The organism is Rhodovulum kholense (assembly GCF_003053725.1).
Classification (GTDB): Bacteria; Pseudomonadota; Alphaproteobacteria; order Rhodobacterales; family Rhodobacteraceae; genus Rhodovulum; species Rhodovulum kholense.
The window spans coordinates 281072-393593 of the sequence record NZ_QAYC01000002.1 but is presented as its reverse complement, the minus strand read 5'-3'; the positions used below and the strand labels follow the sequence as shown (position 1 = coordinate 393593).

Here is a 112522-nt window from a genome sequence, read left to right as displayed (position 1 = left end):
CCGCCGTCGGGATTTCCGGTCAGAGCCGGTCTTCGAGAAAGGCCTCGATCCGGGCGGTCACCGCTTCGGGGGCCTCTTCATGGGCCAGATGGCCAAGCCCCGGGAACCGCGCAAGCTCTGCCTGCGGCAGCCGCGCCACCGCCCGCACCGAGCCCGAGACCGGCACCGCCCGATCGTCCTCTCCCACGATCAGCAGGGTCGGCACGTCGATCGAGGGCAGGTCGTGCTGCAGGCCGTCGAGCGACCATTGCGCGACCATGGCCAGCGTCGCGTCGGTATGGTGGCGGTCGGCCACCAGCCGCCGGTAAAGCGCCAGCCCCTCGGGCGAGATCTCGCTGCCGATCCCGGCGATCATGTATTCGACCCCGGCGGCCGTGCCCAGCCAGCGCGAGATTTCCGAGGCCGAGAACGGGTTCAGTGCCATCATCCGCGCCATCATCGGAAAGACGAAGCCCGCAGGCCCCTTGAAGCTTTCCAGCGCCGCGTTCAGCCCGACCAGCGCCTTCGGGGGGCGCTTCAGGTCGCGCACCATCCGGAGCGCGATGGCCGCGCCCGCCGAATGGCCGACAATGGCGTCGGGCAGCAGGCCCTCGCCGTCGAGCAGGGCCGAGATGTCGCGGCTCATCGCATCGAGCCCGCAGCGCTGCCGCGCGCCGAGCTTGGTGAAGCCCTGACCGGGCAGGTCCAGCGCCACCACGCGGTAGCGTTCGGCCAGAATGGGCAGCACATCGCGCCAGCTATGGGTCGCGCCGCCGGTGCCATGGATCAGCAGCACCACAGGCCCGTCGCCCGCCACCTGAAGGTGCCAGTAATGGGGGCGGTGGCGCACGAACCGGGAAAACTCCCGGTTCGGCCAATCTTTTCCGTCCCGGGTCCAGTCCATGCGTCCTCTTACGCGTCGAGAGCGGCCGATACAGCGGTCGAGAGCCGGTTGGCGTCGGCTCTCGGCAGCGGGATGTAGGGCGCGCCCAGTGTGTCGGCCAGCGCCTTCAGCGACCGTTCGGGCCGCTGGCCCATGTCGATCACCATCGCCGGGTAGCCGTTCGCCCTGATCGCGATCGCCATCCGTTCGGCATCCTCGGCCGCCAGCGCCCGGTTCGCGGTGCCGTCGAGCGCGATGTTGGCACGCCCGTCGGTCAGCAGCGCGACGGTGGGGGTCATGCCCCGGCCCTTGGACTGGATCGCCAGTTCCAGCGCGGTTTTCAGCCCGGCCGCCAGCGGCGTGCCGCCGCCGCCCGGAAGCGCCGCCAGCCGCCGCTTGGTCTGGACCAGCGAGCGGGTCGGCGGCAGCAGCAGCTCGGCCGCCTCGCCCCGGAACGCGACCAGCGCGACATGGTCGCGGCGGGCATAGGCTTCGGCCAGCAGCAGTTCCACCGCGCCCTTTGCCTCGGCCAGACGGGTCATCGCCGCCGAGCCCGAGGCATCGACCACGAAGATCAGCAGCCGGTCGGATTTCTCTTCGAAGCGCTTGATCCGGAAGTCGTCGGTGCGGATATGCAAGGACCGCTCGAAGCTCGATTCCCGCTTGCGGATGGTCTGCCAGGGGGCCGCGGCCCGAAGCGTCGAGATCACGTCGAGCCGGGCGCCGGTATCCAGCCGCCCGCGCCGGGACGGGATCGGCCGGCCGCGCCGGTTGCCCTTGCGCTTGGCGCCCGCGCCGGAAATGCCGCCGCCCGCGCGCTGTGCCTTCCGCGCGGCAAGGTTCGCCAGAAGGTCCGCGGGCAGCGTCGCCTTGGCGGCCTCCAGCAGGATGTCCTGCAGCGGCAGGTCGTCCAGCGACTGCGCCTCGCCTTCGTTCTGGTCTCTGTCGCCCTGTTCGGGGTCCGGCGGGGGCGGGTCCTGGGGCGGCTGGTCGTCCTCGGCCGGTTCTTCGGGGAATTGCGTCGCGCGGGGGGCCAGCACCAGCTGGACGGCGGCGGTCAGATCGTCCTGATCGACCGCGTCATTGCCCGCAAGTGCCGCCAGCGCCTTGGCGGCCTTCAGCGCCAGCATCGGCGCGCGCAGCGAGTCGATGCCCAGGCGCACCGCCAGCACGGTCAGGTCTTCCAGCACCTTGTCGTCCGCGCGGACGCCCGGCAGACGCGCGCGGGCCGCGGCCAGCGCGTCGGTATCCATCGCGATCCGCTCGGTCTGGCCCCAGGGCAGCGCGTCCAGATCGAGATGCAGCGCCAGCCGGTCGGTCAGCGCCGCGGGCAGGGTCTCCTGCGGCTCGGCGCCCTCGTCCATGGCGATCAGGCAATGGCCGGTGCCCTGATCCATCGCCCCGGCCAGCCGCGCGGCCAGCCCGGGCTGGGTGCGTTCGGCCATCGGCAGCACCAGAATCGCGGGCTCGGCCAGAAGGCCCGCCCGTTCGACCAGCTTGCCCGAAGACAGAGTCGCCGTCAGGTCGATGCCGCCGAACAGCTGCTCGTCGCCGATCGAGGGATGCAGGCGCTTGAGCGGAAGGGGCAGGGCGGGCAGGGCCTCGATCACCCGGTCGCGCACCGGCCCCGACCGGGCGCGGAGCCACAGGCCCCCCAGCCCGGCCGGATCGACGGCCAGTGCGTTCAGACCGATCTCGACCCGGGTCCAGACCCCGTCAGGCAGGCTCACCCAGCACCTCCTCGACCACGCGGCCCACGCGGGTGGTGGACCCGGCCTCGTCCAGCGGATCGCGGCGCAGGCGGTGGCGCAGCGCAGAGGGCGCGACCTGACGCACATGCGCCCGGGTCACCGCATCGGCGCCCTCGAAGGCCGCCAGCGCACGCGACGCCTTCAGCAGCGTCAGTTCGCCCCGAAGCCCGTCGGAGCCCAGCGCCAGGCACAGCTCGGCGCAGTCGCGCAGCACGGACTCGTCGCTGGCCATGGTCTTGAGATGGCCCCGGGCGGCCACGATCCGGTCGCGCAGCTCGGCATCGGCGGGGCGCCATTTCTCCATGAAGCCCTCGTAGTCCATCTCGTAGGTGTCGCGGCGGCGGATCACCTCGATCCGGGTGTCGATGTCCTTGGGCGAGGTCACCTCGACCGACAGGCCGAAGCGGTCCAGAAGCTGCGGGCGCAGCTCGCCCTCTTCGGGGTTGCCGGACCCGACGAGCACGAAGCGCGCCGGGTGCCGGATCGACAGACCTTCCCGTTCCACCACGTTCTCGCCCGACTGGGCGACGTCCAGCAGCAGGTCGACGATATGGTCCTCCAGCAGGTTGACCTCGTCGATATAGAGATAGCCGCGGTTCGCCCGCGCCAGCAGGCCGGGCTCGAACGCCTTCTCGCCATTGGTCAGCGCCTTCTCGATGTCGAGCGCGCCGACCACCCGGTCCTCGGTCACGCCCAGCGGCAGGTCGACCACGGGGGTCGGCCGCGTGACGATCTCGGTCGAGGTCAGGTGCGCCCAGTCCGGGCACTGGTCCAGCGAGGGCGAGTTGACCGGGCAGCTTGCGACCGCGTGGATCGGCGGCAGAAGGGCGGCCAGCGCGCGTACGGCCGTCGATTTGCCGGTTCCGCGGTCGCCGAACACCAGAACGCCACCGATCCCCGGGTCGATTGCCGTGAGGATCATCGCCTGCTTCATCTCCTCCTGGCCGACGATGGCGGAGAAGGGAAAGGGTTGAGTCATGCGTTCACTTTCGATTTCTTGGGTCCCCGGGATTTCTTGGGGGCCTTCGTGGGCTTCGCGGGTTTCTCGGCCGCGGGTTCTTCGGCCACCGGTTTTTCAGCCGCGGGCGGTGCGGCCGGGGCCGGGGCAGCCGGTCTGGCGTCGGCGTTCAGCAGGGCCATCGGGCTTCCGCCCTCCCACGTACCCTCTTCCTCGAGGATTTTGAAGCGGGCATAGAGGTCTTCCTTGAACCAGTGGTCGCCATAGGCGGCCCGGATCGCATGGCCATGCGGGGTCTCGCCATGGGCGAAGCCCGCCATCGTGCCGGTGCCCTTCCACAGCGAGAAGGTGACCTGCTGCACCCAGGGCACCTCGGCCATGCCCATGTGGAAGACGCAGGTCGGGTCGGCCGCGACCTCTTTCTGGATCTGCGGCACGTGCTTCCAGAACTGCAGCGCGATGGGCAGCTTGACGGTGGCGCGGGTCAGCACGGCCAGCGGGCCCGGTTCGGCCTTTTCGGTGACCTTCAGCGGCTCGACGCCGGACCACATGCCGCGGGCCGAGGTGGGGGTCAGGTAGATCGTGTAGGCTTCGCAGGAGTGATCACGCAGCGTCCGGTGGGTGATCGAGCCCTTCAGGCCCGCCTTGGCGGTCGCCATGTCGGGCCAGACGCAGAGAATCGCGTTGACGTTGACGTTGGGGCGCGGGTTGAACCCCTCGTCCGAGCCGGTGCCCAGAAGCTTGAAGAATTCCAGCCCCGGAACGGTCTTCAAAGCGTAGCGGCCGCGGGCCATCTGGCTCAGCGCCTCGAGGCGCGAAGCCCAGTTGTCATAACGAAAAAAGCTGATGGTGACGACTTGCATATGCGACTCTCCTAAACGGCTGTCGGTCATCTTCTGGGCTCTTCGGGGTGCGACCGCAAGGAACCTGCCGCCCCCGGCGCGTATCCGGTAGAAGCATTGTAAACTAAACTAGACAGGTTTAACCTAGCGACATGATGACACGAGTCGATCCCGCCCTGGCGGATGAGGCCGTTCGGGCCAAACGCCCGCACGCCGTTGTAATCGGAGCCGGGTTGGGCGGACTGGCCGCGGCCATGCGTCTGGGCGCCAAGGGATATTCCGTCACCGTCATCGACAAGCTCGACGTGCCCGGCGGGCGCGGATCGGCGATCTGGCAGGACAGGCACCGCTTCGATCTGGGGCCGACCATCGTCACCGTGCCGCAGGTCTTCCGCGACCTTTGGTCCGCCTGTGGGCGCGATTTCGACAAGGACGTCTCGCTGGTCCCGATGGACCCGTTCTACGAGATCGTCTTCCCCGACGGCGAACGCTTCCGCGCCCGGCAGGACACGGAAAAAATGCGGGCCGAGGTGGCGCGGCTCTCGCCGGGCGATCTGGCGGGCTATGACCAGTTCCTGAAGGACAGCGAGAAACGCTACTGGTTCGGGTTCGAGGGGCTCGGCCGCCGTCCGATGAACGAGTGGAAGGAACTGGCCAAGGTCCTGCACATCTTCGGGATGCTGCGCGCTGACCGGTCCGTCTACGCCCATGCCGCGAGCCGGGTGAAGGATGAACGCCTGCGCATGGCGCTGTCGTTCCATCCGCTGTTCATCGGGGGCGATCCGTTCAACGTCACCTCGATGTATATCCTCGTCAGCCATCTCGAGAAGGAATTCGGGGTGCATTACGCGATGGGCGGCGTCGCCGCGATCGCCAAGGCGATGGCGGGCGTCATCGAGGATCAGGGCGGCGTGCTGCGGATGCAGACCGAGGTCGACGAGATCCTGGTGACGAAGCACAGGGCGACCGGGGTCAAGCTGGCCTCGGGCGAGGTTCTCAAGGCCGATGTCGTCGTCTCGAATGCCGACTCGGGCTTTACCTACAGCCACCTGCTGCGCAACACCCGCCGCTGGCGCTGGACCGATGAAAGCCTGGCGAAGAAGCGCTGGTCGATGGGGCTTTTCGTCTGGTATTTCGGCACCAAGGGCACCCGCGGCATGTGGAAGGACGTGGGCCATCACACTGTGCTGAACGGGCCGCGCTACAAGGGGCTGGTGAAGGACATCTTCTTCAAGCCCGAACATCTGGCCGATGACATGAGCCTTTACATCCACCGGCCCAGCGTCACCGACCCGACGGCCGCGCCCGAGGGCGACGATACCTTCTATGCGCTGTCGCCGGTGCCGAACCTGCATGCCGATCACCCGGTCGACTGGACGGCCAATGCCGAACGCTACCGCAAGATGGTGCTGAACTTCATGGAAGAAAAGCTGATGCCGGGGCTCGGGCAGCATGTCTCGACCAGCCTCGTCTTCACGCCGAACAGCTTCCAGGCGCGCTATCTGTCGCCCTTCGGCGCCGGGTTCTCGCTGGAGCCGCGGATCTTCCAGAGCGCCAATTTCCGCCCGCACAACATCAGCGAAGAGGTCGAGGGGCTGTATCTGGTGGGCGCAGGCACCCATCCCGGCGCGGGCCTGCCCAGCGTCGTCACCTCGGCCGAGGTGATGGCCAAGCTCGTGCCCGATGCGGATCGTGTCGCGGCGGGCTGAGATGATCGATCCGGCGGATCTGAAGCATTGCGAGGACTCGATCCGCACCGGGTCCTATTCGTTCCATGCGGCCTCGAAACTGCTGCCGGCCCGGGTCCGCGACCCGGCGCTGGCGCTTTATGCCTTCTGCCGGCTGACCGACGATGCGGTCGATCTGACCCATGACAAGTCGGCCGCCGTGCTGATGCTGGGCGAGCGGCTGGACCTGATCTATCGCGGCCAGCCCCGGAACGCGCCCTGCGACCGGGCCTTCGCGGCGGTGGTCGACGAGTTCGAGATGCCGCGCACCCTGCCCGAAGCCCTGCTGGAGGGCATGGCTTGGGACGCGATGGGGCGGCGTTATGAAACGCTGTCGGGGGTCTACGCCTATTCGGCGCGGGTCGCAGCGGCGGTCGGTGTGATGATGGCGGTGCTGATGCGGGTCCGCGATCCGCATGCGCTGGCGCGGGCCTGCGATCTGGGCGTCGCGATGCAGCTGACCAATATCGCCCGCGACGTGGGCGAGGACGCGGCCGAGGGGCGCTTCTACCTGCCGCTGCAATGGATGGCCGAGATCGGGCTCGACGTCGACGAGTTTCTGGCCCGGCCGCAGCCCTCGCCCAGCATCCGCCGCCTGACCCAGAAGCTGCTGTCGGATGCCAACCGGCTGTATTTCCGGTCCGAGCCGGGGGTGGCCGAACTGCCCTTCGCCTGTCGCCCGGGGATCTTTGCCGCGCGTCACATCTATGCCGCCATCGGCCGCGAGGTGCGCCGCGCCGATTACGACAACATCACGCGCCGCGCCTATACCAGCAAGGGCCAGAAGCTTGGCTGGCTGATCTGGTCGGCGGCGCAGGCGATGGCGGTCACGGTCATGCCGCGCTCGGCCGTGCTGTACGGCAAGCCGCTGCCCGAATGTGCCTATCTGGTCGACGCAACGGCAACCCGACGACCGTCGGACAACCCTTGGGGCGAGGGCCGCGCGGGCGAGATCATCTCGATCCTGGCCCAGCTCGAGGCGCGCGAGCGCGCGAGACGCGGTGCCACATTGGAACAATATCGCCGCGAGGCTATTTAAGATCCATGATGATCGATTGGCCCCTCTTCGGAATATTCCTCGCCACCACCTATGCGGCTGGCGCGACCGGTGCGTTCTTCTCGCCTGACGGCTGGTATGACCGCATCGACAAACCCAAATGGACCCCGCCGAACTGGCTCTTTCCGGTGGCGTGGTTCGTGCTTTACATCTGCATGGCCTATGCCGCGACGCGCGTCGCGATCTCGGGCAGCCCGCTGCTTGTCTATGCGCTGGCGATCTGGGGCTTGCAGGTCGCCTTCAACACGCTCTGGTCGCCGGTCTTTTTCGGCCTGCACCGGCCCGGCGCGGCGCTGCTCGTGCTCTGCGGGATGTGGATCTCGGTCCTGGCCATGGCGGTTTCGTTCTATCAGACCGACATGTTCGCGGGGCTGCTGATTGCCCCCTATGTGGTCTGGACCAGCTATGCCTGGGCGCTGAATTTCTCGATCTGGCGCCGCAATCGCGGGGCCGCGCAACCCGCGGGCGCCTGATCCGCAAGGCCCTCTGCAAACCTTATCGAGCGACAAACGGAACGCCCGGCCAATGGCCGGGCGATTTCGTTTCGGGGCTTCGGAAAGGCAGGGACTAAAGCGGCCGCCCGGTCATCAGCCGGGGCAGGGTGCCGGTCAGCCCGGCGGCCTCGCGGATAAAGCGGCGGCGCAGTCCGGGAAGGGCCGCAACCGCGCCAAGGCCCAGGTCGCGACCCAGCCGCAGCAGCGGATTGTCGTTCGAGAAGAGCGCGTTGACCGTATCGGTCCCGGCCGCCATCAGGGTCGTGTCGAAGCGCCGCCAGGACTGGTAGCGTTCGAGCACGTCGATGGCGCCGATATCCTCGCCCCGCCGTTTCGCCCCGACCAGCACCTCGGCCAGGGCGCCCACGTCGCGCAGCCCAAGGTTCAGCCCCTGTCCGGCGATGGGGTGCACCCCATGGGCCGCGTCGCCCAGAAGCGCCAGCCGGGGCGCGCAGAAGGCATTGGCCAGCGTCAGGCTCAGCGGATAGGCAAAGCGGTCGCCTTCCAGCCGGATCTCGCCCAGGAAGTCGCCGAAGCGGGGCCGCAGCACGTCCAGATAGGCGGCGTCGTCCAGCGCCTGGATCGCGGCGGCCTGGGCGTGACGTTCGCTCCAGACGATGGAGCTGCGGTTGCCGGGAAGCGGCAGGATCGCCAGCGGCCCCGGCGGCATGAAGAACTGATGCGCGGTGCCGTTATGCGGGCGCTCATGGGCGATGGCACAGACCAGCGCGGTCTGGCCGTACTCATGGCCGGTGCGGCGGATGCCCGCGCGCTGGGCAGTGCCCGACCGGCGACCGTCGCAGCCGACCAGCACCCGCCCGCGCAGCCGCCGCCCCGAGGCCAGCGTCACCGCGATGCCGGTCGCGTCGGTCTCTTGCGCGATCACGGTCTCGCCCGACAGCGTCGTAACCTTGGGCTCGGCCTCAAGCGCCTCCAGCATCGCCTGGCGCAGGTAGCGGTCCTCGATCATGTGGCCCATCGGGCCTTCCTCGATCTCGCCATGGTGGAAGTCGAGGAAGAAGGGCGCAGCCCCCTCGCCCGCGCGCCCGTCCGAGGCGACGATCTCGAGGATCGGCTGGCTGCGATGGGCGAGCCCGGGCCAGACCCCGATGGCCGACAGCAGCCGGGTCGAGCCCAGCGCCAGCGCATAGGACCGGCCGTCGAAGCGGTCGCCGCTGCGATCGGCCCGGGGCAGGGCGTCTATCACGGTGACAGAGAGCCCGGCGCGGGCCAGCGCAAGCGCAAGCGCCGGGCCGTTCAGCCCGCCGCCGACGATCAGGATCTCGGAATCGTAGGTCATGGCGTGAATATGGCGGTCCGCCCGGGATTGTCCATAAGCCCCGGCCCCGCTAGCCTCGCGCGCAGGTATTTGGACGGTGGAGGCCGCGTATGGTGCAGAACTGGTTGGGAATGAGTGCAGGCGATCTGGGCCGCGGTATCGAGACGGGCAAGATCGACCCTGTTGACCTGACCGCGACCTTCCTCGACGAGATCGCGGGCCATCCGTTGCGCGACCGGATCTATGCCCGCACCACCCGGGCCAGGGCGCTGTCCGAGGCCCAGGCCGCACGCGACCGGGCGCGGGCCGGGCTTCGGCTCGGGCCGCTCGACGGGGTGCCGATCTCGTGGAAGGACCTGTTCGACAGCGCGGGCGCCGCGACCGAGGCCGGGGCGGCGCTGTTGCAGGGCCGGGTGCCCGATCGCGATGCCGAGGTGCTGGCCGCAGCGACCGCGGGCGGTCTGGTCTGCCTGGGCAAGACCCATATGACCGAACTGGCCTTTTCAGGGCTGGGGCTGAACCCGGTGACGGCGACACCGCCCTGCATCAACGACCCCAAGGGGGCGCCGGGCGGATCGTCCTCGGGGGCGGCGGCCTCGGTGGCCTTCGGGCTGGCCGCGGGCGCAATCGGGTCCGATACCGGGGGCTCGGTGCGCGTCCCGGCGGTCTGGAACGATCTTGTGGGGCTCAAGACCACGTCTGGGCGGGTCTCGCTGAAGGGCGTGGTGCCGCTGTGCCCGAAATTCGACACGGTCGGGCCGCTGACGCGGACCGTCGAGGATGCAGCCCTGCTGCTGGCCGCGCTGGAAGGGGGCCGACCGGCCGATCTGTCCGGGGCCAGCCTCAAGGGCACCCAGTTCCTGGTGCTGGAGACGGTCGCGCTCGACAGTCTGCGCGATGCGCCCCGGGCAGGCTTCAACCACGCCATCGGGCGGCTTGCCGAAGAGGGCGCGACCATCGTCCGGGCGCAGGCGCCCGAAGTGGCCGAGGCGCTGGCGCTGGCGGGCGTGCTGTTCGCGACCGAGGCCTATGGAACCTGGCGCACGATGATCGAGGCCGAGCCCGAAAAGATGTACCCGCCGGTGCTGGACCGGTTCCGCGGCGGCAAGACCTTCTCGGGGGCCGATTATGTCGCCGCCTGGCAGCTGCTCGACCGGCTGCGGGCGACCTGGGCCGCGCGCATCGCGGGATATGACGCGGTGCTGCTGCCGACCTGTCCGATCCTGCCGCCCAATGTCGACCGGCTGATGGCCGATTCCGAGTTCTTCATGGCCGAGAACCTGCTGGCGCTGCGCAACACCCGGATCGGCAACCTGATGGGCAGCGCGGTGCTGACCCTGCCGACCGGCGTGCCGTCCACGGGGATCTCGTTTCTCGGGCTGCCGATGTCCGAAGAGCGGCTGTTGCGGATCGGCGCGGCGGCGGAACGCGCCCTGACCTAAATGCCACAACTTCGCCCGGCACCGGGTTGACCGCGCCGGGCTTTCTGGACCCCGGCGCGGCGAAGGTCTATCGTGGGGCACAATCGGAGCGCACAGACGACTCCGAACCGAGGCAGTACGACAGACAAGATTGGGGTCCATGACCTTTCCCGAGCGGTTTTCGAACCTTCCGGACTACGCGTTCCCGCGACTCAGGCGTCTTCTGGACGTGCATGAGCCCGGCGGCGTGCCCGTGCACATGACCATCGGCGAGCCGAGGCACGCCTTTCCCGACTGGGTCGCCGGCATCGTTGCCGCGCATGCCCATGAATTTGGCAAATACCCTCCGAACGAGGGCACGCCCGAGTTGCGCGCGGCCATCGCAGGCTGGGTCGCCCGCCGCTATGGCGTGACGCTCGATCCCGAGACGCAGATCACCACGCTGAACGGCACCCGCGAGGGGCTGTTCAATGCGGCTCTCGCGCTGTGCCCCGAGACGAAAGCGGGCGCCCGACCGGTCATCCTGACGCCGAACCCGTTCTATCAGGTCTATGCCGTGGCCGCGCTGGCGGTGGCGGCCGATCCGGTCTATGTGCCCGCGACCGCCGAAACCGGCTTTCTGCCCGATTTCGCCGCGTTGCCGCCCGAACTGCTGGACCGCGTCGCCATCGCCTATCTCTGCTCGCCCTCGAACCCGCAGGGCGCGGTGGCCGACCGCAGCTACTGGGCCGACCTGATCCGGCTGGCCGAAAAGCACGATTTCCAGATCTTCGCCGACGAATGCTATTCCGAGATCTATCGCGACACGCCGCCCACGGGGGCGCTGACCGTCGCGCAGGAGCTTGGGGCCGATCCGGAACGGGTCGTGGCGTTCCATTCGCTGTCGAAACGCTCGAACCTGCCGGGGCTCCGGTCCGGGTTCGCCGCCGGCGGGCCGGAAAGCCTGCGCCGGATCAAGCAGCTTCGGTCCTATGCCGGGGCGCCGCTGCCGCTGCCGCTGCAGCGCGCGGCCGAACGGCTCTGGGCCGACGAGGTCCATGTCGAGGCGAGCCGGGCGCAATATGTGCGCAAATATACCCGCGCTGACGAGATCCTCGGCGCTGTGCCGGGCTACCGGCCACCCGAGGCGGGGTTCTTCCTGTGGCTGCCGGTCGCAGATGGCGAGGCGGCGGCGCTGAGGCTCTGGCGCGAGACGGGAGTGCGGGTCTTGCCCGGCGCCTATCTCTCGCGCGAGGTCGAGGGCGCCAATCCGGGTGCGGGCTATATCCGCGTGGCCATGGTGGCGCCCGAGGACGAAATGGCGGCGGCGCTGGTCCGGTTGCGCGGCTGTCTGTACGGTTGAGGGGGCAAGGGCATGGCTTCTTATCAGATGAAACGACGCGAACCCCTGCTTGACCAGACCACCCAGGCCGCCATCGAGCGGCGGGGCAAGGAGCTTCTGGGCATCGGTCTGATGCTGCTGGCGGCGCTTCTGGCGATGACGCTGGGCAGCTACGTGACCGACGACCCGAGCTGGCTGTCGGCGACCGATGCGCCGGCCCAGAACCTTCTGGGCCGGTTCGGCGCCTCGATTGCCTCGCCGATCTACATCGTCGTTGGCTATGGCGGCTGGGCGCTGGTTGCGGTGCCCGCGGCCTGGGGTGTCCGGCTGGCCGCCCATTGGGGCGAGGAGCGGGCGCTGTCGCGGGTGATCTTCGCGCCCTTCCTGGTCTGTCTGGCCTCGGTCTACACGGCGACCCATGTGCCGACCCCCGAATGGACCCACAGCTTCGGCATGGGCGGGCTTTTCGGCGATACCGTGCTGGGCGCGGTGCTGGGGCTCGTGCCCATCGACACCATCGTCGGGCTCAAGCTCGTGTCGGCGCTGGTCTGGCTCGGCACGCTGGCGCTGGGGCTGTTCGTGATGGGGGTCGACCGGGACGAGCTGCGCCGGTTCGGGCGCGGCGTTCTGCTGGGTCTGATCCTCAGCTATGACGCGCTGCGCGGCGCGACCGGGCGCGGGTTGCGCGGCGCCCTGCATGGCGCGGTGCGCTATGGCGAGGGGGTTCAGGCGCGCCGTTCGTCCCGGGCCGACCCGGTCGCCCCGGACTTCGATGACGAGGACGACTATGACGACGCCGAGGAGGCGCCCGCCCGGGCCGGTCTGTTCTCGCGGCTGCCGGTCTTTCGCCGCCGGGCCGACCCCGACCTGATCGATGACGAGGACGAGGACGGTCCGGCGATGACGCCTGCCGCCGAAGAACGCATCCGGGCGCGGATCGCCGACGTGATCCGGTCGCGTTCGACCCGCAGCGCGCCGGTGCCGACGGGCTTCCGCCCCGAGCCGCCGGTGGTGCGCGGCGCCGCGCTGACCGTGCCGCAGGCGCCCGCGCCGGGGGCCCGGATCGACGTGCCCGAGATCGATGCCTTCGAGGACGAGGATGGGTTCGAGGCGCCATACGAGGCTGCGCCTCAGCCCGTCCAGCCGCCGCGCCCCTCGATCCCGGTCGTTGAACCGCGCAAGCTGGTCGAGCAGCCGCCGCGCAAGTCGGTCCTGCCCTCGCGGCGCGCCCGCGACGAGGCCCAGCCGGGCCTGCAATTCGACGATTCGGAAGACGGCTATCAGCACCCGCCGCTGTCGCTCCTGACCAATCCCGACACCATCGAGCGGCATTACCTCAGCGAAGAGGCGCTGGAAGAGAATGCCCGCATGCTGGAAAACGTGCTGGACGATTACGGCGTGAAGGGCGAGATCGTCTCGGTCCGGCCCGGCCCCGTCGTCACCATGTACGAGCTGGAACCGGCGCCGGGTCTCAAGGCCAGCCGGGTGATCGGCCTGGCCGACGACATCGCGCGCAGCATGTCGGCGCTGTCGGCCCGGGTCTCGACCGTGCCCGGGCGCAGCGTGATCGGGATCGAACTGCCCAATGCGCGCCGCGAGAAGGTGGTGCTGCGCGAGATCCTGTCGGCGCGCGATTTCGGCGACAGCGCCCAGCGGCTGCCGCTGGCGCTGGGCAAGGATATCGGCGGCGATCCGGTCGTCGCGAACCTGGCCAAGATGCCCCACCTGCTGATCGCGGGGACCACCGGGTCGGGCAAGTCGGTCGCGATCAACACCATGATCCTGTCGCTTCTCTACAAGCTGACGCCCGATGAATGCCGGCTGATCATGATCGACCCCAAGATGCTGGAACTGTCGGTCTATGACGGCATCCCGCATCTGCTGTCCCCGGTCGTCACCGACCCCAAGAAGGCCGTCGTCGCGCTGAAATGGGTCGTGGGCGAGATGGAGGAACGCTATCGCAAGATGTCCAAGATGGGCGTGCGCAACATCGAGGGATATAACGGCCGGGTGCGCGACGCGATGGCCAAGGGCGAGATGTTCAAGCGCACGGTGCAGACCGGCTTTGACGACGAGACCGGCGAGCCGGTCTTCGAGACCGAGGAATTCCTGCCCAAGACGCTGCCCTATATCGTCGTGATCGTCGACGAGATGGCCGACCTGATGATGGTCGCGGGCAAGGAGATCGAGGCTTGCATCCAGCGTCTGGCGCAGATGGCGCGGGCCTCGGGCATTCACCTGATCATGGCGACCCAACGGCCTTCGGTCGACGTCATCACCGGCACGATCAAGGCCAACTTCCCGACCCGGATCAGCTTTCAGGTGACCGGCAAGATCGACAGCCGCACCATTCTGGGCGAGCAGGGTGCCGAACAGCTGCTGGGCATGGGCGACATGCTGTACATGGCAGGCGGCGGGCGGATCTCGCGCGTGCACGGCCCCTTCGTCAGCGACGAGGAAGTCGAAGAGATCGTCAACTACCTCAAGACCTTCGGCCCGCCCGACTATGTCGGCGGCGTGGTCGAGGGGCCGGACGAGGACAAGGAAAGCGATATCGATCTGGTGCTGGGGCTCGGCGGCAATACCGACAGCGAGGACGCGCTTTACGATCAGGCCGTGGCAATCGTCATCAAGGACCGCAAATGCTCGACCTCCTACATCCAGCGCAAGCTGGCCATCGGCTACAACAAGGCCGCGCGTCTGGTCGAGCAGATGGAGGATCAGGGCGTGGTCAGTGCCGCGAACCATGTGGGCAAGCGCGAGATCCTTGTGCCGGAGCAGGCGTGAGCGGCGGGTCGCCCATTCGTGACGGCCGGGCTGGTGAAATGCCCGGTCCCCGGCGCTAGATTGGCAGCCATGAAACCCTTGCGTCTTTCCCTGGCCCTTGCGGCCCTGCTGGCGGCGACGCCCGTTCTGGCAGACCCGATCCCGCTGTCGTCGCTCTCGGCCTATCTGAACAGCTTCGAGACCGCGCAGGCCGATTTCACCCAGATCAACGCCGACGGCTCGATCTCGACCGGTGTGCTGTCGATCAAGCGCCCGGGCCGGGCCAGGTTCGAATACGCCCCGCCTGACAAGGCGCTGGTGATGGCGGGCGGCGGGCAGGTCGCGGTCTTCGACGAAAAATCGAACCAGCCGCCCGAACAGTATCCGCTGAAGCGGACGCCCTTGAACCTGATCCTCGAGCGTCAGGTCGATCTGGGCCGCGCCCGGATGGTGGTGGGGCATGAAGAGGACGGCAGTTCGACCCGCGTCGTCGCGCAGGACCCGGAGCATCCCGAATACGGCACCATCACGCTGGTCTTCACCAACGAGCCGATCGAGCTGCGGCAATGGATCGTCACCGACGAGACCGGCAGCCAGACCACTGTTGTGCTGGGCGAGCTGAAGACCGGGATGCCGCTGGGGGCCCGGCTTTTCAACATCATCCAGGAAACCAACGACCGCATGCGGCACTGACCCCCTGCCGGTCCGGGGCCCGGCTCGGTCCGGGTCCCGGGCACGGCGCGGGGCTCAGCGGCTGCAGGTGATGAGTTGCGCGTAGTAAAGCTGCGCCCGGTCCTCGACCCGGTTCGCCACCGCCATCAGCCAGGCCTTGCTGCGATAGCTGCTGCGGGCATACCCGGCATGGCCCTCGTGATAGGCCAGATACTGGTTGCGCGCATCGCTGAGCGGGATGCCAAGCTTCGTGCGGGACTCGGCCATGTACCAGCCCATGAAATCGGTGGCGTCGTTGATGTCGTCGCGCCGCGCGCCGCGATTGGAGGTGCTGGTGCGGTACATGTCCCAGGTGCCATCGATGGCCTGGGCATAGCCGTAGGCCGAGCTTTGCCGCCCCATGGGAATGATTCCCAGTACAAAGCGATGGGGGGTCCGGGCATCGCCCACGAACTTGCTTTCCTGGTGGATCACCGCCATCTGGACCGGCACCGGAACGCCCCAGCGGCGTTCGCTGCGTTCCATCGCGCGCATGTATTGGGGCCGCTCGCGCGCGATGGCGCAGGCGTCTTCCAGATTGCGCGGCGGAGATTTGTCACCGCATGCCGCCAGAAAAAGGCATGCGGCGATGAGAAGGAACCTGCCCATCTGCCTCTCGTTGACCTGTATCGACTGCCGTTTTTGTCTTGTTTGGAACCATCATAGGCGAAATCGGCGCCGGGTGGAACGCCCAAGCTGCGCCCGCGCGGCGGGCCGCCTAGATCAGGAAAGCCAGCGTCAGCGGCAGCGCCACCACCGACATCAGGGTCGAGACGACGACCAGCCCCGCCACCGCCTCGGCATCGGCGCCGTACTTCTCGGCCAGAAGGTAGGAGGTCACCGCGACCGGGGTCGAGATCTGCAGCACCAGCACCGCCAGCGCCACCCGGTCGAGCCCGAACCAGAGCCCCACCAGCGCCGCGACGCCCAGGCAGATCGCCAGCTTGACGAGGCTCAGCCAGACCGCGCGGGGCAGGTGGCCGGGATGCAGCCGGCCGATGGCCACGCCCATGGTGATCAGCATGAGCGGGATCGCCATCTGCCCGATCAGGCTCAGCGCGTTGGTCAGGAAGGCGGGCGTCTGCCAGCCCTGCCACAGGAACAGCCCGCCCAGGGCCGTGGCCCAGACCAGCGGTTCTTTCAGCACCTTCAAGGGCGAGCCGCCGCCCGAGACCAGCCAGACCCCGAAGGTGAAGGAATAGATCGCCATCACCGCGAAGACGACGACCGCATAATCGAAGCCGCGCTCGCCGAAGGCGAACAGAGCCAGCGGCAGCCCCATATTGCCGGTATTGCCGAAGATGATCGGCGCCAGATAGGTGCGCCGGTCCAGCCGCGCCAGCCGCACCGTGCCGAAACACAGAAGCGTCACCCCGCCATAGGCCGCCGCCGCAGCCAGCGACAGCGCGGTCAGCGCCTGCGGCTCGATCTCGGTCTTCATCAGCGCGGTGAAGATCAGGCAGGGAACCGACAGCGTCATCGCGAGTTGGGTGACGAACTGGACCCGGTATTCGTTTCCGAGCCGGACCCACAGAAATCCAACCCCGGCCAGAAGGAATACCGGGGCGACAATCTCAAGGACCGTAAGTATAAGGTTCACAGAGTGTTTCCCCAGGTAGCGTGGTGACGCATGGACAAGGGTATGCCTCCGGGATTAGAGTTCGAAGTCGGGGGTTGCATCGGCATGCTTAAAGCGCACGCGAAATATCATCTGGGTCAAGTGGTCCGTCACCGGAAACATCCGTTTCGTGGCGTTGTCTTTGACGTGGATGCGATGTTCTCGAATACTGAAGACTGGTATGCCGCGATTCCCGAGGAAAGCCGCCCCTCGAAGGACCAGCCCTTCTATCACCTGCTGGCCGAAAACGACCACAGTTATTACGTGGCCTACGTTTCCGAGCAGAACCTCATGGCCGACGATACGGGCGAGCCGGTCGATCACCCGGACCTGTCGGATCTGTTCGGCGAGTTCGAGGACGGCCAGTATCCGCTGCAGTTCCAGCTGAACTGACCGCCCCTTTCCATCGTCAGTAGCCCAAGGCGCAACCGTCCTTGCGCGGGTCGGAAGCGCCTTGCAGTACGCCGGTTTCGTCGTCGATCAGGATCGCCTGCGCCCCGCCGATGGCCGAGGGCGGGGTGACCACCGCATGACCCTTGGCGGCCAGCGCCGCGCGCACGTCCTCGGCATAGCCCCGTTCGACCAGCAGCTCGCCCTGATCGGCAAAGCTGCGTGGTGCGTCCAGCGCCTGCTGGGGATGCATGCCGTAATCGACGATATTGGTCAGCACCCGGGCATGGCCGTTCGGCTGATAGGCCCCGCCCATCACCCCGAAGGGCATGATGACCTTGCCGTTCTTCTTCAGCATCGCCGGGATGATCGTGTGCATCGGTCGCTTGCCGCCCGCGGCCTCGTTCGGATGGCCCTCGGTCAGGCTGAAGCCCGCGCCCCGGTTCTGGAAGTTGATGCCGAATTTGGTCGAGGCCAACCCCGAGCCGAAGCTGTGGAAGATCGAATAGATCAGCGACACCGCCATCCGGTCGCGGTCGACCACGGTGATGTAGATGGTTTCCTTGTGGACCGATTCCGACAGGTCCGTCGGGTTCGCCATCGCCCGGTCCGGGTCGATAAGCGCGGCCAACTGCGCCGCCGTATAGGGGGACAGCATGTGGTCGAGCCGGGTCATGTGAGCGGGGTCCGCGACAAAGCGGTTCCGCGCGTCATAGGCCAGCTTGGCGGCCTCGGCCTCGAGATGGGCGCGCTCGGCCCCGAGCGGGTCCATGGACGGCAGGTCGAAATTCGCCAGAATATTCGCCATCAGGATCGCGGTCGCACCCTGACCGTTCGGCGGATGCTCGACCAGCTCGACGCCCTTGTAGCTGCCGCTGACCGGGCTGCCGTAATCGCAGGCGGTGGCGGCAAAATCCTCCAGAGTGTGGGTGCCGCCCAGCGCGGTCAGCGAGGCCACCATGTCCTCGGCCACCTCGCCCTCATAGAAGCCCGCGCGTCCGTCCATCGCGATGCGGCGCAACACCTCGGCCTGTTTCGGCGCGCGGAAGACCTGACCCGGTTTCGGCGCGGCGCCGCCCAGCAGGTAGAAGTCGCGCGCGGCGCCCTTCAGATGATCGGCGGCGCGGCCCCAGTCGAAGGCGGTGCGGGGCGCGACCGGCACGCCCGCTTCGGCATAGTGAATGGCGGGGGCGAGGCTGGCCTTCAGCCCGATCCGGCCCCAGTCCTTCGACAACCGGCAGAACGCGTCGATGGCGCCCGGCACTGTGACCGCGTCGGCGGCATCGGTGGGCATGACGCTCAGGCCACGGTCGCGCAGATTGGCGGCCTCAAGCCCCTTCGGCGCCCGGCCCGAGCCGTTCAGCGCGACGATTCCGTTTTCGCCCGCGGGCTTGATCAGCACGAAGCAGTCGCCGCCGATCCCGGTCATCTGCGGCTCGCAGATCCCCAGCAGCACCGCCCCCGCGATGGCGGCATCGACCGCATTGCCGCCCGCCTCGAGCATCTGCACTGCGACCTTGGCAGCCAGTGGATGGGAGGTCGCGCACATCCCGTTGGTGGCAAACACCGTCGAGCGACCCGGCAACTGGAAATCGCGCATGAAACCCCCTTCGACCGATCCCGAACCGGCGGCAGGGTAGAACCTGCCGTCCGCAATTCCAATGGCGAAAGCGCGCGACGATCGCCCGGCCGACGGGCGTGGCGATGCGGAGGGCGATGCGCGGCTTGGCGGGGGCGCCTTTCGGCGGCCGTCTTGCGGGACGGGGTCGTCCGGGTTGCCACGGTATGCGGATGCCTCTCCGGACCATCGCGCGGCCGCCGCGCGTCCCGGTGGTTGTCTTTGCGGCGAAGGGGTTTGCCGGTTTCGGACGCAAGACGCCTCCCGCAGACCCCACGTTGCCGTTCCAGCAAAGGCGGCCCAGGGCGGATCTGCCGGAAGATCGACGGGGCCGCTGCGGCGACCGTTCGCTGTCACACAGGGGTCTTCGGGTGTTGCTCCGGTCGGTGGCGGGCGCCTGTCCCGTCGCTCCGGCCGCCTGTGGCTTGGCACGGCGGGCGGGCCATCGGGTCGAGCGGGCCGATGGCGGGTCATGTTCGGCGCGCATTGCCGAGGGGGCCCATCGCATCCGGGTATTCGAGGCATTCATGCCCGGTCCAGGCTGTTCGGGAGCAGTTTTCGATGCGATTATCGGCCGGCGCCGCCTGCGGTGAATTTTCCGGATCGCCGCGACGGCTTGTGCGTCCGGTCGGCCTGAAGGTTCCTTTCGGGCGCATACGAGCCGACGCCCCGGCGGTTGCCGTGCAACGCGGCTTTTGTCGGCGCCATCCTGATGGCGCAGACGTCGAACTGGCAACAATGTCTCTGGGGGAGGAAAGCCTCGGCGCCACGCTCTGGGTGGGGGCTGATATGGAGCGTGACGCCGAGGGAAGCCATTTGCAGCTACCCTTACGTTATCGCCCCGGATCTGGGCGCGCTCAGGGAGCTTTCAGGGTATTTTTGCGGCTCACGCGGGCCTAGGGCTCTTCGCTCAGCGGCACGGAAAAGGTCAACCGGTTCTGGTTCGCTTTTCTGGTGTAGTCAAGGTTGCGGGCAAAAGCCCGGATCAGGAACCAGCCGAACCCGCCTTCGGGGACGTCGTCGGCCAGAACATCCGGCCCCGGCATCCGGCCATCGGGCAGGCTCTCGCCGGGCATCGGGAGGCCATAGTCGCGCACGTCGACCTGCAACCAGACCCCCTCGCGGGCCAGCCGCAACTCGATGGGGCCGTCGCGGTCACGGGCATAGGCATGCTCGACGATGTTGTTCAGGACCTCTGCCAGCACGGTTTCGGCCATGCCGAGCGTCCCGTCGGCAGTGATCGCAGAGCCGAACCGCGCGCGCATTTCCTTCAGCGCCGCGCGCACGCCCAGCGGTGTCGCCTCGATGATCAGGGGAGGACGGGTCTCGACGGGGGCGCCGACGGGCGCATCCTCAGCGGAGTCGGATCCATCCGCTTCCCCATCGGGCGCGCGCGACAGGGTCATGCGATCGTTTGCCTTTCGGGGAAGGCGCTTTCGTAAGTGTCGTGAATGGTGAAGACGCGGTCCATGCGCGTCAGGCGGAACACCTTGTCGACATTGGGGGTGAGATTGCACAGCTCCAGCTGTCGGCCCGCGCCGATCAGCTTCATGACCGCGACGACGGCGCCAAGGCCGCTACTGTCCAGGAATTCGACATTGCGCAGGTCCAGCACGACCCGTGCGGGTCCGTCCGCCGCCTGTTCGCGCACCGCCTCCTTGAAGCGGATGGCGACCGCGGAATCGATCCTTTCCTCGTCGACGACAACATGAACAGCGTCGCCGCGCAGTTGGGATTGCAGTTTCATGCCGTCCTGACTCCTGCTGACACCTTGCCGAGGCTAGACGCCATTCCTTACCATTCGGTAAGTGTACGTCGGGAAATGGACGGGAGGATGGCATGGACGAGGTGGTAATTTGTGGGGCCGCGCGCACCCCGATGGGCGGGTTCCAGGGCGCCTTCGCGCCGCTCGACGCGCCGGCGCTGGGCGGTGCCGCGATCCGGGCCGCGCTTGATGGCGCGGGGGTCGACACGGTGGACGAGCTGCTGATGGGCTGCGTGCTTCCGGCGGGCCAGGGCCAGGCCCCGGCGCGGCAGGCGGGGTTCAGGGCGGGGCTGGGAGAGGAGGTGCCCGCGACCACGCTGAACAAGATGTGCGGCTCGGGCATGATGACGGCGATGATCGCCCATGACCGGCTGGCGCTGGGGGGCGCCGGGGTGATCTGCGCGGGCGGCATGGAAAGCATGACCAACGCCCCCTATCTGCTGCCCGCGATGCGCGGCGGTGCCCGGATCGGCCATGGCCGCGCGGTCGATCACATGTTTCTCGACGGGCTCGAGGATGCCTATGACAAGGGCCGCCTGATGGGCACCTTCGCCGAGGACTGCGCCGAGGCCTTCCAGTTCACCCGCGAGGCGCAGGACGACTATGCGCTGGGCTCGCTCTCGAACGCGCTGGCGGCGCAGGCCTCGGGCGCCTTCGCGGCCGAGATCGTTCCGGTCGCGGTCGCCGGTCGCAAGGGAGAAACGGTGGTGCGCGAGGACGAACAGCCCGGGCTCGCCCGCCCCGAAAAGATCCCGCAGCTGAAGCCCGCCTTCCGCAAGGACGGCACCGTCACCCCGGCCAACGCCTCCTCGATCTCGGACGGCGCGGCCGCGCTGATCCTCGCGACCCGTGCCGAGGCCGAGGCCCGCGGCCTGCCGGTCCGGGCCAGGATCCTCGGCCACGCCAGCCATGCCCAGGCACCGGGCTGGTTCACCACCGCTCCGGTGCCGGCCGCACGCAAGCTGCTGGACCGCATCGGCTGGTCGGTCGAAGATGTCGATCTCTGGGAGGTGAACGAGGCCTTCGCCGTGGTGCCGATGGCCTTCATGCGCGAACTCGACATCCCGCGCGAGCGGATGAACGTCAATGGCGGCGCCTGCGCGCTCGGCCATCCGATCGGCGCCTCGGGGGCGCGTATCCTCGTCACTCTGCTGAACGCGCTGGAAACGCGCGGACTCAGGCGCGGGGTCGCTGCGATCTGCATCGGCGGCGGCGAAGGCACGGCGATGGCCATAGAGCGCGCCTGATCCTTCTTCTTGGCCGAAATACCCCGGGGGAGCCGCCCGTCAGGGTGGCGGGGGCAGCGCCCCCTCAAAAAAACTCAGTCCCAGGGTGCCGGACCCGCCGCCAGAACCTGGCCGAACACATTCTCCCGATGCCAGCGCAGTTTGTCGGGATGGGGCCGGTTCCGCGGGTCGGCCGGGCGGATCAGCCGGCCCTCGGGGCGGATCAGCCGCGCCACCACATCGCCAGGAACCTTGTTGCGCGAGACCAGAATCGTCTCGCCATCCTCGGCGATGGAGACCAACCCGCGGTCGAACATCCAGTGCAGCGTGCCCGACAGCGCCAGTCCGTTACGTACCCAGTCGCTGCCCTGCCGCTCGACCGGCTGGATATGCGCGGCCTGAACCTCGGGGCGGCCGCCGCCATTGCGCAGGCGTAGCCCCGACATCGCACAGCGATAGTCATAGGCCTCCCGCACCTTGCGCCGGAAGGCCACGTCCCGATAGGGGCGGCGGGTCAGGCGCTCCAGCACCGGCCGCGCAAAAGCGGCGGCGGCGTCTTCCAGCCCCGGTCCCGTCTCGGGCGCGCCGTAGCGGGTCTCTTCGAGATGCTCGAGATCCTGCGGCAAGCCCAGATCGACGATCCGGGCAAACTCGGCCTCGGGCAGACGGCGGACCGCAAGCTGGGTGGCGCCGCCCGATTTTGGCCGTCCGTCCGGCCCGGCCAGTGCCGATTCAAGCGGCCGCCCGTCCAGAAGACGCGGCACCGCGCGGTCGAAGTCCAGAAAGCTGTCCGGGGCGATCAGCGCCAGAAACCGCCCCTCGACCTTAGGATTTGGGATGACCCGGTCGATCTTCGCCACCGCGAAATACCCGCGCGGCCCGGCTTTGACCGGTTCATAGTAGACGATCCAGTCGCCCACGGCCGCCTGCATCGCCTTCAGATAGGGGCGCGGGAAATCGTAGACGACGTCGAGCTCATCCTCGTAGATCGAGTCCGCCTTGTGAAGAAGAACGAGCTTGCCCATGGCGCCAGGAAAGCACCGCTGTCGCAAAAGGCAAGCGCGGTCGACTGTCGCAAACCGTCAGGGACCAAAGTCAGAGATCCGCAGGCCCGTGACAGCGGCGCGCGGATCGGCCAGGGTCGGGGCAGCGCTATGCTTCGCACGGAAAGGACCCACTCTTGCGCATCGACTATGACGCCCTCTCGAAGACGCTGGCGGCCCTGACCGAGGGCGAGACCGATCCGGTTGCGCTGATGGCAACCATGGCCTGCGAGCTGCACCATGCCGACGACCGCTTCGACTGGACGGGCTTCTACCGTCATGTCGGGGATGAGACGCTCAAGATCGGCCCCTATCAGGGCGGGCATGGCTGCCTGACGATCCCGTTCTCGCGGGGCGTCTGCGGCGCGGCGGCCCGGACCGGCGAGACCCAGATCGTCGAGGATGTCGAGGCCTTCCCCGGGCATATCGCCTGTTCCTCGACCACCCGGTCCGAGATCGTGCTGCCGGTCCATGACGCGTCCGGGGCGCTTCTGGGCGTGCTCGACATCGACAGCGACCGGCCTGCCGCCTTCGATGCCACCGACGCCGAGGGGCTGGCGCGGCTGCTGGCCCAGACCTTCGCGCGATGAGTCTCGGGGGCTGGGCGGTCTTTGCGGTTTTCTGGGCGCTTTTTGTCACCACGCCCGGGCCGAACGCGGTCAATTGCATCACCAACGGCATGAGCCATGGCCTGCCGCGCGCGCTTTGGGGCGTGGCGGGCATCCTGACCCAGGCGGCGCTGTTCCTGACGCTATCGGCGGCGGGCATCACCGCGCTGATCGCGGCCAGCCCTACGGTCTTTGCCTGGGCCAAGCTTATGGGGGCGGCGGTGCTGATCTGGCTGGGGGTCCGGGGCTGGCGCAACGCGACCATCGCGGTCGCGCCCCGGCCCGCGACCGGCGCCTCGATCTATACCCGCGCCCTGCTGATCGCCACGGTGAATGCGAAAAGCGTGGCCGGGTACCTCGCCGCCTTCTCGCAATTCGTCGAGCCGGGCGTGCCCATCGCCCGGCAGATGATCGCCATCGTGCCGACCGCGCTGACGCTGACGGCGCTGTCCTACAGCACCTATACCGCGCTGGGCGCCTGGCTGGGAGGGCTTGCGCTTGGGGCGGTGATGAATACCCGGCTGCGGCAGGGGCTGGCGGCCTGCTTCATCCTGTACGGCGTCCTGCTGGGCGCCTCGGCGCTCTGAGCTTGCACCGTCCGCCCGAACCGGCTACCGCGCGGCCCATGGACAGCTACGCGCCCCCCGACACGCCGCTCGAGATCCTGCACCACGACCACGAGATCCTGGTGGCGAACAAGCCGCCGGGGCTTCTGTCGGTGCCGGGCAAGGGGCCCGATCTGGCCGATTGCCTGCTGTCGCGGTTGCAGGCGGTCTTTCCCGAAACGCTGCTGGTGCACCGGCTCGACCGCGACACGTCGGGTGTCATGGTCTTTGCGCTGACGCCCCATGCCCAGCGCCATCTGGGCCTGCAATTCGAGAAGAGGCAGACCAGGAAGATCTATGTCGCCCGGGTCTGGGGGCGGCTCGAGCCCAAGACCGGCACCGTCGATCTGCCGCTGATCGTCGACTGGCCGAACCGGCCCCGGCAGATGGTCGATCCTGAAAACGGCCGTCCGGCGGTCACCGACTGGCGCGTCATCCGCTATGAGGAGACGGCGACAAGGGTCCGGTTGTTCCCGAAGACCGGGCGGAGCCACCAGCTGCGGGTCCACATGCTGGCATTGGGCCATCCGATCCTCGGTGATCCGTTCTATGCCGACGGCCCGGCCCGCGACGCGCCCCGACTGATGCTGCATGCCGAGGCGCTGCGGTTGCGCCATCCCGATGGCGGCGCGGGCATGAACTTCGCCGCGAAAGCGCCGTTCTGAACCGCCAGGCCCCGATCCCGCCCATTTTGCGGTTGCGGCAAGAAAGGGGATGCAAGTGCAGAAACTGGAACCTATCTAAGGAGCGGAACGCGATTCATTGCCTGAAAAGGATTCTGCCCGTGGCTCTGCGCATCAACGATATTGCCCCGAACTTCACCGCCGACACGACCGAAGGCCAGATCGACTTTCATGACTGGATCGGCGACAGCTATGCGGTGCTGTTCTCGCATCCCAAGGACTTCACTCCGGTCTGCACCACCGAATTCGGCGCCGCCGCCCGGCTGTCAGGCGAGTTCGCGAAGCGCAACGCCAAGATCATCGGCCTGTCGGTCGATCCGGTCGAAGAGCACCTGAAATGGAAGGCCGATATCGAGACCTATGCCGGTTGCGACGCCTCCTTTCCGATCATCGCCGATGACGGGCTGAAGGTCGCCAAGCTTTACGACATGCTGCCCGCCGAGGCCTATCTGCCCGACGGCCGCACGCCGAACGATTCCGCCACGGTGCGAACGACCTTCATCATCAACCCCGACAAGAAGATCGAGTTGATGCTGATCTATCCGATGACCGTGGGCCGCAATTTCGACGAGATCCTGCGCGTGCTCGACGCGATCCAGGGCAACAAGACCGGCCCCTTCGCCACCCCCGCCAACTGGCGTCCCGGCGAGGACGTGATCGTCGGCCTCTCGGTCTCGACCGAGGACGCGCGGGCGCAGTTCGGCGAGATCGAGGAGATCTTCCCCTACCTGCGCAAGGTCAAACGCGCCAGCTGAGCCCTGCCGCTCCTCCCGCTTGGCTTTGCCGGGAGGAGCGCCTATCTGGGGAACGTCATGTCCCCGGGGCCAGCGATGCGATCCGAACTGATCCTTTCGACCTATAACAACCCGCGCTCGCTGGCGCTGTGCCTCGAGTCGGTGGCCTGCCAGCGGGTGCGGCCGGGCAGCATCTGCATCGCCGATGACGGCTCGGGTCCAGAGACGAAGGCGGTGATCGACGCCTTCGCCGCCGCCCATCCCAACCTGACGGTCCGCCATCTCTGGCACGAGGATCGCGGTTTCGAGAAGGGCGCGATCCTGAACAAGGCCATCGCCTCGTCCGAGGCCGAGGTGATCGTCTTCATCGACGGCGACGTGCTGATCCACCCCGATTTCGTCGGCCGCCATCTGGCGCTGACCCGGCCGGGGCGGTTCGCGACCGGCAGCCTGATCCGGCTTGACGCCGAGGCGACCGCCGCTGTCACCCCCGAACTGGTGCGGGACGGCACCGTCTTCGACCGTCGCTGGCTTTCGGAAAACCGTGCGATCCGCAAGCTGTCGACCTGGCTCAAGACCCGGCCGTTTCCGGTGCCGGTCATGGCCGTGCTCGACCGCCTGTCGCCGGTCACGCGGGCGCTTTGCGGCGCCAATGCCTCGGTCTGGCGGGCGGATCTGCTGAAGATCAACGGCTATGACGAGACCATCAAATATGGCGGGCAGGACAAGCATCTGGGGGTGCGGCTGAACAATGCGGGCGTGAAGGGCGTGCATCTGCGCTATACCGCGCCACTTGTCCATCTGGACCACCCGCGCGCCTATGCCGACCCCGAGAAGATGCGCCGCCACAAGGCGCTGATCCGCGCCGCGCGCAAAAGCGATGTCTTCTGGACCCCGGACGGCATCGCGAAGGGCTGAGCCTGTTCGCTGAAAAAGGAAAGGGGCGCGGCCCTCGCGGACCGCGCCCCCCTTCCCGGGAAAGCCCGAAGCCTCAGTCTTCGGCTTCGTCTTCCTTGTCCTTGGCGGCTTCTTCGCCGGTCGCCTGATCGACGCATTTCATCGACAGGCGAACCTTGCCGCGATCGTCGAAGCCCAGCAGCTTGACCCAGACTTCCTGACCTTCCTTCAGCACATCCGACGGATGGTTCAGGCGGCGGTTCTCGATCTGGCTGACATGGACGAGGCCATCGCGCTTGCCGAAGAAGTTCACGAAGGCGCCGAAATCGACGATCTTGACGACCGTGCCCTTGTAGATCTTGCCTTCTTCCGGCTCGGCCACGATCGAATAGATCATGTCATAGGCCTTCTTGATCGCGTCGCCATTGGCCGAGGCGATCTTGATCACGCCATCGTCGTTGATGTCGACCTTGGCGCCCGACACTTCCACGATCTCGCGGATGACCTTGCCGCCCGAGCCGATCACTTCGCGGATCTTGTCGGTGGGGATGGTCATGGTCTCGATCCGCGGCGCATAGGCCGAGAATTCGCCCGCTTCGGTCAGCGCCTTGGACATTTCGCCCAGGATGTGCATCCGGCCGTCCTTGGCCTGGGCCAGGGCTTTTTCCATGATCGCGGGCGTGATGCCCGCCACCTTGATGTCCATCTGCAGCGAGGTGATACCCTTCTCGGTGCCCGCGACCTTGAAGTCCATGTCGCCGAGATGATCCTCGTCGCCGAGGATGTCGGTCAGCACCGCGAAGGAGCCGTCGTCTTCCAGCACCAGACCCATGGCCACACCGGCCACCGGGGCTTTCAGCGGAACGCCCGCATCCATCATCGACAGCGAGCCGCCGCAGACCGTGGCCATCGAGGACGAGCCGTTCGACTCGGTGATCTCGGATACCACGCGGATGGTGTAGGGGAAGTCGGTCGGCGCCGGCAGAACCGCCTGCAGCGCGCGCCAGGCCAGCTTGCCATGGCCGATCTCGCGACGGCCCGGGCTGCCGACGCGGCCCACTTCGCCGACCGAATAGGGCGGGAAGTTGTAGTGCAGCAGGAAGTTCGACCGATAGTTCCCGTGCAGCGCGTCGATGATCTGTTCGTCATCGCCGGTGCCCAGCGTGGTCACGACCAGCGCCTGGGTTTCGCCACGGGTGAACAGCGACGAGCCATGGGTGCGCGGCAGCAGACCCACTTCGCTGACGATCGGGCGAACCTGGGTCAGCGAGCGGCCGTCGACCCGGCGCCCGTTCTTGACCACGTCCGACCGCAGCACGGTCGATTCCAGCTTCTTGATCGCCGAACCGAGGTTCGGGTCGGCCAGCTGCTCTTCGCTCAGCGCGGCCTTGATCTCGGTCTTGGCGGCCGAGACGGCGGCCAGACGCTGCAGCTTGTCGGTATGGCCATAGGCGGCGCGCATCTTCTCTTCGCCGACCGATTTCACCGCAGCGTAAAGCTCGGAATAGTCGGGCGGGGTGAAGTCGAAGGGTTCCTTCGCGGCGGCTTCGGCCAGGCTGACGATCAGGTCGCAGACCGGCTTGATGTTTTCATGGGCGAAGGTGACCGCGCCCAGCATCTCTTCCTCGGTCAGCTCGTAGGCCTCGGATTCGACCATCATCACCGCGTCGCGGGTGCCCGCGACCACGAGGTCCAGACGCTGGTCGGGATTGCTGCGCAGTCCCTGCATGTCCTCGACATCGGGGTTCAGCACGTATTCGCCATCGACGAAGCCGACGCGGCAGCCCGCGATCGGCCCCATGAACGGCACGCCCGAAATCGTCAGCGCGGCCGAGGCGGCGATCATCGCCACCACGTCGGGATCGTTGACAAGATCGTGGCTCAGCACGGTGCACATCACCAGAACTTCGTTCTTGAAGCCCGGCACGAACAGCGGACGGATCGGACGGTCGATCAGGCGGGCGGTCAGCGTCTCTTTTTCGGACGGCCGCGCTTCGCGCTTGAAGAAGCCGCCGGGCACCTTGCCCGCGGCATAGTATTTTTCCTGGTAGTGGACGGTGAGCGGGAAGAAATCCTGCCCTTCCTTCTGTTCCTTGGCGAAGGTCACGTTGGCCATGACCGAGGTTTCGCCCAGGGTGGCGATCACGGACCCGTCGGCCTGACGGGCAACCTTGCCCGTCTCCAGCGTGAGGGTTTCCTGCCCCCACTGCATCGATTTGGTCGTCACGTTGAACATTCAGCGTATCCTGTAAGGGAGCCCTCCCGGGCGTTCCCGGGTCTCCCGTTGAAATGGCGGCCCCATTGCCGCCGACCCCTCCTATCCTCTCGAGTGCCGGGGTCCGGGCACAACGTCTCAGATGCGTGCGACATAAGGAAAATCGCGCCGTTTGGAAAGGACGAAGTCGTTAATGCCCCGGTCGCGTCGCGTATCCCTGCCAATGCGCGGCAATTGCACTGACCGAAAACCGGATATGCCCAGTTCGGTCTGGTGAGTGTAAAATTTTCTTGGATGTTTGCGGGTAATCAGGGGGCGTCGACTCACCTTAACGGGTTCAAAGGAGTTAACCTTATGGAAACGAACGCATTCGGGACGATCCCGCTGGAAGATGGCCAGGCGACATTGCCGGTGGGGCCGGGGATTGTCCGTCCGGCCGGGCTCGACGTTCTGGCGACGGTGCAGGATCGCGAGACCATGGCCGCGCTGTCCGAGTTCCTGGACCGGCTGCCGCGCCATATCGAAGCGGCGCGCGAGCATTTTCTGGACAATTACGACCGGGTCGCCGCCGATGTGCCGGCCTGGCTTTACGAGAACGAGCCCGAGATTTTCGCGGCGATGTTCCCGGCCGCGCCGGATGCCGCCGCCGTCGATGCCGAGACATTGTGGCTGGCGCTCGATGTCAATTCGATCTGGACCCGCGACGAAACCGCCGTCGTGCTGGATCTGGGCTTTCGCGACACGGCGATGCCCCATGCCTTCGCCGCCGAATTCCAGCTGGACGGCACGCTGACCCAGATGGGGCTGGCCAGCTGACCGTGGCCTGATCCCCGCCGGGCATCAGGCCTGGCCGGGACATCGGACAGGACGCGCGCTGCACAAGAAAAAACCGCGCCCCTCGGGACGCGGTTTTCGTGTCGGGCGCTGCGGCCTGGCTCAGCGGCGGATGCCGAGGCGCTTGATGAGGTCCTGATAGCGGTCCTCGCTGTTGCCCTTGAGATAGTCCAGAAGCTTCCGGCGCTGGGCGACGAGCTTCAGCAGACCCCGGCGGGAATGGTTGTCCTTCTTGTGGGTCTTGAAGTGCTCGGTCAGCGTGGTGATCCGGCTGGTCAGGATCGCGACCTGGACTTCCGGCGAACCGGTATCGCCGTCCTTGGCACCGAATTCCTTGATCAGGCGGGTCTTTTCTTCGGCAGTGATCGACATCGGGGTCTCCTTGTCTGAAGGTGATGGCGCAAGCCGGGATGTCGTCCAGCCAGGCCCTTGGAGAGAGTGCCGCCCCAGAGCGGAGCGGATGCGGGCGTATAGGGGATTCGCGCGCATTTTGAAAGCGGAACTTGCCAAGGCGGGCTTTGCCAGGGTGGACTTTGCCAAGGTGGACCTGACGGCCATCTGGTCCGTTTTTGCGGACAATAGGCCAGGATGGACCGGGACCGACGGCCGCGCCGGACAACGCCACCGGGTCGCGGGGGGGCCGGGTCTGGCAATCGCCGCTGCGCAGGCCGGCCGGGTCAGGCCCCGGCGGCCAGAGCGTCGGACAGCAGCGTGTCGGGCACCAGGCTCAGATGGCCGAGCCGCAGCGTGGCCGCAGCCCCGGCGACAATGGCCAGCGGCATCCCGTCGATCGAGATCAGCGCATCTTCTGCTCCGCTGTCCGAGGCGCCGATCGACAGCACCGGATCGGGATGGGCGGCGCTGTCATAGACCACGAAAAGCGCGTCGGCGGTCTGGTCGTAATCCTCGATCAGCGTCGGCAGGGCCTCGCCATCATCGAAAAGGTCCTCGATGGAAAAGCCGTCCTCGCCGTCCGCCAGATCGTCATCGGCCAGAAGCATGTCGTCGAGGACGTCGTCAGATGCCGCAGCGTCATCCATCCCGGTACCCGCGGGTCGGTCGAGTTCGGCCAGCAGGTCTTCGCCTTGCTGCGGCGAGAGATTGGCATCCGAAAAATCGGAGTCGCTTGAATCCTCGCTGTCCGCATCGCCCGAAAGCCAGGAAAACAGAAGTTCGTCGGGGCGCGACAGGTCTTCGGTGCCGCCCGCCGAGGCGGTGTCCTGTGGCAGACCCTGCACCGCATCGTCGAGGTCCTGCAAGGCGATCAGGCTATCGGGCGCGAGGTCCCGCGCGGCGTCGTCCGGCAGGGCGCCGTCCGTGTCGTCGTCGCCCTGGGCGTGAGATCCGACGCTGTCGTCCAGATCGGCCGTTGCGCCGGCCGCCATCAGGCCAAGGAGACTTATCGTCGTAATCATCGTCCACTCCGTCGCAAGAGTTCCGTCGAAAGGAGACGCCCGCAGATTGCGGCCGCAACCGACCGTCCGCCGCCCGGTTGACGGTCCGCGCCAAGATCATCCTACGCGTCCGACGGGCGCGCGACTATCTCAATCAGGTTAAGTGGTTACCGTTTGCTGAACGGCCTCCCGAGACGCCGCCGCGCGGGGCACGACGTTGCGTACCGGGCACGGGGGCGTGTCAGGCGCGGGCCCCCGGCGCTGGAGGCGCGGCAGAGGGGCGGGTCAGTCTCCGTCGCGGAAATCGAGGCCCATTTCGGAATAGCGCTCGGAGTCTTCCAGCCAGTTCGGGCGCACCTTCACATGCAGGAACAGATGTACGGGACGGCCGAGAAATTCGGCGATCTCGGCCCGGGCGGCCTGGCCTATGGCCTTCGCGGTCTCGCCCCTGTGGCCGAGAACGATCCCCTTGTGGCCGTCGCGGGCGACATAGATCACCTGGTCGATCCGGGTCGAGCCGTCCTTGCGGTCTTCCCATTTCTCGGTCTCGACGGTCAGTTCGTAGGGCAGCTCCTGATGCAGCCGCAGCGTCAGCTTTTCGCGGGTCATCTCGGCCGCGATCATCCGCATCGGCAGATCGGCGATCTGGTCCTCGGGATAAAGCCAGGGGCCCTCGGGCAGGGTTTCGGCCAGCCAGGCGCGCAGGTCGTCGACCCCGTGGCCCTTTTCGGCCGAGATCATGAAGGTGCGGGCGAAAGGATAGGCCTCGTTCAGATCGGCCGACAGCGCCAGCAGCGCCTCGGCCTTGACCCGGTCGATCTTGTTGATGGCCAGCGCCACGGTCTGGCCTTCGGCGGCGCGTTCGCGCAGCGCCTCGAGAATGCCGTCGACGCCGTCGGTCCGGCCGCGATGGGCCTCGATCAGCAGCACGACGATATCGGCATCGGCGGCGCCACCCCAGGCGGCGGCCACCATCGCCCGGTCGAGCCGGCGTCTGGGCCGGAAAAGACCGGGCGTGTCGACGAAGACGATCTGCGCGTCGCCCTCCATCGCCACGCCCCGGATCCGGGCGCGGGTGGTCTGCACCTTGTGGGTGACGATCGAGACCTTGGCCCCGACCATCCGGTTCAGCAGGGTGGACTTGCCCGCGTTCGGCTCTCCGATCAGGGCGACGAATCCGCTGCGTGTGCTCATGCGCGTAGACCTCCGGTTCAGCCCCGGGCTTTACGCGATAAGCATCCCCGGCGCCAGCCGGATGCGGGCCCCGGATGCGGTAAGGGGGTCCGTCAGTCCTCGCCGGCGCCCGGGCCCGAGACCTGCTTGGCGCTGTAGGCCTGTTCGCCCAGACGCTTGAGCAGCGCCAGCTGGGTGTCGAGCCAGTCCTTGTGGCCTTCCTCGTCCAGCACGATCTTTTCAAAAAGCGTCCGGCTGCCGATATCGCCCACCTCGGCGGCGCGTTGTGCGGCCTTGCTGTAGACGTCGATCGCCTCCTGTTCGTCGGCGGCATCCATCTCGAACATTTGCTGCAGGGTTTCCGCGCGCACCGGCTGTTTCTGGAAGCGGATCTCGGGCGTGCCGCCAAGGAAGATGATCCGTTCCATGAAGAGGTCGGAATGGCCGATTTCCTCAAGCATCTCCTCGCGCATCTTGGCGGCGAGCAGGTCGAGTCCCCAGTCGTCGAGCACCTGCGCATGCAACTGGTACTGATGGCCCGCAGTCATCTCCATCTCGAGCGCGGTCTGAAGGTCCTTGATGGTCTGGTCATTGGACATGGGGTGCTCTCCTGTTGTGGATTTTTCCGAAGCGGGCTGCCGGTTCCGGTTCCGGGTCCCGCCATGGGGCTGATGTAAGAAGCATCGGAGAGATTTCATTTGCGCGGGTTGTCGCAGCCCGGAGGCGCGCTGGCCCGAAGCTCACGCTGGGTCGTCCTCGTCTTCCTCGGCGGGGGGATCGGCGGCGCGGACCAGCCGGTATGCCGCGAAGCGGTCGGTCGGATCGAGGGTCAGTGCCTTGTCGAGACAGGCCCATCCCCGCGTCATGTCGCCGAGCCGCATATGGCAATAGGCCAGGGCGATCAGCGCCTGCAGATAAAGCCCGGGCGCGGTCTCGGGGGCGCTGAAGGCCGCGTCGGCGGGGCCGACCGCGCGCCAGTCGGCGGGGATGTTCAGCCGCCGCGCGGTCTGGGCCAGGATCGCCTCGGCCTGGGGGATGGCCTCGGCGAAGCGGTGGGCGTAGAAATAGAACCGGTAGGCCCCGAGCCGGATATTGAGATCGTCGGGGGCCGCTTCCAGCGCCGCCTCGACCGCCCGGGCGGTGCCCTCCGGGTCGGATCTGGCCCCGGGGGCATTGGCGAGATGAGCGAAGGCCTCGCTTGCCCGGTCTTCCAGCCGCATGGCGCTCTCCTGTGCCGGTTCGCCTGGTCCAAGCCAAGCGCCATCCGCGCAGAAACGCAACCGCCGAGGCGGCGAGGGATTTGCCTGGCCGCGCCGGGTGGCGTAAAGCCGGGCGAAACGACCGATCCGGAGGCCCCGATGCGCAGCGTTTTGCCCGTTCCGATTGTCCGTCCCGCCGGGGGCGGGGGCGCTCCCGCCCGTCGGCGCCACTGCTGCGGCGCCTCCCGTTGGGCCCGGCAGCGCGGCGTGCCGCCGCGCTGCGCCCGCGCGGGGCGGAGGCCTGTGGCATGATCCTCGGCATCGGCACCGATCTGGCCAATATCGAGCGCATCGCCGCGACGCTGGAGCGATTCGGCGATCGGTTCCGGACCCGCGTCTTTACCGAGGCCGAGCAGGCCAAGGCCGAGCGCCGGGCCGATGCCGCGGGCACCTATGCCAAGCGCTGGGCCGCCAAGGAGGCCTGTTCGAAGGCGCTGGGCACCGGGCTGAGAATGGGGATTTCCTGGAAGGACATGGCGGTCACGAACCTGCAGACCGGACAGCCGGTGATGGCGCTGACCGGCTGGGCGGCCGAGCGGCTGGCCGAGATGACCCCGCCCGGGCATGAGGCCATCGTCCATGTCTCGCTGACCGACGATCACCCCTGGGCGCAGGCCTTCGTGGTGATCGAGGCGCGGCCCAAGGGCTAGTCGGGCCGCGCGGCCTTTGCCCCTCCCCGGATCGGCGGGCAGGGTGTCGGTCGCCTTGACAGGCCGGGCGGGCGCGCCCATGAAGCGGGGGCATTTCCAGCGCCGTCTCTCGGCGCGGCTACAAGGCAGGACCGGGCGAATGGCGAAGACGGATGAAAAGGCGGGCGGCGGTCTCTGGGAGACGGTCAAGACGATCTTCTGGGCGCTGCTGATCGCGGGCATCTTCCGGACGCTGTTCTTCCAGCCATTCTGGATTCCGTCGGGCAGCATGAAGGACACGCTGCTGATCGGCGACTTCCTCTTCGTCAACAAGATGGCCTATGGCTATTCGCGCTATTCCTGCCCGTTCGGGCTGTGCCCCTTCTCGGGCCGCATCATGGGCTCCGAACCCGAGCGCGGCGACGTGGTCGTCTTCCGCCACCCGGTCAGCAATTCGGATTACATCAAGCGGCTGATCGGCCTGCCGGGCGATACCGTGCAGATGCGCGAGGGCGTGCTTTACATCAACGGCGAGGCGGTCAAGGTCGAACCCGCCGGGATCTTCAAGGAGCCCTACGAAAAGCAGGGGCCGATGGGCTATTATCCGGAGTGCGAGAACGCGCCGGTCGGCATCGGCGGCACCTGCATGAAGGGCCGCTCGATCGAGACCCTGCCGAATGGCGTCAGCCATGACATACTGAACATCACCGACCGCGGCGCGCGCGACACGACGCCGGTCTATACCGTCCCCGAAGGCGAATATTTCGTCCTCGGTGACAACCGCGACAACAGCCGCGACAGCCGCTATGCCCAGGCCAACGGGGGCGTCGGCTTCGTGCCCGCCGAAAACCTGATCGGCCGGGCCGACAGGATCATGTTCTCGTCGGCCGGGCGGTCGCTGTTCTTCATCTGGACCTGGCGCCCCGACCGGTTCTTCAAGGCAATCGACTGACCGTGAAACTCGCCGCCGATCTGGTCGCCTTCTCGAAGCGGCTGGGCCATGACTTCGCCCGGCCCGAGCTTCTGCTGCGCGCCGTCACCCATTCCTCGCTGTCGAGCCCGACCCGCCCCGACAACCAGCGGCTGGAATTCCTGGGCGACCGGGTGCTGGGGCTGGTGATGGCCGAGGCGCTGCTGAAGGCCGACAGGGCCGCCTCGGAGGGCCAGCTGGCTCCGCGCTTCAACGCGCTGGTGCGCCGAGAGGCCTGTGCCGACGTGGCCCGCGAAATCGGGCTGGGCGATGTGCTGAAGCTCGGCCGGTCCGAGATGATGTCGGGCGGGCGGCGCAAGGAGGCGCTTCTGGCCGATGCGATGGAGGCGGTGATCGCCGCAGTCTATCGCGACGCCGGGTTCGAGATCGCGCGCGACGTGGTGCTCCGGCTCTGGGGCGCGCGGATCGATCAGGTCAAGCCGGATGCGCGCGATGCCAAGACCGCGCTGCAGGAATGGGCGCAGGCGCGCGGGCTGCAACCGCCGCTTTATGTCGAGATCGCCCGCGAAGGCCCCGACCATGCCCCGGTCTTCACCATCGCGGCACGGCTTGAAACCGGCGAAGAGGCCCGGGCCACCGCCGGAGCCAAGCGCCAGGCCGAACAGGCCGCCGCCTCGGCCCTGTTGAAAACCCTGGGAAACTAGCGAGGCGCGGGCCCGTCGGCGTCCGAACCGACGCGAGAGCGAAAGCGCCGCCCGGCCTGCGCAGAGCCGGGCGCGACAGTTTAGCCCCGTTCGGCCTGCATCCGCGCACGCATTCCGGCAATCGAGGCCTCGAGGCCCAGGAAGATCGCCTCGCCGATCAGGAAATGCCCGATGTTCAGCTCGCGGATCTCGGGCAGGGCGGCAATCGGAGCGACCGTATCATAGGTCAGCCCGTGGCCCGCATGGACCTCGAGCCCCAGAGCCTGCGCATGGGTCGCCATGGCCGCCAGACGCGCCAGTTCGGTGTCGCGGGCCTCGAACCGGCCCTCGTGATGCAGATCGCAATAGGCGCCGGTATGCAGCTCGACCACCGCCGCGCCGACCCGCGCCGCGGCCTCGACCTGGGCGGCATCGGCGCCGATGAACAGCGACACCCGGCAGCCCGCCTCGGCCAGCGGCGCGATGAATCGGGCCAGCCGTGCCTCGTCGCCGGCGACGTCGAGCCCGCCTTCGGTGGTGCGTTCCTCGCGCCGTTCGGGCACCAGGCAGACCGCATGCGGGCGGTGCCTCAGCGCGATGGCCTGCATCTCGTCGGTGGCCGCCATCTCGAGGTTCAGGGGCACCCGCAGCGCCGCCATCAGGCCGTCGATATCGGCGTCCGAGATATGCCGCCGGTCCTCGCGCAGATGCGCGGTGATGCCGTCCGCCCCGGCCGCCTCGGCCAGTTGCGCCGCCCGGACCGGGTCGGGATAGGCCGAGCCGCGGGCGTTTCGCACCGTGGCCACATGGTCGATGTTGACGCCTAGCCGAAGCGCGTTGCCGGTCGCTGCCATTATCGTTCCTCTCTTCTGGGCGCCGCGTGCTGGCCTGCGGTCTCGCGGGCAGGAGCGTCAGCCCCGGTCTTCCGACTTGACCGCGGCGGCCGCGCGCAGCTCGCTCAGTTTCTTCTTCAGCCGCCCGCGGCGGCGGTTCTGATAGGCAGTCAGCACCGGAACGCTCACATAGTACGAGATCAGCCCTGCGACCACGCCGAGGATGCAGCCGCCCACCATGTAGGGCAGGAACACCTCGTGATAGAAGGTCGACAGCCGCGCCCAGTGCGGCACCGCATCGGTGAAAAGCGCGATCAGGTTGCTTTTGAGATCGAGCGCGGCGCCGGTGAACTTGGCCACCAGTGTCTCGTCGACATTCTCGTCGAAGCGGGTGCCCAAGAGGAAATGCCCCAGCTTCAGCGACGCCACCCCGATCGGCACATAGGTCAGCGGATTGCCGACCAGTGTCGACAGGAGGCTGGCCAGGATGTTGCCCCGCATCGCCTTGGCCAGCACGGCGGCGATCACGAAGTGCAGGCCGTAGAACGGGGTGAAGGTCGCGAAGACGCCCGCAAAGATGCCGCGGCCGATCTTGTTCGGCGTGTCGGGCAGGCGGCGCAGGCGGTGCGAGATGTAATAGGCCGCCCGCCCCCATCCGCCGCGCGGATACACGCTGTCGAGCAGGATCTTGCCGACGCTTCGTCTGTCGCGGCGCTTGAATACCAAGCCTTGGGTCCTTTCCGGCGGGTGGCCCCTTACATCGCGCGTTCGGGGTTTCTGTATCTCTCTATCTCGGCCACGTCGCTTTCGGCCTCAAGGGCGGTCATCACGGTGTGAAGATGTTCGACGTCCCGCAGATCCACTTGAACCAGCAAGCGGTAAAAATCGGGCTTCTTGTCGACGAATTCGAGATCGGAAATATTGGCCTTCTGCTCGCCGATCAGGGTGCAGATCCGGCCCAGCACGCCGGCATCGTTGCGGATCGTCAGCAGGAAGCCCACGTTATGCACCGCCGGGTGCTTGCCCGAATGCCAGTGCAGATCGACCCAGCGGTCGGGCTGTTCCTCGAACTTCTCCAGCACCGGGCAGTCGATCGCATGCACGATCACCCCCCGGCCGCGATAGGTGATGCCGACGATCCTTTCGCCTGGGACCGGCTGGCAGCAGGGGGCGCGGGTGAAGGATTCGTCCGGGCTGAGGCCGATCACCGCGCGGGTTGCGTCGATCTCGTCGCCGGTGGTGTTGGCCAGCTCGGGGTACAGCGCCTCGACCACGTCCTGGGCGCGCAGCTCGGCCGATCCGAGCCGGGCCAGCAGCTCGGCCGAACTGGAGAGCCCGAAGGTCTTGGCCGCCGTCCGAAGCGCCTTGTCGGTGGCCTTCTTGCCCAGATGTTCGAAGGCGACCCGCGCCAGTTCGCGCCCCAGCTTGATATACCGTTCGCGGTCTTCCTCGCGCAGCGACTTGCGGATCGCGGCCTTGGCCCGGCCGGTCACGACAATGTCGATCCAGGTCGCCTGCGGGCGCTGGCCCTCGGCGGTGATGATCTCGACCGACTGGCCGTTCTTCAGCCGGGTCCAGAGCGGCACCCGGATGCCATCGACCTTGGCGCCGACGCAGCTGTCGCCGATCCGGGTATGGATCGCATAGGCGTAATCCAGCGGTGTCGCGCCCCGGGGCAGCTTGACCACATCGCCCTTGGGCGAGAAGCAGAACACCTGGTCGGAATACATCTCGAGCTTCACATGCTCGAGAAACTCGTCATGGTCCTCGGTCTCGAACCGCTCGGTCAGCGAGGCGAGCCACTTGGCCGGATCGACCGCGAAGGGGTTCGAGGCCCGGACGCCATCGCGATAGGACCAGTGCGCGGCCACACCGGATTCGGCCACCTCGTGCATCTGCCGGGTGCGGATCTGCACCTCGACCCGCTTGCCGTCGCGCCCCGACACGGTGGTCTGGATCGACCGGTAGCCGTTCGACTTGGGCTGGCTGATATAGTCCTTGAACCGCCCCGGCACCGCGCGCCAGCGCTGGTGGATCGCGCCCAGCACCCGGTAGCAGTCGCCCTCGGTCTGGGTAATGACGCGAAAGCCGTAGATGTCCGACAGCCGCGAGAAGCCCTGGCCCTTCTCTTCCATCTTGCGCCAGATCGAATAGGGCTTCTTGGCCCGTCCGAAGACATCGGCCTCGATCCCCTCGCGGTCCAGCTCCTTGCGGATGTCCTGGGTGATCTGCTGGATCACATCGCCGGATTCGCGCTGGAGCGTGATGAAGCGGCGGATGATCGAGTTGCGCGCCTCGGGGTTCAGCACCCGGAAGGCCAGGTCTTCGAGTTCCTCGCGCATCCACTGCATGCCCATCCGGCCGGCGAGCGGCGCATAGATGTCCATGGTCTCGTGGCTCTTGCGGACCTGCTTTTCCGGCGGCAGCGACTTGATCGTGCGCATGTTGTGCAGCCGGTCGGCCAGCTTGACGAGGATGACCCGCAGGTCCTTCGACATCGCCATGAACAGCTTGCGGAAGTTCTCGGCCTGCTTGGTCTCGTTCGAGGCCAGTTGCAGGTTGGTCAGCTTGGTCACGCCGTCGACCAGCTCGGCCACTTCGCGACCGAACAGGCGCTCGATCTCCGAGAAGGTCGACTTGGTGTCCTCGATGGTGTCATGCAGGAGCGCGGTGACGATGGCGGCATCGTCCAGCCGCTGTTCGGTCAGGATCGCGGCGACCGCGACCGGATGCATGAAATATTCCTCGCCCGACCGGCGCAGCTGGCCGGCATGCATCTCGCGCCCATAGGCATAGGCGCGGCGGATCAGGTCTTCGTCCGTGCGGGGGTTGTAGTTGTGGACCAGCGAGATCAGGTCTTCGACGTCGATCATCTGGTCGCCATCTTGAAGGGGGGCGCGCCGGATCGCCAAATCCGTCCGCGCCCCGGCCGTCCTACCTTTGACCCTGGGCTTCCATCAGCGCGCGCAGGAGCTTTTCTTCCGACATGTCGTCGTCCGACGGGCGGTCGGGTTCGCTGACCGCGCCGCTGCCCATCAGAAGCGCCATCGAATCCTCTTCGGGTTCGTCGACCTCGATCTGGGTCTGGTGCGCCTCGATCATCCGCTCGCGCAGATCGTCCGCCGACTGGGTTTCCTCGGCGATTTCGCGCAGCGCCACCACGGGGTTCTTGTCGTTGTCGCGGTCGACTGTGAGGCTCGCACCCGAAGCGACTTCGCGGGCGCGATGGGCGGCAAGCATCACCAGCTCGAACCGGTTCGGTACCTTGTCGACACAATCTTCGACCGTCACGCGGGCCATGGGTCTCTCCGCTCCATTGGAAAGTTGAAGCCCCTATCTATTGGGTTGGATAGGTCTTGACAAGGGCGGATACACCTGTCCAAGGCCCGGAAATCGGGGAAATCCGTCCGATTTCGGCCTGGGGCAGGGCGGCCAGCAGCTCTGCCGCGGTCCGGTCCAGCATCGGGTGACGCCAGTCCGGCGCGATTTCGGCGAGCGGCACCAGCACGAATCCGCGGTCCTGAATCCTCGGATGTGGCAGGATCGCCCGGTCCGGCACCTCGCGCGCCTGCGCCTCGGGCGCCAGCCCCATCCAGTGCGCCTGGGTGGCGGCATCGGGCCGCACCGCGCCGCCCAGATCGAGCAGATCGAGATCGAGCGTCCGCGGCGCCCAGCGGGTAAGGCGTTCGCGGCCGAACCGGGCCTCGATCTCGTGCAGCCGGGCCAGCAGGGCCTCCGCGTCAAGATCGGTCGCGATCTCTACAACTGCGTTCACGAAATCGGGTCCGGACCCTTCGGGCACGCTGGGCGTGTGGTAAAATTGGCTGATCCTTGCGACGTGCACCGATTCGCAGTCCAGCGCGACGAGGCTCGCGGCCAGGGTCGATTCGGGCGAACCCCCGCCGAAAGCGACATTGCCGCCGAGGGCAACCAGTCCTTTTGGCCGGGACTGGGTTGATTTTTCTGGTTGCGGCATAGGATGCTATCCTTACATGTTCATCGGCAGCCCGCAGGACTTCGTTTTTCAAGCACGCGCCTTACTACGTTCCACTCTCGGCGTTCGTCCGGCGGGCGCTGACCAGAAGGACCAACGATGTTTTACAGAGACGAGCGCTTGGCGCTATTCATTGATGGATCGAACCTTTATGCGGCCGCAAAGGCACTTGGCTTCGACATCGACTACAAGCTCCTGAGACAGGAATTCATGCGCCGCGGCAAATTGCTGCGGGCGTTCTACTACACCGCCCTGCTCGAGAACGACGACTACTCTCCGATCCGGCCGCTTGTCGACTGGCTGAACTACAACGGCTTCACCATGGTGACGAAGCCCGCGAAGGAATACACCGACAGCCAGGGCCGCCGGAAGGTCAAGGGCAACATGGATATCGAACTGACCGTCGATGCCATGGAGCTGGCCCCCCGGGTCGATCACATCGTCCTGTTTTCCGGCGATGGCGACTTCAAGCCGCTGATCGAGAGCCTGCAACGCCAGGGCGTCCGGGTCTCGGTGGTCTCGACCATCCGCAGCCAGCCCCCGATGATCGCCGACGAATTGCGTCGCCAGGCGGACAACTTCATCGAGCTGGACGAACTGAAAGAGGTGATCGGTCGCCCGCCGCGCGAACCCCGCCCCGAGCCCCGGTCGGAACTGGCCCAGAACGACTGACCCCTGACGGCTTGCGGAGCCCCGGTCTCGCCCCCCCCCCCTTCGAGACCCGGTTCCGTTCTCGCAGCGTGCTTGAAAGACGGGCGTCGCGTCTCATTTGAAGAGGCGATGCCCGTCACCACCATCACCCTTCAGCTTGTCACGCTTTTCGCCGCGGCCTTCGGGGCCGCGACGATCCTGCCATTCCAGTCCGAGGTGGTCTTTGTCGGGCTGCAGCTGGCCGGGCAGATCGGCATCGGCTGGCTGATCCTGGTGGCCAGCATCGGCAACGTGCTGGGCGCGGTGGTGAATTACGTGCTTGGCCGTGGCATCGAGAGGTTCCGCCACCGCCGCTGGTTTCCCGCCAGCGAGGCGCAGCTTGACCGTGCGCAACGCTGGTACGGGCGCTGGGGCGTCTGGACTTTGTTGCTGAGCTGGGCGCCCTTCGGCGATGCCTTCACAGTGGTCGCGGGCATGATGCGCACGCCGGTCTGGCTGTTCGTTCTGCTGGTCACGCTGGCCAAGACCGGGCGATATGCCGCGCTTGCCTGGGCCACCGCGGCGGCCTCTGGCTGAGCCCCGGACTTTACGTGCGCGCCTGCCGGGTTTACCTCTGACAGTCGAACAGGAGACAGAGCCCATGACCAAGCCCCCGCTGACTCTCTATCTTGCCGCCCCCCGAGGTTTCTGTGCCGGTGTCGACCGCGCGATCAAGATCGTCGAGGCCGCTCTCGAGAAATGGGGCGCTCCGGTCTATGTCCGCCACGAGATCGTCCACAACAAGTTCGTGGTCGACCGGCTTCGCGACATGGGCGCTGTCTTCGTCGAGGAACTGGACGACTGCCCGCCCGACCGGCCGGTAATCTTCTCGGCCCATGGCGTGCCGAAGGCGGTGCCCGCCGAGGCCGAGCGCCGCGCGATGGTCTATGTCGACGCGACCTGCCCGCTGGTGTCCAAGGTTCATCTCGAGGCCCAGCGCCATCACGAGAACGGCAAGCAGATGGTGATGATCGGCCATCGCGGCCATCCCGAGACCATCGGCACGATGGGCCAGCTGCCCGAGGGCGAGGTCCTGCTGATCGAGACCGCCGACGAGGTCGCGGGTCTCGAGGTGCGCGATCCCGACCAATTGGCCTTCATCACCCAGACGACGCTCTCGATCGACGACACCCAGGGCGTGGTCGCGGCGCTGAAGGCGCGGTTCCCGACTATCGAGGGGCCGCACAAGGAAGACATCTGCTATGCCACCACCAACCGCCAGGGCGCGGTCAAGACGGTGGCGCCGAAGGTGCAGGCCCTGCTGGTGGTCGGGGCACCGAACTCGTCGAATTCGCGCCGTCTGGTCGAGGTCGCCGCCAATGCGGGCTGCGATTATGCGCAACTGGTGCAGCGCGCCGCCGATATCGACTGGCGCGCGCTGGAAGGCGTGTCGTCCATCGGGCTGACCGCCGGGGCCTCGGCCCCCGACGTGCTGATCGAGGAAGTGGTCCAGGCCTTCCGCGACCGCTTCGACCTAACTGTCGAGGAGGTCGTCACCGCCGACGAGACCATCGAATTCCGCCTGCCCCGCATCGTGCGTGAGCTGGCCTGATGCTCTCGGCGCAGTTCCTGCTGACGGCGCTGGTCGTGGTTCTGGCCCCGGGCACCGGCGTCGTCTACACGCTGATGATGTCGCTGGGGCAGGGACGCCGCGCCACGCTGCCCGCTGCGCTGGGCTGTACCTTCGGCATCGTGCCGCATCTGGCGGCCGCCATGCTCGGCCTCGCGGCGCTTCTGCATTCCTCGGCGGTTCTCTTTCAGATCGTCAAGTTCGCGGGCGTCGCCTATCTGTTGTATCTGGCCTGGCAGGCCGTCCGGCAGGGCGGCGCGCTGCAGATCGGCGAACGGACCGGGCGCGACGGCTTTTTCCGGATCGCCCTGCGCGGTGCGCTGATCAACATCCTCAATCCCAAGCTCTCGATCTTCTTCCTCGCGCTGTTGCCGCCCTTCCTGTCGGGCAATCCGGCCACGGCAACCGCCGAGATGCTGAGCCTTGGCGGGGTCTTCATGGGCCTGACGCTGGCGGTTTTCCTCGGCTACGGGCTGTTCGCCGCCGCCGCCCGCGACCGGCTTCTGGCCAGCGCCCGCGCCATGGCCTGGATGAACCGGGGCTTTGCCGCCGTCTTCGCCGGGCTTGGCCTGAAACTGGCCTTCGAGAAAGCATGACCGACCTTCCCCGCGCGCCGCTTCTGCTGGGCCTGGCCGGGCTCGTGCCGCTTCTGTGGGGCACGCTCAGCGCGACCGTGCCGGGCCTTTTCGATATCGGTATCCAGACCGTCGGACCCCGCTTCATGGGGATCTACCTGCTGAACTTCTACGGCACGGTGATGCTGGTCTTCATGTCGGGCATTCTCTGGGGCTTTGCCAGCCGGGCCGACGGTCCCGTGGCAGGCCCGGCCTACGGGCTTTCGGCCCTGCCCGCGGTCTGGGCCTTCCTGATGGTGGGCGGCGGCCCCGAAAGCAGCCTTGTCGCGCTGATCGCGGGCTATCTGGGGCTCCTGCTGCTCGATTTCTTCTTCTGGAAGCTCGAGCTGGCGCCCGCCTGGTGGCTGCGGTTGCGCCTGCCGCTGGTCGCGGTCGCGGCGGGCTGCCTCGCGCTTCCTCTGCTGCTGTGACCGACGCCCGGACGCTGGCCGTCTACGCGGCCCGGGCCGAGGCCTATTCCGCGATCCATCACGGCCAGGTCGCGCAGGACCGGCTGGCGGCCTTCATCGCTCGGCTGCCCAAGGGCGGTGCCGCGCTCGATCTCGGCTGCGGGCCGGGCTGGGCGGCGGCCGAGATGGCGGCGGCGGGGCTTCGTGTCACCGCCCTTGACGCCTGCCCCGAAATGGCCGCCGCCGCGCGCGCCCGCTACGGGATCAAGGTCGAGGTCGCGGGCTTTGCAGACCTCGCGGCCGAGGCCGCCTTCGACGGGATCTGGGCCCATTTCAGCCTGCTGCACGCCCCGCGCGCGGCATTGCCGGCGCATCTGGCGGCCATTGCTCGCGCCCTGCGCCCGGGCGGGGTTTTCGCGGTCGCGATGAAACAGGGGCAGGGCGAGGCGCGCGACCGGATCGGGCGGCTTTACACCTATGTCGCCCCGGCCGACTTCCGCGGGGAGGTGACGCGGGCGGGCCTGACGGTCGAGGCCGAAGAGACCGAGCCCGGCACCGGTTTCGACGGCAGCCCTTTTGCCAGCCTTTATCTGCTGGCCCGCCGGGCCGCCTGATCTCGGGTCCGCGACGGGCGCCGATTGACCCCGCGCGCGCCGCGCCCTACACCCGCCGGACCAGGAAGGACAGGATCATGGCCGAGCTTTTCGCCTATACCGACGGCGCCTGCAGCGGAAACCCGGGACCGGGCGGCTGGGGCGTGCTTTTGCTGGCGCGCGAGGGCGACAGCGTGGTCAAGCAGCGCGAGCTTTCGGGCGGCGAGGCGGCCACCACCAACAACCGGATGGAGCTTCTGGCCGCGATCAGCGCGCTGGAAAGCCTGAGCCGCCCGTCGCAAATCACCGTCGTCACCGACAGCGCCTATGTGAAGAACGGCGTCACCGGCTGGATTCACGGCTGGAAGAAGAACGGCTGGAAGACGGCGGCGAAGAAACCCGTGAAGAATGTCGAGCTTTGGCAAAGGCTCGACGCGGCGCAGGCCCGCCACAAGGTGACCTGGACCTGGGTCAAGGGCCATGCCGGCCATCCCGAGAACGAGCGCGCCGACGAACTGGCCCGGGCGGGCATGGCCCCCTACAAGCGTTAGTCGGGCATGGCGCCCTCCTGGCGTTAGCGGGGATGCCGCCCTGCTGGCGTTTGGCGGCCGTGCGTCCCGGTCAGAGCGGGCTGGGCGCGAAGACGGCCTCGCCCATCACCGCCAGCCGCCCGTCCTCGCCGCGGATCCAGTAGCGGTCGCCCGCGCGGCACAGCTGCACCGTCTCGAAATCGAAGACCGGCGCATAGGCGCGCAGGCTGAAATGCCGGATCGTGCCATGGGCATTGGCCCTCAGCATCAGGAACTGGGCCAGAAGCTGGCCATGAACCACAAGACCCGGATAACCTTCGACCCGCTGGCAATAGTCGCGGTCGTAATGGATGCGGTGACCGTTCAGCGTCAGCGCCGAATAACGGAACAGCAGGGTGGGCGTGAAGGTCAGTTCGATCGCGTCATCCCAGACCTCGGGTGCCACAGGGGCGGGCGGGCGCGGCCGCGCTGGGTCGGGATCGGGCAGATAGACCAGATCCTCGTATTCGGTGACGCGCAGCATGCCCCCCTCGACGATGTCGTGGCGCAGCGTGACGAAGGCCAGCGGACCAGACCGGCCGGTCTTCAGCTGGACCTTCTCGATGGTCGACGTCTTCTGCGCCGGCAGGCCCTGGCGCAGCGGGCCGAAGAAGGTCAGCCGCCCGCCGGCCCACATCCGCCGCGGCAGGCCCAGATCGGGGATGAACCCGTCGCCGCCGATATGCGGATGACCGTCACGCCCAAGCTCTTCGGGGCGGTGCACGTCCCAGAAATAGACCTGGTGGAAATAGGGCGGCAGCGGGTCGTAATGTCCCGGTGGCTTGCCGTCGAGGCCGAGGGCAAGGAACAGTGCCACGATCCGGGTCGGATCGAGCACATCCGTGGCGACCTGCGACTTTCCAACGGCGTCTTCCATAAGCGGGACCCTAGCTTTTCAACAGTTTTCGCGCAACGCGCATGCGCGCCCGTGATTAATGCCCGACAGCTGGTGAAATTTCGGTTTTCAACGCCTGCATCAGGGCCTCGAGGGCCTTGAGGTTGATCTCGTTCGTCAACCGCCCCCCGGCGTCGAACTGGCCTGGGGCCTGACCGACCAGAACCTCGGGACCGGCCAGCACCCGCGCCCGGAACGGCACCAGGCACAGCCTGAGCGCGAATTGCGTCCGCTCGCCCCCGGCTCGGCCGCCCGTCGCCGAAACGATGGCTACGGGCTTGTCGGCCCAGGGATTGTCCTCGGTCCGGCTGACCCAGTCGAGCGCGTTCTTCAGAACGCCGCTGATGCTCTTGTTGTATTCGGGGCCCGCGATCACCACCGCGTCGGCCGCGGCGATCTGATCGGCAAGGCGCTGCACCTCGGGCGGAATGCCCGCCTCGTCCTGCAGATCCTGATCGAAGAGGGGCAGCCGCAGGTCGGCCTCGACGAACTCGGCCGGATCGAAGATCCGCGCCGCCTCGCGCAGCAGCATCCGGTTATACGACCCCTTGCGCAGCGCTCCGGCAATTCCAAGCAGCTTGTGGTCCGACATTTGTCCTCTCCATTTCGTTTCCGCTCGCAGCGGCGCGCCTTGCTCTTGCCGCAGGCTTGGCGCAGGCTTGGCGCAGGCTGCGCCCGATGGGGAGCGGAGGAAAGGGAAAAACATGCGGCGTCACGGCGGAAAGATCCTGGCCGACCAGCTGGCGATCCAGGGGGTGGAACGGGTGTTCTCGGTCCCGGGCGAAAGCTTTCTGGCGGCTCTCGACGGGCTTTACGATGTGGGCATTCCCAATGTGGTCTGCCGCCACGAGGGCGGCGCGGCGATGATGGCCGAGGCCCATGCCAAGCTGACCGGTCGGCCCGGCGTCTTGTTCGTCACGCGCGGGCCCGGGTCCTGCAACGCGGCCAGCGGGCTGCATGTCGCGCGGCAGGACTCGACGCCGATGGTGGTTTTCGTCGGCCAGATCGCGCGCAGCGACCGCGACCGCGAAGCCTTTCAGGAACTCGACTACCGGCGCTTCTTCGGGCCGCTGGTCAAGTGGGTGGCCGAGGTCGACGAGACCCGGCGGCTGCCGGAATACATCTCGCGCGCCTTCCATACGGCACAATCGGGGCGCCCGGGGCCGGTGGTGCTGGCCCTGCCCGAGGACATGCTGAGCGGCTTTGCCGAGGTGCCCGACATTCCGGCCCGGGTCTGGCCCGAGCCCGATCCGACCCCGGCGCAGGTCGCGGCGGTTCTCGCCGCCCTGGACGAGGCCCAGCGGCCGCTGGTCGTTGTCGGCGGGCCGCACTGGTCGGCGCAGGCGGCGGCCGATCTGGCGATCTTTGCCGAACGCCACGACCTGCCGGTCGCGGTCAGCTTCCGCCGTCAGGACCGGCTCGACAACCGCCACCCGAACTATGTCGGCGATCTGGGCGTCGGCATGAACCCGGTGCTGGGCCAGCGCCTGCGGGATGCCGATCTGGTGATCGCGCTGGGCACGCGGCTGGGCGATACCGCGACGGCGGGCTATTCGCTGATGGACCCGGCGATGCAGGACAAGCGCGTCGTGCATGTCCATCCCGACCCCGACGAGCTTGGCCGGGTCTGGCGCCCCGATCCGGGCATCGCGCTGAGCGCGCCGGATGTGGTCGCCGCGCTGGCGCGGGCGGGCGGGCCTTCGGCGCCGCCGCGCTGGTCAGCCTGGACCCGCGCCGCCCGCGCGGATTACGAGGCCTGGACCGCGCCGAAGCCGACGCCGGGCGCGGTGCGGATGGAAGAGGTCGTGACCCACCTGTCGGAGACCTTGCCGGAAACTGCGGTGCTGACCAATGGCGCGGGCAATTACGCGGCCTTCCTGCACCGCTATTTCCGCTATCGGGGGCCCGGCACCCAGCTGGCGCCGACTTCGGGCTCGATGGGCTACGGCTTTCCTGCGGCAATCGCGGCCAAGCTGGCGCGGCCCGACGCGCCGGTGGTCTGCCTCGCGGGCGACGGGTGTTTTCAGATGACCCTGAACGAGATGTCGACCGCCGTGCAGCATGGCGCGAATATCGTTGTGATCGTCGCCAATAACGGCCGCTACGGCACCATACGCATGCATCAGGAGCGGAAATATCCGGGCCGGGTCAGCGGCACCGATCTGGCCAATCCCGACTTCCCGGCGCTGGCCCGGGCCTATGGCGGCGACGGGGTGACGGTCACCGATCAGGCGGCCTTCCCCGAGGCGCTGGCGCAGGCGCTGGCGGCCGACCGCCCCTTCGTGATCGAGCTGCGGCTGGACCCCGAGGCCCTGGCCACCGGGCTGACCCTGTCCGAGGCGCGGGCGCTGGGCGAGGCGGCGAAGACTGGCTGAGCGGTCAGGCCGCCAAAGCCAGCTCCAGCGCGGCGGCGCAATGGATTTCGGTCGTGTCGAAGACCGGCAGCGGCGCGTTCGCGGGGTTCAGCAGCAGGCCCACTTCGGTGCAGCCGAGGATCACGCAATCGGCGCCGCGCTTGGCCAGCCGCCCGGCGATCTCGACATAACTCTGGCGGCTTTCCTCGCGCACCACGCCGACGCACAGCTCGTCATAGATGATGCGATGGGTCTCGGCCCGGTCTTCGGGGCCGGGCAGCATCGGCTCCAGCCCGGCGGCGCGCAGCCGGTCGGTGTAGAAGCTCTGCTCCATCGTATAGGCGGTCGCCATCAGCCCCGGCCGTTTCAGCCCTGCCGCGCTGATTTGATGCGCGGTCGCGTCGGCGATATGCAGGAACGGGATCGACACGCCGTCCAGCATCGACTCGACCAGCTTGTGCATGGTGTTGGTCGCCAGCATCAGGAAATCGGCGCCGCCAGCCTCCAGCGCCCGCGCCTCGCGGTTCAGCATCAGACCCGCCGCGTCCCAGTCGCCCGCCGCCTGCATTTCCTCGACCACGGCAAAGTCAAGCGACCGGATCAGCAGATCCGCCGAGTGCAATCCGCCCAGCCGCGCCCGTGCGCCCCGGTTCAGCACATCGTAATAAAGTGCCGTCGAGGCGGCCGACATGCCGCCCAGTATGCCGATGGTTTTCATCTGCCTGCTCCTTGGTCTTTTTTCGGCATGCTCGCGCCGGGTCCCGGTCCGCGCAAGGCGGCAGAGGGCAGTGACCCGCACAACCTGCAGGACTCCTGCCAACTGTGGCGCCAACCGCACGTTTACCTTGCGTAAACCATGTTCGGAAGACCTTCGGACATGGTCCGCCTCCACTGCCTTGCCCTGATTCTGACCGTTTCGGCCTGCGACTCGCCGGGGACCGAGTTCGCGGGCATTCCGCCTGTGCGGGTCGAGATCGACGGTTCGACCTTCGCGGTGCGCCGCAAGGGGGGCGAGGCGCAGGCGATTCGGCTCAACCGCGAATACCGCGCGGGCACGATGACCCGGGCGTTCCGCGCGATCGAGACCGGCACCGGCTGCGCGATCCGGCCCGATACGCTTCGCGGCGATCCGGCGGTGGCCTATGCCAGGCTGACCTGCTCCGGGTCCTGACACCACCGGGCCTAGCCCCTTTCGCCGCACGGCCCTTTGGGCTAGAGACAGGCCCGACCCGCGACCCCAGAAGGCTCATCCACGATGAAATTCACCCTGTCCTGGCTGAAGGAGCACCTCGAGACCGAGGCCACGCTCGACGAGATCCTCTATGCGCTGACCGACCTCGGGCTCGAGGTCGAGGGGGTCGAGAACCCGGCCAAGGCATTGCAGGACTTTACCATCGGCAAGGTCCTGAAGGCCGAACAGCACCCCGATGCCGACCGGCTTCGGGTCTGTCAGGTCGCGACCGGGCAGGGCGAGAAACAGATCGTCTGCGGCGCGCCCAATGCGCGCGAAGGCATCACCGTCGTGATCGCCCATCCGGGCATGTATATCCCGGGCATCGACACCACCATCCAGATCGGCAAGATCCGCGGCGTCGAAAGCCATGGCATGATGTGTTCGGAACGCGAGATGGAGCTGTCGGACGAACATGACGGCATCATCGAACTGCCCTCGGGCGAGGTCGGGCAGGGCTTTGTCGACTGGTTGGCGGCGAACGATCCGGCGAAGGTCGATCCGGTGATCGAGATCGCGATCACGCCCAACCGGCCCGATGCGCTGGGCATCCATGGTGTCGCCCGCGATCTGGCCGCGCGCGGCGTCGGGCGGCTGAAACCGGTCGAGGTCACGCCGGTTGCGGGCAGCTTCCCCTGTCCGGTTTCCGTGACCATCGACCCCGAAACCCAGGAACGCGCCTGCCCGGTCTTTTACGGCCGCGCGATCCGCGGCGTAAAGAACGGCCCTTCGCCGAAATGGCTGCAACAGCGGCTGAAGGCGATCGGGCTGCGGCCGATCTCGGCGCTGGTCGATATCACCAACTACTTCACCTATGACATGAACCGCCCGCTGCACGTCTTCGACATCGCGAAGCTCACGGGCGGGCTTCGCGTTCATGCCGCAGAGGGCGGCGAGGAGTTCCTCGCGCTCGACGGCAAGACCTATGTCATGGAGCCCGGCATGACCGTGATCTCGGACGCAACCGGCGTCGAGAGCCTCGGCGGCGTGATGGGCGGCGAGGCGACGGGCTGCACCGAAGAAACCGTCGATGTCTTCCTCGAGGCCGCCTATTTCGACCCGATCCGCACTGCCATGACCGGCCGTGCGCTCAAGATCAATTCGGATGCGCGCTACCGTTTCGAACGGGGCATCGACCCGGCCTGGACGCCGCTTGGCATCGAGGCCGCGACCCGGATGATCCTCGATCTTTGCGGCGGCGAGGCCTCCGATGTGGTGGCCGCGGGCGCCGTGCCGGACGTGGCGCGCGCCTACCGGCTCGATACCCACCGGGTCGAAAGCCTTGTCGGCATGGAAATCCCGGCCGAGACCCAGCGCGCCACGCTGACCGCACTTGGCTTTCGGATCAAGGGCGACATGGCGCATGTGCCGTCCTGGCGCCCCGATGTGCTGGGCGAGGCCGATCTGGTCGAGGAGGTGGCCCGCGTCGCCTCGCTGACGCAGCTGCAAGGCAAGCCGATGGCGCGGCCGCAGCCCGGCGTGCCGACCGCGATCCTGACGCCGATGCAGCGCCGCGCCTCGGCCGCGCGGCGGACCTGCGCGGCGCTGGGCTACAACGAATGCGTCACCTATTCCTTCGTCGACCGGGTCAGTGCAGCCCTGTTCGGCGGCGGCAGCGACGCGATGGCGCTGGACAACCCGATTTCCTCGGAAATGAGCCATATGCGGCCCGACCTGCTGCCGGGGTTGTTGCAGGCCGCGGCGCGGAACCAGGCACGCGGCTTTGCCGATCTGGCGCTGTTCGAGGTCGGCCCCGCCTTCCACGGCGCCGAGCCGGGCGAGCAGCATATCCAGGCCGCTGGCCTTCTGGTCGGCGCCTCGGCCCCGCGCGACCCCTATGGCTCGCGCCGGCCGGTCGATCTTTACGATGCCAAGGCCGATTGCGAGGCGGTGCTGGCCGCCATCGGCGCCCCCGCCAAGGCGCAGATCCTGCGCGAGGCGCCGGGCTGGTGGCATCCGGGCCGCTCGGGGCGTATCTGCCTCGGGCCCAAGAAGGTGCTCGCGACCTTCGGTGAGCTGCATCCGAAGGTGCTGGCCGAGATGAACGTGAAGGGCCCCGCGGTCGCCTTCACCGTCTTCGTCGAGGAACCGCCGATGCCGCGCCGCAAGGGGGCCACGCGCGACGCGCTGACAGTCTCTGACCTGCAGGCGGTCGAACGCGACTTCGCCTTCGTGCTGGATGCGGGCGTCGAGGCGATCAACGTGGTCAATGCCGCGGCCGGCGCCGACAAGGCGCTGATCGAAGAGGTCCGGGTCTTCGACGAGTTCGTCGGCGGCGCGCTGGGCGAGGGCAAGAAGTCGCTTGCGATCACCGTGCGGCTGCAACCGACCGACAAGACCCTGACCGAAAAGGACATCGAGGCGGTCGGCCAGAAGATCGTCGCCAAGGTCGAGAAGGCGACGGGCGGCACGCTTCGGCGCTAGGACGCGCAAGGGAGGACGAGGCGATGTTTCAGTCCCGCGAGGCGGCCGGGCGGCTGCTGGCCGAAAAGGTTCTGGCGGCGGCCCCGGAAAACCCCGTGGTGCTGGCCCTGCCGCGCGGCGGCGTGCCGGTCGCGGCCCCTGTGGCGGCGGCTCTGGGCTGTCCTCTCGATCTGACTTTCGTGCGCAAGATCGGGATGCCCGGCAATCCGGAACTGGCCGCGGGCGCGGTGGTCGACGGCGCCGCGCGCGAGGTCGTCTTCAACGCCGAGATCCTGGCCGCCGCGGGGCTGACCCAGACCGATCTCGCGCCCGAGGTCGAGGCCCGGCTGGCCGACATCGCCGAGGCGCGCCGCCGCATTCTGGGCGGCCGCACGCCCGAAAAGGTCTCGGGCCGGACAGCCATCGTCGTCGATGACGGGCTTGCGACCGGGGCCACGGCACGCGCGGCGCTGCGGGCGCTGCACAATCGTGGCCCGCTCGAGGTCTGGCTGGCGGTCCCGGTCGGTCCGCAGGAAACGGTCTGGAAGATGCGTGGCCTGACCGACCGGCTGATCTTTCTGGAAGCCCCCCGCGATTTCGTCGCGGTGGGCGCCCATTACGCCGATTTCACCCAGGTCGACGAGGCCGAGGTCGCCCGGCTTCTGCAGGACGCCGAAGCGCGGCGCTAGCGCCGCGCCGCCCGGCTCAGACGCTGAGCCCGCCCTGCAGCGTCGGCACGTCGAGCGCCGAGAAGCCGTAATGGCGAAGCCAGCGCAGGTCGCTGTCGAAGAAGGCGCGCAGGTCGGGAATGCCGTATTTCAGCATCGCCAGCCGGTCGATCCCCATGCCGAAGGCGAAGCCCTGCCACTGATCCGGGTCGATCCCCCCGGCCTTCAGGACCTTCGGATGCACCATGCCCGACCCGAGGATTTCCAGCCAGTCGTCGCCCTCGCCGATCTTCAGCGACCCGCCCGCCCAGGAACAGCGGATATCGACCTCGGCCGAGGGCTCGGTGAAGGGGAAATGCGAGGCGCGAAACCGCAGCTCGACCCCCTCGACCTCGAAGAAGGCGCGGCAGAATTCCTCCAGCACCCATTTCAGGTTGGCCATCGAGATGTCGCGGCCGATGGCCAGCCCCTCGACCTGATGGAACATCGGCGTGTGGGTCTGGTCGTAGTCGCAGCGATAGACCCGGCCCGGCGCGATCACCCGGATCGGCGCACCGGTTTCCTGCATCGCGCGGATCTGCACCGGCGAGGTATGGGTGCGCAGCACATGGGGCGGACGGTCGTCACCCTCGGCGCGGGACATGAAGAAGGTGTCATGTTCCTGCCGGGCGGGGTGTTCCGGCGGGATGTTCAGCGCGTCGAAATTGAACCAGTCGGATTCGATCTGCGGCCCTTCGGCGACCGAAAAGCCCATATCGGCGAAGATCGCGGTGATCTCGTCGGTGACCTGGCTCACCGGATGGATCGTGCCCTGCCGCCGGGGCCGCCCGGGCAGCGTCACATCCAGCCACTCGGCCCGAAGCCGTTCGTTCAGCGCGGCATCGGCCAGCGCGGCTTTCTTGGCCGCCAGCGCCGAATTGATCTCGTCCTTCAGCGCATTCAGCTTCGGGCCCATCTCCTGGCGCTCATCGGGAGTCATCTTGCCCAGCTCGCGCATCATCAGACTGACCTCGCCCTTCTTGCCGACGGCCTGCAGCCGCAGCTCTTCCAGCGCGGGCTCGTCCGCCGCGTCCGCAATCGCGCCGATATATTTCTGCCTGAGATCGTCCATGCGGGCCGCCCCTTCACATCCGTTCGGCGGCGTCGATAGCACAGCCCCTCGGGAAAGCAAATGCACCGCTCAGCCGGCGCGGGCCATGAGCCGCACCAGCCGCGCCCGCGCGGTCGGCAGCGGCCGGTCGCCCAGCGCGGGCGCCAGCCAGGTGCCAAGGAAATGGCCGGTCAGCCGCAAGCCGTCGGCAATATCGCCGTCCCGGACCGGCGCCTGCCCCAGGAGGCAGGGCGGCAGGGGCAACAGCCGGTCGGCCCAGTCGCCCGCGCCCGCCGTGCTGACCGCCCGTCCCGTCCGGGGCGAGACATAGACCAGATCGTCGCGATCCCCGGTCACCGCGCAGCGGCTCAGATCGAGACCGAACCCCGTCTCCTCCAGCAGAGCCAGTTCCCAGCGCAGATAGGCCAGCGGCCAGGGTCCGGCATCGCCCAGAAGATCGAGCAGTGCGACCGACCGCGCGTAAAGCCCCGGATGCGGCGCCCGTTCTGGCAAGGCGAAGGCCAGCAGTCCTGTCACCGCATCCAGCCCGGCCAGGGCCGTGGCATCGCCCAGCACATGGCCAAGCCGGCTTCGCAGCGGCTCGACCGTATAGGCGCCAAGATGATCCTCAAGCCGTGCCTTCCACACCGCCGCCAGCTGCGTTCCGGGCTGCAGCACCGGCGCCAGCCTGCGCCCCGTACCGCCCCGGACGACACCCAGATGGCGGCCGTGGACAGGCGTGAAAAGCTCGACGATGGCCGAGCTCTCGCCATGCGGACGCACGGAAAGAACTACGCCCTCGTCACGCCACTCGATCACCGCCTTACCCCCGCTTCGGTCTTCTTCTTGGCAGAAATACCCATGACGCGACGGCGCCGTCACGCAAGGCCGGGGGCGTCCAGCAGGTGGCGGCCGCCCCGATCCTCGACCTCGATCACCCAGAGATCCGGGTCAAACCCGCGCTGGCGCCCGACCGCGCGGTCGACCTCGGCCTCGTCCCCTTCGGCCAGCACCATCCAGCGCCGCTCGCCCGATGTCAGATCGAAAGCGCGCTGGAAGGCGCAAGCTTGCCCGTCCAGCGTGTTGAGCTTGACCAGAACCGCCCCTGCCGTGTCGTCGCCATGCGCCACGACGAAGGCCGGAATGCCCTCCAGCCTCAGCCGCGCCAGATAGGCCTGCACCCAGAAGGTCGCAGTCAGGCGCATGTCACGCCCCCTTGGCCCGCATGGATCTTCACCCTAAGCTCTGGAAAGACTGAATAAAAGGGCTCGCGACTTATGAAGGCTATTCGCCAAATCCCGCCATTCTTCCTGATGATCTTCGGGGTCGGCATCCTGTTGAACCTCATTGTGCTGACCGGACTCTCGCATGCGGCCATCCTCGTCATCTTGCAGCTTTTCGCAACGCTGGCCATGTGCGCCGCGCTTTATGCGCTGATCATCCGCCATTTCATGACCCGGATCGGTGGGGCGCCGACCTCCGGTGCGGCCAACGTCAGCCCGGACCACTCGGGTGAGGCCGAACCCGGAACTGAGAGCGAGGCCGCTCCCAATCGGGATGGGCACGCGGCCCACTGAATCTCCCAAAGCGCTGAACCGTGCCGACGGCTCTGGCCCGGAAGAGGCGGACCGGCTGCTTCGTCAGAAGGCTGGCAGGGCAGGATTTCGGAAAACTCGGGGCCAGGACAGATGACCTGTTTCGAGTCTTCGGTCCTCGAAGATGCCGCGACGTGCTGAGGCTTGGAACAGGATCACGTGCGTCCGGGCATTGAAATTTTCGGGTGGCGTTAGGTCAAGATCGGGCAGCTTTCCTTGGGATGCCGAGAATGGGGTCGATCTCCTCCTTGTCGACCTGGGCGAAGGCTTTGAGCCGCGTGTCGCGGCTGGCCGTCTGCCATTCGTCGTTCTGCTCGAGCAGCACGGCGCCGGTCGGGCGTATGATGGAGGCCTCGTTTGGGAGTGCGGAGGAACGGTAAACAGCGTGGGCCGCTGTTTGCCCGACGAGCCCCCAAGACGTCAGCGCGGGCGCAGTTGCTCGGCCACCTTGCGCATTCGCCATTGTCCTCGGACCGATGGCGGACAATGGCTCGTTCTCGTCAATTTGGGGGCGGTCGGGTTGGTCGAAGGCCTGGCGGATCGCGGCGGCGATGACGGTGTGCTGGCCGTGGGACAGGTGCGCCAGAGGGGCGCATCCAGTGAACCCGGCCCCTTTGCCATGTGGCCTCGCAGGCCCGCGAAATGGCAGCCCTTAGGCCGGCATGCGCGCGCCGATCACGCGCCGAACGCCACCAAGGCCCGGGCCTTCTGGGACCTCAGGACCTCGGACCAGAACGTCTCTGCCTCGAAGGGGCCGATGCCCGACCCGATGATCTCGCGGCGGCGTTCGGTGTCGGCGGCCACGGCGATTATGGCTGCGACCGGCGCGATGCGCCCGTCCTGACGGACTTTCAGGCATGTCGCTTCGAGCCAGACGTAAGGCCGCTCGCCGGTCAGCGGGCGGTTCAGGAACTCGCCGACCCGCTCGTCCATGTCCTTGCACAGCTTGGGGGCGGTGCTCTTGGAGATGCCGGACAGCCCCATGGCGTGCACCAGCTCGTCCACGCGGCGGGTCGAGACGCCGCTGATCCAGGCCGCCTGAAGAACCGCGACCAAGGCCTGCTCCGACGCCTTGCGGGCCTTGAGGGCGCTCGGGAAATAGCTGCCCTGCCGCAGCTTCGGCACTCTCGGGTTCAGCGTGCCCAAACGAGTATCGAGAGCGCGTTTTCGATACCCGTTCCGCCAAGTCGTACGTTCCCCGCAGCGTTCGTCCCGCCCGGCACCGATCAGGCCGTCGACGTCGACCTCCATGATCAACTGCAGACCGGCCCTGGCCATGGTGCGAAGGAAATCGCCTTGGCCGTGCTTGGCCAGAAGCCCGGACCGATCCATTTTGGTCGTGGTTATCGGGGGTTCCATGTGAACCCTGGTTGAAGCCGCCAAACTCCACCTCGATCATACACCTCGGTGATCCGCCGGGGGCACACCGGCAACGGCGCAGAAATTACACCACGTCCTCGGACACTAATTTGCAATAAGGGGACCGTCTGACCGGGAAGGTCTTTCACTGGCGGTGTCCGCGAGCAGGAGGAAGCGGTCGTCCTCCGGTCGGTCCGAATGTGCAAGCCGGGCGCATGGGCGCACTGCAAGATCCGGATGGGGCGGGCGACAGGACGCTTGAAAGGGCGCCGGCACCAGCCATGGCAGCATTCCCCGGCGCGCCGCGCGAAAATCCAGAGGCATACCCGATCAAACCCTGAGCTTGGCTCTCGGGCCAATTTTGCCGTTCGGCGGGGACCGTGAGTTTCGTCTTATCGGTGAGACGGACAACCGTGACACCCGGCCCAAACGCGTCCGCAACGTTCAGGGCAGAGGCCGGAACCCCGTATCGCGCGTTGCGCTTACTCGGCGGCGATGCGGTGCGGCAGCGCTTCCGACTCGTCGGGCAGGCGGAACTGCTTGACGAGTTCGACCAGGGAATCGGCCTCGCTGCGAAGCATCTGGCCCGCCGTCGCCGTCTCGTCGAGAATGGCCGCGTTTTGCTGCACATCGCGGTCCAGCGCACCGACCGCGGTGTTGATTTCAGTGATGCTGGTCGACTGTTCGATGGTATTGGCGGCGATGGCCGCGACCTGATCGCAAACGCTGGTCACCGAGTCCTGAATCGCGGCGAGCGCGGCCACCGTATCCGAAACGAGCTTCACCCCATCGCCCACATGCGTCTCGCTGCTGCGGATCAGCGCGGTGATTTCGCGCGCCGCTTCGGTTGCACGTTGGGCCAGAGCGCGAACCTCCGAGGCCACGACGGCGAAGCCGCGGCCGGCTTCGCCCGCCCGGGCGGCCTCGACGCCCGCATTCAGCGCCAGCAGGTTGGTCTGGAAGGCCACATCCTCGATCATGCCGGTAATCCGGCCGATGGCCCCGGAGGATTCCTCGATCCGGCGGATCGCGCCCACCGTCTTGTCGGCCACGGTTCGCGTGTTCTCGGCCCGGTCCCGGGCGGCCTCGACGAATTGTTCGGCGCTCCTGGCGCTGTCGGCTGCCCCGCGCACGTTGTTGGCAAGCGTCTGCAGCGCGGCAGCGGTTTCCTCGAGGGACGCGGCAGAGTTCTGGCCGCGATGCGAGGCCTCGTCCGAGGCCGAGGCAATCTTGCGTGCGGTGCTGTTGAGCAGATCGCTGCTGGCGGACAGCTGGCGAAGGATGCTCGACAGGCTCGAAACCAGCGTATCGATGGAGGCCGAGATTTCGCTGAACACGCCATGGTGCCCGGACGGCATGTGCACCGTGAGATCGCCCTTGCTGAGCGTGTTGAGCACGACCAGAACGTCGCCAAGGCCTTTCTGAGCGGCTTCGCCGATGGCGTTGACGCCCCGCACGAGCACCGCCGAATTGCTGTCTTCGCCCGGATCGGGCAGCCGCTTGGAGAAATCTCCGGCAGCACAGGCGTCGATCACTTCGGAGATGTCGCGGTCGAGGCGGTCTTTCTGTTCCAGGTCATGGCGGAAACTGTCGACGGCCGCAGCGATGGCCGCCGTTTCCGAGATGCGCGATGTGCCAATATGCGGGGTGTAATCCCCTTTCATCATCTGTCGAAGGGCGACATCGATCCTGCGCAGCGGACGCGAGATCGCGACCGACAGCCAGATCGCAAGCACCACGAAGACGAACAGCCCCGCCGCCCCGATCGCATTCGACAAGCGTTCGGCGCGCGCGTTTGCGGCCGCGGCGGACGAGGCGACCTCATCGGCGCGACTGCGGACCGTGGAGACCAGACGTTCAAGGATCGGTTCGGCCTCGGCAAAGCGGGCAGACAGGGACGTGCGCAGGGCCTGTTCGGCAAGGTTTTCCTGAACGAAGGCGGTGAAGGCCGCCTGATAGGTCGCAAGAAGCCGGTCGATTTCCTGGCGCTGCGCCGCGTCGGCGAAAAAGCTGTCAGGGAAGGCGTGAAATTCGTCGACGCGCGCATTCAGGCGGTCCAGATACTTGGGGTCGCCACGCAGGATGAAATCCTTCTCGTGGCGGCGCATCATCAGCATCTTGACCTGCATCTCGGGGTTGCCGATTTCCTCCAGCCGGGCCTCGATGCCATGAACGGCATTGCGCAATTCGCCCTGAAGACCGCTTTCTTCATCGTAGCCAAGCCGGCGATGGATTTCGACCAGCCGGTCGAAATCTTCCCCATAGGCCCGGATCGCGGTCGTCAGGGCCGAAAAGTCGGGCTCGGACGCCTCAAGGCCTCCGACGCGCCGGCTCAGGTCACGCGCCGTCTCGGTGTTCCGGGCGATCCCGTCCAGCGCCGCCTTGTGGCGGTCGGCAAAGCTGTCTTCGTGCCGGAGCAGGAAGTCCTTCTCTGCACGGCGGGCGTGAAGCAAGCCGATCTCGACCTCCGCAAGGGTCCTGTCTTCCTGAACGATCAGGAAGGTATGCTCTTCGGTGGCGTCCCTGAGGCGGTCGACGTGCAGGGACACGCCGATCAGCCCCAGCATCACGGCCGAGGCGAGAGTGACGATGGCCAGGATGGCCGTGCGGATCGAAGTTGAGAATCGCATGGTGTGTCCGGGTGTCCTCTGGGTTCCCCCTTACCTAAGGGAGTGTTCTTTAATTGTTCGTGACGCGGCGCGGTCGGTTTCGCGGTCATGCCGCCCTGTTTGCGCTGTATTCGACACAAGTACGATCCGTGCCGGGGCATCTCTGCCCGGGCCGGCGTCTGCGTGCTGACGTGCTTGGTGTCACGGATCCCTGACTTTTTTATATCGGAAACATGTCCTTGCAGCGTTGAAGCCGGGGCGGGTGGCGGACCGCGCCGCGCTGCGGGCCGGGTGTTGACCGGTTTGCACAGCTTTGCGACGCTTTGAAGAGAAACCGTTACATTCGACCATTAGGGCTGCGCGGGTCGCAACCAGAACAGCGGGAGGACCACTCCATGACGCGCATTCTTCTTACCGGCGCCGCGGCGCTTGCCCTGACCGCCACGGCGGCCGCCGCCAAGACCCAGGTGACCTGGTGGCATGCGATGGGCGGCGAGCTTGGCAGCAAGCTCGAACAGATCGTCGCGGGCTACAATGCCAGCCAGGACACCTATGAGGTCGTGCCGGTCTACAAGGGCGACTATACCGAGACCATGACCGCGGCCATCGCCGCCTTCCGCGCGGGCGAGCAGCCCGATATCGTGCAGGTCTTCGAGGTCGGTACCGGCACGATGATGGCCGCCAAGGGCGCGATCTACCCGGTCTATCAGCTGATGCAGGAGGCCGGGGCCGGCTTCGATCCCAAGGCCTATCTGCCGGCCGTCGTGGGCTATTACACCGATACCGACGGCAACATGCTGTCGATGCCGTTCAACTCGTCGACCCCGATCCTTTACTACAACAAGGACATCTTCACCGCCGCCGGGCTCGACCCCGAGACCGCGCCCGCGACCTGGTCCGATCTCGAGGCGATGTCGAAGACGATCCTGGCCAGCGGGGCGGCCAAATGCGGCTTTACCACCGGCTGGATCAGCTGGGTCCAGCTGGAAAACCTGTCGGCCTGGCACAATCAGCCGATCGGCACCGACGAGAACGGGTTCGGCTCGGTCGAGGCCAAGCTGACGGTCGACGGTCCGGTGCAGGTGCGCCATTGGGACAACCTCGCCCGCTGGCAGAAAGAGGGCGTCTTCAAGTATGGCGGCCCGGGCGGCGGCAGCGACGCGGCGCCGGCCTTCTATGCGGGCGAATGCGCGATGTACATGAACTCGTCGGCCTCGCGCGCGGGCGTCATGGCCAATTCGCAATTCCCGGTCGGCTTCGGCATGCTGCCCTATTACGACGATGTCGAGGGCGCGCCGCAGAACTCGATCATCGGCGGCGCGACGCTGTGGGTGCTGCGGGGCCATCCCGACGAAGAGTACAAGGGCGTGGCCGACTTCTTCAGCTATCTGTCCTCGCCCGAGGTGCAGGCCGACTGGCACCAGTTCTCGGGCTACCTGCCGATCACCCAGGCGGCCTATGATCTGGGCAAGGCGCAGGGCTATTACGACCAGAACCCGGGCGCCGATGTGGGTATCCGTGAAATCACGCTGAACCCGCCGACCCCGAATTCCAAGGGCCTGCGCTTCGGCAACTACGTGCAGATCCGCACCGTGATCGACGAGGAGTTCCAGTCGCTGCTGGCGGGCACCAAGACCGCCAAAGAGGCGCTGTCGGCCGTGGTCGAGCGCGGCAACGCGCTGATCGCCGATTTCGCCGAGACCGTCCGCTGATCGTCCCGCGGCGGGCCCGCGCCGATACGGTTGCGGGCCCGCCGTCCTCCCGAACAAGGCCCCGAAGATGCAGAGCAGACGCGCAACCTTCCGCAGCCGCTGGCTGCCCTATGTCCTTCTTGCGCCGCAACTTCTGGTGACCTTCGTCTTCTTCCTCTGGCCGGCGGGCCAGGCCGTGCGGCAGTCCTTCCTGCGCGAGGACCCGTTCGGGCTTTCGACGCGGTTCGTCGGGCTCGACAACTACACGCGGCTCTTGCAGGACCCCGGCTATCTGAATTCCTTCCAGGTCACGCTGGTCTTCTCGGTCTCTGTTGCGGCGCTGTCGATCGGGCTGGCGCTGTTGCTGGCGGTGTCGGCCGACCGGGTGATCCGGGGCCACCGAAGCTATACCACGCTTCTGGTCTGGCCCTATGCGGTCGCGCCGGCCGTGGCGGGGGTGCTGTGGTGGTTCATGTTCAACCCGACCATCGGTATCCTGCCCTATCTGTTGGACGGGCTCGGCTATGACTGGAACGACCGGCTGAAGGCGGGCGACGCGATGATCCTCGTGGTGCTGGCCTCGGCCTGGAAGCAGGTCAGCTACAACTTCCTGTTCTTCCTCGCGGGCCTTCAGGCGATCCCGCAAAGCCTGCGCGAGGCCGCCGCCATCGACGGGGCCGGGCCGGTCAAGCGCTTCGTCACCATCGTCTTTCCGCTGCTGTCGCCCACGACCTTCTTCCTGTTGGTGGTCAACGTCACCTACACCATGTTCGAGACCTTCGCGGTGATCGACGCCACCACCGGAGGCGGCCCGGCGCAGGCCACCAACATCCTCGTCTACAAGGTCTATCAGGACGGGTTCATCGGGCTGAACCTCGGGTCCTCGGCGGCGCAGTCGGTGGTGCTGATGGGCATCGTGATGGCCCTGACCTTCATCCAGTTCCGCTTCATCGAGCGGCGCGTCCAGTATTGAAAGGCCCGCCATGGTCGAACACCGTCCCGTCCTGACCGCGCTGGCCCATGCCGTCCTGATCCTCGGCGTGCTGGCCGTGGCCTTTCCGGTCTGGCTGGCCTTCGTTGCCTCCACCCATCCCTCGACCACCTTCCTGTCGGGGCTGGTGCCGCTTTGGCCCGGCGATCACTGGCGCGAGACCTACGGGCAGATGTTCGGGACAGGCATCTCGACCTCGGGCGCGCCGCCCTTGGGGCTGATGATGGGCAACAGCCTGATCATGGCGCTGTCCATCGCCCTGGGAAAGATCGCGATCTCGATCCTCTCGGCCTTCGCCATCGTCTTCTTCCGCTTCCCGTTCCGGCATCTGGCCTTCTGGCTGATCTTCGTCACGCTGATGCTGCCGGTCGAGGTGCGGATCGTACCGACCTTCAAGGTGGTGGCCGATCTCGGCATGCTGAACAGCTATGCCGGGCTTGCGGTGCCGCTGATCGCCTCGGCGACGGCGACGTTCCTGTTCCGCCAGTTCTTCCTGACGATCCCCGACGAGCTGGTCGAGGCCGCCCGGATCGACGGCGCGGGGCCGCTGAAGTTCTTTCGCGACATCCTGCTGCCGCTCTCGCGCACCAACATGGCGGCGCTTTTCGTGATCCTCTTCATCTATGGCTGGAACCAGTACATCTGGCCGCTGATCGTGACCACGGACGAACGCCTTTACACCGTCGTCATGGGCATCAAGCGCATGGTCGACGTGGCCGATGCCGAACCCCAGTGGAACTACGTGATGGCGACCGCGACACTGGCGATGCTGCCGCCGGTGCTGGTCGTGGTCGCAATGCAGAGGCTCTTCGTGAAGGGCCTGATCGAGCAGGAGAAATAGACCATGGCGGCAATCGAGCTTGAAACCCTCGGCAAGGTCTATCCCGGCGGCGTCGAGGCGGTGAAGGGGGTCGATCTGGCAATCGGTGACGGCGAGTTCGTGGTGCTGGTGGGGCCGTCGGGTTGCGGCAAGTCGACGATCCTGCGGATGATCGCGGGGCTCGAACGGGTCACCCATGGCGAGATCCGCATCGGCGGCGCCCGCGTGAACGAGCGCGAGCCGGCCGAGCGCGACATCGCGATGGTGTTCCAGACCTATGCGCTTTATCCGCATATGAGCGTCCGGCAGAACCTGGCTTACGGGCTCCGGAACCGGCGGATGCCGAAGGCCGAGATCGCCCGGCGGATCGCGACCGCCGCCCGCATCCTGCAACTGTCGGACCTGCTCGACCGCAAGCCGCGCGCGCTTTCTGGCGGCCAGCGCCAGCGGGTCGCAATGGGCCGGGCCATCGTGCGCGAACCGGCCGCGTTCCTGTTCGACGAGCCGCTGTCGAACCTCGACGCCAAGCTGCGCATCCACATGCGGGGCGAGATCAAGCAGTTGCACCGGCGGCTGGGCACGACCTCGGTCTATGTCACCCATGATCAGCTCGAGGCGATGACGCTGGCCGACAGGCTGGTGGTGGTCAATGGCGGCCGGATCGAACAGCAGGGCGCGCCGCTCGATCTGTACCGGCATCCGGCGACGACTTTCGTCGCGGGCTTTCTGGGCGCGCCGGCGATGAACCTCTTCGACGCGGCGGTCGAGGCGGGCGCGCTTCGGGTCGGCGATGCGGTGCTGGCCTCGGCGGTGGCGCATCCCGGAGGGCGGGTCACGGCGGGGCTCCGACCCGAGGCGCTGCGGCTTTCCCCCGATGCCGGTGGCGCTTTCCATCTCGACTATGTCGAGGAGCTGGGGGGCGCGCGGCTGCTGCACGGCCGGATCGGCGGGCAGGCGATGGTCGCCCAGACCGCGGTCGAGGCCCCGGTTGCCGAGCGGATGGCGCTGGCTACCGACCCGGCCGACCTGCATCTCTTCGACCCGGCGACCGGGCGCAGGTTGGGCTGAGGCTCAGACCTGAGGTTCAGACCGGCAGCACCGTCGTCGCCTTGATCTCTTCCATCGACAGCAGGGCCGTCACGTTGAAGATCCGCACGTCCGAGATCAGCGCCTGATAGAAGACGTCATAGGCGGCGGCATCGGCCACGCGGACCTTCAGGATATAGTCGATCTCGCCCGCCAGCCGGTGCGCCTCCAGCACCTCGGGGCGCTTCAGCAGCGCCTGCAGGAACCGCCTTTGCCAGTCGGCCTCGTGTTCCGAGGTGCGGATCAGCACGAAGAAGCAGGTCCCCCGGTCCAGCGCCTTCGGATCGACGATCACCGTCTGTTGCCGGATCACGCCCGCCTCGCGCATCTTGCGGATGCGGTTCCAGACCGGCGTCTTCGACGACCCGACCTTGCGGGCGATCTCGTCCAGCGACTGGCCGGAATCGGCCTGCAACTCGCCCAGGATGCGCCGGTCGAGCGCGTCGAGCCTGTGCTGGGTCTGGTCATGCGCCATCGGGGACTCCTGCAATCTGAACGCCAAGGATCGGAACATTTTCCCGGAAACGCAAGGTAAATTTCGGAAGATTCAGGAAAAACGCCCGCGATGGGATGCGGTCTTGACCTCGGCCGGGCGGCCCGGACAAGGTGCCGCGATCGGGGAACGGGCCAGCGGGGGACGGTATGGCGGCAGGCATGTGGGATTTCTGGATCGACCGGGGCGGCACCTTCACCGATCTGGTGGCGCGGACGCCCGACGGTCGGCTGCTGACCCACAAGCTCTTGTCGGAAAACCCCGAACGCTATGCCGATGCCGCGGTGCAGGGCATCCGCGACCTGCTGGGCCTTGGCCCGGACGACCCGCTGCCGCGAGGCGCCATCGGGGCTGTCCGGATGGGCACCACGGTCGCCACCAACGCGCTGCTGGAACGCAAGGGCGAACGGGTGCTGCTGTTGATCACCGAGGGTTTCGGCGATCTTCTGCGGATCGGCTATCAGGCGCGGCCCCGGCTTTTCGATCTCGATATCCGGCGTCCCGAGCTGCTTTACGAAGAGGTGGCCGAAATCCGCGAGCGGCTCGATGCCGAGGGCGACGTGCTGGTGCCGCTTGACGAAGAGGCTGCCCGCACGGCGTTGGCGGCGGCCCATGGCAAGGGTATTCGTGCCGTCGCCATCGCGCTGATGCACGGCTATCTGAACCCGGTCCACGAGGATCGCCTGGCAGAAATCGCCCGCGACATCGGGTTCACCCAGATTTCCGTCAGCCATCGCGCCTCGCGGCTGATCAAGCTGGTGGGGCGGGGCGATACCACTGTCGTCGATGCCTATCTCTCGCCGATCCTGCGCCGCTATGTCGACCGGGTGGCGGATGCGCTCGATCTGGGGCAGGGCGGCTGCGAGCGGCTTTTGTTCATGCAGTCGAATGGCGGGCTGACCGATGCCGCGCTCTTTCAGGGCAAGGATGCGATCCTCTCGGGGCCCGCGGGCGGCATCGTCGGCATGGTCAAGACCGCCGAGGCTGCGGGGTTCGACCGGCTGATCGGCTTCGACATGGGCGGCACCTCGACCGATGTCAGCCACTATGCGGGCAGCTTCGAGCGCAGCTTCGAGACCGAGGTCGCGGGCGTCCGGATGCGTGCGCCGATGATGGACATCCACACCGTCGCGGCGGGCGGTGGGTCGATCTGCAAGTTCGAGGATGGCCGGTTCCAGGTCGGCCCCGAAAGCGCCGGCGCCGATCCCGGTCCGGCCTGCTACCGCAGGGGCGGGCCGCTGACGGTGACCGACTGTAATGTCATGCTGGGCAAGCTGACGCCCGCGCATTTTCCGGCCGTCTTCGGCCCCGGGGGCGATCAGCCGCTTGATGTTGCGGTGGTTCGCGAGAAATTCGAGGCCCTCGCCCGCGAGGTCGCGGCCGCGACCGGCACGCCCGAACGTAGCCCCGAGGACATGGCCGAGGGCTTCCTGCGCATCGCCGTCGACAACATGGCCAATGCGATCCGAAAGATCAGCGTCCAGCGCGGCCATGACGTGACCGGTTATACGCTGCAATGCTTCGGCGGGGCGGGGGGGCAGCATGCCTGTCTGGTGGCCGATGCGCTGGGCATGCGCCGGGTCTTCCTGCATCCCTTCGCCGGGGTCCTGTCCGCCTATGGCATGGGGCTGGCCGAGATCCGGGCGATGGAGGAAGGCCAGCTCGACCTGCCGCTGTCCGACACGGCCGGGGCCGAGGCGGCTCTGGCCGATCTGGCCGCCCGGGCCGAGGAGGCCGTCGCACGTCAGGGGGTGGCCCGGCAGGCTATCCGCCGACTGGCCCGCGCGCATCTGCGCTATGAGGGCTCGCACCAGACGCTGGAGGTGCCCTTCGGCCCCGCTGCCGCGATGCAGGCTGATTTCGAAGAGTTCCACCGGGCACGCTTTGGCTTTGCCTCGCCCGACCGTGCGCTGATCGTCGACATGCTGGATGTCGAGGCCATCGGCGAGACGGGGGCGGCGCCTGCCGCCATGGCGCCTGAGGCCCGTGCCGAAATCGCAGACCGGGTGTCGGTGCATCTGGGCGGCGAAACCGTCGAGGTGCCGCTTTATGCCCGCGCCTCGCTGGGGGCGGGCACCCGGATCGAAGGCCCCGCCATCATCTCGGAACCGACCGGCACCGATATGGTCGAACCGGGCTGGGCCGCCGAGGTCGATGATTTGGGCAACCTGATCCTGACCCGCTGCGCCACAGCCCTGCGCGCGCCCGCCCTGGGGACCGAGGCCGATCCGGTGCTCCTTGAGGTGATGTCGAACCTCTTCATGTCGGTGGCCGATCAGATGGGGGCCACGCTCGCCAATACCTCATGGTCGGTCAACATCAAGGAACGGCTAGACTTTTCCTGTGCGATCTTCGATGCGCAGGGCGATCTGGTTGCCAATGCGCCGCATGTGCCGGTGCATCTGGGCTCGATGTCCGACTCGATCCGCACGGTGATGCGCGGCCATGCGGGCGCGATCCGGCCGGGCGACGCCTTCATGCTGAACTCGCCCTATAACGGCGGCACCCACCTGCCCGACGTGACCGTGGTGACGCCGGTCTTTCTGGAGGGCGAGATCCTGTTCTGGCTGGGCTCGCGCGGGCACCATGCCGATATCGGCGGGCGCACGCCGGGGTCTTCGCCGCCCGACTCGCGGCGGATCGAGGAAGAAGGCGTGCTGATCGATAACCTGCGTCTGGTCGATGGCGGGCGGCTTCTGGAGGCCGAGGCCGAGGCGGTGTTGCGTTCGGGACCCTGGCCCTGCCGGAACGTCAGGCAGAACATGGCCGATCTGAAGGCCCAGGTCGCGGCCAACGAAACCGGGCGGCGCGCGCTGCTGGAGGTGGTCGACCGCTACGGCCGGGACGTAGTGGTCGCCTATATGGGCCATGTCCAGGACAATGCCGAGGAAAGCGTGCGGCGGGTGATCGGCACGCTGAAGGACGGGCGGTTCCACTATCCGATGGACCATGGCGCCGTGATCGAGGTCGCGGTGCGAGTGGACCGCGGGGCGCGCGAGGCGGTGATCGACTTCACCGGGACGAGCCCCCAGCACGAGGGCAATTACAACGCCCCCTTCGCGGTTTGCCGCGCGGTGGTGCTGTATGTCTTCCGGACGATGGTCGGGGCCGACATTCCGCTGAACGAAGGCTGTCTCAAGCCGTTGCGGATCATCGCGCCCGAGGGCTGCCTGCTCAACCCGGCCTATCCGGCCGCGGTGATCGCGGGCAATACCGAGGTCAGCCAGGCCGCCTGCAACGCGCTTTACGGCGCGCTGGGCGTGGTCGCGGGCAGCCAGGCGACGATGAACAATTTCGTCTGGGGAAATGACCGGTTCCAGAACTATGAAACCATCGCGGGCGGCACGGGGGCGGGGCCGGGCTTTGCCGGGTGCGACGCTGTGCAAAGCCACATGACCAATACCCGGATGACCGACCCCGAAGTGCTGGAACGGCGCTTCCCGGTGCGGCTCGAGTCCTTCTCGATCCGCAAGGGCTCGGGCGGGGCAGGCCGCTGGGCGGGCGGTGAGGGGGCGATCCGGCGGTTGAGATTTCTCGAACCGGTGACGGTGACGACGCTCTGTTCCCACCGCCGCATTCCGCCCTTTGGCGCGGCCGGGGGCGGCGATGGGGCGGTCGGCGAGAACTGGGTCGAATGGGCCGATGGCCGGCGCGAGCGGCGGGCGGGCAATGACGAGGTCGCGCTCGAGGCCGGGGCGCTCTTCGAGATCCGCACCCCCGGCGGCGGGGGCTGGGGAGGTCCCTGACCGCCCGACCCCGAGTTTTCGCAGAAAACTCGTTCTCCCCCGGACCCGAAAAATCCGCTACGCGGATTTTTCCGCCGCTCCCGCAAGACCCACTGTCCCGCCGATTGCGGCCGTGACCCGATCCGCCGCCGCGCGGACTTCGGTCCCGATCCGCGCCGCGGCCTCCAGCGGGATCCGGAACGCGGGGCCCGAAACCGACAGCCCCGCCACCGGTTCGCCATGGGCGTTGAAGATCGGTGCCGCGATACAGCGCATGCCCTCGGCGCGTTCCTGATCGTCTATGGCATAGCCCCGTGCCCGGGTCCGGGCCAGATCCTCGCCCAGCGCCGCCTCGTCGGTGATCGACAGCGGCGTGAAGCCCGGAAGTCCCTTCGATTTCAGGATCGCCGCGACCCGGGCCGGCGGTAGGTGCGCCAGAAGCGCCTTGCCGATCCCCGAGGTATGCATCGGCCCGCGTGTGCCGGGGGGAAAGAAGGCCCGGATCGCCTCATGGGTTTCGACCTGGGTCAGGAACAGCACCTCGTCGCGATCCTCGACCCCCAGATTGGCGGTTTCGCCCGTGGCCCGCATCAGCGTCTGCATCGCTCCACGCGAGCGTTCGGCGACATTGGTGCGCCGCAGAAAGCCCGATCCGATCCGGAACGCGCCCGGCCCCACATGCCAGCGCTGCGCCTCGTCTTCCAGTTCCACGATGTCGTGGCCCTGCAACGTGATCAGAACCCGGTAGACGGTGGCGGGGCTCTGGCCCGTGAGCGTGGCCAGTTCCGAGAGGGTCAGCCCCTTCGTCTCGCTCAGTGCCGACAGCAGTCCCATCGCCCGATCGAGCGCGCGGACCGTGTTCTGCTCGGTCTTGTCGTGAAAGGCGCGCGGGCGGCCGCGCAGGCGGGGTTGAGTCATCCGAATCGATCCTTGGCGTTGAAAGTGAAATGTTTTTTCAAAGAAATAGGTACGATAAACCCATTGATAAATATATACTTTATCACGTTTTTCGCCATGCGGAAAAGCCTTTCAGAAAAAATTGCGCCGCAGCGCAACCGGGCGCTATCCCTTGGAAAGCCAGATGAAGGACCGCCCGATGCACGCCTTGAATCCGATTTTTCTGCCCGGCCCGACCAACCTGCCCGAGGCCCTGCGCCGGGCCTGCGACATTCCCACGATGGATCACCGCTCGGCCGCTTTCGGGCCGATCCTCGCCTCCGCCATGGCCGGGGTGAAGCAGGTTCTGGGCCTGTCCGAGGGCGAGGTCGCGATCTTTCCTGCGACCGGGACCGGGGGCTGGGAAGCCGCCGTGACCAACACGCTCCGGCCCGGTGACAAGGTTCTGGCCGCCCGCCACGGCATGTTCTCGCGGAAGTGGATCGACCTCTGCCAGCGCCACGGGCTCGACGTCGAGATCGTCGAGCGGCCCTGGGGCGAGGGCGTGCCGGTCGAGGCCTTCGCCGCGGCACTGGCGGCCGATACCGGCCACCGGATCCGGGCCGTCCTTGTCACCCATAACGAGACCGCGACCGGTGTCACCTCTGATGTCGCGGCCGTGCGCGCGGCCATGACCGCGGCCGGGCATCCGGCGCTTCTGATGGTCGATGGCGTCAGCTCGATCGGGTCGATCGACTTCCGGATGGACGCCTGGGGCGTGGATCTGGCGGTGACCGGTTCGCAGAAGGGTTTCATGCTGCCCGCGGGGCTTGCCATCGTCGGGATCGGCCCGAAGGCCCTGGCGGCGATGGAAACCTCCGGGCTGCCGCGCTGTTTCTTCGATATCCGCGACATGCTGGGCGGCAACTATCCCTACACCCCGCCGGTCGGGCTGATCAACGGACTGGCGGTCTCGACCGGTCTGCTGCTTGAGGAAGGCATGGAGGCCGTCCGCGCCCGCCACCACCGCATCGCCGAGGGCGTGCGGCGTGCGGTCGCCGCCTGGGGCATGACGACCTGCGCGGCCCGGCCGGAGCTTTGCTCGGACACGGTGACGGCCATCGTCACGCCCGACGGGGTCGATGCGGGCCGGATCGTGCGCCATGCGGCCGAGGCCTATGGCGTTGCCTTCGGCGGGGGCCTGGGCGAGGTCGCGGACAAGGTCTTCCGGATCGGCCATCTGGGTCTGATGAGCGACGTGATGGCGCTGTCGGGCATTGCCACGGCCGAGATGGCCATGACCGATCTCGGCCTGCCCGTCCGGCTTGGAAGCGGTGTCGCCGCGGCGCAGGAGCATTATCGCAACAGCAGGACCGCGCCCGTGCGGGCGGCGGCGTGAGGACGTCATGAAGGACCACGCACCCCTCTACATTCCGACCTATGACGACGTCATCCGCGCCCATGAGCGGATCGCCCCCCATATCCACCGCACGCCGGTCCTGACCTCGTCCTTCATCGACGGCATGGCGGGGGCCTCGCTCTTCTTCAAATGCGAGAATTTCCAGAAGGCGGGCGCCTTCAAGGTGCGCGGCGCCTGCAACGCGGTCTTTGGGCTCGATGACGAGAAGGCCGCGACGGGCGTTGCCACCCATTCCTCGGGCAATCATGCGCTGTCGCTGTCCTATGCGGCCGGTCGCCGGGGCATTCCCTGTCATGTGGTGATGCCGCGCACGGCACCGCAGGCCAAGAAGGACGCGGTGCGCGGCTATGGCGGCGAGATCACCGAATGCGACCCCTCGACCAGTTCGCGCGAGGCGGTCTTTGCCGACGTCGAGGCCCGGACCGGGGCCGAATTCGTCCATCCCTACAATGACTGGCGGGTGATCGCCGGGCAGGGCACCTGCGCGCGCGAGCTGAACGACCAGATCCGCGATCTCGACGCGGTGATCGCGCCCATCGGCGGCGGCGGGATGGTCTCGGGCACCTGCCTGACCCTGTCGAGCCTCGCGCCGCATGTCGAGATCTACGCCGCCGAACCCGATCAGGCCGATGACGCCTATCGCAGCTTCAAGGCCGGGCATATCATCGCCGACGATGCGCCCGACACGGTGGCCGACGGGCTGAAGGTGCCGCTGAAGGATCTGACCTGGCATTTCGTCTCGTCGAACGTGACCGACATCCTGACCGTCTCGGAAGCCGAGATCGTCGAGGCGATGAAGCTGATCTGGAAGCGGATGAAGATCGTGATGGAGCCGAGCTCGGCGGTGCCGCTGGCGGCGGTGCTGAAGAACCGCGAGGTCTTCGCGGGCAAGCGCGTGGGCGTGATCGTGACCGGCGGCAATGTCGATCTCGACCGCCTGCCCTGGATGACGGCCTGAGATCCGCCGCGGTCCCGCGGCAATGGTGAAACATGACCCCGGCGGGATGCGGACACCCTCAAGCCTGCCGCGGGCCGAAGGAAATGTCGCGCGCGTCCAGTGCGCTTGGGAACCTGGGAGAGATGCAATGAAAGACGTGACCGATTTCGACGGGCTCGAGGTGGGCTATGACATCCCGGCCCTGCCGGGGATGGCCGAAGCCGAGATCCAGACCCCCTGCCTGGTGCTGGATCTCGACGCGCTCGAGCGCAACATCACGAAGATGGGCGACTGGGCCAAGGCGCATGGGGTGCGCCATCGGGTGCATGGCAAGATGCACAAGTCGGTCGATGTGGCCAGGCTGCAGGAACGGCTGGGCGGGGCCTGCGGGGTCTGTTGCCAGAAGGTGTCCGAGGCCGAGGTCTTTGCGCGCGGCGGGATCAAGGACGTGCTGGTCTCGAACCAGGTGCGCGATCCGTCCAAGATCGACCGGCTGGCGCGGCTGCCCAAGCTGGGCGCCCGGACGCTGGTCTGCGTCGACGATCTTGCGAATGTGGCCGATCTGTCCGAGGCGGCGGTGCGGCACGGCACCGAGATCGAATGCCTGGTCGAGATCGACTGCGGCGCCGGGCGCTGCGGCGTGACCGCGACGCCCGAGGTGGTCGCCATCGCCAGGGCCATCGATGCGGCCCCCGGTCTGCGCTTTGCCGGGCTGCAGGCCTATCAGGGCGCGATGCAGCACCTCGACGCCTATGCGGACCGCAAGGCCAAGATCGACCTCGCCGTGGCGATGGTGACCGAGGCCGTCGAGGCGCTGAAGGCCGAAGGGCTTTCCTGCGACATTGTCGGCGGCGGCGGGACCGGGTCCTATTACTTCGAGGGCAGCTCGGGCGTCTATAACGAGCTGCAATGCGGGTCCTACGCCTTCATGGATGCCGATTACGGACGCATCCTCGATGCGGACGGCAACCGGATCGACCGCGGCGAGTGGGAGAACGCGCTTTTCCTGCTGACCTCGGTGATGAGCCATTCCAAGGCCGACAAGGCGATCTGCGATGCGGGGCTGAAGGCGCAATCGGTCGATAGCGGCCTGCCGGTCGTGTTCGGGCGCGAGGATGTGAGCTATGTGAAATGCTCGGACGAACACGGGGTGATCGCGGATCCCGAGGGCGTGCTGAAGGTCGGCGACAAGCTGAAGCTTGTGCCCGGCCATTGCGACCCGACCTGCAATGTCCATGACTGGTATGTCGGCGTGCGCAACGGCACCGTTGAATGCCTCTGGCCGGTTTCCGCGCGCGGAAAGGCCTACTGATCGACGGGACGGGGCCTTCGGGCCCCGATTTTTCTGCGAAAAATCGTGCAGGGGTAAGATGTTTGTCGTTCCGGAAAGCGAAATTGCAGGGCTCGTGTCGCCCGCGCAGTGTTTCGAGGCGGTCGAAGCCGTCTTTTCCGCCATGGCCCGCGATGAGGCCTATAATTTCCCGGTGATCCGCGAGGCGATCGGCCATGCCGACGCGCTTTACGGCTTCAAGTCAGGCTTCGACCGTGCCGGAAAGGTGCTGGGTCTCAAGTCGGGCGGCTACTGGCCTGGCAATGTTGAAAAGGGGCTGACCAACCATCAGTCGACCGTGGTGCTGTTCGACCCCGACACCGGCCGGCCCGCGGCTCTGGTGGGCGGCAACCTGCTGACCGCGCTTCGCACGGCGGCGGCGTCGGCGGTATCGATCCGGCATCTGGCACGCTGCGACTCGCGCGTGCTGGGCCTCCTGGGCGCAGGCCATCAGTCAGCCTTCCAGATGCGCGCCGCCGTCGCCGAGCGTCCCTTCGAGAAGGTGATCGGCTGGAACTATCATCCCGAGATGCTGCCCCGGCTGGCCGAAACTGCCGTCGAGCTTGGCCTGCCCTTCGAGGCGGTCTCGCTGGAGGACCTTGGCGCGCAGGCCGATGTCATCGTGACCATCTCGTCGTCCGTCGCCGCGCAGCTCCTCGATGCCCATGTCCGGCCCGGAACGCATCTGGCCTGCATGGGCACCGATACCAGGGGCAAGCAGGAAATCGACGCGGCGATCTTCGCCCGGGCGAGGGTCTTCACCGACGAGGTCGCGCAGTCGGTCGAGATCGGGGAGGCCCAGCATGCGGTCGCGGCCGGGCTGATCGGCGCGGGCGACATCGTCCAGATCGGCGCGGTCATCAACGGCACCGTGCCGGGGCGCCAGTCCGAGGACGACATCACGCTTTTCGACGGCACCGGCGTGGGGTTGCAGGATCTGGCAGTGGCGGCCCGGGCGGTCGCAGCGGCCCGGGCCAAGGGGGTGGCGGTCGAAGTCGATCTTTGAGCAGCGCCCCAACCCGGTCGAGACTCAGCCGTCCGAGCCGGTGACGCAGTCGGCGATGGTCCGGGCGAGGCCCGTCAGCAGCGCCGGGTAGAGGTCGGGGCCGTAGGCGAGCGTGCTGCCCGAGGGATCGAGCGGCGCGCCGACCCGCACCTCGGTGCCCTCGGCGATCGCCTCGGCATAGGCCGGGTCGTGCTGGGCCTCGGGGAAGAGACAGGCAACGCCCTCGGCGCGCAGCTCGTCCCGCAGCCCGGTCAGCCGGGCAGCCCCCGGATCGGCGGCATCGCCCATGGCGATGGACCCGGCCACGGTCAGTCCGAAATGCTCGGCGAAATAGCCGTAAGCGTCGTGGAAGACCATGATCGGCCGGTCGCCGACCGGGGCCAGCACTTGCCGTGCTTCGGTTTCGGCCGCCGCGATCCGGTCGAGCGCAGACCGCGCATTCGCCTGGTAGATGGCGGTATTTTCGGGATCGGCCTCGGCCAGGGCACCGCTGATCCGCAGCACCCAGACCCGGGCGTTCTCCGGATCGAGCCAGGCATGCGGATCGGTGCCTTCGTGATGGTGATGCTCTTCCTCGGCGGCGTGATCGTCGGCATCGTGATCCGCGTCCGGCCCGGCGGCCCCGTGATGCTGATCTTCGGCATCGGCCTCGCCCACATGCTCGTGGTCATGATCGTGCCCGACCGGTGTGCCGTAGCTGCGCCGATACGTGCCCGGGGCCTCGATCAGCGCGACGGCCTGCGCGTCGGGGCCAAGCCCCTTCAGCGCGCGGTCGAGCCAGGGCGTGAGTTGCGGGCCGACCCAGAACACCAGACCGGCCTCGCTGATCGCGCGGGCTTGCGAGGGCTTCAGCTGGAAATGATGCGGGTCGCCGCCCTGATCCAGCAGGATCTCGGGGCGGCCCAGATCGCCCATCACCTCGGCCACCAGCGACTGGACCGGGGGAATGTCGGTCACCACACGCGGCGGCTGGGCGGCCGCGGGCGCGGCGAGGGCCAGAAAAACAGGGAAAAACAGGGGGCGCATGGACCGACTCCTTCGAAATGGCGCTTGCGGAAGGTGCCCCGGAATGAATATGTTATAAAATAACAAGTCAAGAGGGTCCGGATGAGAATCGATGCCGAGCGGGTGTTTTCCGCCCATGACCACGCCGCCTGCCGCCAGGCGACGCTGGAGCGGGCCGAGGAAATCGTCGCGGTCGAAGGGCTGCGCCTGACACCGGTGCGCCGCCGCACGCTTGAGATCCTGCTTGAATCGCATCAGGCGCTGGGCGCCTACGAGGTGCTCGACCGGCTGGTTGCGTCGGGCTTCGCCCGCCAGCCGCCGGTGGCCTACCGGGCACTCGATTTTCTCGTCGATCACGGGCTCGCACACCGCATCCGGCGGCTCAATGCCTTTGCCGCCTGCATGCGCCCGGGCGAGCCGCACCGCCCGGCTTTCCTGATCTGCGACACCTGCCAGGCGGTGGCCGAGGCGCCGGGCACCGCCGTTGCCGACGCGATGCTGGCCGCGGCCGGCGCGGTCGGGTTCGAGATCGAGCGGATGAGCCTCGAGGCTGTCGGCCGCTGCCCCGCCTGCCGCGAGGCGCGGGCATGACGCTTGTTGCCGCGCGCGGCCTGACGGTGCGCTATGGCGGGGTCGCCGCGCTGACCGGGGTCGATTTCGAGATCGGCGCGGGCGAGATCGTCACGCTTGTCGGGCCAAACGGGTCGGGCAAGTCGACGCTTCTGCGGGCGGTGCTGGGCGCGGTCCGGCCGACGGCGGGCGTCGTCACCCGGCGCCCGGGGCTCCGGATCGGCTATGTGCCGCAAAAGCTGGCCATCGACGACCGGATGCCGCTGACGGTGCGCCGCTTCCTGTCGCTGCCCGACCGGCACGGGACGACCGAGGTCGCGGCGATGCTCGGCCGGGTGGGCGCGGCCGGGCTCGAGACCCGGCAGCTGATCGCGCTGTCGGGCGGGCAGTTCCAGCGGGTGCTGCTGGCGCGCGCGCTTCTGGGCGCGCCCGAACTTCTGATCCTCGACGAGGCAACGCAGGGGCTCGACCAGCCCGGAACCGCGGCCTTCTATCAGCTGATTGCCGACCTGCGGCGCGAGACCGGCGCCGCGGTGCTGATGGTCAGCCACGACCTGCATGTGGTGATGAGCGCGACCGACCGGGTGCTCTGCCTCAACGGCCATGTCTGCTGTCAGGGCCAGCCCCATGTCGTGACCGCCGCACCCGAATACCGGGCGCTGTTCGGCCATGGCACCCATGGGACGATGGCGCTTTATCAGCACGAACACGATCATGCCCATGAAGGTTGCGGACACGGCGCGGCGGCCGGGTCCGAGGCACATCCCCACGCCCATGGTGCAAAACCGGAGGCCGCCGATGCTTGACGATTTTCTGGTGCGCGCGGCGTTGGCGGGCATCGCGGTCGCGCTGGCGGCCGGGCCGCTGGGCGCTTTCGTGGTCTGGCGGCGGATGGCCTATTTCGGCGAGGCCACGGCCCATGCTGCAATCCTGGGCGTGGCCATCGCGCTGGGCTTTTCGATCTCGATCTTCGCGGGCACGCTGGGGGCTGCCCTTGCCATGGCGCTGGCGGTGACCTCGCTGTCGGGGCGGGGGCTGGCGATGGACACCGCGCTGGGCGTCGCCGCCCATGCGGCGCTGGCGGTCGGTCTGGTCTCGGTCTCGTTTCTCAGCGGGGTGCGGGTCGATCTGTCGGCCTATCTCTTTGGCGACATCCTCGCGGTCGGCCGCACCGATCTGGCGGTGATCTGGGCCGGTGCGCTGGCGGTGCTGGCGCTGATCGGCTGGCGCTGGACGGCGCTTTTGACGGTCACGGTCAGCGAGGACCTGGCCGCGGCCTCGGGGATCGACCCGGGGCGCGAGCGGCTAATACTGACGGTGGCGCTGGCGCTGGTGGTCGCGGTGGCGATCCAGGTGGTGGGCGCGCTTCTGATCGTGGCAATGCTGATCGTTCCGGCTGCCGCGGCCCGGCCCTGGGCGCGCACGCCCGAGGCGATGGCGCTGATCGCCTCGGGCATCGGCGCGGCCGCGGCCCTGGCCGGGCTTTGGGGATCCTACCAGTTCGACACGCCCGCCGGACCCAGCATCGTGGTCGCGGCAAGCTGTGCCTTCGCCATTGGCCTCGCCGCGCCCCGGCGGGGCTAAGGCTCTTATTCCGGCTGGCAGATCTCGTTCCGGGCAATCGCCAGCAGCGTGCGCCCGACCAGCCCCGCGATCACCACGCTGAGAAAGGCCAGAAGCCCGCCGCCCAGCCACAGATGGACGGCCGAGCCTGTGGTGGTGGCATATAGGAACGTCGCGATGGTCAGCGCGGCCAGCGGGAACGAGAGCGCCCAGAAAGACAGCGCGAAGGGCAGGCGCAGGATGCGCGGCAGCTGGGTCGCCACGATCAGCGCGAAGACATAGGCGGCATTGAGAAAGAACATCGCCAGCGAGTCGAGCCCGCCATTCAGCCGCATCCACGAGATGAAGCCGACGGCGGGGGGCGCGATCAGGATCACCAGCGTCGGCTGCAGTCGGCTGGGGAGCGGATCGTGAAAGGTCAGCCGGTTCATCACCAGCGTCAGCAGCACGATCCAGAATAGCGCCCCGCCCGAGAAGAACAGCCAGGAAATATCCGGGTGGCCGAGCGGCACGCCCGCGACGGGCACCAGGATATTGCCGACCGGCGGGATGAACCAGGCGGCGTTCAGGTGGATCGGCTGGAAGGGGCGGTGCCCGATCCAGTCGGCGATCACCAGAAGCGACAGGATCCCCTGAAGCGCGGTCCCTGCGATCCAGACCGGCTCGGCCAGCGCGGGATACTGGCCGAGCAGTGCCACGGACAGCAGGATCAGCGAGATCGAGGCGGTGGGAAAGAAGGCCAGCCGCACCGGGTGGCGCCATTCGGCCGCGGCCATCGGCAGGCGCGTCAGAAGCTTTGTCGCATAAAGCGCCGCGACCGCGGCCAAGAGTGCCGAAGAGGCAAAGAGCAGGTAATGTGAGACGGGGAGGGTCAGCCCCAGCGCCTGTTCGCCCACATGCCAGGCCAGCGTCAGACCCATCATTCCCATCACCGTGGCGAAGAAGGTGACGGGAAAATGCGCCAGCCGGCCTTCGCGGCTGCCGTGCTCGGTCTCTGCGGTCGTGCTCATGTCGGTTGCGCCTCCTGTAGGGCTCTGGTTCCAAGCATGCAAGAAATTGCATGTGTCGTGCCCATATAGGGTCGACTCAAATGAAATGTCAAAGAATCATCTTTTGGGGCCGCAACATTTCCGGCCGGACCTTGCGGGCACGAAAAAAGGCCCGCGCCAGCGGCACGGGCCTTATGGGTGCGGGGCATGGCCCCGGTTCAGGACGGCGACCGGCCTAGCGGTCGTGGCGCGGCTTGCCGTCCATCATGGTGCGATCCGCGTTCAGCTCCAGCCACATCGCGTTGACGACGGCGAAAAGCGCGGCCAGCGGCAGGCCGAGGATCCAGGCGAAATACCACATCTTCGGGTTCCTTTCTCAGTAGACCGAGTCGCTTTTGTCGACGACGTCCGAGGCCGTGACCTTGCCCCAGAGCACCTTGTAGACCCAAGCGGTGTAGGCCAGGATCAGCGGCACGAAGATCACCGCCGAGACCAGCATCACGAACAGCGTCAGATGCGAGGACGAGCTGTCCCAGACCGTCAGCGACGAATTCGGGTCGATGCTGGACGGCAGGATGAACGGGAACATGGTCAGCCCGACCGAGGCGATGATGCCGAGGATCGACAGTTTCGAGGCCAGCATGGTCCAGCCCTCCTTGTCGGTCCTGAAGCCGAGGAAGGCCAGCGCCGCGCCAAGGAAGCCCAGCGCCGGGGCGATGACGATCCAGGGCCGCGCCTCATAGGCCGCCATCCAGGACCCGCCCTTGACGACCGCGTTCATCAACGGGTTCGACGGTCCGTCGGTCGCGACCGGGCCCGCAAAGCTGTAGGCGTCGATCCCGCCCGCAAGCCAGAGGCCCGCCAGCGCATAGGTGACGATGGTGGCAATGGCCGCCCAGGCGCCGAAGGTCCGGGCGCGGTCGGCCACCATGCCCTCGGTCTTGAGCTGGAGCCAGGCCGCGCCATGCATCACCAGCATCGAGACCGACACCAGCCCCGCCAGCAGCGCATAGGGGTTCAGCAGCCCGAAGAACGACCCCTCGTAGATCGACATGAGATCCTCGGTCAGCCGGAACGGCACCCCTTGCAGGACGTTGCCCACCGCGACGCCGAAGACCAGCGCGGGCACGAAGCCGCCCACGAACAGCGCCCAGTCCCAGGCCGCGCGCCAGCGTTCGTCCTCGCGCTTCGAGCGGTACTTGAAGCCCACCGGGCGCAGGATCAGCGCCGCGAGGATCAGGAACATTGCGATGTAGAAGCCCGAGAAGCTGACCGCGTAAAGCGGCGGCCAGGCGGCGAAGATGGCGCCGCCGCCCAGGATGAACCACACCTGGTTGCCTTCCCAGACCGGGCCGACGGTGTTGATCGCCACCCGCCGCTCGATATCGGTCCGGGCGACGAAGGGCAGCAGCGTGCCGACGCCCAGATCGAAGCCGTCCGTCAGCGCAAAGCCGATCAGCAGGACGCCCAGAAGCCCCCACCAGATCACCCGAAGGATCTCGAAATCCACGAATTCATGCAGGATCATGGGTCTTTACTCCGCCGGTTCGAGGCCGCGGCCGCCGGTCAGGCGGTCGGTATGGCGCCGGGTCCAGTCGTCGGTTTCGGCGACGTCCATATAGGGCCCCTTGAGGATGTATTTCCGCATCAGCCCGATCTCGATCACGAAGAGGACCGAATAGAAGGTGATGAAGCCCGCAAGCGTGAAGGCGACCTGGGCCACGCTGAGCTGGCTGACCGACAGCGCGGTCGGCAGCACGCCGTCGACGGTCCAGGGCTGGCGGCCGAACTCGGCCACGAACCAGCCCATCTCGGCCGCGATCCAGGGCGTCGGGATCGCCACCACCGCGGCGCGCAATGCCCAGCGCGGAAAGCGCATGCCGTAGAAGTTGGCGCGGATGAAGAAGAACAGCATCAGTGCGATGAAGCCGAAGCCCAGGATCACCATCACCCGGAACGCCCAGAACAGCGGCAGCACCCCCGGCACCGTGTCCTGCGCCGCCATGGCGATCTGGTCATCGGTCGCCAGGCGCGGATCGTCGAGATAGCGCTTGAGCAGGAAGGCAAAGCCCAGATCGGCGCTGTGCTGCTCGAACTGCGCGGTCAGCTCGGGCGCTGCCGCGCCCCGGTCGGCACGGATCTGCATCAGCGCGTCATAGGCGATCAGCCCGTTGCGGATGCGGGCCTCGGCCTCGTCCACCAGCTGGTTGATGCCCGGCAGTTCCTCGGTCAGCGAGCGCGAGCCGATCAGGCCCATCACCACCGGCACCTGGATCGCGTATTTGGTCTCGCGGTCGGCCTGGTCGGGAATGCCGAAGAGGTTGAAGGGCGCGGGCGCCTCATGGGTTTCCCACATGCCCTCGATGGCGGCGAGCTTCATCTTCTGGGTATGGGTGGCGTTATAGCCCGACTCGTCGCCGAGGACCACCGCCGACAGCGCGCCTGCAAGCCCGAAACTGGCCGCGACCGCGATCGACCGGCGCGCCAGCTCCACATGGCGGCCCTTCAGCAGATACCAGGCCGAAACGCCCAGCACGAAGATCGAGGCCGTCACATAGCCCGCCGAGACGGTATGCACGAACTTGGCCTGCGCCACCTCGTTGAACATCACCTCGAAGAACGAGGTCATTTCCATCCGCATGGTCATCGGATTGAACTCGGCCCCCACCGGGTTCTGCATCCATCCGTTCGCGATCAGGATCCAGAGCGCCGAGAAGTTCGACCCGATCGCCACCAGCCACGTGACCACGCAATGCCCCACCTTGGAGAGCTTGTCCCAGCCGAAGAACATCAGCCCCACGAAGGTCGCCTCAAGGAAGAAGGCCATCAGGCCCTCGATCGCCAGCGGAGCGCCGAAGATGTCGCCGACATAGTGGCTGTAATAGCTCCAGTTCATCCCGAACTGGAATTCCATGGTGATGCCCGTCGCGACCCCCAGCACGAAGTTGATGCCGAAGAGCGTGGCCCAGAATTTCGTCATCTGGCGCCAGACGGGGCGGTTGGTCATCACATAGACCGTCTCCATGATCGCCACGATGATCGACAGACCAAGCGTGAGCGGCACGAAGAGGAAGTGATACATGGCTGTCATGGCAAACTGCAGCCGGGACAGCTCGACGATGTCGAGTTCCATTGATGGCCTCCTTTGGCCCTTTCCCCTCATTACATAATATGCCGGGATTCCAAGCCGTTGGTGTTAACGGTGGAGGGCGGCATATTAGACGTGTTCCAGATATACCTTTGTATGCAGCGGTGCGGCATGCCAATACGGCATAACTGCGATGCGTCTCGGGCGTGCGACGGCCCCGGCCCCCGCGATGGCGGCGGGACGGTCAGGTCATGGCGATCAGCCGGTCGGCCCAGTCGCGTTCGGCCTTGCGGTGCGAGGCGGTCAGGATTGCGGCCTCGGGCAGGATCTCGCGGATCGCGCCCAGCACCCGGGTCGCGGTCGGCCGATCGAGCCCTTCGGTCGGTTCGTCCAGCAGCAAGAGCCGCGGCCGGCGCAGCAGCGCGCGCGCCAGCGCCAGACGGCGCTGTTCGCCGCCCGAAAGCCCGGCGCCGTTTTCCTTCAGGGGCGCGTGCAGCCCGCCGCGCGCGGCGACCGTCGAGGACAGAGCCACCGCCTCGAGCAGGTCCAGCGCCTCGCGTTCGTCGAGATCGGGATCGGCCAGCGCCAGCATGTCGAAGAAGCTCTGGCCCAGAAGCATGCTGCGCTGGGGCAGGTAGGTCATTTCGGCCCGCAGCCGGGCCTCGGACAGCGCTTCGATCGGGCGGCCCGCCAGCCGGATGGTGCCCGACTCGGGCTGGACCAGACCGGCGGCCAGCGCCAGAACGGTGCTTTTGCCGCTGCCCGACGCCCCGGTCAGCGCGACGCAGGCGCCGGGGGCGAGCGTCAGCGAAAAGCCCTGCAGCACCGGCGCCTCGGCACCCGGATGGCGGTAGGCGATGCCGGTCATCTCCAGAGCCGGACTCGCCGCCTCAGGTGCGCTGGCAGGAGCCGGACGGGCGGGCACACCGGCCGCGGCCTCGTCGGGCAAGAGCCGGGTCACGCGCCGGGCGGCGTCGAGCATCCGGCCCAGATCGGCCAGACCCCGGCGCAGCGGCTGCACCGTCTCCGAAAGCGCCAGCGCCACGAAAAAGCCCAGAGCGGCCTGTGCGGGCGTGATCGCGCCACGGGCGACGAGCACGCCTCCCAGCGCCAGCGCCGTGCCGGTGGCCAGCGTGGTGGTCAAGGACAGCGCCAGCCCCGCCCGGCGTTCCAGCCGGTCGATGGCGCCGAGGTTCTCGCGCATCCGGGCCTCGGCCAGCTGCACCGCCTCGGTCTGTTCGGGCAGGCGGCCATAGACCACCAGATCGTCGCGGGCGCGCAGCAGGTCGATCAGCCGGATGCGGAAGGCCTGCAGCGCCTTCTCGGCCCGGCGCGAGGGGGCCAGCGCATGGCGCCCGGCCCAGACCAGCACCAGCCCGCAGCCCAGCGTGAAACTGGCGAGGATCCAGATCGCCAGCGTGAAATCGGTCATCCACCACAAAAGCGGGAAGGCGGCGACGTAAAGAATGACCCCGGTGACCGCCGGAATGAAGAGCCGCAGCACCACCCCGTCAAGTGCATCCACATCGGCCACCAGCCGGTTCATGGTCTCGGCGCCCCGAAGCCGCGACAGCGTCTGGAACGGCAGGGCCAGCACGCCCCGCAAAAGCGCCACGCGGATGTCGGTCAGCGCCTTCAGCGTCGCGTCATGGGTCAGCAGCCGTTCGCCATAGCGCGCGGCGGTGCGGCCAAGCGCCAGAAAGCGCACCGAGGCCGAGGGCTGGAAGACGTTGAAGGCGATGCCGATGCCCGCAAGCCCGGCCGCCGCCGCGGCGGTGATGAACCAGCCCGCAAGGCCCAGCAGCGCCACCCCCATCGCCACCACGATCACGGCAAGCGCGGTGCCCCGGATCAGCGGGCCGCGCTGGGCGCGCCAGGTCAGGCGCAGGATCTGCAGGATGTCCCTCATGCCGCATGCTCCGGTCTGATGGCGATCTGGCGGTCCATCCGCGCGGCAAGCGCCGGGTCATGGGTCGCCACGATCAGCGCGACGCCGCCCGCCGCGAGGCCCAGCAGCCCCTCGGTGACCAGCGTCGCGGTCTCTTCGTCCAGATCGGCGGTCGGCTCGTCGGCCAGCAGCAGGTCGGGATGGGCGTGCGCCGCGCGCGCCACGATCAGCCGCCGCGCCTCGCCGCCCGAGACGCCGACCCCTGTCTCGCCCAACCGTGTGTTCAGTCCGCGCGGCAGCTGCGCCACCACGCCGTCGGCCGCCGCAAGTTCCAGGGCGGTGTCCAGCGGCAGCTCATGCCCGGGCCGCAGCGCCAGCGTCAGGTTCTTGCGCAGCGAGCCCGACACGAAGCGCGGCTGTTGCGGTAACCAGCCCAGCCGCGCGCGCCAGGCATCGGCGGTCTCGGGGGACAGGACCGTCTCACCGATCCGGATCTCGCCCTCGGCAGGAATGGCCATGCCCGCGATCAGCCGCAAGAGCGAGGACTTGCCGATGCCCGAGGGTCCGGTGATCGCCAGCGTCTCGCCCGCGCCCAGATCGAAATCCGGGAACCTGATCAGCCGCCCGCCCGGCGGGCGATAGGCGAGGCCTCTGACCGACAGCGCGTCGGCGGTTTCGAGCGGCCGTGCCGAGGCGCCGAGCCCGAGGAAGGTGGTTTCCTCCTGCGCCTCCAGTTCGGCCAGTTCGCGCGCCACGGCATTGGCGTCGGCCTTGTCATGCCAGGCGGCGGCCAGATCGCGCAGCGGCTGGAAATAATCGGGGGCCAGCAGCAGCAGGAAGATCCCCTCAGTGGCGGTCAGCGGGGTGCCCCAGGCGCCGAAGGTCAGCTCGCCCAGCAGCGAGAAGCCGACATAGACCGCGACCATGGCGATGCCGATGGCCGAGAAAAGTTCAAGCACGGTCGAGGACAGGAAGGCCACGCGAAGCACCTCCATGGTGCGCCCGCGCAGCCGGTCGGCGGCCGACCGGAAACTGTCGACCGTGCGCTCGGTCGCGTCCAGCAGGCGGATGTCGACCAGCGCCGTCAGCCGTTCCAGCAGCAGCACGTTCATGTTCGACAGCTCTTCCATCTGCCGCTCGCTGGCCTTCTTGGCGGCGATGCCGACCAGCGCCATGAAGATCGGGATCAGCGGCCCGGCGAACAGCAGAACCAGCCCGATCGCCCAGGAAAAGTAGAAAGTGACCGCCAGGATCACCAGCGGCACGAAGGTCGAGCGGCGCTTGGCCGGGGCATAGCGGGTGAGGAAGGGCGTCAGCGCGGCCAGCTTTTCGGCGGCCAGCGTCGCCGTGACGGCCGCGGGCGGGCGGGCCGGGTCGTCGGTGGCGCGGCGCGATTCCCGCGTGACCAGCCGCGCGCGTTCCAGCGCCAGAACGATGTCGGCTGCGCGGAACGACAGCGCGCCCGCCTGATGGTCGAGCATCGCGCGCCCGACACCCACCGCCACGAAAACGAGGGCAAAGGCCCAGGTGGGCCCCCAGGCCGTGTCTGGCTGCAACATCTGGCCCAGGGCCAGTGCCACCGCCGCGGCCTGGATCAGCCACAGCAGCGAGGCTGCGGTGGCCATCGCCCCCGCCCTCTCCAGCAGGCTCATCACCGGGGCCGTCATCTGGGAAAGCCGCCTGGCGGCCGGATCGTCCTTCTTCGCGTGTCTACGGCTCAAGTCCCGCCCCGTCACCCGTTTCTGAAGCGCCCCGCATCCGGGATCGGCGAAGGGCTTGCGTGATCTTTAACAGGCTCTATTCTCGTTTGAACCCGTATGTGAGATAGATCATTATCCCCCAGGACTGGAAAAGAGAACCCCGATGCGTCTGACCACCCGGACCAATATCGCGATGCGGGCGCTGATGTATTGCGCTGTGAATGGCGGGCGCACGGTGCGCAAGTCGGACATCGCCTCCGCCTGCAACACCTCCGAGAACCACATGGCGCAGGTCATCAACACGCTGGCGCATCACGGGCTGGTGAAGACGACGCGCGGCCGGAACGGCGGTCTGACCCTCAAGCGCACGCCCGAGGACATCACCGTGGGCGAGGTTTTCCGCCATCTCGAATCGGGGGTGCCCTTTGCCGAATGCTTCGATCCGGTGACGAATACCTGCCCGATTTCCTGCTGCTGCCTGCTGAAGGGCGCGCTGCAGCGGGCACTGGCCGAATTCTACGCCACGCTCGACGGCGTCACCCTGGCCGATCTGGTGGCGGGCAACCGCGATCTGGAAGAGGCGCTGGCACTGGCGTCCTGAGATCGCGGCCCATGCCGTAGGGTCACGCCCGTGCGGGGCTCTTGCCAGAGGCCGAGGACGCCCCATCCTTTTCGACATGACAGTTGTTTCGCTTTCCGTCGACCCAACCGAGCCCTCCGGCTTTCTCAGGGCGCTTTTCGACCTGGCCGTCGCGGCGGCAGATCCGATGCGGATCGTCCCGCCCGCGCTGCCACCCCGTCCCGCGGGACGGGTGGTGGTGGTGGGGGCCGGCAAGGCCTCGGCGCGGATGGCCGAGGCGGTCGAGACCGCCTGGGGCCCGTGCGAGGGGCTGGTGATCACCCGCTATGGCCATGGCCGTCCCTGCGCGGGCGTCGAGATCGTCGAGGCCGCGCATCCGGTGCCCGATGCCGCAGGCGAGGTCGCGACCCGGCGGGTGATGCGCCTGCTGGACGGTCTGGGCGAGGACGATCTGGTGCTGGCACTGATCTCGGGCGGGGGCTCGGCCCTGCTGGTGCAGCCCGCCGGGCAGATCACGCTGGAGGAAAAGCGGCTGGTGACCTCGGGGCTTCTGGCCTCGGGCGCGCCGATCGGCGAGATCAACGGCATCCGCAAGGAAATATCGGCGGTCAAGGGCGGGCGGCTGGCCGCCGCAGCCTTTCCGGCGCGCGTGCTGGGCCTGCTGATTTCCGACGTGCCGGGCGACAATCCGGCCGATATCGCCAGCGGGCCCACCGTGGGCTATCGGGGCGACGCGGCCCGGGCTCTGGCGGCGCTGACGCGCTGGGGGGTGGTGCCGCCGCCCTCGGTGCAGGCTTTTCTCGAGGCGGGCGGCGATCCGGTCCGCCCCGACGACCCGCGTCTCGGCCGGGTCGAGAATCTGGTGATCGCGGCGCCCGCCCGGTCTCTGGAGGCCGCCGCCGAGGCCGCGCACGACGCGGGCTGTGCGGTCGAGATCCTGGGCGATGCGCTGGAAGGCGAGGCCCGCGAGCTGGCCGAAGCCCATGCGGCGCTGGCCTTGGCGCGGCAGGCCGCGATGGCGCCTGGCGATCCGCCGCTTTTGTTGCTGTCGGGCGGCGAATGCACGGTGACGCGGCGGGGCGACGGGATCGGCGGGCCCAATGCCGAATATGCGCTGGCCTTGGCGGTTGCACTGGAGGGCGCGCCCGGGATCGACGCCATCGCCTGCGACACCGACGGGGTCGACGGCGCGGACGAGGTGGCGGGCGCGGTGATCGGCCCCGACACGCTGGCCGAGGCGGCGGCGCTGGGGCTCGACCCGGCGGCGGCGCTGGCGACCAATGACAGCCATGGCTTCTTCGGGGCGCTGGGCGCGCAGGTGGCGCCGGGCCCGACCCTGACCAATGTGAACGACTTCCGCGCCATCCTGATCCGTCCGCGGCCGTGACGCGCGCCCAAATCCTGGGCAACGGCGTTGCCGGTCGCATGTTCCGCGCGGCGCGGACTTGCAAGCCACGCACCTGCGGGCAAGAAATGGGATCGGGAAACGCTTGGACGCCATGACCGACACGACGCAGACCCTGCGCATCAAGCTGGCCGGCCTCGTTGGCCTGATCTATCCGGATCAGGACCGCGAGCTTCTGATCGACCGGATTGTCGAGGCGTTCTGGCCCGAGGGCGCGCGCCCCCGCCGCCGCGCCCGAATGCCGTCGAACCGGCTGTGGTCCTGCGAGGACTCGATGGTCATCACCTATGGCAACAGCTTCACCGATGGCCAGCACAAGCCGCTCGACCTGCTGAACGATTTTCTGCACCGCCATCTGGAGGGCACGGTCGGGGGGGTGCATATCCTGCCCTTCTTTCCGTTCACCTCGGATGACGGGTTTGCGGTGACCGATTACCGGTCGGTCAATTCCAACCTCGGCGACTGGGAGGACATCCAGCGCATCGCGGGCAGCTTCCGGGTGATGTCGGATCTGGTGTTGAACCATGTGTCGAGCCAGTCGAACTGGTTTCACGACTACCTGCAGGGCCACGAGCCCTATGACCGGTTCTTCTTCGAGGCCTCGCCCGAGGACGATCTGGCGCCGGTGGTCCGCCCGCGCACCAGCCCGCTGCTGCGCGCGGTCGAGACGGCGAACGGCCCCCGCCATGTCTGGTGCACCTTCAGCCACGATCAGGTGGACCTCGACTTCCGCAATCCCGAGGTGCTGCTGGAATTCCTGCGGATCATGCGGCTGCATGTGGACAATGGCGTGCGCATCGTCCGGCTGGATGCGGTGGCCTTCCTGTGGAAGGAACCCGGCACGCCTTCGATCCACATGCCCCAGACCCATGCCATCGTCCAGCTGATGCGGGTCTTGTGCGATTTCGCGGTCGAGCCGATCGTTCTGCTGACCGAAACCAACGTGCCGAACCACGAGAATCTCAGTTATTTCGGCAACCGGAACGAAGCCCATGCGGTCTACAACTTCTCGCTGCCGCCGCTGATCCTTCATGCGCTGCTGTCGGGCACGGCCGAATACCTGCACCGCTGGCAGGCGACGATGCCGCCCGCGCAGCTGGGCTGTGCCTACCTGAACTTCACCGCCTCCCATGACGGCATCGGCATGCGCCCGGTCGAGGGGCTTTTGCCCGAAGAGCAGATCGGCGACATCATCGGCGCGATCCGGTCCTTCGGCGGCGAGGTGTCGATGCGCTCCACCGTCGGCGGCGGCGAGTCCGCCTACGAACTGAACATCACCTGGTTCGACGCGATGAAGGGCACCTTCGCGGGCGAGGACCAGTGGCAGGTCGACCGGTTCCTCTGTTCGCAGACCATCGTCATGGCGCTGGAAGGGATCCCGGCCTTCTATGTGCATGCGCTGCTGGCGACGCCCAACGATCATGCCGGGGTCGAGAAGACCGGCATCAAGCGCGCGATCAACCGGCACCGCTGGGATTACCCGGCCTTGCTGGCCCTGCTGGACGATCCGTCCAGCCTGCAGGCGCTGGTGCTGCGGCAGATGAAGCGGCGGATCGGCATTCGCCGCCGCCAGCCCGCCTTTCATCCGAACGCGACCCAGTTCACGCTGCATCTCGATCACCGGCTGTTCGGCCTCTGGCGCCAGAGCCTCGACCGCGACCAGTCGGTCTTCGCGCTGCACAATGTCAGCGCAGAGGATCTGTCGGTCTCGCCTCTGTCGATCAACCTCATCGGCGGCGAGGACTGGATCGACCTTCTGTCGGGCGAACGGATCTCGCCCACCGGCACGGAAATCCCGTTCGCGCCCTATCAGTGCCGCTGGATCTCGAACCGCGACGTCGCCGGGCCGGGCGCGGGCTAGGCGGCGATGACGGCGGAGGGGCAAAGGCCGCTGGTCGCGGTGCTGGCCGTAGTGATCCGCGCGGGCCAGGTTTTGCTGGTGCGCCGCGCCAACCCGCCCGATGCGGGCTTCTGGGGCTTTCCCGGCGGCAAGGTCGACTTCGCCGAGCCGTTGCTGGCCGCCGCGGCCCGCGAGCTGTTCGAGGAGACCGGCATACGGGCCGAGCCGCAGGCGGTGCTGACCGCGCTCGACGCGCTCGACCGCGGGCCTGACGGGCAGGTGCTGGGGCATTTCGTTCTTGTCGCGGTCCGCTGCCTCTGGCAGTCGGGTGCGCCGGTCGCGGCCGACGACGCGCTCGAGGCGCGCTGGGTCGCGCTTGACGATCTCGAGGCGCTGGCGCCGCAAAGCGCCGATGTCACCCGGGTGGCGCGGCTCGCCGCCGGATGAGCCTTCAGTCGGCCGAGGGCCCGAAATCGGCCGCGTCCGCCGCCACCGCCGCCAGCATGTCGTCCATCAGCGTCGGGTCGGCCGAATGCACCCGGTTCCAGGTCGGGATGAAGGGGGTCTCGGCGGGGTTGTCCAGAAACACCCGCCCGGCCTCGGTAATGTTCTGGGCGAACATCTCGATGATGTTCTCCTCGGCATGGCGGTCGAGGCTCAGCCCGTTCATCCGCGCGTCGTTGTAATAGCAGTCCAGAAGATCCAGCGCCTCGCGGTAATAGGTGGCCTTCAGCGTGCGGAAGATCTCTTCGGAAAAGACCGTGCCGTCGGCCGCCAGCTTGCGGAAGATCGACTTGCAGATATCGACCGACATTCGCGACAGCCCGCGCGAGGCATCCTCGGGCGAGACCGGCTGGTGCTTGTGGTCATAGGCGTCCGAGATCTCGACCTGACAGACAGACCGCGGCGCGAGATTGCGCCAGGCCTCGGACAGGACCCCGATTTCCAGCCCCCAGTCCGAGGGGATGCGCAGGTCGGGCAGGGGCGCCGTCCTGAGCGCGAATTCGCCCGACAGCGGGTAGCGGAAGGATCTGAGGTAGTCGAGGTAATCGCGGTCGCCGATGGTCTTCTTCAGCGCCAGCAGGATCGGGCTGACCAGCAGGCGGCTGACCCGGCCGTTCAGCTTGCCCTCGCCGATCCGGGGATAGAAGCCCTTGGCCAGCTGATAGGGAAAATTGGGGTTCGCGACCGGATAGACCAGCCGCGCCAGCATCTCGCGCGTGTAGGTGACGATATCGCAATCATGCAGGGCCATCACCGCGCTGTCCTTGCAGGCCATCAGATAGCCCATGCAGAACCACACATTGCGCCCCTTGCCGGGTTCGCCCGGTGTCAGGTTGTGCACGTCGAGCCGGGCATGGATCGCCTGCATCCGCGGGCTGTCCTGCCAGATCACCACATGGTTCTGCGGCAACCGGCCGAAAAAGCGCAGCGCATGCGCGAACTGCGCCTCGTCGGCCTGGTCGAGCCCGATGACGATCCGGTGCAGGAACGGCACCTCGGCCAGTTCGTCAAGGATCTTGGGCAGCGCGTCGCCTTCAAGCTCGGAAAACAGCGAGGGCAGGATCAGGCTGATCTTGCGGGTCTGGGCAAAGGTCGTCAGCTCGTGCACCAGAAGCTCGGCCGGGGCCGAACGCAGGTTGTGCAGGGTGGCGACATTGCCGTTCTGGTGAAAATCGGCCATGGGCGCGGCTCCTTGCCGGGACAGGGACCGTCCCGAAGAAAGACAGGGCCGGGGCGGGGGCGCCCCGGGGACAGTCAGGGTCGGGACCGTCAGATCCCGAAATCAGCAATAACCCGCAGCACAGCCTGGTTCCAACCTTTCGGCCCGGCTGCGGCGATCCGCTGGATGCGGCCGGTTTCCTCGCCATCGAGAGGCGGCATCGGCGCGCGATGCGGATTGGCAATGATGAAGCCCTGATCGGCCTGTTCCAGCATCTCGCGGTCGTTCGGCGCATCGCCCAGCGCCACCATATAGGGCGTCGAGTAACGCGCCGCGATCTCGGCCATCTGCCCGGCCTTGCTGGCCCCGAACGACAGGGTCAGGAAGCGCCCGCCCTCGCGTCCGCTGACGCCCTGCGCCCGGAGGGCTGCCAGAAACTCGGTCTTCTCTGCCTCGCTGCCCGACCAGATGCCGGGTTCGGAATAAAGCCGTTGCGCGGCCAGCGCGGCGGCCTCGGGCGCCAGCCCCGTCGCATCGGCGATCCAGTGTGCGCCGCCATCGCCAAACCCCCGGAACCGCTGGCGCAGCGGGGCGGGCACCTGATCGAGCGCGGTACGCAGCGCCCGGTAGCGGCTGCCCGTCCGGGGGGCCTCGGCGCCCGGTTCCAGAATGCCCGCGCCGTTCTCGACGATGGCCGGATGCGCGGCCAGGCCCAGGTCGGCCCGAAGCGGCGCGATTTCGGCGGCGGTCTTCGACGAGGCGAGGATCACCGGCACCCCGGCCCCGCGCAGCGCCTCCAGCGCCGGGGCGGCGGCCTCGTGCGAATAGGTCTCGTGGTCGAGCAGCGTGCCGTCGAGGTCGGTGAAGATCAGCAGGACTGGGCGGGGCATCGGCATCCTTCGAGGACAAGACGTGGGAACGCTTGGCACCGGGATACGCGGCCCGCGCGCCCATGGCCAGAGCCGGGTCGCGGAACCGCCCGCCCAGACATGCCAATGTGACAGGCACATGTCAGAGAGTGGCGAAAAATCACGCAGCGGTGTCGCGCGGCCTTCGGTCCCTGCGCCGCGGGTTTTCCCGACTCTTTTAGGGTGATACTTCTGGACCATTGCCGCGCAAGGGAATGTCAGAATGTCCGATCCCGTCTCCGATGCGAAACGCGCCTCCGAAAGCGCCTGGCCCCCGGGCGGTGCGGACCGGCTGCTGGAGGCTCTGCAGGCCGACCACATGCCCGATCTGGGCCATGTCGACATGGTGGGGCTGTTGCTTGACCCGCGGCTGGGCAAGCGCGCGCTGGTGTCGTCCTTCGGCACCGAAAGCGCGGTGCTGCTGCATTACGTGACCCGGATCTTTCCGCGCATTCCGGTGCTGTTCATCGAGACGGGGCGGCATTTCGCCGAGACGCTCGCCTATCGCGACCAGCTGGCCGGGCGGCTCGACCTCAATCTGGTCGATGTGCGACCCGACCCGGCGACCGTCGCGGCCGAGGACCCGCATCACAGGCTGGCCCATGAAGACCCGAACATGTGCTGCCTCTTGCGCAAGACCTTCCCGCTGGCCGATGCGCTGGACGGGTTCGATACCTGGATTTCCGGGCGCAAGCGGTTTCAGGCCTCGACCCGCGCGGCCCTTCCCGCGATCGAGCGCGACGGCGCCCATCTCAAGGTCAACCCGCTGGCCTTCTGGACCCGGGCCGATATCGACGCCTATTTCACCGCCCACCGGCTGCCGCGCCACCCGCTGGAGGCGGCGGGCTTCCGGTCTATCGGCTGCGAGCCCTGCACCCGCGCGGTTCGGCCGGGCGAGGATGCGCGGGCCGGGCGCTGGGCCGACAACCCCGAAAAGACCGAATGCGGCATCCATCTTGGCCCCGACGGGCGCTTCGTGCGCCGTCGTCCGGCCTGAGCCGGGTCAGATCCCCAGATAGCGGTCGACCAGCGCGGGCGTCAGCCCGTCCGCGGGCCCGGTCCAGACACTGGTGCCCTTTTCCAGGATGACCGCGCGGTCGGCGATGCGGACCAGTTCGGTCAGCGACTTGTCGACCACCAGGATCGCCAGCCCTGTTTCGGTCTTCAGCTGCCGGATCGCCGCCCAGATCTCGGCCCGGATCAGCGGCGCCAGCCCCTCGGTCGCCTCGTCTAGCAACAGCAATCGCGGATTGGTCATCAACGCGCGGCCGATGGCCAGCATCTGCTGTTCGCCGCCCGACAGCGACCCGGCCTCCTGCCGCCGCCGTTCCGCGAGCCGCGGAAACAATCCCGCGATCCGGGGCAGGTCCCAGATCCCCGGCCGGGCCGCGGCGATCAGGTTTTCCTCGACGCTGAGGCCGCGAAAGACCCGCCGCCCCTCGGGCACAAGCCCCAGCCCCAGCCGGGCCGCGCGATGGGCGGGCATCCCGGCCAGATCCTGACCCGCGAACCGGATCGTGCCGCCCCGATGCGGCAAAAGCCGGCAGATGCTGCGGATCGTGGTCGACTTGCCCATGCCGTTCCGGCCCATCAGCGCCATGACCTCGCCCTCGGCCAGACGCAGATCGACCCCGAAAAGCGCCTGCGCCGGGCCGTAAAAGGCCGTCACGCCCTCAAGCTGCAGCAAGCTCACGCCAGACGCTCCTCGCCCAGATAGGCGCGCTGCACCTCCCGGTCGGCCCGCACCGCCTCGACCGGGCCACTGGCGATGATCCGGCCCGAGACCAGCACGCTGATCCGGTCGGCCAGCCGGAAGACGGCATCCATGTCATGTTCGACCAGCAGGATCGGCGCCTCGCGGCGCAGCAGATCGAGCAGCGCGGTCATCTCGCGCGCACCGTCCGGCCCCATCCCCGCCATCGGCTCGTCCAGCACGAAGGCGCGGGGCGCCAGCGCCAGCGCCATCGCCAGATCGAGCCGCCGCCGTTCGCCATGCGCGAGATCGCCCGCCCGTACCGCACGGCGCCCGGCCAGCCCGACCCGGGCGATAAAGCCGCCCGCCCGTTCGACCAATGCCGGGTCCGAAAGCGCGGGTCGCAGAAAGCGGTAGGGCGCGCCGCTGGCGCCCGCCACGGCCAGCATCACGTTCTGCAGCACGGTCAGTTCGGGCGCCAGCGTCGTGATCTGAAAAGTGCGGGCCAGCCCCGCCCGGGCGCGCGCGGCGGCGTCACACCCGGTCACGTCGCGCCCGTTCAGCCGGATGCAGCCCGCATCGGGGCGAAGGGTGCCCGCGATCAGCCCGATCAGCGTCGACTTGCCCGCGCCGTTCGGCCCGATCAGGGCATGGATCTCGCCGCGCCTGAGGGTCAGCGACACGCCATCGGTGGCCTTCAGCGCGCCGAAGGCGAGCTGAAGGTCCTGAACCTCCAGTATCTCGTCAGTCATGCGCCACCGCCCGTCCCGCCAGCGCGCCGATCAGCCCGCCGCGTGCGAAAAGCACAATCCCGAGAAGCGCAAGCCCAAGGAAAAGCTTCCAGTACTCGCTGACCCCGCCCAGCAGATGTTCGAGAAGCACAAAGATCGCGGCGCCTGCCACCGGGCCGAACAGCCGCCCCGCGCCGCCCAGAATGACGAAAACCATGATCTCGCCCGAGGTCTGCCAATGCAGCATCGAGGGGCTGACGAAGCGGTTCAGATCGGCGAAAAGCGCCCCCGCCAGCGCCGTGACCGCGCCCGAGATCACGAAGGCGATCAGCTTCAGCCGGGCGGGCCGCAGCCCCAGCGCCGCCACCCGGTCGGGGTTCTGCCGCGCGCCGTCCAGCGCCAGACCGAAGCGCGAGCGCGCGATCAGATGCATCGCCCCCAGCGCCAGCAGCAGGACGCCGAGGCAGAGCCCGAAGAACTGCAGCGGATTGAGCGTGTCGAGCCCGGGAAAGCCGTTCCGCACATAGATCGAGATCCCGTCCTCGCCGCCATAGGCGGGCCAGGAGACCGCGAAATAGTAAAGCATCTGGGCAAAGGCCAGCGTGATCATGATGAAATAGACCCCGCCGGTGCGCAGGCTGAGCGCCCCGATGACCAGCGCGGCCAGCGCTCCCGCCGCCATCGCCGCCAGCCAGATCGCGGGCATCGACTTGGTGCCCGGCAAGTCCATCGGCCAGGTCATCAGCGGCTCATAGGCCTGCACGGGCGCGGCCAGCACCGCCATGGCGTATCCGCCGATCCCGAAGAAGGCGGCATGGCCGAACGACACCATGCCCCCCAACCCCAGCGCGAGGTTCAGCCCGACGCCCGCCAACGCGAGGATCGCGGCCTTGGTCGCCAGTGTCACCAGAAATGGTTCGTCCAGCGCCTGCGCCGCCAGCGGCACCGCCAGGAGCGCGAGCAGGATCAGGGTGTTGAGAACGGGTTCGCGCCGCATCGCTCAGGCCCGCCCGAAAAGGCCGCCGGGCCGCATCACCAGCACGCCCGCCATGACGATGTAGATCAGCATCGAGGCCAGCGCCGCGCCGACCGATCCGGCCTCGGCCGGGGGCAGCACCGTCGCGAAGGCAACCGGCAAAAGCGCCCGGCCCAGCGTGTCGGTCATCCCGACCAGCAGCGCGCCGACCAGCGCCCCGTTGATCGACCCGATGCCGCCGATCACGATCACCACGAAAGCAAGGATCAGCACCGGCTCGCCCATGCCGACCTGCACCGATTGCAGCGCGCCGACCAACGCGCCCGCCAGCCCCGCCAGCGCGGCGCCCAGCGCGAAGACCAGCGTGTAAAGCCGCGAGATGTCGACGCCGAGGGCCGCGATCATCTCGCGGTCGGCCTCGCCCGCGCGGATGCGGATACCCAGCCGCGTCCTGCCGATCAGCAGGAACAGCCCCGCCGCCACCGCCAGCCCGAAGCCGATCAGCGCAAGGCGATACAGAGGATAGTCGATGCCCCCCGGCAGCCGCACCGGCCCCGACAGCGCGGCCGGGATGTCGAGATACAGCGGAAAGGACCCGAAAAGCCAGCGCGTGCCCTCGGACAGGATCAGGATCAGCGCGAAGGTCGCCAGCACCTGGTCGAGATGATCGCGCGCGTAAAGCCTGCGGATCACCGACAGCTCGATCAGCGCACCCGCGGCGGCGGCGGCGGCAAGGCTTGCGGCAAGGCCCAGCCAGAAGCTGCCGGTCGCGGCGGCGACCGCCGCGCAGGCGAAGGCGCCCAGCATGTAAAGCGACCCATGCGCGAGGTTGATCAACCCCATGACCCCGAAGACCAGTGTCAGCCCGGCGGCCATCAGGAACAGCATGATCCCGTATTGCAGGCCGTTCAGGGCCTGCTCGATCAGAAGCATCGCGGACAAGGGGCGGGTCTCCGGCGGGGCGGGCGGCGCCGGGCCGCCCGCCATGGGGTCACATCTTGCACGCGTCTTCGTAGGGATTGCCGCGATCGGTCATCGCGGTGCCGACGATCTTGTTGGTGTAGATGTCGCCCTCTTTCACCACCTCGCGGACGTACAGGTCCTGGATCGGGTGGTTCGACGGGGCGAAGCTGAACTTGCCGCGAACCGAGGCGAAGTCGGCCTCTTTCAGCGCGGCGCGGAAGGCCTCGGTATCCGAAACCGGCGCCTTGGCCATGGCCGACAGCAGCAGGTTCGCGGTGTCATAGCCATAGGCGGCATAGACCGAGGGCAGGCGCCCGTATGCGGCGCGGAAGCCCTCGACGAAGGTCGCGTTCGCGGCAGTGTCGAGATCGGGCGACCAGTTCGCGCCGTTCAGCACGCCCACGGCGGCATCGCCCATCGCCTGAAGGATCGACTGATCAAAGCTGAAGGCCGGGCCGATCAGCGGCAGGCCGACGCCGGACTCGGCATATTGCTTGACGAAGGAAATCCCCATACCGCCCGGCAGGAAGATGAAGACCCCGTCGGCATCCGAGGCGCGGATCTGCGCGATCTCGCTGGCATAATCGGTCTGGCCGAGTTGGGTATAGACCTCGGACACCACCTCGCCCTCGTAGAACCGCTTGAACCCGCTAAGGGAATCCTTCCCGGCCGGGTAGTTCGGCGCCATGATGAAGGCGCGTTTTATGCCTGCAGTGGCGGCATAGGCCCCGGCTGCCTCGTGCAGGTTGTCGTTCTGGTAGCTGACCGAGAAATAGCCCGGGTTGCAGCCCTTGCCCGCCAGTTGCGAAGGCGCGGCATTGGTCGAAAGATAGGTCTTGCCCTGCGCGGTCGCGGCCGGAACCACGGCCATGGCGAGGTTCGACCAGACGATGCCGGTCAGCACATCGACCTTGTCGGACTGGATCAGCTTGTCGGCCAGTTGCACGGCGATCTCGGGCTTCTGCTGGTCGTCCTCGATCACCACCGTCAGGTCGGGATTGGCGGCGGCCTCGACCGCCAGCATGAACCCGTCGCGGGTGTCGATCCCGAGGCTCGCGCCGCCGCCCGACAGCGTGGTGATCATGCCGACCTTCACCGGATCGGCGGCGGCTGACCCCGCCAGCGCAAGTGCGGCCCCGGCCGCCAGAAGCGTTGCCTTGAATGTCATTGTCATCTTCCCCGTTCTCTGCCCGGCTTCTGGGCCCCCTGGTCCCGGCCGGTTGGCGGGCATGCTAAGCCGGGCCTGCGTCCTGCGGCAAGCGGCGATTGGCCGCCCGAGGCGGAGCGGTCCCTGCGTCAAGGGCGTCTCAGGAGGCGGCGCGAATTGTGTCGATCTCGGCCTTCAGCTTGCGCAGAGCGCGGCTGTCGGACCCGATGCGGGCAATCTCGACCACCCGGGCGGCCATCTCGGGATGCCCGCGCGCTAGGGCTTGGCGGGCGAGTTCGCGCAGATAGCGCGGAAAGCTCTGGCGGCGGCGCAGCAGCGCCGAAAGCCGCGCCGGGTCGAGCCGGTCCTCGATGGCGGCGGTGGCGATCTCCTGCAGGATGCCCATCTGCTGCAGCGACGACCCCAGCCGGTGGCCCAGAAGCGGGCAGCGCCGGGCGCGCACATTGGGCGCGTCGAAGCGCGCGGCATGGGCGGCATCGGGGCCGACATGGGGATCGAAGAAAAGATGCACGGCGGCGGCGGCGCGGCTGGCCTCGGCGGCATCGCCATAGCGGCCGGTGAAATCGCGGGTCCGCGCGGCGCGGCCATAGCGGGTTTCCCAGGGCACGAGGCGCGGATCCAGCGTCGATTGCGGGCTGATCGCGACCACCGTGGCGCCCGGCACAGCGGCCGAATAGGCGGCAGCCCCGTAGCCGCCCATCGAGGCGCCGTAGAACACCACCCTCTCGAACCGGGCGAAGAAGCCCGAGGCGGCCAGCCGGTCGAATTGCTCTGCGACAGCCGGGTCGCGGAACCAGGTCCAGCCGGCGGCCATCACCCCCAGCATCGACCAGCCGTTCCGGGCGATGAAGTCGAAGCCCCAGGGGCGGCGGCCTTCGCGCTTTTCCAGCGCCAGTTCGAGATTGTCGAAGGTCACCACAAGGGTCGGCCCCCGCGGCACGTAGAGGAAGGAATGGGCGCCGCAATCGGTAAAGCTGCCCTGAGGCCCGGCCAGGTCGCGGGCGACGCCCGCCCAGCGATCGGCGGACGCGCCCGCGGGCGCAGGGGAGGGCTCGGCCACGGCATTGGAGGCGGGGCGCAGCGCAACGGTCCGGTGCTTCGGCCCGGTGGCCAGCACGCGGGTCTGCCCCATTCGGCGCAGTTCGGCCAGCCCGCCCGAGCCGTTGCGGATGTCGACGATCAGCCTGCCGCCCGCCGCCACCACCCGGCGGAACAGCGGGGCGTAGGTCGAGACCGGATAGTGATAGCCGCAGGAGAGCAGACTGATCGCCGCGTCGGGCGCGAGGTCCGTCAGATCGTCGTGGCGCGGGTTGACGGTCGCGATCATCCCCTCGGGCACGCCATTGGCGATCAGAAAAGCGCGGGCGCGGGCAAGATCGGCAAAGCCCGCGCCGGTGTCGCGAAACCCGAAATGCCGCGCCTCGGTCGTCTCGATGTCGATCAGCTCGAGCGCACAGCCGAAGCGGCGGTGAAGGAAAAGATCGACCAGCCCCGAGCCGCAGCCGATATCTGCAAGCCGCCCGGGCGGGGCTTCGGCGAGGGCGTCGCCCAGAAGCCGTGCGGCCGCCTCGGCTTCGGTCAGGGCACGCTCGAGGATCTCGTCCCGTCGCGCACGGGCCAGCGCCTGCAAGGGGGCGTCGTCGCCCGCCTTCCAGGCGCGGATCTCGGGCCCGGCCTCGGCGTTGGCGCTGCGCTGGAGGATCAGGTTTGTGACATCGGTCTCGTCGAACATCGAAAAATCGGGCCGATCCGCGCGACGTGGCGCCAAAGGGGCCGTGGCGATCCCGTGACGGTCCAGAAGAGCGGCGGCAAGGCTTCCCGGGGGCGGCTGTCCGCCAATCTTGTCCAGTGCATTGCGAAACCGCCGCCCCCAGAAATGGATCGAGCGGGTCTCGGGACCCAGCAGCGCCTCGGCCTCGGCGCGGCGGGTGGCGCGAAGCGGCAGCGCGGCGCGGGAAAATGGGATCGGGTACAGAACCGGGGGCGGGAAGGCCCGGTCGGCCTCGCCGGTTTCGGTCAGGAAATGGGTCAGGGCGTCCGGCCCCCAGACCCCCCAGGGCAGGTCGCGGACATGAACGGGGGCGCCGGCCTCGGCCCGGGCCTTCAGGTCGGCCCGGCGCGCGGGCGGATAGAAGGGCGGGATCGGGTGGTCGTCCTCGGTAAAGGCCAGCAGCGCGGCCAGTGCCGGGCTGTCGGGCGGCAGCCCCAGAACGCCGCCGTTGATGTGGCGGTGCGTCTGCCAGCCCAGGAAATAGCCGGTTTCGGTCTCGAACGGGCGCAGGCAATAGGCATCCGTGTCGGCCCAGATCATGCCCGGGCAACCGGCCAGCAGGCGATAGCGGAACCGGTCCGACAAAAGCGCGGGACTGCCGGATCTGGCATGGAAGAGGATGCGGTCGGTGGCAAGGACCTGTTCGGCCCGTTCGAACCGGACCCCGGGCGGCAAGCCCTCGACGGGCGCATAGCCGAAGACGGTGACCTCGTGCCCCTGATCGACGAAGGAGGTCAGGCACAGCCGTTCGAGCCAGCCGAGTGCCGGGCCGATCCAGAGCGTGCCGATCCGTGCAGGCGGCATCGCGGCCGTCTCCCTGAGGCGGCCCGCAAGGGGCCATCGGCCCATGGCTAGCCGAGGCAGGGTTAATGCCGGGTTTCGCCCTTCGGGACGGTAAAGAAGAAATCGGCGGGCGGATCGGCCCGCAGCACGCTGTCGGGGATCGCCCCCGGCCCGGCCAGAAAGACGTTCGAGCCGAAATGGGACAGCATCCGCGACAGCCGCCGCAGCCGGTCGCCGGTCAACTCGGCATGAAGCGCGGCGGGGTCGGGCGCGGCCATCAGTTCCGTGATGCGCGCGCGATGGGCGGCGACGCAGGCGGCGTGGGCGGCGGCGATCTCGGGGTCGGCCATCAGCCGGGCGCGCTCGGCCTCCATCGCCGGCAGGCGGCGCCGGATCGACAGGTCCTCTTCGGCGTTGTGGTTCATGCGGAACCAATAGCCAAGCCCCTGGTCGCGGTCGACATGGTTGACCCGCCCCCGGTCGCGCTTCACCAGAAAGCTCTGCGCCGAGCGCAGCGCGTAATGGTTCAGCTGAACCAGATCGTAGCCCGCCGTTCCCGGGGTCGAGCGCCAGGCGGTGCGGTACATCTGCGGCGGCAGCGGCCGACCGGAGCCGTCGACCCAGCGGATCTCGTCCAGCCGCCCGGGTTCCAGCCCCTTGGGGCGGTGGACGCCCAGCTTGCGGAACAGGCCCTGATTGCGAAACAGCGTCTTGAAGCCCCAGGCCTGATGCGGCTTGCGCGTGATCTCGGGCGCGCAAAGCGTGAATTGCGCCATCACCGGGCGGTCCTCGTAGTCGTCGATATCGGCGTTGCCGAACAGCCGCCAGGTCATCGAGATCAGGTTGGCGCCCCGGGTCGCCGCGAACAGCGCGGCCAGCGTGCCATCGCCGGTCTTGATGTTGATGAACTCGTCGACATCCATGCAGACGATCCAGTCCGCGTCGCGGATCGCGGGCTCGTTCCCTGCTGCCTGCAACGCGGCATGCTGGGGCTTCAGCCCGGTGGCGCGGTAGGGGTTCGTGCGATGGCGGACCAGCCCTTTCCGGTCGAGAAGCGCCAGCAGACGGTCGGTGCCGTCGCTGCAGTCGTTAGTGTAGACCAGAATGTCATCGACGCCGATGGCGCGGTGATGGGCCAGCCATTCGAGGATGAAGGGGCCTTCGTTCTTCATGGTGGTGACGATGGCCACGCGCCCGGGGCTTTGGCTGGAGCCTTTGCCGGAGCCCTGGTCTTTGCCTTGGCTTGGAGCGAGGCGGGCCGGGGTCGGGCCGGGACGCGCGGGTCCGCGGCCGAACTCGCTGGCAACCAGATCGGCCAGCTCGGGGTCGGCCACAAGGCTTGTCTTGGGCACGATCCGGCCGACCGGATGGCCGCGATGGCGCATGCCCATGCAGCGGTAAAAGACCGCCTTGGCCGTGGCCTCGCCTGTCCGGTGCGCGCGCCAGGGCTGATCGTCGGGCGTCCGGGACGGCAGCACGCACCAGCGGCGCACCCCGCGCGGACGGTCGAACTGGACGCAGCCGTGATCGGCAAAGCCCGGCCGGGACGGGTCGCGGGATTTCCACGGAAAGACATGGCGGCCCAGCAACGCCAGCGCGCCCGAGGTCCCCGCCGTCTCGAAGACCGTGGCGCCGGAGGGATCTGGCCTCAGCAGGTCGCAAAGGTCGAGCGCGGCGACCGCGTGTGCCTCGGCCAGCCATGCCCGGCGCAGCCATTCGTAAAGGTGTCCCTCGCCCAGCGGGGCCTGCCAGGGATCGGGGGCGGGCGGGGCCATGCGGTCCTTGCCCGGGGCCTCGGGGGCATTGATCGGGTGGCTTTCGGGGGCCGCGCCGGGGCGGCCCAGCGGGTGGTCGAGACCGACCAGCAGCACCCGGGTCAGCCCCTCAAGCCGGGACCGAAGGGCACACAGCGCCTTGGCAAAGCCATCGGCCTCGGGGCCGGGCGGAGCGCGGTCGACGATCAGCGCGGCCTGAAGCTTCTGGGTCCGGCGGTGAAAGGCCAGCCAGTCGGCGGCCTCCCCGGCCGTTTCGCCGTTCCGAAGCGCGACCATGACGTCGAGCCCGGCGAAAAGGTCGGTCCGGGCTGGGCGCGGGTCAAGCGTGACGGCCGCGCCGTCGAGCGTCAGCGGAACCGGGCCCTCGTCGCTGCCGCAGGTCAGCGTCAGAAGCGGCGCGCCCGCGACCGTGCGCAGCGTCGCGGCCGTCGTCTCGCCCGCCGGACCGACGGCGCCCGGCGGCGCGGCGCTGGCCAGAATCGCCGTGACCTCTCGGCCGCTGCCTGCGGGCGTGGCGACCGCGTCGAGGCAGAGCGCGCGGCCAAGCGGCCGGGCCGTCAGCGCGACGCGCAGGATCTCGGGGCCGGCGGCCATCTGCTCAGGGCCTCGCCGCGGAGGCGGTTCCGCGCGGATAAAGCCCGTACAGGACGGCGGCGCGGTCAGGGGGCAGCGCCCGGCTGCCCCCGGCCAGCACCAGCTGGCTGTAGAAGGCATGGCCTTCGGGCGTCGCGATCTGCCGCGCGGCCTCGGCCCGGTGCCAGGCCATCGCGGCGGCGTGCAGATCGGCCAGCCCGGGCAGGGCGGCGAGGCGCGCGCGCATCGCCGCTGTCGCCGGGGCCATCGCGGCGATCGAGCGGTCGTCGACGGTGTTGAAATTCCGTTCGACCCAATAGCCCAGATCGACCGCGCGGGCCGTCCGGTTCGGCAGGCCGCGGGCGCGCTTGATCAGGAAGGCCTCGGGCGTCTTCACGGCGTAATGGTTGATTTCGGCCAGCGCCCGCCCGGCCGGAAACCCCCAGAGCGAGAGCCGCCCGGGGCTTGCCGCGAAGCGTTCTGGCAGGGGCGTGCCGCTGCCATCGACCCAGCGGGGCGGGGCCCGGCCCGGTGCCGGGCGCGGACGGTGGATGCCGATCCGGCCGAAGGCCTCGGGACGGTAGAGCGTCTTGAAGAAGCTTGCCGCGACCGGGAAGGCAGTATCGGCGGGCATCGCGGCGGTGAAAAGCTCGGTTACCGGCCGGTCGGGAAGCCCGGTCAGGCCATTGTCGCCGAAGAGCCGCCAGGGCAGGGCCACGGCATCGGTGCCGGGGGGCAGGGCCGCGACCAGCGCCGCCAGATCGTGGCCGGGGACATGGATGTTGAGATATTCGTCGAGGTCGATACCGAGGATCCAGTCGGCCCCGGCCGCGCGCGGATGGCGGGCGGCGGTCTTCAACGCCTGCCATTGCAGGCTTTTGCCGGGGAGGGCGGGGTTCTGCAGATGGGTGACCAGACCGGCGGCATCGAGCAGGTCGAGCATGCGGTCGGTGCCGTCCTCGCAATCGTTGGTCACGACGATGATGCCGTCCGCGCCCGCGCCCAGATGATGGGCGAGCCAGTCCGGCAGATAGGGGCCCTCGTTCCGGGCCGTCGTGACGATCAGGACGCGCGCGCGCACCGGCGGGCCTTCTTGCAGCCTGGCCCCCCGTCGGGGGCTATCTTCCGGGGACTACACCGGCGAGGGTAAACAGCGCGTCAATGTCGAGATGGGCCTCGAGATGGGCGGCAAGCGCATCCAGCGTATCCTCGACCGCCTGGCCGTAGCCCTCGGTGCCGGTCTCGACCCCCAGCCGGTCCAGCCAGGCTCGTCGGAAGCCGTCTTCGGCGAAAAGCCCGTGCAGATAGCTGCCCGCGACCCGCCCGTCGGCCGAGACCGCGCCTTCGGGCCGGCCTGCGACATGGGCGAAGGGGCGGGCGCGGTCGGGGCCCTCGGTCGCGCCGATATGGATCTCGTAGCCGGAAAACGCGGCGCCGGTCGCGGCATGGGTGGCCGCGACCCGGGTCAGGGTCTTGTCCGCCCGCATCACCGTCTCGACCTCGAGAAGGCCGAGGCCCTCGGTCACGCCCGGCGGGCCTTCCAGCCCGTCCGGGTCGGCGATGCGTCGGCCGAGCATCTGGTAGCCGCCGCAAAGCCCCAGCACCCGCCCGCCCCGGCGCAGATGCGCGGCAAGGTCAATGTCCCAGCCCTGGGCGCGCAGGAAAGCCAGATCGCCCCGGGTCGATTTGGTGCCGGGCAGGATCACCAGATCTGCATCGCCCGGCAGGGCGCGGCCCGGCGGGACCATGGTCAGCCGGATGCCAGGTTCGAGCTTGAGCGGGTCGAGATCGTCGAAATTGGCGATCCGCGAGAGCATCGGGCAGACGACGTGAAAGCCGCCCCGGCCCGCGCCGCCCAGATCGACCGCATCCTCGGCGGGCAGGCGACAGGCCCCGGCGAACCACGGGATGACGCCGAAGCCGGGCCAGCCGGTCCGGTTCCCGATCAGCCGGTAGCCGTCGTCGAAGAGCCGCGGATCGCCGCGGAACTTGTTGATGGCAAATCCCCGGACCATGGCCAGATCGCCGGGATCGAGCACCGTCTGGGTGCCGACGATCTGGGCGATCACGCCGCCCCGGTCGATATCGCCGATCAGCACGACCGGCACGTTCGCGGCCCGGGCAAAGCCCATGTTGGCGATGTCGCCTGCGCGCAGGTTGACCTCGGCCGGGCTGCCGGCGCCCTCGACGATGACGAGATCGCGCCCGGCGGCGAGGCGGTGGAAGCTTTCCAGCACCGGCGCCATCAGTTTCGGTTTCTCGGCAGCGAAGGCGCGGGCGCGAAGCGCGCCCCGGGCGCGGCCCTGCACCACCACCTGCGCACCGGTGTCGGTTTCGGGCTTCAGCAGAACCGGGTTCATGTCGGCCAGCGGCTCGAGGCCCGAGGCCAGCGCCTGCAGCGCCTGCGCCCGGCCGATCTCGCCGCCATCGGCGGTCACGGCGGCATTGTTCGACATGTTCTGCGGCTTGAAGGGCGCGACGGTCAGCCCGCGCCGGAGCGCCGCGCGGCAGAGCCCGGCCACCAGAAGCGATTTGCCCACGTTCGAGCCGGTGCCTTGCAGCATGAGCGCGCGTGTCATCGGGGGGGCCTTTCCTCGGAGCTTGGGCCCGTTGCGGGCGTTGCGTCCTGGGTATTTGGGCCAAGAAGAAGCTGCAAGCGCATGGGATGTCAGTTCCGGTCGGGGGAGGCGGCGAGGGCATCGCGGCGGCGGGTCATCTCGGCCAGGGCATCCAGCACGAGGGGGGTGCCGCAGACCCAGTCGGGGCCGGACAGCGCCGGGGCGGCGGTGGCGGGCAGGGCGCGGAGCGCGGGATGGGCGAGGATTTCCTCGGCGCGGGAGGTTTTCGGATAGGGGCGCGACAGGATCAGGAGATCGGGATCGGCCATCACCAGCTCTTCGAGCGCGAGATCGAAGCCGCCGCTGCGACCGCGCGCCGCCTCGCCGGAGCCTGCGAGATTGGCGAAGCCCGCATGGGTCAGGATATCGTCCGACAGCGTGCCTTTGCCCTGGGTATAGCCGTTGGCATAGAAGAAGGCGGCCAGCGGCCGGGGCGGGCCGCCGCGCGAGAGCCGGGCGAGGTCCCGCTCGAAGGTGCGGGCAAGCGCCTCGGCCCGGGCCTCGCGGCCCAGGAGTCGGCCGGTCTGGCGCAACCGCTCGGGGACCTCGGCAAGCCGCGTCGTCAGGCCGATCCGCGCGACGCGGATGCCGAGACGTTCCAGCATGGCGAGGGTCGCGGGGTTCGAATAGGTGCCGGCCAGCACCAGATCGGGGCGCATCAGGAAGATTTCCTCGGCGCCGCCGGTATTGGCGGGGTAGGCGCGGGCGGCCTCGGGCATGGCCGAATTCATCGGGTTCGAGGCAAGATCGCTGATCGAGACGAGCTGCCCCGGGGCCGCGACCAGCATGGCAAGCTGGTCGGTGCAGAGGTTCATCGACACGACCCGCGCGGGCGGGTCGGCCAGCACCGCGGCCCCGGCAAGGGCGAGGGCCGCGGCGAGCCGGATCGCGCTAGAAGGAGGCACGCAGACCCACATAGAGCGCCCGGCCCGTGGTGTTGTAGTGATAGGTGCCGCCATAGGCGACGGCCGAGTAGAACTCCTCGTCGAAGAGGTTTTCGATCCTTGCATAGGCCTCGGTGCCGTTGCCCAGCGCGTAGGTGACCTGGGCTGCGGCAAGCCCGGCATCGGGCAGAGAACCGTAAGGGTCGAGGCGCCCGGCCACATATTGGTACGAGACATCGGCCGTGAGCCGCGACGTCACCTCGCTGCTGACGCCCAGCAGAAGATCGTGGAGCGGGACGCGGTCGAGCCGGTCGCCTTTCCAGCGCACGTCGGTATAGGTGTAGCTGCCGTAAAGCGCGGTCGCAGGGGTCATGTCGTAGCGGCCGGACAGTTCCAGGCCCTGGCTGCGGGTGGTTCCGTCAAGCTGGCGGTAGCAGCCCCAGGCATAGCTGCAGATGGCGGGGTCGGCCGCGCCATAGTCGATCTTGTCATCGATTTCCGCAAAGAAGGCGGTGGCTTTCAGGAACCCGTCGCCCGACAGCCGTTTTTCAAGCCCGATGTCGAAGCTGGTGCTGGTTTCGGGGTTGAGGTCCGGGTTGCCGACCGTGTCGCCGGTAATGGTGCCGTAAAGTTCGTAAAGCGCGGGGACGCGATAGCCGGTGCCCAGAGAGGTGCGGAAGATCAGGTCGGGCTGGAGCCGCCAGGCCAGCGCGGCGCGGCCGGTCACCTGATCGTCAAAGCTTGAATAATCATCGTAGCGCAGCGAAAGCGACAGATCGATGTCGTCGGTCGCGGCCTGGCGAAGCTCTGCAAAGAGCGCGCGGTTGATGACCGAATAGGTCTCGCCGTCAAGCGTGGCTTCGTCCTGCTTCCAGTCGGCGCCGAAGGACAGGTCGGTCCCGGCCGCCAGAGAGGCCGTTCCGAGGTAGCTGGCGGCCCGGCTGGTGCCATCATAAAGGGACGTTCCGAAACTCGAACGGTAGCTGCGCTCGGTCTGCGTGCGCGCCAGCGACAGTTCGTTGTCGACCGCTCCGATCGCGAATTGGGCGAAGGCGCGCAGGCCTTTTCGCGTCGCCTCCGATCGGGTGATCGGGTTAGTGTCGGTAACGTCGCTGTCATAGTCCGAGTTTCCGTCGGAATAGAATCCCGAGAAGCCCAGCCGAAGGGTGTCGGTCAGATCGTAGGCGGCATTGAGCGAGACCGAATCTTCGTCAAAGCCGTCCGCTTCGTCATTGCCCGACAGGGTCGAGAAGCCGTCGGTTTCGACATGCGAGATCGTGGCCGAGATTTCGCCGCGTTCGGTCTTCTGGCCAAGGCTCAGACCGGCAGAGTAGCTGCCATAGGTGCCAGTTTCGACCGTGGCGCGCCCCGAAAAGCCCAGTTTTTCCGGTCTCCATGTGGTGATGTCGACAACGCCCGCGATGGCATTCGCGCCGAAAAGCGCGGATTGCGAGCCCTTCAGCACTTCGATCCTGGAGAGCAGTCCGGCGGTCAGGGTGCCGAAGTCGAGCGCGGCGGGGGTGCCCGAGGGATCGGCAAAGCCCATCCCGTCGATCCGGGTCGCGATATAGCCGTTTCCAAGCCCGCGAATCCGAAGCGTGGCGGTCTGCCCGAGCCCGCCATTCTGCGTGATCGACACGCCCGGCAGGGTGGCAAGGGTCTGGCCCAGATTCTGACCGCCTGCGGCGATCTCGCTGCTCTCGAGCGTCTCGACCGTCGCGCCGGTCCGGTTGGTGGCGATGGGCGTGAGGCTGGCGCTGGCGGTGATCTCGTCCAGCATCAGGCTGGACTGGACCTCCTGCGCCAGGGCGGGCAAGGGACTCAGCGCGGCGAGGCCGAGCGTGAGGCAAAGGGTGGGTCTGGTCATGTCGGTTCCGTTCCGGTCTCGGGAACCGCCGCGGCGGGCGGTCCGTCCTGTCGTGGGGTCCTTGGAAAGACATGCCTTCCGCAGACGGTGATGCGTCACCACTGCGGATGGACCGCCGCCTGCGCCGCGCCCCGCGGACAGGCTGGGTGATCGCCCTGGCAGGTCTCCTGGCTTGCGGGTCCTCGCTTGGCTGGCCTTCCCGGGGCGGACCCCAGTGGCACGATCAGCCGCGCTCGCCGCTTACAGTTGCGGGGGCAGCCGCGGAATTGAGCCGACGAAGGCCGCACCGCGTTCCCTTTTCATCGCCCGTTTCCAGGCGAACCAAGACAATTGTCCGTTAATCCGGGCTCCCGGCCCTGTCAAGCGGCGCACTCCTTGCGGCAGGTCCGGTCGCGCGGCAGAGGGCGAGGATCGCGGGAAGCTCGTCGGTCGGGGTCAGGAAAAGCGCGGCGTCCCGGCCGTGGGCGACCCGCACCAGCAGAAGGTTCAGCGGCGCGGGGGCGCGCAGGATCGCGCAGGTGGTCCCGGGGCCGTCTCCGGCGGCCTTGGTCATCGCGCCGAACCCGAGCCCGGTGAAGCCGGTCAGCCGGTGGGCAAATTCGGCATCGCCCTGCATCGCGACGATCTGGCCCTCGCGCAGCCGCAGCCCGGCCGTTGCCCGGGCGAGACAGGTGCCGACCGGATCGGGCGGCGGGGTTGCGGTCTCTCCGGCCAGGTCAGGACGGGTCTCGGGCGTGGGGGCGCTGGCCGCAGGCGCGGTCCAGTCGCGGTCTGCGGCCGCGCGCAGCGCCTCGACCGAACACCCCGCTTCGGTCGGATCGACCCGGTAGGGAGGGCGGCTCGCGGCGACCGACAGCTCGGCCGCCTTGGCGACGAAGGGGCGAACCCGGCCGTGAAAGGCGGCAATCAGCGGCTCGGCGGGATCGCCGGTGGCCTCTGGCGGCTCGGCCGGGATCGGCGTCGCGTCCGGTGTCACCGGCGCCGTGCGGCCCACCCGCAACAGGCGCCGACGGGCAGCCAGCAGCCGGATTTCCTGTCCCGCCCCGTCGCCTATGGTCATTTCGCGCGGCAGGATCGTTTCCGAAATCTCGGTCAGCAGCACCTCGACGATCCCGTCCACGCCCCCGGGCACCGTGCGTTCGGCGGCGGCCTCGGCGCCCCTCAGCTTGGCCAGCGCGGCGTTGAGACGCTCGAGCCCGGCCATCTCAGCGGCCCCGCTCCTGCGACCCGCCAGCCGCGGTGGCCGGGGGCGCGGCATCGACGATCTCGACGATTTCGGCCATGGTGGCGCGCATGGCGGCAAGCGCGGCCGCGATATCGGCCTCGCCTCCGATCACCGCGCAAAGTGCCTCGTCCGGGTCGCGCGGCGCCCGCACGAAAAGCTCGAACCCGCCCCCGTGCAGCAATACCGCCTCGGGGGGCGCCTGATCGGTCCCGAACACTTCTGTCGAGGCCGCAGCGGCCTGCCCGCCCAGAAGCAGGGCGCCGCGAAGACAAAGCGCATCGTAGAATTCCTGGGGCTGAGGATGCTCGGCCTCGGCCCGCAGCACCAGCCGCGCCGACAAGTCGACGAATGCGATCACCCGGCAATCGGGAATCGCCCGTCGCAGCGCCTGAATGGTGATGGTCAGCGGCATCGTGCCCGAGTTTATCCGAATTTCCGGCGGCGGCCACTGGCAATAGCGCGCAAGCGGGCGTCGCGTGCCAAGGGGGTGCAACGGAATGGACCTTCGCGGGCTTACACGCCTTGCTATGGACCGGACGTGTGGTCAGGCCGGCGTCAGGCCGGCGGGGGGGCTGCGCCGGGCCGTTGCGCGCGCAGGGGCCGCGGGCTCCGAGTGCGGCTTTCGTCGATCTGCACCCGCCGCGGACGCACGGGCATGCCAGCCCCGCCGACGCGCCAGTCCGGGTCCAGCAGGACCGGCGCGTCCCGGTCGTTCGCCGTTGCGCCCAGCAGCCGCAGCACCTGCCGCAGCGCATGGCCAAACCCGTCGGCGCCGCTGGCAGCCCAGCGCGCCGGATCGTCCTGCGCATCCAGCGCATCGGTCAGGGCGATCGGGCAGATGTCGGCAAAAAGCCCTTCGGTTTCGCGCCGCACCCGGCGCAACACCCGGGTGCGGTCGCGGTCGGTCACCAGCTTGTCGAACCGGGTCAGCAGCAAAAGGCTCGTTTCGCCCAGCCGGTCGGCGAACATGTCCCAGACCGCGGCTTCGGACTGGCGCCAGGCCTGGGTCGCATGGCTGCACCAGATCACCCCGTCCGCGAGGCCGATGGCGTTTTCCCAGACCTCCGAGCCCATGTTCGGGTCCGAAATGCCCGGCATGTCGATCAGGTCGCAAAGCTTGAGGATCTCGGCTTCGGCATGGATCTGGATCAGCCGGGTTTCGGCGGGCGACAGACGGTGCAGGTCGGCCATCTCGACGGGTTCGGTGTGGCCGAAACGATCCTCGCGCCAGGCGGGGGCAGAGCCGTAGGAGAGCCGTACCGGCGGCAGCTGGGTCGCGGTCACCTTCACCGGCAGCGGCGACTGGCCGATCAACAGATGGATCAGCGTGCTTTTGCCCGCGCTGAATTCGCCCATCAGCGCGAGGCAGGGCCGTGCCCCGGGGGGCAGATCGGCAGGGTTCGGGTGTGCGGCGAAGGCGGGCAGATGCGGGCGAACCTCGACTTCGACCGGATCGGCTGGGCGGGCCGGATCGGTGCCGGCTGCAAGGGCATCCTTGTCAGGTTCAGGTGCAGGTGCAAATTCAGGGTCGGCCTTGGGCGGTGTGGCCTCGGCCGGGGGGGCAGAGGTATCCGTCTGAGGCGGTTCCGTGCTCCCGTGCGGGATCTGGTCCGCGCCCGTCTCGACCGCGTTGTCCGGATCTGCTGCGGGACGGTCAGAGCTGGTGTCGGCGTCGGGCGTGGTCTCCAGAGCGTCGGACCGGTCCCGGCCACCGAATTGCGCGCGCACGGCCTCTTCGGGGGCCAGCGCCGGACGGCTCGCACCGCTTTCGGCCGGGCGCGGCCGGGCCGGTGCCGCGTCCATCGCCTGGGCGCGTTCCAGCATCGCCCGGATATCAAGGTCGTAGGGATCGCTCATCTGACAGTCTCTTCCGCAGGTCTCGGGCGTCGGCGGGTCTCAGGCCGCCTCTTTCAGCATCGTCGTCATCGCGCTTTCGATGGCCTGCAGGCGATCCTGCCGGGCCTGCCTCCGCAGCGCCACGTCCAGAGCGTCGGGCGCGACCTCGTCCTTGCGGGTCAGGGCCTCGACGATTTCGCGCTGGTCGTCGACAAAACCGGCCAATGTCGCCATCAGATCGGCGCGGACCCGTTCGGCATGGTCGTGGCGCAGGGCATCGAGGATCGGCAGGGTTTCGTCCCGGATCATCGCGTGGAAATCGGCGGCGAAGGCGCCATGGCCGCGGCGGCGGGTCCACCAGCGGCGCCACCAGCTGCCCTTGACGTCCAGCGCGATGGTGCGCGCGATGTCGACCGGTGGCCCGATCCGGGGCGGGTCGGGGGCCTCGACCGTGAACGCTCCGTCAATCCCAAGCGCATTGTGGTAGACAGCGGCGATATCGCGCGCGAGCTCGTCCAGCACGCCCCGCGCCGCGGCCTGCATCCGCGTGCCGAAAAGCTGGCAAGCCGAGCGCAGCAGCATCCGGAGCCCGGTCGGTTCGTAGGTCCAGACGGTGCCTTCGCTCTCGGTTTCCAGATGGGCGATCAGGGCCGCCGTGGCGCGGTCGAGAAAACTGCGATGCGACCGCTCCAGCCGGGTCCGGAACTCGGTCTGTTCGCGGTCGATGACACGGGCCAGGGCCTCTTCGGCGCGATGCGCGATGGCCGCGATCTGGGCCTCGAGCGTGGCCCGGTCGACTGTCGGCCGCGCGCCTGCGGGAAGGGCCGTGCCCTGCGCGGCGCCGATGCTGCGGGCAAGATTGGCGGTGCTGCGGGCGATGCGGTCCAGCACCTCGCGGCCAGCGCCGTCGTTGAGGCGCTCGGCAATCGTGCGGTACAGCGCGGGCAGGCCGGACATGTCCCAGACCCCGCGCAGCTGGGTCTGCGGGTCCTCGCCGCCCTGAAAGCGTTCCCGGGCCAGGCGCTGCAGCGCGCGGCGGCTGCCTTCGGGCAGGCCCGGCAGCGTGCCGCTCAGCGCATGGGCGGCCCAGACCGCGCTGCCGAACAGGATCGGCGCGTCCACCGGGCCGTTCTGCGCCTTCAGCGTGGCGCGGATCGAGGCGCGGATCTCGGCCACTTGCGGGACCGGATCGGAAAGCTCGTCGATGCGGTTGACGAAGATCACCACGTCGCGTGCCTTGACCGTGGCGATCAGCCGGATCAGCGCCATGTCGACGCTGGACAGCGCCTGATGCGCCGACAGCACCAACACGCAAAGCCGGCTGTCGCGGATTGCGCCGATGGTGATCTGTTCGCGCATCAGGAAAGTATCGTTGACGCCGGGCGTGTCGCGCAGGCACAGGCGCATGGGCATCGCCGCATGATCGACCTGCAGATCGGCCGATTTGGTGATGTCGGCGAAGCGGCCCGCGGCCTCGAACCGGGCGTCGGCGCCATCCTCTTCGTCCTCGAAATCGTCGCCGAGACAGACATAGCGTTCGACGAGCCCCAGATCGAAGGCGGAATAGCGGTGCTCCTGGCCCAGCAGCAGCTCGAACCGCCGACCGAGGCGGCCCTGGGATTTCTCGCGCATCCGCTCGACCTGGCGGCGGACCTTGTCAAGGTCGTCTTCGGCCCCGGCCCGGCTGGCCAGTTCGCCGAGACGTCCGCCCTTTTCGACCAGCCGCGCCCATTCCTCGCGGTCGAAGAAGCGGAACCGGGCCTCGCCCGCGAGGGTCTGAGGGGCGGGCGCCAGATGGAGCGAGGTCACGACCGAGGTCCAGGGGTTCACGTCGGCGGGCAACAGGTCGGGCCAGCCCAGCATCGCGTTGATCAGCGAGGTCTTGCCCGCCTTGACCTGGCCGACGAAGGTCACGCTGGGTTCGAGCGCGTCAAGCTGTGCGGACAGCCGGAGCGCGCCGCGCGCGGCGGTTGCGTCGCCGACCCGGCCGAGATCGGCCAGCGCCGCGCGCAGGGTGGCCAGACGCTCGGCGACCGGCGCAAACCCGTCGAGCCCATCGCCCAGCAGATCCGGGTGACGGGCATCGGGCCGGGCGGCTTCGGGGCGCGCGGAGGCAGATGCATCCTGCATCACGGGTCCAATCCCCATTTTCTGGCCTGCGACTCGCCCGAGACTGCGCCAGCCCGGCGGAAGCAGGCGTTTTGTTGTGACATCTGAAACAATTATGCGCTCGAAAATGGCCATTGCATGGCGTCGTTGCGGCGTTCCTCAGGCGCTCAGCCGGGTCTCGAACCCGCGCCGCAGTTGCAGCAGAAGCGTGACGGCATCGGCGGCTGCGGCCGGATCGTCCTCGACCGCCAGAAGCTGCAGCATCTCGGAGGCATCGAGGATGTCCTCGTCGAGATCGGGGCAGACATCCCGGACCTCGCCCAGAAGGTCGGCAAGGCTCAGCGCGGTGTCGGCGCAGATCCCCAGAACCCCGGCGACGGCGTCGTCACGGTCGACCCGTTCGGGAAGCGCGAAGGCCGCCTGGGCAAGAACCGCAAGCCCGCGTTCGCAGAGGTTCCGGTCGTCCGCGCCGGCGCGGGGGCGAAGGCGCTTCTGCACCGCATCGGGCGGCGCGGAGGGGGACGGCGGCTTGGGCCCGGGGCTTGGCATCGGGGCACCCGCGCCGGGGTGCCCGCGGCGCGGGCCAGGGCCCGAGAACCGGCCATGGCTGCCATAGCGGTGCAGGAAGGTCTCGGCCAGGTCGCGGTCGGCATCGAAGCCCTGCCGCACCATCCGCTCGAGTGCGGCGAACAGCGCCTTGGCGCCGCTTGGCCCGTGTTCGGCGGGCATGCAGGGCGCGCGGCCACGGTCGGCGGCCAGCGCCTCGGTGGTGGCCAGCGGAAAAAGCGCATGGAATTCGACGCCCACAAGCTGGCGCAGCCGGTCCAGCCGGTCGTACAGCACGCCTTCCCGGATCAGCAGGTCGGCTTTGGTCAGCACCAGAAAGGAATGGTCCTTCAGGCTCTCGGGTACCCGCGCCCAGGCGGCGCTTTCGGGCGCCTCGAAACTCTGGCTGGTCCAGAGCACGATATCGGGCATCCCCGCGCCACAGGGCAGCGTCTCGTC

The 112522-nt window shown here is 68.1% G+C and carries 103 protein-coding genes, 1 pseudogene and 1 riboswitch (1 of these 105 only partly in view); of the genes and pseudogenes, 47 read left to right on the top strand and 57 right to left on the bottom strand.

The genetic code is table 11. The features are described from left to right. Positions 1-19: 19 nt before the first annotated feature. Genes bchO through C8N38_RS04555 form a run of 4 tightly spaced genes read right to left on the bottom strand, consistent with a single transcriptional unit; the run spans position 20 to position 4434 of the window. The gene (gene bchO, locus C8N38_RS04570) at positions 20-883 is read right to left on the bottom strand and encodes an alpha/beta fold hydrolase BchO (protein WP_108024365.1); all 864 of its coding nucleotides are present in this window, start codon (positions 881-883) and stop codon (positions 20-22) included. Between the two features lie 8 nt (positions 884-891). Further along, on the bottom strand, positions 892-2586 hold the full coding sequence (locus tag C8N38_RS04565) for a magnesium chelatase subunit D (RefSeq protein ID WP_245895513.1): 1695 nt from the start codon (positions 2584-2586) through the stop codon (positions 892-894). Beyond that, positions 2579-3592, bottom strand: a complete 1014-nt coding sequence (bchI, locus tag C8N38_RS04560; protein WP_108024470.1) for a magnesium chelatase ATPase subunit I — start codon at positions 3590-3592, stop codon at positions 2579-2581. The genes C8N38_RS04565 and bchI overlap by 8 nt, the downstream gene beginning before the upstream one ends. Further along, a complete protein-coding gene (locus C8N38_RS04555) occupies positions 3589-4434 on the bottom strand; it encodes a spheroidene monooxygenase (RefSeq protein ID WP_108024358.1) in 846 nt (281 codons plus the stop codon). Before C8N38_RS04555 ends, bchI begins: the two co-directional genes overlap by 4 nt. Before the next feature lie 131 nt (positions 4435-4565). Between C8N38_RS04555 and C8N38_RS04550 the strand changes: the two genes are divergently transcribed. The 3 genes from C8N38_RS04550 to tspO are packed head-to-tail and all read left to right on the top strand — an operon-like array spanning position 4566 to position 7670. Further along, positions 4566-6122, top strand: a complete 1557-nt coding sequence (locus C8N38_RS04550; RefSeq protein WP_108024356.1) for a phytoene desaturase — start codon at positions 4566-4568, stop codon at positions 6120-6122. 1 nt (position 6123) lies between these two features. Further along, positions 6124-7179, top strand: a complete 1056-nt coding sequence (gene crtB, locus C8N38_RS04545) for a 15-cis-phytoene synthase (RefSeq protein WP_108024468.1) — start codon at positions 6124-6126, stop codon at positions 7177-7179. Positions 7180-7187: 8 nt separating this feature from the next. After that, positions 7188-7670 carry a tryptophan-rich sensory protein TspO gene (gene tspO, locus C8N38_RS04540; RefSeq protein WP_342750286.1) on the top strand — a complete coding sequence of 161 codons (483 nt, stop codon included), beginning with the start codon at positions 7188-7190 and terminating at the stop codon, positions 7668-7670. 94 nt (positions 7671-7764) lie between these two features. Here tspO and C8N38_RS04535 read toward each other — a convergent pair whose 3' ends face one another. Continuing rightward, a complete protein-coding gene (locus tag C8N38_RS04535; protein WP_108024352.1) occupies positions 7765-8991 on the bottom strand; it encodes an FAD-dependent monooxygenase in 1227 nt (408 codons plus the stop codon). Between the two features lie 89 nt (positions 8992-9080). Here C8N38_RS04535 and C8N38_RS04530 point away from each other — a divergent pair, with 89 nt between their 5' ends. From C8N38_RS04530 to C8N38_RS04515, 4 genes are all read left to right on the top strand, one after another. Next, positions 9081-10412 carry an amidase gene (locus C8N38_RS04530; RefSeq protein ID WP_108024350.1) on the top strand — a complete coding sequence of 444 codons (1332 nt, stop codon included), beginning with the start codon at positions 9081-9083 and terminating at the stop codon, positions 10410-10412. Between the two features lie 139 nt (positions 10413-10551). Further along, positions 10552-11733: an aminotransferase class I/II-fold pyridoxal phosphate-dependent enzyme gene (locus C8N38_RS04525; protein WP_108024348.1), complete on the top strand. Its 1182-nt coding sequence runs from the start codon at positions 10552-10554 to the stop codon at positions 11731-11733. 27 nt (positions 11734-11760) lie between these two features. Continuing rightward, positions 11761-14499 (top strand): DNA translocase FtsK, encoded by a 2739-nt coding sequence (locus C8N38_RS04520; RefSeq protein ID WP_425440017.1) that lies wholly within the window; start codon positions 11761-11763, stop codon positions 14497-14499. 69 nt (positions 14500-14568) lie between these two features. Beyond that, a complete protein-coding gene (locus C8N38_RS04515; RefSeq protein ID WP_108024344.1) occupies positions 14569-15171 on the top strand; it encodes a LolA family protein in 603 nt (200 codons plus the stop codon). A 54-nt stretch (positions 15172-15225) separates the two neighbouring features. On the opposite strand, the gene C8N38_RS04510 is transcribed toward C8N38_RS04515, so the two are convergent. Both C8N38_RS04510 and C8N38_RS04505 read right to left on the bottom strand, forming a co-directional pair. Then, positions 15226-15798 carry a transglycosylase SLT domain-containing protein gene (locus C8N38_RS04510; RefSeq protein ID WP_108024342.1) on the bottom strand — a complete coding sequence of 191 codons (573 nt, stop codon included), beginning with the start codon at positions 15796-15798 and terminating at the stop codon, positions 15226-15228. 109 nt (positions 15799-15907) lie between these two features. After that, the gene (locus C8N38_RS04505) at positions 15908-16789 is read right to left on the bottom strand and encodes an AEC family transporter (protein WP_108024340.1); all 882 of its coding nucleotides are present in this window, start codon (positions 16787-16789) and stop codon (positions 15908-15910) included. 84 nt (positions 16790-16873) lie between these two features. Here C8N38_RS04505 and hspQ point away from each other — a divergent pair, with 84 nt between their 5' ends. Next, a complete protein-coding gene (gene hspQ, locus C8N38_RS04500) occupies positions 16874-17200 on the top strand; it encodes a heat shock protein HspQ (RefSeq protein ID WP_108024338.1) in 327 nt (108 codons plus the stop codon). A gap of 16 nt (positions 17201-17216) precedes the next feature. Here hspQ and C8N38_RS04495 read toward each other — a convergent pair whose 3' ends face one another. The 3 genes from C8N38_RS04495 to C8N38_RS04485 form a co-directional block, all read right to left on the bottom strand. Then, on the bottom strand, positions 17217-18797 hold the full coding sequence (locus C8N38_RS04495) for a gamma-glutamyltransferase family protein (protein ID WP_108024336.1): 1581 nt from the start codon (positions 18795-18797) through the stop codon (positions 17217-17219). 914 nt (positions 18798-19711) lie between these two features. After that, on the bottom strand, positions 19712-20221 hold the full coding sequence (locus C8N38_RS04490; RefSeq protein ID WP_108024334.1) for an ATP-binding protein: 510 nt from the start codon (positions 20219-20221) through the stop codon (positions 19712-19714). Continuing rightward, positions 20218-20562: an STAS domain-containing protein gene (locus C8N38_RS04485; RefSeq protein WP_108024332.1), complete on the bottom strand. Its 345-nt coding sequence runs from the start codon at positions 20560-20562 to the stop codon at positions 20218-20220. Before C8N38_RS04485 ends, C8N38_RS04490 begins: the two co-directional genes overlap by 4 nt. A 92-nt stretch (positions 20563-20654) precedes the next feature. Here C8N38_RS04485 and C8N38_RS04480 point away from each other — a divergent pair, with 92 nt between their 5' ends. Next, positions 20655-21827 carry an acetyl-CoA C-acyltransferase gene (locus C8N38_RS04480; RefSeq protein ID WP_108024330.1) on the top strand — a complete coding sequence of 391 codons (1173 nt, stop codon included), beginning with the start codon at positions 20655-20657 and terminating at the stop codon, positions 21825-21827. Positions 21828-21901: 74 nt separating this feature from the next. Here C8N38_RS04480 and C8N38_RS04475 read toward each other — a convergent pair whose 3' ends face one another. Further along, positions 21902-22831 (bottom strand): HNH endonuclease, encoded by a 930-nt coding sequence (locus C8N38_RS04475; protein ID WP_108024328.1) that lies wholly within the window; start codon positions 22829-22831, stop codon positions 21902-21904. Positions 22832-22986: 155 nt separating this feature from the next. Here C8N38_RS04475 and C8N38_RS04470 point away from each other — a divergent pair, with 155 nt between their 5' ends. The 5 genes from C8N38_RS04470 (at position 22987) to C8N38_RS04450 (ending at position 26397) form a co-directional block, all read left to right on the top strand. Then, positions 22987-23439, top strand: a complete 453-nt coding sequence (locus C8N38_RS04470; RefSeq protein WP_108024326.1) for a GAF domain-containing protein — start codon at positions 22987-22989, stop codon at positions 23437-23439. Further along, positions 23436-24044, top strand: coding sequence for a LysE family translocator (locus C8N38_RS04465; protein WP_108024324.1), 609 nt, complete (start codon positions 23436-23438; stop codon positions 24042-24044). Before C8N38_RS04470 ends, C8N38_RS04465 begins: the two co-directional genes overlap by 4 nt. Positions 24045-24082: 38 nt before the next feature. Beyond that, positions 24083-24727, top strand: coding sequence for a pseudouridine synthase (locus C8N38_RS04460; protein ID WP_108024322.1), 645 nt, complete (start codon positions 24083-24085; stop codon positions 24725-24727). A 119-nt stretch (positions 24728-24846) separates the two neighbouring features. Then, entirely contained in the window at positions 24847-25500 is a 654-nt protein-coding gene (locus C8N38_RS04455; protein ID WP_108024320.1) for a peroxiredoxin, read from the top strand. A gap of 75 nt (positions 25501-25575) precedes the next feature. Further along, the gene (locus C8N38_RS04450) at positions 25576-26397 is read left to right on the top strand and encodes a glycosyltransferase (protein WP_158272300.1); all 822 of its coding nucleotides are present in this window, start codon (positions 25576-25578) and stop codon (positions 26395-26397) included. Positions 26398-26470: 73 nt separating this feature from the next. Here C8N38_RS04450 and pnp read toward each other — a convergent pair whose 3' ends face one another. Then, a complete protein-coding gene (gene pnp / locus C8N38_RS04445) occupies positions 26471-28612 on the bottom strand; it encodes a polyribonucleotide nucleotidyltransferase (protein WP_108024316.1) in 2142 nt (713 codons plus the stop codon). Between the two features lie 333 nt (positions 28613-28945). Between pnp and C8N38_RS04440 the strand changes: the two genes are divergently transcribed. Continuing rightward, positions 28946-29407 carry a hypothetical protein gene (locus C8N38_RS04440; RefSeq protein WP_108024314.1) on the top strand — a complete coding sequence of 154 codons (462 nt, stop codon included), beginning with the start codon at positions 28946-28948 and terminating at the stop codon, positions 29405-29407. Positions 29408-29527: 120 nt separating this feature from the next. Here the strand turns inward: C8N38_RS04440 and rpsO are convergent, their stop codons facing one another. The 5 genes from rpsO to C8N38_RS04415 all read right to left on the bottom strand — a co-directional run bounded on the left by rpsO (position 29528) and on the right by C8N38_RS04415 (position 33212). After that, on the bottom strand, positions 29528-29797 hold the full coding sequence (gene rpsO / locus C8N38_RS04435) for a 30S ribosomal protein S15 (RefSeq protein WP_075787238.1): 270 nt from the start codon (positions 29795-29797) through the stop codon (positions 29528-29530). A 305-nt stretch (positions 29798-30102) separates the two neighbouring features. Then, a complete protein-coding gene (locus tag C8N38_RS04430; RefSeq protein ID WP_108024312.1) occupies positions 30103-30840 on the bottom strand; it encodes a hypothetical protein in 738 nt (245 codons plus the stop codon). Between the two features lie 264 nt (positions 30841-31104). After that, positions 31105-32013: a GTPase Era gene (era, locus tag C8N38_RS04425; protein WP_108024311.1), complete on the bottom strand. Its 909-nt coding sequence runs from the start codon at positions 32011-32013 to the stop codon at positions 31105-31107. A gap of 92 nt (positions 32014-32105) precedes the next feature. Continuing rightward, a complete protein-coding gene (locus C8N38_RS04420; RefSeq protein WP_108024309.1) occupies positions 32106-32591 on the bottom strand; it encodes a bacterioferritin in 486 nt (161 codons plus the stop codon). 141 nt (positions 32592-32732) lie between these two features. Further along, positions 32733-33212, bottom strand: coding sequence for a hypothetical protein (locus C8N38_RS04415; RefSeq protein ID WP_108024306.1), 480 nt, complete (start codon positions 33210-33212; stop codon positions 32733-32735). A gap of 287 nt (positions 33213-33499) precedes the next feature. Between C8N38_RS04415 and acpS the strand changes: the two genes are divergently transcribed. The 3 genes from acpS to rnc all read left to right on the top strand — a co-directional run bounded on the left by acpS (position 33500) and on the right by rnc (position 35515). Then, entirely contained in the window at positions 33500-33901 is a 402-nt protein-coding gene (gene acpS / locus C8N38_RS04410) for a holo-ACP synthase (protein WP_108024304.1), read from the top strand. Positions 33902-34040: 139 nt separating this feature from the next. After that, positions 34041-34832, top strand: coding sequence for a signal peptidase I (gene lepB, locus C8N38_RS04405; protein WP_108024302.1), 792 nt, complete (start codon positions 34041-34043; stop codon positions 34830-34832). Positions 34833-34834: 2 nt separating this feature from the next. Then, positions 34835-35515: a ribonuclease III gene (gene rnc, locus C8N38_RS04400; RefSeq protein WP_108024300.1), complete on the top strand. Its 681-nt coding sequence runs from the start codon at positions 34835-34837 to the stop codon at positions 35513-35515. Positions 35516-35595: 80 nt separating this feature from the next. Here rnc and C8N38_RS04395 read toward each other — a convergent pair whose 3' ends face one another. From C8N38_RS04395 to folK, 5 genes are all read right to left on the bottom strand, one after another. After that, the gene (locus tag C8N38_RS04395; RefSeq protein WP_108024298.1) at positions 35596-36348 is read right to left on the bottom strand and encodes a pyridoxine 5'-phosphate synthase; all 753 of its coding nucleotides are present in this window, start codon (positions 36346-36348) and stop codon (positions 35596-35598) included. A 57-nt stretch (positions 36349-36405) separates the two neighbouring features. After that, a complete protein-coding gene (locus C8N38_RS04390; RefSeq protein WP_108024296.1) occupies positions 36406-37053 on the bottom strand; it encodes a DUF2062 domain-containing protein in 648 nt (215 codons plus the stop codon). A 29-nt stretch (positions 37054-37082) separates the two neighbouring features. Then, positions 37083-39200: a RelA/SpoT family protein gene (locus tag C8N38_RS04385; protein ID WP_075787693.1), complete on the bottom strand. Its 2118-nt coding sequence runs from the start codon at positions 39198-39200 to the stop codon at positions 37083-37085. Between the two features lie 61 nt (positions 39201-39261). After that, positions 39262-39627 (bottom strand): DNA-directed RNA polymerase subunit omega, encoded by a 366-nt coding sequence (rpoZ, locus tag C8N38_RS04380; RefSeq protein WP_108024294.1) that lies wholly within the window; start codon positions 39625-39627, stop codon positions 39262-39264. A gap of 37 nt (positions 39628-39664) precedes the next feature. Then, positions 39665-40303, bottom strand: coding sequence for a 2-amino-4-hydroxy-6-hydroxymethyldihydropteridine diphosphokinase (gene folK / locus C8N38_RS04375; RefSeq protein WP_108024293.1), 639 nt, complete (start codon positions 40301-40303; stop codon positions 39665-39667). 117 nt (positions 40304-40420) lie between these two features. On the opposite strand from folK, the gene C8N38_RS04370 reads away from it, so the two are divergent. The 7 genes from C8N38_RS04370 to rnhA all read left to right on the top strand — a co-directional run bounded on the left by C8N38_RS04370 (position 40421) and on the right by rnhA (position 44749). Beyond that, positions 40421-40993: a LabA-like NYN domain-containing protein gene (locus C8N38_RS04370; RefSeq protein WP_108024291.1), complete on the top strand. Its 573-nt coding sequence runs from the start codon at positions 40421-40423 to the stop codon at positions 40991-40993. 108 nt (positions 40994-41101) lie between these two features. Next, positions 41102-41548: a YqaA family protein gene (locus C8N38_RS04365; protein ID WP_108024289.1), complete on the top strand. Its 447-nt coding sequence runs from the start codon at positions 41102-41104 to the stop codon at positions 41546-41548. 64 nt (positions 41549-41612) lie between these two features. After that, positions 41613-42563: a 4-hydroxy-3-methylbut-2-enyl diphosphate reductase gene (ispH, locus tag C8N38_RS04360; RefSeq protein ID WP_108024288.1), complete on the top strand. Its 951-nt coding sequence runs from the start codon at positions 41613-41615 to the stop codon at positions 42561-42563. Then, positions 42563-43177, top strand: a complete 615-nt coding sequence (locus tag C8N38_RS04355) for a LysE family translocator (protein WP_108024286.1) — start codon at positions 42563-42565, stop codon at positions 43175-43177. The genes ispH and C8N38_RS04355 overlap by 1 nt, the downstream gene beginning before the upstream one ends. Continuing rightward, positions 43174-43626: a DUF3429 domain-containing protein gene (locus C8N38_RS04350; RefSeq protein WP_108024284.1), complete on the top strand. Its 453-nt coding sequence runs from the start codon at positions 43174-43176 to the stop codon at positions 43624-43626. The genes C8N38_RS04355 and C8N38_RS04350 overlap by 4 nt, the downstream gene beginning before the upstream one ends. Continuing rightward, entirely contained in the window at positions 43623-44219 is a 597-nt protein-coding gene (locus tag C8N38_RS04345; protein ID WP_245895508.1) for a class I SAM-dependent methyltransferase, read from the top strand. Before C8N38_RS04350 ends, C8N38_RS04345 begins: the two co-directional genes overlap by 4 nt. 77 nt (positions 44220-44296) lie before the next feature. Continuing rightward, entirely contained in the window at positions 44297-44749 is a 453-nt protein-coding gene (gene rnhA, locus C8N38_RS04340; protein WP_108024282.1) for a ribonuclease HI, read from the top strand. Between the two features lie 70 nt (positions 44750-44819). Here rnhA and C8N38_RS04335 read toward each other — a convergent pair whose 3' ends face one another. Beyond that, positions 44820-45644 (bottom strand): HTD2 family dehydratase, encoded by an 825-nt coding sequence (locus C8N38_RS04335; protein WP_108024280.1) that lies wholly within the window; start codon positions 45642-45644, stop codon positions 44820-44822. Positions 45645-45699: 55 nt separating this feature from the next. Then, positions 45700-46254, bottom strand: a complete 555-nt coding sequence (locus C8N38_RS04330) for an NADPH-dependent FMN reductase (RefSeq protein WP_108024278.1) — start codon at positions 46252-46254, stop codon at positions 45700-45702. 112 nt (positions 46255-46366) lie between these two features. Here C8N38_RS04330 and C8N38_RS04325 point away from each other — a divergent pair, with 112 nt between their 5' ends. Continuing rightward, positions 46367-48037, top strand: a complete 1671-nt coding sequence (locus tag C8N38_RS04325) for a thiamine pyrophosphate-binding protein (protein WP_108024276.1) — start codon at positions 46367-46369, stop codon at positions 48035-48037. Between the two features lie 4 nt (positions 48038-48041). Here C8N38_RS04325 and C8N38_RS04320 read toward each other — a convergent pair whose 3' ends face one another. Continuing rightward, complete coding sequence (locus tag C8N38_RS04320) at positions 48042-48734, bottom strand: aspartate/glutamate racemase family protein (protein ID WP_108024274.1); 693 nt, start codon at positions 48732-48734, stop codon at positions 48042-48044. Positions 48735-48893: 159 nt separating this feature from the next. Between C8N38_RS04320 and C8N38_RS04315 the strand changes: the two genes are divergently transcribed. The 3 genes from C8N38_RS04315 to C8N38_RS04305 all read left to right on the top strand — a co-directional run bounded on the left by C8N38_RS04315 (position 48894) and on the right by C8N38_RS04305 (position 52339). Beyond that, positions 48894-49187 carry a hypothetical protein gene (locus tag C8N38_RS04315; protein ID WP_108024272.1) on the top strand — a complete coding sequence of 98 codons (294 nt, stop codon included), beginning with the start codon at positions 48894-48896 and terminating at the stop codon, positions 49185-49187. A gap of 84 nt (positions 49188-49271) precedes the next feature. Further along, positions 49272-51671 (top strand): phenylalanine--tRNA ligase subunit beta, encoded by a 2400-nt coding sequence (gene pheT / locus C8N38_RS04310; protein WP_108024270.1) that lies wholly within the window; start codon positions 49272-49274, stop codon positions 51669-51671. A 23-nt stretch (positions 51672-51694) separates the two neighbouring features. Then, entirely contained in the window at positions 51695-52339 is a 645-nt protein-coding gene (locus C8N38_RS04305) for a phosphoribosyltransferase (RefSeq protein ID WP_108024268.1), read from the top strand. 16 nt (positions 52340-52355) lie between these two features. On the opposite strand, the gene pheS is transcribed toward C8N38_RS04305, so the two are convergent. The 3 genes from pheS to C8N38_RS04290 all read right to left on the bottom strand — a co-directional run bounded on the left by pheS (position 52356) and on the right by C8N38_RS04290 (position 54613). Beyond that, entirely contained in the window at positions 52356-53429 is a 1074-nt protein-coding gene (gene pheS, locus C8N38_RS04300; RefSeq protein WP_108024266.1) for a phenylalanine--tRNA ligase subunit alpha, read from the bottom strand. Positions 53430-53498: 69 nt separating this feature from the next. Then, complete coding sequence (gene recO / locus C8N38_RS04295) at positions 53499-54224, bottom strand: DNA repair protein RecO (RefSeq protein ID WP_108024464.1); 726 nt, start codon at positions 54222-54224, stop codon at positions 53499-53501. A gap of 62 nt (positions 54225-54286) precedes the next feature. Further along, entirely contained in the window at positions 54287-54613 is a 327-nt protein-coding gene (locus C8N38_RS04290) for a DUF1491 family protein (RefSeq protein WP_108024264.1), read from the bottom strand. A gap of 72 nt (positions 54614-54685) precedes the next feature. On the opposite strand from C8N38_RS04290, the gene C8N38_RS04285 reads away from it, so the two are divergent. Beyond that, the gene (locus tag C8N38_RS04285; protein ID WP_108024262.1) at positions 54686-54985 is read left to right on the top strand and encodes a hypothetical protein; all 300 of its coding nucleotides are present in this window, start codon (positions 54686-54688) and stop codon (positions 54983-54985) included. Between the two features lie 214 nt (positions 54986-55199). On the opposite strand, the pseudogene C8N38_RS04280 reads toward C8N38_RS04285, so the two are convergent. Together C8N38_RS04280 and C8N38_RS04275 are read right to left on the bottom strand one after the other, a co-directional pair. Beyond that, positions 55200-56350: pseudogene (locus C8N38_RS04280) on the bottom strand (IS256 family transposase). A 494-nt stretch (positions 56351-56844) separates the two neighbouring features. Further along, positions 56845-58992: a methyl-accepting chemotaxis protein gene (locus C8N38_RS04275; RefSeq protein ID WP_108024260.1), complete on the bottom strand. Its 2148-nt coding sequence runs from the start codon at positions 58990-58992 to the stop codon at positions 56845-56847. 374 nt (positions 58993-59366) lie between these two features. Between C8N38_RS04275 and ugpB the strand changes: the two genes are divergently transcribed. The 4 genes from ugpB (at position 59367) to ugpC (ending at position 63541) form a co-directional block, all read left to right on the top strand. Then, positions 59367-60683: a sn-glycerol-3-phosphate ABC transporter substrate-binding protein UgpB gene (gene ugpB / locus C8N38_RS04270; RefSeq protein ID WP_108024258.1), complete on the top strand. Its 1317-nt coding sequence runs from the start codon at positions 59367-59369 to the stop codon at positions 60681-60683. A 67-nt stretch (positions 60684-60750) separates the two neighbouring features. Further along, positions 60751-61635 carry a sn-glycerol-3-phosphate ABC transporter permease UgpA gene (gene ugpA, locus C8N38_RS04265; protein ID WP_108024256.1) on the top strand — a complete coding sequence of 295 codons (885 nt, stop codon included), beginning with the start codon at positions 60751-60753 and terminating at the stop codon, positions 61633-61635. A 10-nt stretch (positions 61636-61645) separates the two neighbouring features. Beyond that, positions 61646-62494, top strand: coding sequence for a sn-glycerol-3-phosphate ABC transporter permease UgpE (gene ugpE, locus C8N38_RS04260; protein WP_108024254.1), 849 nt, complete (start codon positions 61646-61648; stop codon positions 62492-62494). 3 nt (positions 62495-62497) lie between these two features. After that, positions 62498-63541 (top strand): sn-glycerol-3-phosphate ABC transporter ATP-binding protein UgpC, encoded by a 1044-nt coding sequence (gene ugpC / locus C8N38_RS04255; protein WP_108024252.1) that lies wholly within the window; start codon positions 62498-62500, stop codon positions 63539-63541. Positions 63542-63557: 16 nt separating this feature from the next. Here ugpC and C8N38_RS04250 read toward each other — a convergent pair whose 3' ends face one another. Then, on the bottom strand, positions 63558-64034 hold the full coding sequence (locus C8N38_RS04250) for an Lrp/AsnC family transcriptional regulator (RefSeq protein WP_108024250.1): 477 nt from the start codon (positions 64032-64034) through the stop codon (positions 63558-63560). 179 nt (positions 64035-64213) lie between these two features. On the opposite strand from C8N38_RS04250, the gene C8N38_RS04245 reads away from it, so the two are divergent. After that, positions 64214-67798: a hydantoinase B/oxoprolinase family protein gene (locus C8N38_RS04245; RefSeq protein ID WP_170120297.1), complete on the top strand. Its 3585-nt coding sequence runs from the start codon at positions 64214-64216 to the stop codon at positions 67796-67798. 57 nt (positions 67799-67855) lie between these two features. Here the strand turns inward: C8N38_RS04245 and bhcR are convergent, their stop codons facing one another. Beyond that, complete coding sequence (bhcR, locus tag C8N38_RS04240; protein WP_108024247.1) at positions 67856-68695, bottom strand: HTH-type transcriptional regulator BhcR; 840 nt, start codon at positions 68693-68695, stop codon at positions 67856-67858. Between the two features lie 178 nt (positions 68696-68873). On the opposite strand from bhcR, the gene bhcA reads away from it, so the two are divergent. The 4 genes from bhcA to bhcD all read left to right on the top strand — a co-directional run bounded on the left by bhcA (position 68874) and on the right by bhcD (position 73346). Beyond that, positions 68874-70052, top strand: a complete 1179-nt coding sequence (gene bhcA, locus C8N38_RS04235) for an L-aspartate--glyoxylate aminotransferase BhcA (RefSeq protein ID WP_108024245.1) — start codon at positions 68874-68876, stop codon at positions 70050-70052. A 7-nt stretch (positions 70053-70059) separates the two neighbouring features. Continuing rightward, positions 70060-71031, top strand: coding sequence for a beta-hydroxyaspartate dehydratase BhcB (gene bhcB, locus C8N38_RS04230; RefSeq protein ID WP_108024243.1), 972 nt, complete (start codon positions 70060-70062; stop codon positions 71029-71031). Between the two features lie 127 nt (positions 71032-71158). Continuing rightward, positions 71159-72322, top strand: coding sequence for a 3-hydroxy-D-aspartate aldolase BhcC (gene bhcC, locus C8N38_RS04225; protein ID WP_108024241.1), 1164 nt, complete (start codon positions 71159-71161; stop codon positions 72320-72322). A 58-nt stretch (positions 72323-72380) separates the two neighbouring features. Beyond that, on the top strand, positions 72381-73346 hold the full coding sequence (bhcD, locus tag C8N38_RS04220; RefSeq protein ID WP_108024239.1) for an iminosuccinate reductase BhcD: 966 nt from the start codon (positions 72381-72383) through the stop codon (positions 73344-73346). 24 nt (positions 73347-73370) lie between these two features. Here the strand turns inward: bhcD and C8N38_RS04215 are convergent, their stop codons facing one another. Further along, positions 73371-74372 (bottom strand): zinc ABC transporter substrate-binding protein, encoded by a 1002-nt coding sequence (locus C8N38_RS04215; RefSeq protein WP_108024237.1) that lies wholly within the window; start codon positions 74370-74372, stop codon positions 73371-73373. An 81-nt stretch (positions 74373-74453) separates the two neighbouring features. On the opposite strand from C8N38_RS04215, the gene C8N38_RS04210 reads away from it, so the two are divergent. Genes C8N38_RS04210 through C8N38_RS04200 form a run of 3 tightly spaced genes read left to right on the top strand, consistent with a single transcriptional unit; the run spans position 74454 to position 76505 of the window. Then, complete coding sequence (locus tag C8N38_RS04210) at positions 74454-74942, top strand: Fur family transcriptional regulator (RefSeq protein WP_108024235.1); 489 nt, start codon at positions 74454-74456, stop codon at positions 74940-74942. Continuing rightward, a complete protein-coding gene (locus C8N38_RS04205; RefSeq protein ID WP_108024233.1) occupies positions 74939-75727 on the top strand; it encodes an ATP-binding cassette domain-containing protein in 789 nt (262 codons plus the stop codon). Before C8N38_RS04210 ends, C8N38_RS04205 begins: the two co-directional genes overlap by 4 nt. Further along, positions 75720-76505, top strand: a complete 786-nt coding sequence (locus C8N38_RS04200; protein ID WP_108024231.1) for a metal ABC transporter permease — start codon at positions 75720-75722, stop codon at positions 76503-76505. Before C8N38_RS04205 ends, C8N38_RS04200 begins: the two co-directional genes overlap by 8 nt. A 5-nt stretch (positions 76506-76510) precedes the next feature. On the opposite strand, the gene C8N38_RS04195 is transcribed toward C8N38_RS04200, so the two are convergent. The 6 genes from C8N38_RS04195 to cydD all read right to left on the bottom strand — a co-directional run bounded on the left by C8N38_RS04195 (position 76511) and on the right by cydD (position 84170). Further along, entirely contained in the window at positions 76511-77494 is a 984-nt protein-coding gene (locus C8N38_RS04195; protein WP_108024230.1) for an SLAC1 anion channel family protein, read from the bottom strand. Between the two features lie 214 nt (positions 77495-77708). Beyond that, on the bottom strand, positions 77709-77834 hold the full coding sequence (cydX, locus tag C8N38_RS04190; RefSeq protein ID WP_075787192.1) for a cytochrome bd-I oxidase subunit CydX: 126 nt from the start codon (positions 77832-77834) through the stop codon (positions 77709-77711). Between the two features lie 15 nt (positions 77835-77849). Then, complete coding sequence (gene cydB, locus C8N38_RS04185) at positions 77850-79001, bottom strand: cytochrome d ubiquinol oxidase subunit II (protein ID WP_108024228.1); 1152 nt, start codon at positions 78999-79001, stop codon at positions 77850-77852. A 6-nt stretch (positions 79002-79007) separates the two neighbouring features. Beyond that, complete coding sequence (locus C8N38_RS04180) at positions 79008-80606, bottom strand: cytochrome ubiquinol oxidase subunit I (protein ID WP_108024226.1); 1599 nt, start codon at positions 80604-80606, stop codon at positions 79008-79010. 199 nt (positions 80607-80805) lie between these two features. Beyond that, complete coding sequence (locus tag C8N38_RS04175; RefSeq protein WP_108024224.1) at positions 80806-82470, bottom strand: amino acid ABC transporter ATP-binding/permease protein; 1665 nt, start codon at positions 82468-82470, stop codon at positions 80806-80808. Next, a complete protein-coding gene (gene cydD / locus C8N38_RS04170) occupies positions 82467-84170 on the bottom strand; it encodes a thiol reductant ABC exporter subunit CydD (RefSeq protein ID WP_245895507.1) in 1704 nt (567 codons plus the stop codon). The genes C8N38_RS04175 and cydD overlap by 4 nt, the downstream gene beginning before the upstream one ends. A 142-nt stretch (positions 84171-84312) precedes the next feature. On the opposite strand from cydD, the gene C8N38_RS04165 reads away from it, so the two are divergent. The 4 genes from C8N38_RS04165 (at position 84313) to C8N38_RS04150 (ending at position 88421) form a co-directional block, all read left to right on the top strand. Continuing rightward, the gene (locus C8N38_RS04165) at positions 84313-84750 is read left to right on the top strand and encodes an RrF2 family transcriptional regulator (protein WP_108024220.1); all 438 of its coding nucleotides are present in this window, start codon (positions 84313-84315) and stop codon (positions 84748-84750) included. A 76-nt stretch (positions 84751-84826) separates the two neighbouring features. Next, entirely contained in the window at positions 84827-86116 is a 1290-nt protein-coding gene (locus tag C8N38_RS04160) for a glycerate kinase type-2 family protein (RefSeq protein WP_108024218.1), read from the top strand. Positions 86117-86228: 112 nt separating this feature from the next. Beyond that, positions 86229-87995 carry a sugar phosphorylase gene (locus tag C8N38_RS04155; RefSeq protein WP_108024216.1) on the top strand — a complete coding sequence of 589 codons (1767 nt, stop codon included), beginning with the start codon at positions 86229-86231 and terminating at the stop codon, positions 87993-87995. 6 nt (positions 87996-88001) lie between these two features. Beyond that, positions 88002-88421 (top strand): NUDIX hydrolase, encoded by a 420-nt coding sequence (locus C8N38_RS04150; RefSeq protein WP_108024214.1) that lies wholly within the window; start codon positions 88002-88004, stop codon positions 88419-88421. Between the two features lie 4 nt (positions 88422-88425). Here C8N38_RS04150 and C8N38_RS04145 read toward each other — a convergent pair whose 3' ends face one another. Further along, positions 88426-89658 (bottom strand): glycosyltransferase family protein, encoded by a 1233-nt coding sequence (locus C8N38_RS04145; protein WP_108024212.1) that lies wholly within the window; start codon positions 89656-89658, stop codon positions 88426-88428. Positions 89659-89747: 89 nt separating this feature from the next. Beyond that, positions 89748-90527: an HAD-IIB family hydrolase gene (locus C8N38_RS04140; protein ID WP_245895506.1), complete on the bottom strand. Its 780-nt coding sequence runs from the start codon at positions 90525-90527 to the stop codon at positions 89748-89750. Between the two features lie 241 nt (positions 90528-90768). Between C8N38_RS04140 and C8N38_RS04135 the strand changes: the two genes are divergently transcribed. Beyond that, the gene (locus tag C8N38_RS04135) at positions 90769-91542 is read left to right on the top strand and encodes a phosphoadenylyl-sulfate reductase (protein WP_215731079.1); all 774 of its coding nucleotides are present in this window, start codon (positions 90769-90771) and stop codon (positions 91540-91542) included. Positions 91543-91548: 6 nt separating this feature from the next. Here C8N38_RS04135 and C8N38_RS04130 read toward each other — a convergent pair whose 3' ends face one another. The 16 genes from C8N38_RS04130 to C8N38_RS04055 all read right to left on the bottom strand — a co-directional run. Next, complete coding sequence (locus C8N38_RS04130; RefSeq protein WP_108024208.1) at positions 91549-92238, bottom strand: ABC transporter ATP-binding protein; 690 nt, start codon at positions 92236-92238, stop codon at positions 91549-91551. Next, positions 92235-92990, bottom strand: coding sequence for an ABC transporter ATP-binding protein (locus C8N38_RS04125; RefSeq protein WP_108024206.1), 756 nt, complete (start codon positions 92988-92990; stop codon positions 92235-92237). The genes C8N38_RS04130 and C8N38_RS04125 overlap by 4 nt, the downstream gene beginning before the upstream one ends. Continuing rightward, positions 92983-93966, bottom strand: coding sequence for a branched-chain amino acid ABC transporter permease (locus C8N38_RS04120; protein ID WP_108024205.1), 984 nt, complete (start codon positions 93964-93966; stop codon positions 92983-92985). The genes C8N38_RS04125 and C8N38_RS04120 overlap by 8 nt, the downstream gene beginning before the upstream one ends. A gap of 3 nt (positions 93967-93969) precedes the next feature. Next, positions 93970-94878 carry a branched-chain amino acid ABC transporter permease gene (locus tag C8N38_RS04115; RefSeq protein WP_108024460.1) on the bottom strand — a complete coding sequence of 303 codons (909 nt, stop codon included), beginning with the start codon at positions 94876-94878 and terminating at the stop codon, positions 93970-93972. 58 nt (positions 94879-94936) lie between these two features. Next, positions 94937-96076 carry an ABC transporter substrate-binding protein gene (locus tag C8N38_RS04110; RefSeq protein WP_108024203.1) on the bottom strand — a complete coding sequence of 380 codons (1140 nt, stop codon included), beginning with the start codon at positions 96074-96076 and terminating at the stop codon, positions 94937-94939. Positions 96077-96215: 139 nt separating this feature from the next. Continuing rightward, positions 96216-98651, bottom strand: coding sequence for a class I SAM-dependent methyltransferase (locus C8N38_RS04105; RefSeq protein ID WP_108024201.1), 2436 nt, complete (start codon positions 98649-98651; stop codon positions 96216-96218). A gap of 62 nt (positions 98652-98713) precedes the next feature. Further along, positions 98714-100999, bottom strand: coding sequence for a glycosyltransferase family 2 protein (locus C8N38_RS04100; RefSeq protein ID WP_108024199.1), 2286 nt, complete (start codon positions 100997-100999; stop codon positions 98714-98716). A gap of 4 nt (positions 101000-101003) precedes the next feature. Further along, entirely contained in the window at positions 101004-102059 is a 1056-nt protein-coding gene (locus C8N38_RS04095) for a glycosyltransferase family 2 protein (protein WP_158272299.1), read from the bottom strand. 37 nt (positions 102060-102096) lie between these two features. Continuing rightward, positions 102097-103557 (bottom strand): cobyric acid synthase, encoded by a 1461-nt coding sequence (locus tag C8N38_RS04090; protein ID WP_108024195.1) that lies wholly within the window; start codon positions 103555-103557, stop codon positions 102097-102099. Between the two features lie 89 nt (positions 103558-103646). After that, positions 103647-104501, bottom strand: a complete 855-nt coding sequence (locus C8N38_RS04085; RefSeq protein WP_245895505.1) for an ABC transporter substrate-binding protein — start codon at positions 104499-104501, stop codon at positions 103647-103649. Beyond that, complete coding sequence (locus tag C8N38_RS04080) at positions 104488-106347, bottom strand: TonB-dependent receptor plug domain-containing protein (RefSeq protein WP_108024191.1); 1860 nt, start codon at positions 106345-106347, stop codon at positions 104488-104490. Before C8N38_RS04080 ends, C8N38_RS04085 begins: the two co-directional genes overlap by 14 nt. Before the next feature lie 140 nt (positions 106348-106487). Further along, positions 106488-106688, bottom strand: a riboswitch (cobalamin riboswitch). Continuing rightward, the gene (locus C8N38_RS04075) at positions 106685-107551 is read right to left on the bottom strand and encodes a hypothetical protein (protein WP_108024189.1); all 867 of its coding nucleotides are present in this window, start codon (positions 107549-107551) and stop codon (positions 106685-106687) included. It overlaps the preceding riboswitch by 4 nt. 1 nt (position 107552) lies before the next feature. Beyond that, positions 107553-107984, bottom strand: a complete 432-nt coding sequence (locus tag C8N38_RS04070; RefSeq protein ID WP_108024187.1) for a hypothetical protein — start codon at positions 107982-107984, stop codon at positions 107553-107555. A 143-nt stretch (positions 107985-108127) separates the two neighbouring features. Further along, complete coding sequence (locus tag C8N38_RS21795) at positions 108128-109429, bottom strand: dynamin family protein (RefSeq protein ID WP_245895504.1); 1302 nt, start codon at positions 109427-109429, stop codon at positions 108128-108130. A gap of 39 nt (positions 109430-109468) precedes the next feature. Continuing rightward, entirely contained in the window at positions 109469-111538 is a 2070-nt protein-coding gene (locus C8N38_RS04060; RefSeq protein ID WP_158272298.1) for a dynamin family protein, read from the bottom strand. A 138-nt stretch (positions 111539-111676) separates the two neighbouring features. Continuing rightward, positions 111677-112522 carry the 3' portion of a P-loop NTPase family protein gene (locus C8N38_RS04055; protein WP_108024183.1) on the bottom strand. It continues 285 nt past the right edge of the window, so 846 of the gene's 1131 nt are visible here — the last part of the coding sequence; its start codon lies beyond the right edge, outside the window — the gene reads right to left on this strand; it ends in the stop codon at positions 111677-111679.

Bases quoted from the DNA above. Each gene is read 5' to 3' on its own strand.
- bchO (WP_108024365.1), bottom strand. From the start codon at position 883: ATGGACTGGACCCGGGACGGAAAAGATTGGCCGAACCGGGAGTTTTCC.
- bchI (WP_108024470.1), bottom strand. From the start codon at position 3,592: ATGACTCAACCCTTTCCCTTCTCCGCCATCGTCGGCCAGGAGGAGATG.
- C8N38_RS04555 (WP_108024358.1), bottom strand. From the start codon at position 4,434: ATGCAAGTCGTCACCATCAGCTTTTTTCGTTATGACAACTGGGCTTCG.
- C8N38_RS04550 (WP_108024356.1), top strand. From the start codon at position 4,566: ATGATGACACGAGTCGATCCCGCCCTGGCGGATGAGGCCGTTCGGGCC.
- crtB (WP_108024468.1), top strand. From the start codon at position 6,124: ATGATCGATCCGGCGGATCTGAAGCATTGCGAGGACTCGATCCGCACC.
- tspO (WP_342750286.1), top strand. From the start codon at position 7,188: ATGATCGATTGGCCCCTCTTCGGAATATTCCTCGCCACCACCTATGCG.
- C8N38_RS04535 (WP_108024352.1), bottom strand. From the start codon at position 8,991: ATGACCTACGATTCCGAGATCCTGATCGTCGGCGGCGGGCTGAACGGC.
- C8N38_RS04530 (WP_108024350.1), top strand. From the start codon at position 9,081: ATGGTGCAGAACTGGTTGGGAATGAGTGCAGGCGATCTGGGCCGCGGT.
- C8N38_RS04525 (WP_108024348.1), top strand. From the start codon at position 10,552: ATGACCTTTCCCGAGCGGTTTTCGAACCTTCCGGACTACGCGTTCCCG.
- C8N38_RS04520 (WP_425440017.1), top strand. From the start codon at position 11,761: ATGAAACGACGCGAACCCCTGCTTGACCAGACCACCCAGGCCGCCATC.
- C8N38_RS04515 (WP_108024344.1), top strand. From the start codon at position 14,569: ATGAAACCCTTGCGTCTTTCCCTGGCCCTTGCGGCCCTGCTGGCGGCG.
- C8N38_RS04510 (WP_108024342.1), bottom strand. From the start codon at position 15,798: ATGGGCAGGTTCCTTCTCATCGCCGCATGCCTTTTTCTGGCGGCATGC.
- hspQ (WP_108024338.1), top strand. From the start codon at position 16,874: ATGCTTAAAGCGCACGCGAAATATCATCTGGGTCAAGTGGTCCGTCAC.
- C8N38_RS04495 (WP_108024336.1), bottom strand. From the start codon at position 18,797: ATGCGCGATTTCCAGTTGCCGGGTCGCTCGACGGTGTTTGCCACCAAC.
- C8N38_RS04490 (WP_108024334.1), bottom strand. From the start codon at position 20,221: ATGACCCTGTCGCGCGCGCCCGATGGGGAAGCGGATGGATCCGACTCC.
- C8N38_RS04485 (WP_108024332.1), bottom strand. From the start codon at position 20,562: ATGAAACTGCAATCCCAACTGCGCGGCGACGCTGTTCATGTTGTCGTC.
- C8N38_RS04480 (WP_108024330.1), top strand. From the start codon at position 20,655: ATGGACGAGGTGGTAATTTGTGGGGCCGCGCGCACCCCGATGGGCGGG.
- C8N38_RS04475 (WP_108024328.1), bottom strand. From the start codon at position 22,831: ATGGGCAAGCTCGTTCTTCTTCACAAGGCGGACTCGATCTACGAGGAT.
- C8N38_RS04465 (WP_108024324.1), top strand. From the start codon at position 23,436: ATGAGTCTCGGGGGCTGGGCGGTCTTTGCGGTTTTCTGGGCGCTTTTT.
- C8N38_RS04460 (WP_108024322.1), top strand. From the start codon at position 24,083: ATGGACAGCTACGCGCCCCCCGACACGCCGCTCGAGATCCTGCACCAC.
- C8N38_RS04450 (WP_158272300.1), top strand. From the start codon at position 25,576: ATGCGATCCGAACTGATCCTTTCGACCTATAACAACCCGCGCTCGCTG.
- pnp (WP_108024316.1), bottom strand. From the start codon at position 28,612: ATGTTCAACGTGACGACCAAATCGATGCAGTGGGGGCAGGAAACCCTC.
- C8N38_RS04440 (WP_108024314.1), top strand. From the start codon at position 28,946: ATGGAAACGAACGCATTCGGGACGATCCCGCTGGAAGATGGCCAGGCG.
- rpsO (WP_075787238.1), bottom strand. From the start codon at position 29,797: ATGTCGATCACTGCCGAAGAAAAGACCCGCCTGATCAAGGAATTCGGT.
- C8N38_RS04430 (WP_108024312.1), bottom strand. From the start codon at position 30,840: ATGATTACGACGATAAGTCTCCTTGGCCTGATGGCGGCCGGCGCAACG.
- era (WP_108024311.1), bottom strand. From the start codon at position 32,013: ATGAGCACACGCAGCGGATTCGTCGCCCTGATCGGAGAGCCGAACGCG.
- C8N38_RS04420 (WP_108024309.1), bottom strand. From the start codon at position 32,591: ATGTCCAATGACCAGACCATCAAGGACCTTCAGACCGCGCTCGAGATG.
- C8N38_RS04415 (WP_108024306.1), bottom strand. From the start codon at position 33,212: ATGCGGCTGGAAGACCGGGCAAGCGAGGCCTTCGCTCATCTCGCCAAT.
- acpS (WP_108024304.1), top strand. From the start codon at position 33,500: ATGATCCTCGGCATCGGCACCGATCTGGCCAATATCGAGCGCATCGCC.
- lepB (WP_108024302.1), top strand. From the start codon at position 34,041: ATGGCGAAGACGGATGAAAAGGCGGGCGGCGGTCTCTGGGAGACGGTC.
- C8N38_RS04395 (WP_108024298.1), bottom strand. From the start codon at position 36,348: ATGGCAGCGACCGGCAACGCGCTTCGGCTAGGCGTCAACATCGACCAT.
- C8N38_RS04385 (WP_075787693.1), bottom strand. From the start codon at position 39,200: ATGATCGACGTCGAAGACCTGATCTCGCTGGTCCACAACTACAACCCC.
- rpoZ (WP_108024294.1), bottom strand. From the start codon at position 39,627: ATGGCCCGCGTGACGGTCGAAGATTGTGTCGACAAGGTACCGAACCGG.
- folK (WP_108024293.1), bottom strand. From the start codon at position 40,303: ATGCCGCAACCAGAAAAATCAACCCAGTCCCGGCCAAAAGGACTGGTT.
- C8N38_RS04370 (WP_108024291.1), top strand. From the start codon at position 40,421: ATGTTTTACAGAGACGAGCGCTTGGCGCTATTCATTGATGGATCGAAC.
- C8N38_RS04365 (WP_108024289.1), top strand. From the start codon at position 41,102: ATGCCCGTCACCACCATCACCCTTCAGCTTGTCACGCTTTTCGCCGCG.
- ispH (WP_108024288.1), top strand. From the start codon at position 41,613: ATGACCAAGCCCCCGCTGACTCTCTATCTTGCCGCCCCCCGAGGTTTC.
- C8N38_RS04355 (WP_108024286.1), top strand. From the start codon at position 42,563: ATGCTCTCGGCGCAGTTCCTGCTGACGGCGCTGGTCGTGGTTCTGGCC.
- C8N38_RS04350 (WP_108024284.1), top strand. From the start codon at position 43,174: ATGACCGACCTTCCCCGCGCGCCGCTTCTGCTGGGCCTGGCCGGGCTC.
- rnhA (WP_108024282.1), top strand. From the start codon at position 44,297: ATGGCCGAGCTTTTCGCCTATACCGACGGCGCCTGCAGCGGAAACCCG.
- C8N38_RS04335 (WP_108024280.1), bottom strand. From the start codon at position 45,644: ATGGAAGACGCCGTTGGAAAGTCGCAGGTCGCCACGGATGTGCTCGAT.
- C8N38_RS04330 (WP_108024278.1), bottom strand. From the start codon at position 46,254: ATGTCGGACCACAAGCTGCTTGGAATTGCCGGAGCGCTGCGCAAGGGG.
- C8N38_RS04325 (WP_108024276.1), top strand. From the start codon at position 46,367: ATGCGGCGTCACGGCGGAAAGATCCTGGCCGACCAGCTGGCGATCCAG.
- C8N38_RS04320 (WP_108024274.1), bottom strand. From the start codon at position 48,734: ATGAAAACCATCGGCATACTGGGCGGCATGTCGGCCGCCTCGACGGCA.
- C8N38_RS04315 (WP_108024272.1), top strand. From the start codon at position 48,894: ATGGTCCGCCTCCACTGCCTTGCCCTGATTCTGACCGTTTCGGCCTGC.
- pheT (WP_108024270.1), top strand. From the start codon at position 49,272: ATGAAATTCACCCTGTCCTGGCTGAAGGAGCACCTCGAGACCGAGGCC.
- C8N38_RS04305 (WP_108024268.1), top strand. From the start codon at position 51,695: ATGTTTCAGTCCCGCGAGGCGGCCGGGCGGCTGCTGGCCGAAAAGGTT.
- pheS (WP_108024266.1), bottom strand. From the start codon at position 53,429: ATGGACGATCTCAGGCAGAAATATATCGGCGCGATTGCGGACGCGGCG.
- C8N38_RS04290 (WP_108024264.1), bottom strand. From the start codon at position 54,613: ATGCGCCTGACTGCGACCTTCTGGGTGCAGGCCTATCTGGCGCGGCTG.
- C8N38_RS04285 (WP_108024262.1), top strand. From the start codon at position 54,686: ATGAAGGCTATTCGCCAAATCCCGCCATTCTTCCTGATGATCTTCGGG.
- C8N38_RS04275 (WP_108024260.1), bottom strand. From the start codon at position 58,992: ATGCGATTCTCAACTTCGATCCGCACGGCCATCCTGGCCATCGTCACT.
- ugpB (WP_108024258.1), top strand. From the start codon at position 59,367: ATGACGCGCATTCTTCTTACCGGCGCCGCGGCGCTTGCCCTGACCGCC.
- ugpA (WP_108024256.1), top strand. From the start codon at position 60,751: ATGCAGAGCAGACGCGCAACCTTCCGCAGCCGCTGGCTGCCCTATGTC.
- ugpE (WP_108024254.1), top strand. From the start codon at position 61,646: ATGGTCGAACACCGTCCCGTCCTGACCGCGCTGGCCCATGCCGTCCTG.
- ugpC (WP_108024252.1), top strand. From the start codon at position 62,498: ATGGCGGCAATCGAGCTTGAAACCCTCGGCAAGGTCTATCCCGGCGGC.
- C8N38_RS04250 (WP_108024250.1), bottom strand. From the start codon at position 64,034: ATGGCGCATGACCAGACCCAGCACAGGCTCGACGCGCTCGACCGGCGC.
- C8N38_RS04245 (WP_170120297.1), top strand. From the start codon at position 64,214: ATGTGGGATTTCTGGATCGACCGGGGCGGCACCTTCACCGATCTGGTG.
- bhcR (WP_108024247.1), bottom strand. From the start codon at position 68,695: ATGACTCAACCCCGCCTGCGCGGCCGCCCGCGCGCCTTTCACGACAAG.
- bhcA (WP_108024245.1), top strand. From the start codon at position 68,874: ATGCACGCCTTGAATCCGATTTTTCTGCCCGGCCCGACCAACCTGCCC.
- bhcB (WP_108024243.1), top strand. From the start codon at position 70,060: ATGAAGGACCACGCACCCCTCTACATTCCGACCTATGACGACGTCATC.
- bhcC (WP_108024241.1), top strand. From the start codon at position 71,159: ATGAAAGACGTGACCGATTTCGACGGGCTCGAGGTGGGCTATGACATC.
- bhcD (WP_108024239.1), top strand. From the start codon at position 72,381: ATGTTTGTCGTTCCGGAAAGCGAAATTGCAGGGCTCGTGTCGCCCGCG.
- C8N38_RS04215 (WP_108024237.1), bottom strand. From the start codon at position 74,372: ATGCGCCCCCTGTTTTTCCCTGTTTTTCTGGCCCTCGCCGCGCCCGCG.
- C8N38_RS04210 (WP_108024235.1), top strand. From the start codon at position 74,454: ATGAGAATCGATGCCGAGCGGGTGTTTTCCGCCCATGACCACGCCGCC.
- C8N38_RS04205 (WP_108024233.1), top strand. From the start codon at position 74,939: ATGACGCTTGTTGCCGCGCGCGGCCTGACGGTGCGCTATGGCGGGGTC.
- C8N38_RS04200 (WP_108024231.1), top strand. From the start codon at position 75,720: ATGCTTGACGATTTTCTGGTGCGCGCGGCGTTGGCGGGCATCGCGGTC.
- C8N38_RS04195 (WP_108024230.1), bottom strand. From the start codon at position 77,494: ATGAGCACGACCGCAGAGACCGAGCACGGCAGCCGCGAAGGCCGGCTG.
- cydX (WP_075787192.1), bottom strand. From the start codon at position 77,834: ATGTGGTATTTCGCCTGGATCCTCGGCCTGCCGCTGGCCGCGCTTTTC.
- cydB (WP_108024228.1), bottom strand. From the start codon at position 79,001: ATGATCCTGCATGAATTCGTGGATTTCGAGATCCTTCGGGTGATCTGG.
- C8N38_RS04180 (WP_108024226.1), bottom strand. From the start codon at position 80,606: ATGGAACTCGACATCGTCGAGCTGTCCCGGCTGCAGTTTGCCATGACA.
- C8N38_RS04175 (WP_108024224.1), bottom strand. From the start codon at position 82,470: ATGAGGGACATCCTGCAGATCCTGCGCCTGACCTGGCGCGCCCAGCGC.
- C8N38_RS04165 (WP_108024220.1), top strand. From the start codon at position 84,313: ATGCGTCTGACCACCCGGACCAATATCGCGATGCGGGCGCTGATGTAT.
- C8N38_RS04160 (WP_108024218.1), top strand. From the start codon at position 84,827: ATGACAGTTGTTTCGCTTTCCGTCGACCCAACCGAGCCCTCCGGCTTT.
- C8N38_RS04155 (WP_108024216.1), top strand. From the start codon at position 86,229: ATGACCGACACGACGCAGACCCTGCGCATCAAGCTGGCCGGCCTCGTT.
- C8N38_RS04150 (WP_108024214.1), top strand. From the start codon at position 88,002: ATGACGGCGGAGGGGCAAAGGCCGCTGGTCGCGGTGCTGGCCGTAGTG.
- C8N38_RS04145 (WP_108024212.1), bottom strand. From the start codon at position 89,658: ATGGCCGATTTTCACCAGAACGGCAATGTCGCCACCCTGCACAACCTG.
- C8N38_RS04140 (WP_245895506.1), bottom strand. From the start codon at position 90,527: ATGCCCCGCCCAGTCCTGCTGATCTTCACCGACCTCGACGGCACGCTG.
- C8N38_RS04135 (WP_215731079.1), top strand. From the start codon at position 90,769: ATGTCCGATCCCGTCTCCGATGCGAAACGCGCCTCCGAAAGCGCCTGG.
- C8N38_RS04125 (WP_108024206.1), bottom strand. From the start codon at position 92,990: ATGACTGACGAGATACTGGAGGTTCAGGACCTTCAGCTCGCCTTCGGC.
- C8N38_RS04120 (WP_108024205.1), bottom strand. From the start codon at position 93,966: ATGCGGCGCGAACCCGTTCTCAACACCCTGATCCTGCTCGCGCTCCTG.
- C8N38_RS04115 (WP_108024460.1), bottom strand. From the start codon at position 94,878: ATGCTTCTGATCGAGCAGGCCCTGAACGGCCTGCAATACGGGATCATG.
- C8N38_RS04110 (WP_108024203.1), bottom strand. From the start codon at position 96,076: ATGACATTCAAGGCAACGCTTCTGGCGGCCGGGGCCGCACTTGCGCTG.
- C8N38_RS04105 (WP_108024201.1), bottom strand. From the start codon at position 98,651: ATGCCGCCTGCACGGATCGGCACGCTCTGGATCGGCCCGGCACTCGGC.
- C8N38_RS04100 (WP_108024199.1), bottom strand. From the start codon at position 100,999: ATGGCCGCCGGCCCCGAGATCCTGCGCGTCGCGCTGACGGCCCGGCCG.
- C8N38_RS04090 (WP_108024195.1), bottom strand. From the start codon at position 103,557: ATGACACGCGCGCTCATGCTGCAAGGCACCGGCTCGAACGTGGGCAAA.
- C8N38_RS04080 (WP_108024191.1), bottom strand. From the start codon at position 106,347: ATGACCAGACCCACCCTTTGCCTCACGCTCGGCCTCGCCGCGCTGAGT.
- C8N38_RS04075 (WP_108024189.1), bottom strand. From the start codon at position 107,551: ATGGCCGGGCTCGAGCGTCTCAACGCCGCGCTGGCCAAGCTGAGGGGC.
- C8N38_RS04070 (WP_108024187.1), bottom strand. From the start codon at position 107,984: ATGCCGCTGACCATCACCATTCAGGCGCTGCGACGGGCGATTCCCGAT.
- C8N38_RS21795 (WP_245895504.1), bottom strand. From the start codon at position 109,429: ATGAGCGATCCCTACGACCTTGATATCCGGGCGATGCTGGAACGCGCC.
- C8N38_RS04060 (WP_158272298.1), bottom strand. From the start codon at position 111,538: ATGCAGGATGCATCTGCCTCCGCGCGCCCCGAAGCCGCCCGGCCCGAT.